At 38.2% G+C, this 115,343-nt stretch carries 104 protein-coding genes and 1 tRNA gene (2 of these 105 running past the window's edge); 43 read left to right on the top strand and 62 right to left on the bottom strand.

The genetic code is table 11. The features are described 5' to 3' along the window. On the bottom strand, window positions 1-22 hold the beginning of the coding sequence (gene grxB / locus AAZR93_RS02790) for a glutaredoxin 2 (RefSeq protein ID WP_434719621.1). It extends 617 nt beyond the left edge of the window; 22 of the gene's 639 nt are visible here — the first part of the coding sequence; its start codon is at window positions 20-22; the stop codon falls past the left edge of the window. 668 nt (window positions 23-690) lie between these two features. Between grxB and AAZR93_RS02785 the strand changes: the two genes are divergently transcribed. Further along, window positions 691-1,002 carry a helix-turn-helix domain-containing protein gene (locus tag AAZR93_RS02785; RefSeq protein ID WP_434718905.1) on the top strand — a complete coding sequence of 104 codons (312 nt, stop codon included), beginning with the start codon at window positions 691-693 and terminating at the stop codon, window positions 1,000-1,002. Between the two features lie 267 nt (window positions 1,003-1,269). On the opposite strand, the gene AAZR93_RS02780 is transcribed toward AAZR93_RS02785, so the two are convergent. The 5 genes from AAZR93_RS02780 to AAZR93_RS02760 all read right to left on the bottom strand — a co-directional run bounded on the left by AAZR93_RS02780 (window position 1,270) and on the right by AAZR93_RS02760 (window position 8,139). Continuing rightward, complete coding sequence (locus tag AAZR93_RS02780; protein WP_434718904.1) at window positions 1,270-2,262, bottom strand: fimbrial protein; 993 nt, start codon at window positions 2,260-2,262, stop codon at window positions 1,270-1,272. Beyond that, a complete protein-coding gene (locus AAZR93_RS02775) occupies window positions 2,253-4,736 on the bottom strand; it encodes a fimbria/pilus outer membrane usher protein (protein WP_434718903.1) in 2,484 nt (827 codons plus the stop codon). Before AAZR93_RS02775 ends, AAZR93_RS02780 begins: the two co-directional genes overlap by 10 nt. 9 nt (window positions 4,737-4,745) lie before the next feature. Next, window positions 4,746-5,447 (bottom strand): fimbrial biogenesis chaperone, encoded by a 702-nt coding sequence (locus tag AAZR93_RS02770; protein WP_434718902.1) that lies wholly within the window; start codon window positions 5,445-5,447, stop codon window positions 4,746-4,748. 101 nt (window positions 5,448-5,548) lie between these two features. Then, complete coding sequence (locus AAZR93_RS02765) at window positions 5,549-6,148, bottom strand: fimbrial protein (protein WP_294103514.1); 600 nt, start codon at window positions 6,146-6,148, stop codon at window positions 5,549-5,551. Window positions 6,149-7,788: 1,640 nt separating this feature from the next. Next, entirely contained in the window at window positions 7,789-8,139 is a 351-nt protein-coding gene (locus AAZR93_RS02760) for a hypothetical protein (protein WP_294103511.1), read from the bottom strand. A 270-nt stretch (window positions 8,140-8,409) separates the two neighbouring features. Here AAZR93_RS02760 and AAZR93_RS02755 point away from each other — a divergent pair, with 270 nt between their 5' ends. Next, window positions 8,410-8,661, top strand: coding sequence for a hypothetical protein (locus AAZR93_RS02755; protein ID WP_434718901.1), 252 nt, complete (start codon window positions 8,410-8,412; stop codon window positions 8,659-8,661). Between the two features lie 288 nt (window positions 8,662-8,949). Here AAZR93_RS02755 and AAZR93_RS02750 read toward each other — a convergent pair whose 3' ends face one another. Genes AAZR93_RS02750 through AAZR93_RS02735 form a run of 4 tightly spaced genes read right to left on the bottom strand, consistent with a single transcriptional unit; the run spans window position 8,950 to window position 11,497 of the window. Beyond that, window positions 8,950-9,393: a YcgN family cysteine cluster protein gene (locus AAZR93_RS02750; protein WP_434718900.1), complete on the bottom strand. Its 444-nt coding sequence runs from the start codon at window positions 9,391-9,393 to the stop codon at window positions 8,950-8,952. Between the two features lie 20 nt (window positions 9,394-9,413). After that, a complete protein-coding gene (locus tag AAZR93_RS02745) occupies window positions 9,414-10,070 on the bottom strand; it encodes a fumarylacetoacetate hydrolase family protein (RefSeq protein ID WP_294103505.1) in 657 nt (218 codons plus the stop codon). 20 nt (window positions 10,071-10,090) lie between these two features. Then, entirely contained in the window at window positions 10,091-11,179 is a 1,089-nt protein-coding gene (locus AAZR93_RS02740) for a lytic murein transglycosylase (protein WP_434718899.1), read from the bottom strand. Between the two features lie 48 nt (window positions 11,180-11,227). Continuing rightward, window positions 11,228-11,497, bottom strand: a complete 270-nt coding sequence (locus AAZR93_RS02735) for a YcgL domain-containing protein (protein WP_294103877.1) — start codon at window positions 11,495-11,497, stop codon at window positions 11,228-11,230. A 129-nt stretch (window positions 11,498-11,626) separates the two neighbouring features. On the opposite strand from AAZR93_RS02735, the gene minC reads away from it, so the two are divergent. The 3 genes from minC to minE are packed head-to-tail and all read left to right on the top strand — an operon-like array spanning window position 11,627 to window position 13,467. Beyond that, window positions 11,627-12,349: a septum site-determining protein MinC gene (gene minC / locus AAZR93_RS02730; protein ID WP_434718898.1), complete on the top strand. Its 723-nt coding sequence runs from the start codon at window positions 11,627-11,629 to the stop codon at window positions 12,347-12,349. A gap of 23 nt (window positions 12,350-12,372) precedes the next feature. Then, a complete protein-coding gene (gene minD / locus AAZR93_RS02725; protein ID WP_294103499.1) occupies window positions 12,373-13,188 on the top strand; it encodes a septum site-determining protein MinD in 816 nt (271 codons plus the stop codon). 3 nt (window positions 13,189-13,191) lie between these two features. Next, window positions 13,192-13,467: a cell division topological specificity factor MinE gene (minE, locus tag AAZR93_RS02720; RefSeq protein WP_294103497.1), complete on the top strand. Its 276-nt coding sequence runs from the start codon at window positions 13,192-13,194 to the stop codon at window positions 13,465-13,467. 193 nt (window positions 13,468-13,660) lie between these two features. Here minE and AAZR93_RS02715 read toward each other — a convergent pair whose 3' ends face one another. From AAZR93_RS02715 to fadD, 6 genes are all read right to left on the bottom strand, one after another. Then, window positions 13,661-14,434 carry a TonB family protein gene (locus tag AAZR93_RS02715; RefSeq protein WP_434718897.1) on the bottom strand — a complete coding sequence of 258 codons (774 nt, stop codon included), beginning with the start codon at window positions 14,432-14,434 and terminating at the stop codon, window positions 13,661-13,663. Between the two features lie 64 nt (window positions 14,435-14,498). Further along, on the bottom strand, window positions 14,499-17,540 hold the full coding sequence (locus AAZR93_RS02710; RefSeq protein ID WP_434718896.1) for a TonB-dependent receptor domain-containing protein: 3,042 nt from the start codon (window positions 17,538-17,540) through the stop codon (window positions 14,499-14,501). A gap of 19 nt (window positions 17,541-17,559) precedes the next feature. Next, window positions 17,560-18,966 (bottom strand): surface lipoprotein assembly modifier, encoded by a 1,407-nt coding sequence (locus tag AAZR93_RS02705; RefSeq protein WP_434718895.1) that lies wholly within the window; start codon window positions 18,964-18,966, stop codon window positions 17,560-17,562. A 90-nt stretch (window positions 18,967-19,056) separates the two neighbouring features. Further along, window positions 19,057-19,803 (bottom strand): Slam-dependent surface lipoprotein, encoded by a 747-nt coding sequence (locus AAZR93_RS02700; protein WP_434718894.1) that lies wholly within the window; start codon window positions 19,801-19,803, stop codon window positions 19,057-19,059. Between the two features lie 496 nt (window positions 19,804-20,299). Then, complete coding sequence (gene rnd, locus AAZR93_RS02695) at window positions 20,300-21,421, bottom strand: ribonuclease D (protein WP_434718893.1); 1,122 nt, start codon at window positions 21,419-21,421, stop codon at window positions 20,300-20,302. Between the two features lie 104 nt (window positions 21,422-21,525). Beyond that, window positions 21,526-23,214 carry a long-chain-fatty-acid--CoA ligase FadD gene (gene fadD / locus AAZR93_RS02690; protein WP_336429003.1) on the bottom strand — a complete coding sequence of 563 codons (1,689 nt, stop codon included), beginning with the start codon at window positions 23,212-23,214 and terminating at the stop codon, window positions 21,526-21,528. A gap of 565 nt (window positions 23,215-23,779) precedes the next feature. Here fadD and AAZR93_RS02685 point away from each other — a divergent pair. From AAZR93_RS02685 to AAZR93_RS02675, 3 genes are read left to right on the top strand one after another with little or no spacing between them, the layout of a single operon-like run. Next, window positions 23,780-26,173 (top strand): DMSO/selenate family reductase complex A subunit, encoded by a 2,394-nt coding sequence (locus AAZR93_RS02685; protein WP_434718892.1) that lies wholly within the window; start codon window positions 23,780-23,782, stop codon window positions 26,171-26,173. After that, window positions 26,170-26,793 (top strand): DMSO/selenate family reductase complex B subunit, encoded by a 624-nt coding sequence (locus tag AAZR93_RS02680; protein ID WP_294350756.1) that lies wholly within the window; start codon window positions 26,170-26,172, stop codon window positions 26,791-26,793. The genes AAZR93_RS02685 and AAZR93_RS02680 overlap by 4 nt, the downstream gene beginning before the upstream one ends. A 2-nt stretch (window positions 26,794-26,795) precedes the next feature. Then, complete coding sequence (locus AAZR93_RS02675) at window positions 26,796-27,668, top strand: dimethyl sulfoxide reductase anchor subunit family protein (RefSeq protein WP_294103481.1); 873 nt, start codon at window positions 26,796-26,798, stop codon at window positions 27,666-27,668. A 462-nt stretch (window positions 27,669-28,130) separates the two neighbouring features. Here AAZR93_RS02675 and dbpA read toward each other — a convergent pair whose 3' ends face one another. From dbpA to AAZR93_RS02655, 4 genes are all read right to left on the bottom strand, one after another. Beyond that, window positions 28,131-29,504 (bottom strand): ATP-dependent RNA helicase DbpA, encoded by a 1,374-nt coding sequence (gene dbpA / locus AAZR93_RS02670; RefSeq protein ID WP_434718891.1) that lies wholly within the window; start codon window positions 29,502-29,504, stop codon window positions 28,131-28,133. 218 nt (window positions 29,505-29,722) lie between these two features. Further along, window positions 29,723-30,319, bottom strand: coding sequence for a Slp family lipoprotein (locus tag AAZR93_RS02665; protein ID WP_336428997.1), 597 nt, complete (start codon window positions 30,317-30,319; stop codon window positions 29,723-29,725). 443 nt (window positions 30,320-30,762) lie between these two features. Continuing rightward, window positions 30,763-31,461 (bottom strand): tRNA (adenosine(37)-N6)-threonylcarbamoyltransferase complex dimerization subunit type 1 TsaB, encoded by a 699-nt coding sequence (tsaB, locus tag AAZR93_RS02660; RefSeq protein WP_294103873.1) that lies wholly within the window; start codon window positions 31,459-31,461, stop codon window positions 30,763-30,765. A 117-nt stretch (window positions 31,462-31,578) separates the two neighbouring features. Next, complete coding sequence (locus AAZR93_RS02655; RefSeq protein ID WP_336428995.1) at window positions 31,579-33,504, bottom strand: ATP-dependent DNA helicase; 1,926 nt, start codon at window positions 33,502-33,504, stop codon at window positions 31,579-31,581. Between the two features lie 152 nt (window positions 33,505-33,656). Between AAZR93_RS02655 and AAZR93_RS02650 the strand changes: the two genes are divergently transcribed. Then, complete coding sequence (locus AAZR93_RS02650) at window positions 33,657-34,004, top strand: RidA family protein (RefSeq protein ID WP_294103476.1); 348 nt, start codon at window positions 33,657-33,659, stop codon at window positions 34,002-34,004. 121 nt (window positions 34,005-34,125) lie between these two features. On the opposite strand, the gene mdtI is transcribed toward AAZR93_RS02650, so the two are convergent. Then, entirely contained in the window at window positions 34,126-34,458 is a 333-nt protein-coding gene (gene mdtI / locus AAZR93_RS02645) for a multidrug/spermidine efflux SMR transporter subunit MdtI (RefSeq protein WP_294103474.1), read from the bottom strand. A 2-nt stretch (window positions 34,459-34,460) separates the two neighbouring features. Continuing rightward, window positions 34,461-34,889, bottom strand: coding sequence for a multidrug/spermidine efflux SMR transporter subunit MdtJ (mdtJ, locus tag AAZR93_RS02640; RefSeq protein WP_294103472.1), 429 nt, complete (start codon window positions 34,887-34,889; stop codon window positions 34,461-34,463). A 655-nt stretch (window positions 34,890-35,544) separates the two neighbouring features. Between mdtJ and pdxK the strand changes: the two genes are divergently transcribed. Next, window positions 35,545-36,393, top strand: coding sequence for a pyridoxine/pyridoxal/pyridoxamine kinase (gene pdxK, locus AAZR93_RS02635; RefSeq protein ID WP_434718890.1), 849 nt, complete (start codon window positions 35,545-35,547; stop codon window positions 36,391-36,393). A gap of 53 nt (window positions 36,394-36,446) precedes the next feature. Here pdxK and AAZR93_RS02630 read toward each other — a convergent pair whose 3' ends face one another. Next, window positions 36,447-37,742: an NtaA/DmoA family FMN-dependent monooxygenase gene (locus AAZR93_RS02630; protein WP_434718889.1), complete on the bottom strand. Its 1,296-nt coding sequence runs from the start codon at window positions 37,740-37,742 to the stop codon at window positions 36,447-36,449. A gap of 114 nt (window positions 37,743-37,856) precedes the next feature. On the opposite strand from AAZR93_RS02630, the gene fepB reads away from it, so the two are divergent. The 5 genes from fepB to AAZR93_RS02605 all read left to right on the top strand — a co-directional run bounded on the left by fepB (window position 37,857) and on the right by AAZR93_RS02605 (window position 44,002). Then, window positions 37,857-38,810, top strand: coding sequence for a Fe2+-enterobactin ABC transporter substrate-binding protein (gene fepB, locus AAZR93_RS02625; protein ID WP_434718888.1), 954 nt, complete (start codon window positions 37,857-37,859; stop codon window positions 38,808-38,810). Window positions 38,811-38,821: 11 nt separating this feature from the next. Beyond that, window positions 38,822-39,829 (top strand): FecCD family ABC transporter permease, encoded by a 1,008-nt coding sequence (locus AAZR93_RS02620; RefSeq protein ID WP_434718887.1) that lies wholly within the window; start codon window positions 38,822-38,824, stop codon window positions 39,827-39,829. Beyond that, on the top strand, window positions 39,826-40,887 hold the full coding sequence (locus AAZR93_RS02615; RefSeq protein WP_434718886.1) for a FecCD family ABC transporter permease: 1,062 nt from the start codon (window positions 39,826-39,828) through the stop codon (window positions 40,885-40,887). Before AAZR93_RS02620 ends, AAZR93_RS02615 begins: the two co-directional genes overlap by 4 nt. Before the next feature lie 159 nt (window positions 40,888-41,046). Continuing rightward, window positions 41,047-43,128 carry a TonB-dependent receptor gene (locus AAZR93_RS02610; RefSeq protein ID WP_434718885.1) on the top strand — a complete coding sequence of 694 codons (2,082 nt, stop codon included), beginning with the start codon at window positions 41,047-41,049 and terminating at the stop codon, window positions 43,126-43,128. Between the two features lie 94 nt (window positions 43,129-43,222). Next, window positions 43,223-44,002, top strand: a complete 780-nt coding sequence (locus tag AAZR93_RS02605) for an ABC transporter ATP-binding protein (RefSeq protein ID WP_294103457.1) — start codon at window positions 43,223-43,225, stop codon at window positions 44,000-44,002. Window positions 44,003-44,125: 123 nt separating this feature from the next. Here AAZR93_RS02605 and zwf read toward each other — a convergent pair whose 3' ends face one another. Then, window positions 44,126-45,601, bottom strand: coding sequence for a glucose-6-phosphate dehydrogenase (gene zwf, locus AAZR93_RS02600; RefSeq protein WP_434718884.1), 1,476 nt, complete (start codon window positions 45,599-45,601; stop codon window positions 44,126-44,128). A 578-nt stretch (window positions 45,602-46,179) separates the two neighbouring features. Between zwf and AAZR93_RS02595 the strand changes: the two genes are divergently transcribed. Together AAZR93_RS02595 and pyk are read left to right on the top strand one after the other, a co-directional pair. After that, window positions 46,180-47,025, top strand: coding sequence for a MurR/RpiR family transcriptional regulator (locus AAZR93_RS02595; protein ID WP_336428991.1), 846 nt, complete (start codon window positions 46,180-46,182; stop codon window positions 47,023-47,025). Between the two features lie 200 nt (window positions 47,026-47,225). Then, window positions 47,226-48,668, top strand: coding sequence for a pyruvate kinase (gene pyk / locus AAZR93_RS02590; protein ID WP_294103451.1), 1,443 nt, complete (start codon window positions 47,226-47,228; stop codon window positions 48,666-48,668). Window positions 48,669-48,805: 137 nt separating this feature from the next. Here pyk and AAZR93_RS02585 read toward each other — a convergent pair whose 3' ends face one another. From AAZR93_RS02585 to znuA, 7 genes are all read right to left on the bottom strand, one after another. Next, window positions 48,806-49,846, bottom strand: a complete 1,041-nt coding sequence (locus AAZR93_RS02585) for a fimbrial protein (protein ID WP_434718883.1) — start codon at window positions 49,844-49,846, stop codon at window positions 48,806-48,808. A gap of 9 nt (window positions 49,847-49,855) precedes the next feature. Continuing rightward, entirely contained in the window at window positions 49,856-52,357 is a 2,502-nt protein-coding gene (locus AAZR93_RS02580; protein ID WP_434718882.1) for a fimbria/pilus outer membrane usher protein, read from the bottom strand. A gap of 11 nt (window positions 52,358-52,368) precedes the next feature. Continuing rightward, complete coding sequence (locus AAZR93_RS02575) at window positions 52,369-53,025, bottom strand: fimbrial biogenesis chaperone (protein ID WP_434718881.1); 657 nt, start codon at window positions 53,023-53,025, stop codon at window positions 52,369-52,371. Window positions 53,026-53,079: 54 nt separating this feature from the next. After that, window positions 53,080-53,601: a fimbrial protein gene (locus AAZR93_RS02570; protein WP_294103443.1), complete on the bottom strand. Its 522-nt coding sequence runs from the start codon at window positions 53,599-53,601 to the stop codon at window positions 53,080-53,082. Window positions 53,602-53,949: 348 nt separating this feature from the next. Further along, entirely contained in the window at window positions 53,950-54,921 is a 972-nt protein-coding gene (gene lpxM, locus AAZR93_RS02565) for a lauroyl-Kdo(2)-lipid IV(A) myristoyltransferase (protein WP_336428990.1), read from the bottom strand. 123 nt (window positions 54,922-55,044) lie between these two features. Beyond that, window positions 55,045-56,376, bottom strand: coding sequence for a murein DD-endopeptidase MepM (gene mepM, locus AAZR93_RS02560; protein ID WP_434718880.1), 1,332 nt, complete (start codon window positions 56,374-56,376; stop codon window positions 55,045-55,047). Window positions 56,377-56,395: 19 nt separating this feature from the next. Next, complete coding sequence (gene znuA / locus AAZR93_RS02555; protein ID WP_434718879.1) at window positions 56,396-57,355, bottom strand: zinc ABC transporter substrate-binding protein ZnuA; 960 nt, start codon at window positions 57,353-57,355, stop codon at window positions 56,396-56,398. Between the two features lie 76 nt (window positions 57,356-57,431). On the opposite strand from znuA, the gene znuC reads away from it, so the two are divergent. Both znuC and znuB read left to right on the top strand, forming a co-directional pair. Continuing rightward, complete coding sequence (znuC, locus tag AAZR93_RS02550) at window positions 57,432-58,199, top strand: zinc ABC transporter ATP-binding protein ZnuC (protein ID WP_336428989.1); 768 nt, start codon at window positions 57,432-57,434, stop codon at window positions 58,197-58,199. Then, on the top strand, window positions 58,192-58,977 hold the full coding sequence (gene znuB / locus AAZR93_RS02545) for a zinc ABC transporter permease subunit ZnuB (RefSeq protein WP_294103435.1): 786 nt from the start codon (window positions 58,192-58,194) through the stop codon (window positions 58,975-58,977). The genes znuC and znuB overlap by 8 nt, the downstream gene beginning before the upstream one ends. A gap of 78 nt (window positions 58,978-59,055) precedes the next feature. Here znuB and ruvB read toward each other — a convergent pair whose 3' ends face one another. The 6 genes from ruvB to aspS all read right to left on the bottom strand — a co-directional run bounded on the left by ruvB (window position 59,056) and on the right by aspS (window position 64,639). Then, window positions 59,056-60,066 carry a Holliday junction branch migration DNA helicase RuvB gene (ruvB, locus tag AAZR93_RS02540; RefSeq protein ID WP_294103433.1) on the bottom strand — a complete coding sequence of 337 codons (1,011 nt, stop codon included), beginning with the start codon at window positions 60,064-60,066 and terminating at the stop codon, window positions 59,056-59,058. 16 nt (window positions 60,067-60,082) lie between these two features. Beyond that, a complete protein-coding gene (ruvA, locus tag AAZR93_RS02535; RefSeq protein WP_434718878.1) occupies window positions 60,083-60,700 on the bottom strand; it encodes a Holliday junction branch migration protein RuvA in 618 nt (205 codons plus the stop codon). Between the two features lie 175 nt (window positions 60,701-60,875). After that, the gene (gene ruvC, locus AAZR93_RS02530) at window positions 60,876-61,397 is read right to left on the bottom strand and encodes a crossover junction endodeoxyribonuclease RuvC (protein WP_294103429.1); all 522 of its coding nucleotides are present in this window, start codon (window positions 61,395-61,397) and stop codon (window positions 60,876-60,878) included. 242 nt (window positions 61,398-61,639) lie between these two features. Then, window positions 61,640-62,383: a YebC/PmpR family DNA-binding transcriptional regulator gene (locus AAZR93_RS02525; RefSeq protein WP_294103427.1), complete on the bottom strand. Its 744-nt coding sequence runs from the start codon at window positions 62,381-62,383 to the stop codon at window positions 61,640-61,642. 30 nt (window positions 62,384-62,413) lie between these two features. Next, window positions 62,414-62,845 carry a dihydroneopterin triphosphate diphosphatase gene (gene nudB, locus AAZR93_RS02520; protein ID WP_434718877.1) on the bottom strand — a complete coding sequence of 144 codons (432 nt, stop codon included), beginning with the start codon at window positions 62,843-62,845 and terminating at the stop codon, window positions 62,414-62,416. Between the two features lie 12 nt (window positions 62,846-62,857). Continuing rightward, entirely contained in the window at window positions 62,858-64,639 is a 1,782-nt protein-coding gene (aspS, locus tag AAZR93_RS02515; RefSeq protein WP_294103422.1) for an aspartate--tRNA ligase, read from the bottom strand. A gap of 580 nt (window positions 64,640-65,219) precedes the next feature. On the opposite strand from aspS, the gene AAZR93_RS02510 reads away from it, so the two are divergent. The 5 genes from AAZR93_RS02510 to cmoB all read left to right on the top strand — a co-directional run bounded on the left by AAZR93_RS02510 (window position 65,220) and on the right by cmoB (window position 68,494). Further along, the gene (locus AAZR93_RS02510; RefSeq protein WP_434718876.1) at window positions 65,220-65,537 is read left to right on the top strand and encodes a DUF4377 domain-containing protein; all 318 of its coding nucleotides are present in this window, start codon (window positions 65,220-65,222) and stop codon (window positions 65,535-65,537) included. A gap of 137 nt (window positions 65,538-65,674) precedes the next feature. Then, window positions 65,675-66,079, top strand: coding sequence for an NUDIX hydrolase (locus AAZR93_RS02505; protein ID WP_294103418.1), 405 nt, complete (start codon window positions 65,675-65,677; stop codon window positions 66,077-66,079). A 150-nt stretch (window positions 66,080-66,229) separates the two neighbouring features. Next, window positions 66,230-66,628 (top strand): MAPEG family protein, encoded by a 399-nt coding sequence (locus tag AAZR93_RS02500; RefSeq protein ID WP_294103416.1) that lies wholly within the window; start codon window positions 66,230-66,232, stop codon window positions 66,626-66,628. A 142-nt stretch (window positions 66,629-66,770) separates the two neighbouring features. Next, window positions 66,771-67,526 (top strand): carboxy-S-adenosyl-L-methionine synthase CmoA, encoded by a 756-nt coding sequence (gene cmoA, locus AAZR93_RS02495; RefSeq protein WP_434718875.1) that lies wholly within the window; start codon window positions 66,771-66,773, stop codon window positions 67,524-67,526. Further along, window positions 67,523-68,494 (top strand): tRNA 5-methoxyuridine(34)/uridine 5-oxyacetic acid(34) synthase CmoB, encoded by a 972-nt coding sequence (cmoB, locus tag AAZR93_RS02490; protein ID WP_434718874.1) that lies wholly within the window; start codon window positions 67,523-67,525, stop codon window positions 68,492-68,494. Before cmoA ends, cmoB begins: the two co-directional genes overlap by 4 nt. Before the next feature lie 42 nt (window positions 68,495-68,536). Here cmoB and cutC read toward each other — a convergent pair whose 3' ends face one another. Next, window positions 68,537-69,298 carry a copper homeostasis protein CutC gene (gene cutC / locus AAZR93_RS02485; protein WP_294103409.1) on the bottom strand — a complete coding sequence of 254 codons (762 nt, stop codon included), beginning with the start codon at window positions 69,296-69,298 and terminating at the stop codon, window positions 68,537-68,539. 182 nt (window positions 69,299-69,480) lie between these two features. Next, window positions 69,481-70,035, bottom strand: coding sequence for a VOC family protein (locus AAZR93_RS02480; RefSeq protein WP_434718873.1), 555 nt, complete (start codon window positions 70,033-70,035; stop codon window positions 69,481-69,483). A 200-nt stretch (window positions 70,036-70,235) separates the two neighbouring features. Here AAZR93_RS02480 and argS point away from each other — a divergent pair, with 200 nt between their 5' ends. Continuing rightward, window positions 70,236-71,966 carry an arginine--tRNA ligase gene (gene argS, locus AAZR93_RS02475; protein WP_434718872.1) on the top strand — a complete coding sequence of 577 codons (1,731 nt, stop codon included), beginning with the start codon at window positions 70,236-70,238 and terminating at the stop codon, window positions 71,964-71,966. Between the two features lie 182 nt (window positions 71,967-72,148). On the opposite strand, the gene murJ is transcribed toward argS, so the two are convergent. Both murJ and rimJ read right to left on the bottom strand, forming a co-directional pair. Then, window positions 72,149-73,687, bottom strand: coding sequence for a murein biosynthesis integral membrane protein MurJ (gene murJ / locus AAZR93_RS02470; RefSeq protein WP_294103405.1), 1,539 nt, complete (start codon window positions 73,685-73,687; stop codon window positions 72,149-72,151). A 91-nt stretch (window positions 73,688-73,778) separates the two neighbouring features. Next, window positions 73,779-74,366 carry a ribosomal protein S5-alanine N-acetyltransferase gene (rimJ, locus tag AAZR93_RS02465; protein WP_294103403.1) on the bottom strand — a complete coding sequence of 196 codons (588 nt, stop codon included), beginning with the start codon at window positions 74,364-74,366 and terminating at the stop codon, window positions 73,779-73,781. A 185-nt stretch (window positions 74,367-74,551) separates the two neighbouring features. Between rimJ and mdtH the strand changes: the two genes are divergently transcribed. Together mdtH and AAZR93_RS02455 are read left to right on the top strand one after the other, a co-directional pair. Then, window positions 74,552-75,757, top strand: a complete 1,206-nt coding sequence (gene mdtH, locus AAZR93_RS02460) for a multidrug efflux MFS transporter MdtH (protein ID WP_434718871.1) — start codon at window positions 74,552-74,554, stop codon at window positions 75,755-75,757. Between the two features lie 38 nt (window positions 75,758-75,795). After that, window positions 75,796-76,356, top strand: coding sequence for a lipoprotein (locus AAZR93_RS02455; protein WP_434718870.1), 561 nt, complete (start codon window positions 75,796-75,798; stop codon window positions 76,354-76,356). A 172-nt stretch (window positions 76,357-76,528) separates the two neighbouring features. On the opposite strand, the gene AAZR93_RS02450 is transcribed toward AAZR93_RS02455, so the two are convergent. The 3 genes from AAZR93_RS02450 to ghrA all read right to left on the bottom strand — a co-directional run bounded on the left by AAZR93_RS02450 (window position 76,529) and on the right by ghrA (window position 78,807). After that, on the bottom strand, window positions 76,529-76,888 hold the full coding sequence (locus AAZR93_RS02450; protein WP_434718869.1) for a hypothetical protein: 360 nt from the start codon (window positions 76,886-76,888) through the stop codon (window positions 76,529-76,531). A 225-nt stretch (window positions 76,889-77,113) separates the two neighbouring features. Further along, window positions 77,114-77,659, bottom strand: coding sequence for a TorD/DmsD family molecular chaperone (locus tag AAZR93_RS02445; protein WP_434718868.1), 546 nt, complete (start codon window positions 77,657-77,659; stop codon window positions 77,114-77,116). 206 nt (window positions 77,660-77,865) lie between these two features. Then, the gene (gene ghrA / locus AAZR93_RS02440) at window positions 77,866-78,807 is read right to left on the bottom strand and encodes a glyoxylate/hydroxypyruvate reductase GhrA (protein ID WP_294103391.1); all 942 of its coding nucleotides are present in this window, start codon (window positions 78,805-78,807) and stop codon (window positions 77,866-77,868) included. 360 nt (window positions 78,808-79,167) lie between these two features. On the opposite strand from ghrA, the gene AAZR93_RS02435 reads away from it, so the two are divergent. Continuing rightward, a tRNA-Ser gene (locus AAZR93_RS02435) sits at window positions 79,168-79,257 on the top strand. A gap of 21 nt (window positions 79,258-79,278) precedes the next feature. Here AAZR93_RS02435 and AAZR93_RS02430 read toward each other — a convergent pair. From AAZR93_RS02430 to AAZR93_RS02410, 5 genes are all read right to left on the bottom strand, one after another. Next, complete coding sequence (locus AAZR93_RS02430) at window positions 79,279-80,799, bottom strand: alanine/glycine:cation symporter family protein (protein ID WP_294103389.1); 1,521 nt, start codon at window positions 80,797-80,799, stop codon at window positions 79,279-79,281. A gap of 88 nt (window positions 80,800-80,887) precedes the next feature. Beyond that, window positions 80,888-82,372 (bottom strand): aldehyde dehydrogenase, encoded by a 1,485-nt coding sequence (locus AAZR93_RS02425; protein WP_294103388.1) that lies wholly within the window; start codon window positions 82,370-82,372, stop codon window positions 80,888-80,890. Between the two features lie 2 nt (window positions 82,373-82,374). Then, entirely contained in the window at window positions 82,375-83,250 is an 876-nt protein-coding gene (dapA, locus tag AAZR93_RS02420; RefSeq protein WP_434718867.1) for a 4-hydroxy-tetrahydrodipicolinate synthase, read from the bottom strand. A 17-nt stretch (window positions 83,251-83,267) separates the two neighbouring features. Beyond that, window positions 83,268-84,515: an NAD(P)/FAD-dependent oxidoreductase gene (locus AAZR93_RS02415; RefSeq protein WP_434718866.1), complete on the bottom strand. Its 1,248-nt coding sequence runs from the start codon at window positions 84,513-84,515 to the stop codon at window positions 83,268-83,270. Between the two features lie 9 nt (window positions 84,516-84,524). After that, complete coding sequence (locus AAZR93_RS02410) at window positions 84,525-85,475, bottom strand: proline racemase family protein (RefSeq protein WP_434718865.1); 951 nt, start codon at window positions 85,473-85,475, stop codon at window positions 84,525-84,527. A gap of 153 nt (window positions 85,476-85,628) precedes the next feature. On the opposite strand from AAZR93_RS02410, the gene AAZR93_RS02405 reads away from it, so the two are divergent. The 8 genes from AAZR93_RS02405 to dauA all read left to right on the top strand — a co-directional run bounded on the left by AAZR93_RS02405 (window position 85,629) and on the right by dauA (window position 95,646). Next, a complete protein-coding gene (locus AAZR93_RS02405) occupies window positions 85,629-86,453 on the top strand; it encodes a helix-turn-helix domain-containing protein (RefSeq protein ID WP_434718864.1) in 825 nt (274 codons plus the stop codon). Between the two features lie 99 nt (window positions 86,454-86,552). Beyond that, window positions 86,553-87,953: an MFS transporter gene (locus AAZR93_RS02400; RefSeq protein WP_434718863.1), complete on the top strand. Its 1,401-nt coding sequence runs from the start codon at window positions 86,553-86,555 to the stop codon at window positions 87,951-87,953. A 47-nt stretch (window positions 87,954-88,000) separates the two neighbouring features. Continuing rightward, window positions 88,001-88,930, top strand: a complete 930-nt coding sequence (locus tag AAZR93_RS02395; RefSeq protein WP_434718862.1) for a LysR family transcriptional regulator — start codon at window positions 88,001-88,003, stop codon at window positions 88,928-88,930. A gap of 232 nt (window positions 88,931-89,162) precedes the next feature. After that, the gene (locus AAZR93_RS02390) at window positions 89,163-89,786 is read left to right on the top strand and encodes a CDP-alcohol phosphatidyltransferase family protein (RefSeq protein WP_434718861.1); all 624 of its coding nucleotides are present in this window, start codon (window positions 89,163-89,165) and stop codon (window positions 89,784-89,786) included. Window positions 89,787-89,795: 9 nt separating this feature from the next. Beyond that, window positions 89,796-91,583, top strand: a complete 1,788-nt coding sequence (locus tag AAZR93_RS02385; RefSeq protein WP_434718860.1) for a bifunctional alpha/beta hydrolase/class I SAM-dependent methyltransferase — start codon at window positions 89,796-89,798, stop codon at window positions 91,581-91,583. 276 nt (window positions 91,584-91,859) lie between these two features. Then, a complete protein-coding gene (locus tag AAZR93_RS02380) occupies window positions 91,860-93,200 on the top strand; it encodes a phosphatase PAP2/dual specificity phosphatase family protein (protein WP_434718859.1) in 1,341 nt (446 codons plus the stop codon). Continuing rightward, a complete protein-coding gene (locus AAZR93_RS02375) occupies window positions 93,197-93,604 on the top strand; it encodes a hypothetical protein (protein ID WP_434718858.1) in 408 nt (135 codons plus the stop codon). Before AAZR93_RS02380 ends, AAZR93_RS02375 begins: the two co-directional genes overlap by 4 nt. Before the next feature lie 302 nt (window positions 93,605-93,906). Then, the gene (dauA, locus tag AAZR93_RS02370) at window positions 93,907-95,646 is read left to right on the top strand and encodes a C4-dicarboxylic acid transporter DauA (protein WP_294103371.1); all 1,740 of its coding nucleotides are present in this window, start codon (window positions 93,907-93,909) and stop codon (window positions 95,644-95,646) included. Window positions 95,647-95,899: 253 nt separating this feature from the next. Here dauA and AAZR93_RS02365 read toward each other — a convergent pair whose 3' ends face one another. From AAZR93_RS02365 to hemA, 6 genes are read right to left on the bottom strand one after another with little or no spacing between them, the layout of a single operon-like run. Further along, entirely contained in the window at window positions 95,900-96,805 is a 906-nt protein-coding gene (locus AAZR93_RS02365) for a TIGR01212 family radical SAM protein (RefSeq protein ID WP_434718857.1), read from the bottom strand. Between the two features lie 12 nt (window positions 96,806-96,817). Next, window positions 96,818-97,672 carry a 3-deoxy-8-phosphooctulonate synthase gene (gene kdsA / locus AAZR93_RS02360; protein WP_294103367.1) on the bottom strand — a complete coding sequence of 285 codons (855 nt, stop codon included), beginning with the start codon at window positions 97,670-97,672 and terminating at the stop codon, window positions 96,818-96,820. Window positions 97,673-97,717: 45 nt separating this feature from the next. Next, on the bottom strand, window positions 97,718-98,527 hold the full coding sequence (sirB1, locus tag AAZR93_RS02355; protein ID WP_294103365.1) for an invasion regulator SirB1: 810 nt from the start codon (window positions 98,525-98,527) through the stop codon (window positions 97,718-97,720). Between the two features lie 23 nt (window positions 98,528-98,550). Next, complete coding sequence (gene prmC / locus AAZR93_RS02350) at window positions 98,551-99,384, bottom strand: peptide chain release factor N(5)-glutamine methyltransferase (RefSeq protein WP_434718856.1); 834 nt, start codon at window positions 99,382-99,384, stop codon at window positions 98,551-98,553. After that, window positions 99,384-100,466 (bottom strand): peptide chain release factor 1, encoded by a 1,083-nt coding sequence (gene prfA, locus AAZR93_RS02345; RefSeq protein ID WP_294103361.1) that lies wholly within the window; start codon window positions 100,464-100,466, stop codon window positions 99,384-99,386. Before prfA ends, prmC begins: the two co-directional genes overlap by 1 nt. A 31-nt stretch (window positions 100,467-100,497) precedes the next feature. Continuing rightward, the gene (hemA, locus tag AAZR93_RS02340; RefSeq protein WP_434718855.1) at window positions 100,498-101,760 is read right to left on the bottom strand and encodes a glutamyl-tRNA reductase; all 1,263 of its coding nucleotides are present in this window, start codon (window positions 101,758-101,760) and stop codon (window positions 100,498-100,500) included. 680 nt (window positions 101,761-102,440) lie between these two features. Here hemA and lolB point away from each other — a divergent pair. The 3 genes from lolB (at window position 102,441) to prs (ending at window position 104,986) form a co-directional block, all read left to right on the top strand. Next, on the top strand, window positions 102,441-103,097 hold the full coding sequence (lolB, locus tag AAZR93_RS02335; RefSeq protein WP_434719620.1) for a lipoprotein insertase outer membrane protein LolB: 657 nt from the start codon (window positions 102,441-102,443) through the stop codon (window positions 103,095-103,097). Beyond that, window positions 103,094-103,969, top strand: a complete 876-nt coding sequence (ispE, locus tag AAZR93_RS02330) for a 4-(cytidine 5'-diphospho)-2-C-methyl-D-erythritol kinase (RefSeq protein ID WP_434718854.1) — start codon at window positions 103,094-103,096, stop codon at window positions 103,967-103,969. Before lolB ends, ispE begins: the two co-directional genes overlap by 4 nt. 69 nt (window positions 103,970-104,038) lie before the next feature. After that, window positions 104,039-104,986 (top strand): ribose-phosphate diphosphokinase, encoded by a 948-nt coding sequence (gene prs, locus AAZR93_RS02325; RefSeq protein ID WP_294103355.1) that lies wholly within the window; start codon window positions 104,039-104,041, stop codon window positions 104,984-104,986. A gap of 498 nt (window positions 104,987-105,484) precedes the next feature. On the opposite strand, the gene ychH is transcribed toward prs, so the two are convergent. Then, window positions 105,485-105,751, bottom strand: coding sequence for a stress-induced protein YchH (gene ychH / locus AAZR93_RS02320; RefSeq protein WP_434718853.1), 267 nt, complete (start codon window positions 105,749-105,751; stop codon window positions 105,485-105,487). A gap of 298 nt (window positions 105,752-106,049) precedes the next feature. On the opposite strand from ychH, the gene pth reads away from it, so the two are divergent. Together pth and ychF are read left to right on the top strand one after the other, a co-directional pair. After that, window positions 106,050-106,640: an aminoacyl-tRNA hydrolase gene (pth, locus tag AAZR93_RS02315; protein ID WP_294103351.1), complete on the top strand. Its 591-nt coding sequence runs from the start codon at window positions 106,050-106,052 to the stop codon at window positions 106,638-106,640. A 185-nt stretch (window positions 106,641-106,825) separates the two neighbouring features. After that, on the top strand, window positions 106,826-107,917 hold the full coding sequence (gene ychF, locus AAZR93_RS02310) for a redox-regulated ATPase YchF (protein WP_294103350.1): 1,092 nt from the start codon (window positions 106,826-106,828) through the stop codon (window positions 107,915-107,917). A 397-nt stretch (window positions 107,918-108,314) separates the two neighbouring features. Here ychF and AAZR93_RS02305 read toward each other — a convergent pair whose 3' ends face one another. Together AAZR93_RS02305 and AAZR93_RS02300 are read right to left on the bottom strand one after the other, a co-directional pair. Further along, the gene (locus AAZR93_RS02305; protein WP_434718852.1) at window positions 108,315-108,917 is read right to left on the bottom strand and encodes a LysE family translocator; all 603 of its coding nucleotides are present in this window, start codon (window positions 108,915-108,917) and stop codon (window positions 108,315-108,317) included. A 186-nt stretch (window positions 108,918-109,103) separates the two neighbouring features. Then, the gene (locus AAZR93_RS02300; protein ID WP_434718851.1) at window positions 109,104-110,060 is read right to left on the bottom strand and encodes a LysR family transcriptional regulator; all 957 of its coding nucleotides are present in this window, start codon (window positions 110,058-110,060) and stop codon (window positions 109,104-109,106) included. A 107-nt stretch (window positions 110,061-110,167) separates the two neighbouring features. Here AAZR93_RS02300 and AAZR93_RS02295 point away from each other — a divergent pair, with 107 nt between their 5' ends. Together AAZR93_RS02295 and AAZR93_RS02290 are read left to right on the top strand one after the other, a co-directional pair. Continuing rightward, window positions 110,168-110,623, top strand: coding sequence for a DMT family transporter (locus AAZR93_RS02295; protein WP_434719619.1), 456 nt, complete (start codon window positions 110,168-110,170; stop codon window positions 110,621-110,623). A gap of 4 nt (window positions 110,624-110,627) precedes the next feature. Then, window positions 110,628-111,059 (top strand): DMT family transporter, encoded by a 432-nt coding sequence (locus tag AAZR93_RS02290; protein ID WP_434718850.1) that lies wholly within the window; start codon window positions 110,628-110,630, stop codon window positions 111,057-111,059. 85 nt (window positions 111,060-111,144) lie between these two features. Here the strand turns inward: AAZR93_RS02290 and AAZR93_RS02285 are convergent, their stop codons facing one another. From AAZR93_RS02285 to AAZR93_RS02270, 4 genes are all read right to left on the bottom strand, one after another. Then, window positions 111,145-112,281, bottom strand: coding sequence for an ABC transporter substrate-binding protein (locus AAZR93_RS02285; RefSeq protein WP_434718849.1), 1,137 nt, complete (start codon window positions 112,279-112,281; stop codon window positions 111,145-111,147). A gap of 18 nt (window positions 112,282-112,299) precedes the next feature. Continuing rightward, on the bottom strand, window positions 112,300-114,423 hold the full coding sequence (locus tag AAZR93_RS02280; RefSeq protein WP_434718848.1) for a TonB-dependent receptor family protein: 2,124 nt from the start codon (window positions 114,421-114,423) through the stop codon (window positions 112,300-112,302). 182 nt (window positions 114,424-114,605) lie between these two features. Beyond that, a complete protein-coding gene (locus tag AAZR93_RS02275; protein WP_434718847.1) occupies window positions 114,606-115,184 on the bottom strand; it encodes a HutD family protein in 579 nt (192 codons plus the stop codon). Between the two features lie 95 nt (window positions 115,185-115,279). After that, on the bottom strand, window positions 115,280-115,343 hold the 3' portion of the coding sequence (locus AAZR93_RS02270; RefSeq protein ID WP_294110712.1) for a PLP-dependent aminotransferase family protein. It continues 1,361 nt past the right edge of the window; the window shows 64 of its 1,425 coding nt (coding positions 1,362-1,425); its start codon lies off the right edge, out of view — the gene reads right to left on this strand; its stop codon occupies window positions 115,280-115,282.

The following is a 115,343-nucleotide window of genomic DNA, read 5'->3' as shown; positions in this document are numbered from 1 at the left end:
GGTCATAAATATATAGTTTCATCATAGGCCTCACCAGCTAATCAATAAAATACCTCTTCAAAATTATAGTATACATCAAGTTCTTTATGTTAAATTTGCAATCAACACATAAAATTAATAATGACCGAATGAATGTCAAAATTCGATTAGAATTGTAGAGTATGTTATATTTTAAAAAATAAACATATTAAACCTGATAGCGCCATATTAATTTACATCAATTTAATATAAATTTAATTTGAAATGTCACGGGCCTACAATTACCAATAATTGCTTATTAATTAATGCATTAGCATTTCCGTAACTTAATCAACAAAAAACATTATTTTATTTAACACTTATATTTAAGATTACAAAATATTAAATACTCTTATTTAGAGTTAAAGTTAGGTTCCAATTTGGAACAAATAATAGCGTCAGGTTATTTGTAGATAAGGATCTATATCAAATCATTTAGTTACGTAATTTTAACTATAATTAATTTTATTTTCATTAAGTAAATGATACCACATTAATTGCAGTGTTATTTCCAGTTAGAACATTAAAATTTCCACATAAAACATATAAATATTTATCATAATTATGGGTAATAAAACTTTTAAATTAGATTGTTTTTTAATATACTATAGCTAGCACAATTTATTAAAAATCACAGACAATAATAATCCTTCTAAAAATTGAGGATGTCATATGGACATTCATAGTATTATCGGTATTAAAATAAAAAATCGGAGAAAAGAATTAGGTTTATCTGGTGCAGATTTAGCTAATAAATTAAGGTTGAGCCAACAACAAATATCCCGTTATGAAAATGGTATCAATAAAATCCCTATTAATCATCTAATAGATATTGCTGATGTTTTAAAATGTCCAATTGAATGGTTCTTTCAAGACTATAAAAATGAACTTCTTTATAATAAAAATAAAGATTTTAACGAAATAGATCAAGGGTTTGAGTATGTAGCTGAAAGCGTGATTATTACGTCTAAAAATTACTCTTAAACACATTACACAATCACTTCAATTTATCAAAAACAAAAAACATAGCATTAAAAATGCTACGTTATCTTTGATTTTATAAAATGCTGTGATTGTGAACCTCACTAAAATCATCAAGCATAAATTAAATAAAAATAGAAACAATGAAACATTTATTGTTTCTATTTAAATTTGGTTTAAACACCCTTATATCAAATTAACTCATTATAAATTCATAAATCATTTTCAGTAAGAATACGCATTAAAAAATAGTTACGTATAATAGATTAGCTAATCATACGTAATATCAAAAACCATTTTAGACTTAACTTCCCCTGATGAAATTGTTGACCCGTATTGATAGTATCGAGCAATATATTTTAAATCTATATTTTGTGTTTGCTTATCAACTAACCTTCCTATTATATATTCAGAATTAAACGATAATGGTTTTTTATTTCCGCGCTCTAAAACTTGTATACCTACGCCATTAGCAGCACTTGACGCTGCTTGATTTACCAACACACCCTGTGTGCTGCTAATACCAACTGGATTTTCACCATTAAACGTCATCTTTACATTTGCAAAACCGGATACACTCACCCCACCACTACACCTTAATGTAATATCAAAGTTTCGCTCTCCAGCTGTCGTTCCTCTACCTTTCAATTCTGAACGCTTAATCGGATCAAGAAATACATTTTTATCTGTACCACCTTCAACTTGACAAGATGGTGAAACAATTGTGATAGCTTCGGCATTTAATTTAGTGACCAACCATGGATTATTATTAGGTATATAACCGTAAGAAGTATAGTTTCCACTCGCTATCGTACCGGAACCTGTTATAGGCGCAGTTTTTATCAATGTCAGTATGAAAACAGAGCCCGCCAAATAATAATTTGTAGATGAAGGTGTATAAAAAACATCCGGATAGGTCATTCGAACAGCACCTTCTCGATGAAATTTCATTCCGATACCCGCAACGTTAGTTTGATAGACTTTATTACCAAGCGGAGCTAAATTCGGCATTATTACTTGCGCAGTAATCGCTGTTCTTGCATCACAATATCCATAAGTAACATTTGAGTTTTCACTCATAGTCCATCGCTGTTCTGCAATAGTATCTCCTACCTGAAGATTAGGATTAACCACAACCCTGCCCATGCGCATATCAAGCTCATAAGTTTTTGCATTGGAACGATTACAGGCAGCAGAAGCGTAGCTAGCAGTAAAGAGTAAACCAATGCCAACATACCAGCGCCATTGAGTTGTTATTGACATAGAATTTCCTTACTGTTTCCTGCAACTAAAGAGAATGAGCACTGGCCATTATCCCATTTAATGATGGCCTCTTTTGCATTTTCATTATTAATAAACACAGTGCCACCTTGCCCAACAATACCGATAGACTCGCCTTGTTTATCAGTCACATTTGCACCAAATGGCAAAGCTTTATTTCCGAGTCTAATCACATTAAATGGCGTATTTTTTTCAATCTTAGTCTCAAATTTAACTTTTACGACACTTCCTTCATAAGGAACCACTTGACTAGATGTATTTTCAAATACAATGTCTTCAGGACTATTTTTTGGGTCAAGCTCAATATTATTAATACGGTATGGTCGAACATAAGGTGCGATAGCATAACCATTACGATCAATTTGTGCCCCAGGTGCACCTACTATCGATGCCCCCTCAGCACCTTTTGCTTCAATTAATGCTAAGGTCGTTGAACTGTTAGGTGTCAGAGTTACACCTCCTGAATGCACAATAACGGACCCATTTGCACCAAGACCAAATTGGCGATACCCCTGTCCTTGACTATAGTTTGCATTGGTACTAACTGATGAAGTTCGGTAGCCGGTATTAATCCCTACATTTTTTTCACCGCCATTAGCAACTGATGTATTTACGCCATATGTCCAGTTATTATCTCGATCAAACGCACCACTCGCTCCAATTTGACTTGTTCCAAATTTTTCATTATTAAAAGTCGTATTCGATGTAATCGTTGTACTTTGACTTTCTCCAAAATAGAGTGGGTAACTTAAATTCAACGCTATACGGTCATCTTTCTTATTATTAGTATTTTCCGCATAAACTCTCATGAGTGAAATACCATAAGAGAGACGATTGAAATTATTGTTATAACTAAGTTGGTATTGCTTTTCGGTACCGGATTTATCCCAATAAGTCGAAACACGCCCCGTAAAATATACGCCACCAAAACCGTCAGGTAATGTTTGGTTCAAGGTATAGCTGAAACCATTTTTTTCGCGTCCTAACGTGTTCTCTATTCCCCGCTTATCATTGTCGATCGCATACAGTGCATTACTAACGCTATAATAATCTTCTGTAGAATAACGGTATGCCGCAAGCACTACGTTGGTATCAGTTTGAGTAAAAAGACGACTGAAGGTAAAACGATAACTTTGTCCAGTTTCAGTTCTATACTTAAATGCTGTACGTGACTGAGTTAAGTCAATAGCAACAGCACCAATACCTGTATTAATACCTGTACCCACTAAATAAGCTTGGTAATCATCAAATCCGGTAACTCCCCCATAAAGGGTAAAGGTATTATTTAAGCCATGCTGAATAGTACCTTGCAAAATGAGAGGTCGATTTCTTAAACCATCCGCATCCGCTTTACCACTCGACACTTGATATCGGGTATAGCCAGGACGCAATAACTGAGCTAACGATGAATAAGGAACGCTAAAAATAGTTTCACTTCCATCAGCTTCTTTAACTGTCACGTTTAAATCATTACCATAACCGGATGGATATACGTCAGTTAAATTAAATGGCCCTGGAGGCACTGATGTTTGATATATAATGGAGCCATTTTGTTTAACAGTCACCAAAGCATTACTTTGTGCAATTCCTCTGATTTCTGGTGCATAAGTTGTCATTCCATCAGGGTACATATTATCGTCAGTGGCTAGCTTCGCACCACGCAAACTAATGCTATCAAAAAGGTCACCATCAGTATAAAACTGTCCCACAGTCGCTTTAGACTTTAATGATGCCATTGGTTTTTGTAGATAAGTCTGGTTACTATTCCAATTTGTTCCATCATGACGTTGCCAACTAAGATTCCCCATATGCTTAAGTAACCAACCGTCGAAACTTAATCCTGCATTTAATCCAATATAAGCACTTGCATCATTAGTACCTTGAGAACCACTGGTATGATTATCATAATAGTTAGCCATGTAGCCAAGGTTTAGTGCTGGAATACCTGTTTCCCAAAATTGGTTAGAAACATAGCCACGAGAAATTCTTTGTTCATAAATTTGTGGAACTGAAATATCTAAACGTAATGTTGATGAATGAAAAACACTACTAATATCTTTCTCGTTATTCCATTGGCTTAAGGGTAAACAATCTTTGCTATCTTGGGCTATTTTAGGGTTTAATTTTTCTGCACTAATCCCAAAATCAGAGAGCATTGCAGGTGTATAACATATTCCTAGCTCGCCTGTTTCTGTCTGTTCAAAATTAAGATCATAACGCCCCTTCCAATTATTATTGGTGTAAACATCTACAGAATATTTACCAGGACTAATACCTGAGGTATTAAAACGTTTTAAATCAATATCTTCTTTGCTACCAATAATAAAGCCACTATTAAATTCGTAGGTTGTATCTTCTTCACCCCAAGCAGGAAAAGTAGAGGCTATACATACAGTGACAAAACAGGTCACCGAGAGTGTATTGCTATATTTATTTATTAACTCTCGTTGTTTCATTATATATTCCTATCTTACGGTGGTTTTCACCGCAATATCTGATCCATAATCATTAATATTATTAATAATGATGTTACTGCCAGGTTTTAGTGTTTGTTTTAACATCACTATGGATTGACTTTTAGGTTCTACTAAAATAGTTTTTTCATTCAGACTTGTTTTACCGTCAGTAGAAATTTTTGTAATAGTAATAAAGTACGGCGAAGGATTGTCTATAATAATATTATTACCGTTTGCTTTAATTATTAGTTGCTCAGGTGCTAATTCGCGACTACTTAAACCAATCGGACGATAGAAAAACTTAAAACGAGAACGTATTGCTAATTGCAATACATTTTGATTTTCCTGAGCTTTATTCTTTTCCATGGGCGGAATATCTAAAATATTTAACCACCACAGACTTTCTCTATCTTGAGGTATACTCGCTTTATCCATTAGCTTAATTCGCAGTGTTTGCCCGCCCTTAGCCTCTACACGCGAAATAGGTGGTGTAATTTGAAAAGGTGTTTTTATTGTATCCGGTGTTTCGGACGCATCCCCAGTATCAAGCCAAGCTTGGGCAACAGCAGGACGATCAGCTGTATTACTTAGTTGCACAGTAATTTCTTTTTCATTTCCAGGATAAATAAACCTAGTACCATTAACAATAATATTACTAGCAAATAAGTTTATACTGAAAAATAAGCAAAATATAAATACTAACGCTTTCATTTTTACCTCAGGATAAAAGCGGCAGATTCTCCACCGCTTCTTAATATCATGCTTATTAATTAATATTAAAATTCAAATATTAATTAAAGATATTCTTTTTGTTATTGGTAAGTAATTTCATAAGTTGCATAACTTTGAACTTCACCTGTAGTAACAGTTTTAGGTGTAGAAGTTGCGTAACCTACGTAATATTGAAAACGAGCACCGTTTGCAACTTTAGTTGTATCGCCTGTCGCTTTTTCTTGCCCAGCTTCACCAGGAATAATTTTCTTACCTAAATTAGTTTCGTCATTCACAGAAAGTACTAATTGAATATTTTTAGCACCTGTCGTTTCTGTATTAGCTAAATAACCTAATGATTTACCCGCGCCACTTTGCAGTAAATTACCACCAGTCCAAGTAACACCTAATTTATCACCGGTCACTGCAGTCGTTGCCGCAGAACAGTCCGTAACATCAATCACAAATGATTTAGGTTTTAAATAGGTATCTGGTGCCGCTGCATTGACCTCTGTTAGTGAAACTGGCGCTAAGTAAACGCTTGCATCACTGCCTTGGCCATCTACAGAAACAGAGCAAGAAACATCAGTTACTTTACCATGAAAATTAACTTGACCACCGCCAACATTAGTACTCGCCGCATTAGCTGTAGATAGACCGATGAATGCAGTTGCAACTGTAGTTAATAATACTTTATTCATTTTTATGTCCTATTATGAGGGTTTTCTTTTTTGTATTTAAAGACTTATTAAGCGTTAGTTTTATTTAGTAGAAAATGAAAAAACAGGAAACTTGCCGCATAAAAATACAGCGGAAATATCCATATTTTATTTTTAAACTAATTGCTTTAATGCTGTTGTTTAAATGCAGCTGCATTAAGGCAAATAAATATATTTCTTAAATAGTCTTATTTCGAATTTATAATCATAGCTCTGTATGATTTCGAAAAGAGGATACATAAAAACTTAAATTTAATTAAATCGTTTTTATCATCACTTATGAATTATTTGATAGGCACAAGCTATTAGACTTTAGTTATCAATTGAAAATAGCGATAGATTTATTTGGCTCAATTACTCTCATTCGAGAATTTAAATAGAACTTTATAGCTATTTTAGCAGGTTAATTAAATTAATATGCAGAATAAATGAATTATGTAGATTTAAATAAAATGAAAACAATCAATAAATAGACCTAAAATGATGAAAAAAAATACATAGAGATAATTTTAGTATTAAATTTATAACTATATTTATCATTATACGAATACTTAAAAAACCAAAAGCATTAATTTAACTAATGATTTGTCGATTTAAAAAAAATAACACAGAACGATAAAATAAAAAATTATATCTCGAATTATCGTTCTTGATATAAATTTAACTCAAAATGAGAGTAAAATTACTTTTTAATACTAAGAGCATGCTTTTTTCATTAAAAAAGAACGATAGTCTCATTTTGTCGAGATAATATTCTATTTTATTTAAAATAAAAAAATATACGTAGATTTAATCTAGAATAGCGTAAAGAAAAAAACATTAAATCCACAACTTAATTCTCTTGCCATATTAAAATACATTTAAATATACATCTCAACTAGATAGTCTTTTTCTGTACCTATGTTAGCAAAAGTTATCTTTTTTTAATTAAAATACAGAATATGTCTACATTTTGTTAAAAATACAAATCATTAAGTCTCAAAAAGATGAATACATAACTTATTGAAAGTTATGAGCTTTATAAACCATAAGCCAATGTAAATAAAAAGTTCTATTCACCGAATATTATCATTAAGAATATTCCTAATTCACTCATATAAGGTGTAATCATGTGACTCACCCTCTAAACTTATCTAAAAAAGACCCTCTTTGTTAGATAAATTAATTTCAGAATTAGAATTTTACAACCAATCTAAAAATTCAATCACAACATTAACCATCAAATTTGTTCTAATTATCTAACATAAAATAGCTATCCCATTTTGAAAATCATAATTAGACAAATTTGAGACATTGAAAGATAAAAATATTTTATATCAATAATTTATCGTATATCAATTAAGTGTTCTGCAACATATTTTTATTAGTAGTAATAGTTTATAGTTGGAAAATGGATTCGCTGCCGATTAAACTAAATCAATAAGAGATAGTAATTTCGTAATCAGGTTGATAGAGGAGTACTTTAAAATACCTTGAGCCAATACATTAAAGATATAACATATTGTTATTTAACAATATAAATTAGACAACCAAAATAAAAAGACTGGCTCCTGTGTTGAACAGAAACCAGCCCTTAAGTACTGTGTTTTCATTAAATTAAAAACAAAATGTATATTGAGAGATTACTTATATTCAGCGTCGAGTTGTACAACCTCAGCTTTTCCATCTTTCATTTCACAAATAACTTTCTGCGCTTTATTCAGCATCCAAGTGGTAATTTCATATTTAACGTTTACAGTATCTTGCTCGACAGTTCTAGGATACTGTGCGAAATCACCACTTCTTTCTTCTAATCTTTGCTTACACGCATCTATATCTGGCATATCACCGCTACCAGAAACTTTGTACTCTTTGATTTCAGGATAATGTTTAGCGGCAATCATTTCATGCAATTGCTCAACAGTATAATTTTTCTCGGCAAGTACGCCAAAAGTACATAACAAGAAGGATGCGCCTAATAATATTTTTTTCATGATCTACAATATTTAGTTTGATGTCATAAAATAATAGGCTATTACAATCAGTTAAACAATAAAAACCCCTCAATGATAGATTGGAATTTAGTAATGACATAAACAAAAAAGTTATGTAATGCATAATCTACAATGAATTAGTACTTTCTTTGATTTGACAATGATTATCATTCAATGTTAGTTGTATTGATAGTTTATTGGTCTTAAGCGACTTATCCAAAAAATAAAAAACCTAATATCCGCAAATTAGCACGCCTTATAGGACTCTATATGAATAATTATTGTTTTTTTGTGAAGTCAGAAAAGATTATCGCTATAGAAAAATCAAATGAGCAAAATATTCAAAAACTCATTGCTGCTGGATATAAAAAGCAGTTTGAAGAAGTAAGAGCAACGTCAACGAAAAAGGCACTTGAACGTTTTGCAGATATTCGCGGCGAGGAAATTAAGAACATATATGCACTTACAGGTTCAGATGTTCTGTTAGGTATCGTTGGTATTATAGGTATGGTTTTTAAATAAAAACAATATGACAGTAAACCTAATGTGAATGGTAAAAACAGAATTAATGAATATTCTCTTAGTAAAGTATATGAGCCACCACATATATTCACTTATTGGACTTTTAGCGCTGGAGTTTAATAGCGGCACAGGGCACAGACGAGGTATATGTCAACACAAGTGATTATCGCATTTATACAAGATAAAAATGACAATCAAATTACGCTATTATGCCCAAAGCTTTAACAACATACCCGTCCATGCTTAAATCATATTAACCTAATGTAATTTAGCCAGTAAATCAGGATATTAACCCCTACCCGTCGGCTTATTCATAATATGCTCTTCCCAATCAACCACATCAGTTTCTTTTACGGCAATGTGACGAACAGAAATACCTTCATTATGCATTGCTATCTTTGAGCCCGTTTTAAGTGGATGCCAAGCAGGAAGTTGCTTACCCTCTAATAAAAGACGATAAGCACAAGTATTTGGCAGCCATTCAAAAGTTTCTAGGTTATGACGATTTAACTTGATGCAATCTTCCTCATAATCGAAACGGTTTTCATAATGCTTACACTGACAGGTTTTTAGATTCAACAGATTACACGCAACATTAGTGAAATAAATTTCGTCGGTATCTTCATCTATGAGTTTATGCAGGCAACATTGCCCACAACCGTCACAAAGTGATTCCCATTCACCATCAGTCATTTCATCTAATGTTTTAATCTGCCAGAACGCCTGAGACATAATACTTATTAATCCTTTACTTAAATAACTCGAGTGGTCAACGAGTTATCATTAATTGATAGCTTTAACATATCGCCAGAAATCAATGGACCGACACCTTCTGGTGTCCCTGTCAAAATGACATCCCCTGCACGTAACGTGAAGAAGCGGGACATATAGCTAATAAGGGGTAAAATCGGTGTGATCATATCACGCGTTGTACCAGACTGGCGAACCTCCCCATTGATTTCTAATGAAAGCTGTACATTTTGCAGGTCGCTTGAAGCGCTAACAGGAATAAAACCCGATATAGGGCAAGAGCCATCAAATGCTTTGCTTTTTTCCCACGGCTGCCCTGCTTGCTTAAATTTAGCTTGTAAGTCTCTAAGCGTTAAATCTAGCGCAACCGCATATCCGGCAATTGAACGAGAAACCCTATCCTCATCCGCATTTTTTAATGGCATACCAATTAATATTGCGAGTTCAACTTCGTGGTGCACAGCACCCAAATCTTTTGGAATAACAATCGATTGATTGATATCACATAATGCCGTTTCCGGCTTAATGAAAATAACAGGTTCTTCAGGATGTGCAGAACCCATTTCTTTAATGTGTTTTGCGTAGTTACTACCAACGCAAACAACCTTATTTGCTGGAAAATCAAGTAAAGCACCCTGCCAGTCGCGATGTTGATACATAATGGTAACTCCTCTTATCGTTATTGTATTTTATTAGCGATGCCATCAGCCATCATACACACGCTCAATGCAAAATAGTATGAGCGGTTCCAGTGCATAATAGTCCGGAAATTCTCAGTCACTAAAAACGTTCGCCCCTCTGGGTCATCAGGAATAACAATCCATGTTTTTACATCTGGAGACAACTGCGCGAACGCAGGTAATTTAACGCCCAGTTGCTCCCACTGACTCACTGTTTTTCCTTGCTCTGATTTAACACCTTCTAGGCTTCGATTAAAATCAGCGGGTAAACTAACTTGATAACCCCAAGGTAATGCAGATTGCCAGCCTTCTGTAGATAAATAATTAGCAATAGAAGCAAAAACATCCGCTTTATTATTCCATATATCCATTTTGCCATCACCATCACCATCTGCCGCATAAGACAAATAGGAGGTTGGCATAAATTGGCTTTGCCCCATTGCACCAGCCCATGATCCTTTAAGCTGTTGGTTCTCTGGAATATAACCCTTATCCATAATCTCGAGAGCAGCTAATAGTTGTTTACTAAAAAGTGCTTCGCGGCGACCTTCAAACGATAGCGTTGCCAATGCTGAAATAACATCTTCTTTCCCCTGAGAACGACCAAATCCGCTTTCTAGTCCCCATAGAGAAACAATAAACTGTGGTGGAACACCATAGTGCTGGCTAACTGTATCAAGTATTGATTGATTTTCGAAATACTTGTCAGCGCCTGCATTGATCCGTGAATTAGGTAACACATTTTTTAGGTAGCTCGCTAAGGTAACTGTAGCCCTCTTTTCAGGCTGTCCTTTATCGGCTTTCACTACTCGCTCAATAAAGTGAATATTGGCAAATCCGCGATCGATGGTCGCAGCCTTAATCCCCTGAGCCTCAGCATGTTGTTTCAATAATTCAACATAGGCTGGAAATTGAGAAGGCTCACGCTGCTCAATAGGAAAAGCTTTATCTAAGGCGACAACCTCTTTTGCAATTGCCGCCTCTTGCTCAACACTAATCGTTTGGGTTGTCGTATTTGTTGGCTGTCGTGCTGTGCAACTTGCTAAAAGCACACCAGCGACTAATGTATATAATAATGTAGGTTTCATTTTCACCCTCCAGACAGTATTAACTTTTAAGGATTATCTTAATTTGCTTTAGCCGTTTGTTTCTCTATATTCAGAAAGCAAATCCTCGACTGGAGGTGGAAATTGCAAATAATAACCGACAGCTGATAGATCAGCTTTAACACGCGCAACGTCTGCATTGGCTAGCTTTTCTCGCTTATCAAGAGAAATCACCATAGCGAATTGAGGCCTGCCAAATTGTTTTAATAGTTCTTCGGGCACGCGGGAAAAATCATCTTTTTTTTCAACATAAAGATATGTTTGGGAGCGGTTAGGGCTTCTATAAATTGCACAAATCATTATATTTAACTCTTTTTCTTGGTTCATTAGCTTGCTTGAAGAATACAGTAACTATAACATGCTATTGTTTTACAGAATATCTTCACCCGAGGATTGCTTCGGAAATTTTAATTTGCTGAGTCTAGATAGATGCCACAATCGCCAATAGAACTTAAAGGCAGTAGTTTTACTCTCTCAGTTCTTCACTTATATAGTGAAGAACCTAAACTCATCAAAAAAGCATTGCTAGATAAAGTCAGCCAAGCGCCTGACTTCCTAAAAAATGCCCCCGTTGTCATTAATATTGCAGAACTGACGCCAAATGCGGATTTATATAGCATTCATAAAGCAATTGCATCGGCAGGTTTAAGAATTGTAGGTGTGAGTGGCTGTACTGACCCTTTGTTGAGAAAAAAAGTTAATGATGCAGGCTTGCCAGTACTGAGTGAAGGGAAAAGTAAAAAAACAGCTGAAATTCAATTAGACGTTGTAAACCCAAAACCTGAAATATCAACAGTACCAGTGCAAACAGAAGCCGGGTATCGTAAAACTCGCATTATTAATACTCCAGTACGTTCAGGCCAACGCATTTATGCACCAAATAGTGATCTCATCGTCACCAGTAATATTAGTGCGGGTGCAGAATTATTAGCAGATGGTAATATTCATATATATGGCGTAATGAGAGGCCGAGCATTAGCCGGTGCTTCTGGTGATGTTGAAAGTCAGATTTACTGTACGCATTTGCAAGCAGAATTAGTTTCTATTGCAGGTGAATACTGGCTGAGCGATCAAATTCCAACAGAATTTCTCTCCAAAGCAGCAAAACTTCGTTTAGTTGATAACAAACTTAATATTGAATACTTAAATTAGACCTTATTTACAAGGAATTATTCATGGCACGCATAATCGTTGTTACTTCTGGTAAAGGTGGTGTTGGTAAAACCACTTCAAGCGCGGCCATAGCTACTGGGCTGGCACAAAGTGGGAAGAAAACCGTCGTTATCGATTTTGATATCGGTCTACGTAATCTTGACCTCATCATGGGCTGCGAGCGCCGAGTAGTGTATGACTTCGTTAATGTCATCCAAGGCGATGCAACCTTAAACCAAGCATTGATCAAAGATAAACGGACAGAAAATTTATACATTCTTCCTGCTTCACAAACTCGCGATAAAGATGCACTAACTCGTGATGGTGTTGAAAAAATACTTGATGAGTTAGGCGATAAACTAGAGTTTGATTTCATCGTTTGTGATTCACCCGCAGGGATTGAAAGTGGTGCTTTAATGGCCCTTTATTTTGCTGATGAAGCAATTATTACTACCAATCCTGAAGTTTCTTCAGTCCGTGACTCTGACCGTATTTTAGGTATTCTTGCCTCTAAATCACGCCGTGCAGAAAGGGGCGAAGACCCAATTAAAGAGCATTTGTTATTAACCCGCTATAACCCTGGTCGGGTAACTCGCGGTGATATGCTCAGTATGGAAGATGTTCTGGAAATTTTGTGTATTCCACTTATTGGTGTCATTCCAGAAGACCAATCTGTACTACGTTCATCAAACCAAGGTGAACCCGTTATTTTAGATACAGAATCCGATGCAGGCCAAGCATATAGCGATTGTGTTGCACGTATTTTAGGTGAAGATCGCCCTATCCGATTCATTGAAGAAGAGAAAAAAGGCTTCTTAAAACGCCTGTTTGGGGGGTAAATAATGGCTTTATTGGATTTCTTTCTGTCGAGAAAAAAACCGACAGCGAATATCGCAAAAGAGCGATTACAAATCATTGTTGCAGAGCGTCGTCGTGGTAATAGCGAACCGGCTTATCTTGCGGATATGAAACGAGATATTCTGCAGGTTATCTGTAAATATGTTCAAGTTGACCCAGGAATGCTATCCGTTCAATTTGAACAAAAAGGCGATGATATTTCTGTTCTTGAGTTAAACGTCACCCTTCCTGAAGGCGATGACATTAAAACGACCGAATAAGAAAACCGCAAAGAAAGCCGCTGTTATTAATTTAATAGTATTAACCTAGCTAAGTGTATTAATGCTGGCGGCTTGCTTTTTATTTTATCTATTTTATCTCAACTAGCGCTATTCAATCGGCACAATTGGACGGTGATCATTGCCTTAATCAACGATATGTATTATCCCAAAAGCCGATTTTATTTTTGTACAACTAAAGCGTGAATTCGATTTCTAGTGTAATTAATCTATTAAGATCCGCAGGTGGCACACCCACTGAACGACTTTTTCGCATAGCCTCTAAAGCAGCGTTGTCTAATTGACTGTTATTTGACGATTTAGCTACCAAAATACGAGTTAATTCACCTTGCGCGGTTAATTCAAAGTTAGCCTTTACTTTACCCTCAATATGCATATTTCTCGCTTTTCTTGGGTATATTTTATGTCTTTCAATTTCTTGCCTAAGCTTATCAAGATATAATTGATGCAAGCTATCTATATCATCGCCTAATGCAACTGAATTTTGTGAACCTTGCGTTCCAACTGCCTGCGATTGAGCACTATTCTCACCATCCTTAGAACTTTGTTTTTCATCGTCGCTTCGCTCACTTTTGGGCTTATCCTCTTTTTGTATCACTCTATCTTTTATCGGTTCATCCATGTTTTTTTTGCTGATATTTTTTTTAGTCACTTTGGATACTTTGTTTTCATTATCAGTTTCACTTTTTTGTTTATTAACTTTGATGGCTGCATTTTCCACTTGAGCAGTAACACTAATTAATCCCCCTCCATTACTTTCTGGGATAGCCACAGTACTAACTTGTTTTTCAATCACTGCATGAGTTAATGCAATTGAAATAACAGTTGCGTTAATCGGTGTGTAAATTTGTGACGATAAAGTGCTATAAGACATAAGACAATAATAAATAAAACCACCATGTAATAGCAAAGAGGCGGTAAAAGTATAATTAAAACGTCGATTAATCATTTTTAGATCTCAATTAAACCCTTCGCTGTTTAATATATTCGATAGCACAACGAAGGGCTTTATTTTAGAAACGGCTGGTTACGCTAAAACGTATAGATCTGCCCGGTGCGGGCATCATGCTACGAGTTAAAGGATCTAAATAATACTCATCTAAAAGATTAGTCGCTAATAATTCAATTAGCATATCTTTATTAACTTGATAGCTCGCATATGCATCCGCTATAAATATTGAATTCCAATTCATTGGCGTGTTATTTAACGGTGCATATTGATAGGGATATTTACCCATCATTGCGGCTTCATCTTTATTTTCAGCTTTACTGTGATAACGCATACGGCTACCTATTTCTAGGCTTTCCTCAAAAAAGCGCACACCAATATTGGCATGTACACTATATTTTGGCTGTAATTGTGTACGTAAATAACCGCCAGGGAAGCCTGCCTCAACACACTCAGGAGTATCATATTTATTATATGGGTCTAGCCTCATGAGTGATGCTTCATCACATACTTCGTTTTTTAAACGATAATCCACACCAACGTCACCAAATATCCGTCCGTTATCATAACGTGCTAATAATTCTAATCCTGCTGTTTTGTGTTTATCAACCTGAGTAAAAACTAAATCCATGTCTCTTTCAAATGCATTAGTAATTACAGTATTATAATAATTGAGTCGAATATCTGCATGATTTTCAGCATCTAATAATTCTTGTAAATTACGCACATAACCAATTTCAATAGTATGGCTCCGTTCAGGTGCAAATTTCGGTGGGACATAATTAATATTTCCTGAACCCGAAAAGCCAACTGTATTTTCAAAAATACTCGGCATTCTAACGGTTTCTAAATAACGTGCAAAGACTCTATCATTATCCGTTAAATAAACGGATGCACCAAATGAAGGGGCCCACGCGAAGTTTTCTTTTCTTTCTGGTTTTTTAAATTTTTCTTCAATTGTATATTTAATTTCATCCCATCTATTATTCAACGCATCAGCTAGGCGAAATTTTTTAGAAAATAAGCCAGTAATTGGATCAATGACTTCAGCATCGAGATCAACTTCACCATTATAGAAAGGGTTTTGATCCCGCATTAATCGATTGTTATTATCTAATTTCCATTGAATAAATTTATTCTCAACGATTCTAAATTCATGTGGTTTACTATTATGACGTCGATAACTGGCTTCCAGTATAGCGTTCTTAGGTAAGGATAGGGCTTCTTGAACAAAAACATTTCGGCCTTTAAATCTTCTTTTTTTTGATTCTTCATCCGCATAATAGCCATTCTGTTCATATCCATGAAAAATTCGCCCATCATCTTCGTCTACATATTGCATAACTTTCTGTGCTTCATCTGCTGTCAATGTACGGGATACTCTATAGTTACGTGCATATCGACGTGAATAAGGCGCAAAATTAGCATCTTTAGCTTCTATTCGCCGTTCATGTAATTTATCCCTAGACCAATAATTTATATATTGCATACCCGCATTTAAACTTAACCATTCGGTAGGACGCCAATCAAGCTTAATTGCGCCATTATATTCATGACGCTCCCCTTCTCGAGGCATTGCTCTGAATAAGCCAGAAATAGGTGTAGAATCAGAATTAAATATATCGTCACGACTACCAATGGTTTCTTTAGTAAAATTCCCCATAATGGTTACATCAAAATCAGAATTTAATTTAAATTTATTAGAGACTGAAATACCTTGGCGTTCATCCAACTGATTTAGTTTAATTCCATCAACTAGTCTACCGTTGACTTTAGGGTTTCTAGGATTATCTTTATTATAATCAAATCCCCAATCCCTCTGCATAGGCTCTCTTGGCTGGCCACCTGCCGTATTTGAATTTAGGTCTGTTTTAGTCAACCAATAACCTAGCTGTAAATCAATCAGAGGGTTAGATTCAGGCTTAAATGCATAATTTGCATACAATGTTTCCAATGTTAAATTAGCCAACGGCCATTGTGGAATCTTTCCTACCAAATCATGATATCTAATTTGAGAAGGCATAATTTCACCATATTGGCTTTGGGTATGAATATAGCCAAGTGATAATTTCTGAGTATCCGTTAGCTTGATATTTAATTTGCTAAGTAAACTTTTCATTTCATTAGAAGTATTAGCAACTTCTTTATTCGGTGCATATATATTGGCCACAAACGGCATGTAGGGGTCCATCCCTTTGTTAGGCGTTGAATAATCATAAGTTACAATTTCACCTCTAAATTGATCTGCACCTCGCTTGCCTGCAAAATAGTTACCTTGGTTACGGTAGCTATAAGCCATCATAAAATCAAATACGTCTTGACGTGTCCCAATAGCAAAACGAGCAGCATTATCTTTAAGGTTAAATAAATGCGTATTTCCCCTTGAATTTGGCTCAACTAATACTTGTTCATCCTGAAAATAAATACACGTAGCATTGGGTTTATTATGAAAGCTTTCCATAAGCTCAGCATCATCGCGATAATCCACCCCATGATTTAAATGATTAATTTTTGGTTTAGTTGAATTACTACTGGTTTCTAGTTTTATATCAACACCAAATTTATCTTCGGGTTCAACCACATCATCAATTGTAATGGTTTTAACAGCCACACCTCCCCCCGTTGAGGTCCGAATATTACGGTCTAACATGGGGCTTTTTATTACCGTAATGCTGCTTATCATATTCGGGTCAACATAGTTGCGGTTATTCGCTCCGTTATAACCACGCCAAACTGTAATTGCTTGCTCCGTGCCATCAACAGTAACTGGCACCCTTCCTTGTCCTTGTATACCCCGAATATTAGGGTCTAATGCACCACTATTACGTGCATCTCCACTGTACACACCCACACCTTGCGTAAGCACATCTGCGGGATTCGTTCCTTTATAACGCTCAACGGCTTCTTTACTAATATAGATATTTGACTCGTCTTTATCGTATTGATCATCAGCACCTTTACGATCGCGCTGTTTAATGGTTTTTGTTTTATCTTGCACCGTTATCTTACCGATATTTTCCCGTTCGGCAGCACAACTAATAATAGGAACACAACAAACAGATAGCCCTGTAGCAATATTAATTGCCATCACGGTTTTAACTTTCATGATTAAATCCAAATAAAAACTAAAAAGTCTTAATAAAGTTGATTCCGATTTCACTTTGCTTAAAAGAGTAAATAACATCAGCAGTACTACTATTTAATTGATAATTAAAATAAATAGACGGATGAAATGTGAGTATTTTTTTATTCGGTAATGAAATAGCCGTATTCATATACCAGTTATTATCTTTTCTTTTCGTGTCTAAATGATAATCAAACTGTTTAAATTGAGTATTTTTATAACCTATTGCACTGAGTACTTCCAACGGTTCTACTATTTTTAATAGTCCTAGTTTCATACCATATTGCTGATAACTATCGCTAGCTGATTGTTTATTTCTATTTATTCCATGACCACGAATAAATACCATCGTATTGGGGTTAATAATGTAAGCAGCTGTTAATGAATAATTAATTCTCATCCCATTATTGAATTCATAGTCAGCATGGTATTGCTTATTTTTCAGTTCTATATCAGCTAAAAATATCACATTATCGTTTAAATAATATTCACTACTAACTTTAGCGCCTAAACTGTGATTTCGATATTGATTATCTACCCATTTAGTATCGACTACAGGTAGTAAGCGTATTTTTCTATTTGCTTTTTCAAATTGATATCCACCATAAATAAAAGTTTTTATCTCAGGCTTTGATATCGCTTTCATTGGCTCAACGCCTAATACACCCATGGTCATATATGCCGAGTGATTACCCAAAACCGGAAACCGTTTAGATAACTCTGCATAATAATTCCATTTGGTGCCAGCGATAACCTCAGCCCCCTGCATACAGTAAACCTGACAATAACTTTTACTTTGACCTTCTGCTTCGTTTAAATTTGAATTATAACTTGAACCAACTCTAATACGGCCTTGCCATGAATTTATTTTTTTAATTGTTATTATTTGGCTATCTATAAGAGTTATATGTTCTTTTAATAACTTGTTTTTATATTTTTTCTTAATTTCTATATAAGATTTTAATGATCGTTCATAAAGCTTATCTTTAGTGTAGCTATTCGCCAATTTCAATTCGATTAAAATTATATTAGGTTGTTGGTTTAACATTTTCTCATATAACTTAATCGCCTGATTATAATCTTGTTTTACTATGGCTTTTTCTGCCGATATATATGTTACTAAATTGTCATCATGTTTTTTATCTTGAATGTACTGGGCGAGAATACTATCAATTTCTTCAAACCTTTTCTTTCTAACTAAATCATAAAGAATAAATCCAAGTTCGTCGATATTTTTATTTGTATTTTTTTCATTAATGATTAGCTGTTCATTAATTCCGTTACCCTTAGTGTTTAAAATGCTAGTCATTTTTTCATCTAATAACATATCTCCTTTGATAAGTGAGGAAAAAGAAATTAACACAATAATAAAAATTACATTAATTAATAATTTATTTAAATTTTTCATTGGTAGCCACTATTTTTTAATAGTAATAAAAAAGTAGGTGAAATATCATTTCACCTACTCATTAATAGATATTATTTTATTAAGCTATAACTAATCTTTACTACCACCAAATGCCGTATCTAATGAATTATTATTTTCAAATGTCGCAATACCGGCTAACTGTTCTGCATTATCACCAAAGAACTGACCTGAGTTCACCCCCTTAATCGAATCATTAGCCAATGCCTCACCGGAGAAGGTTCCTCCGTCATGAATGTCACCCTTAAATGCAATATTTAAAGATTCACCGAGTAATGAGCCTGTGTAATCCTTAGCGCCAAAGTCAGCGTCAAACTTGCCGATTAACTTTGCTTCACCATCAAATTGATTAATACCTTCAATCGTGTAAGTTGCTTGACCACTTGTTGGCACTTCAGTACTGCCATCTTTGCCTGAGAAATAAGAAGTATGCATAGTATCGCCTGCTACACCGGTTTGAGACCAGTCACCATAATACACTTCTGCATCTGCCACTTGGCTAAATTGGAACTTACCCATGCTGCCGCCATGCGGGCCGCCACTACTCTCTAATACATAGACATTATCAGGCTTATTGGTAACCATGCCTTTTAGCCCTGAAAATGAAATTGTCATTCCGTTTTTCATGCTACGAGAACCAATACCGGGATCACCGATGGAACCGCCATGAGGCCCCATTGTTGACTGTGTTTTATCAACAATGATATTTGTTGCTTCATCAATATAACTTTGACTTTGTTGTGATACTGTTTCTGCTAATGAAAAAGATGAGGTTGCGACTAACGATAAAGTTAAAGTAATTAAAGATAATTTATTCATAATAAAATCCTTATATATTGAAGTTAAATTTCCATTTATTTCTTTATGAATTAATAAAGAATAGTGTTTTAGTTAATAACCGTTAGCTAATTTTCATTAACTATTCGGTTAACAACGAAACTCAGTATATGAGAATGGTTTTTATTTACAAATAAGAGATTTATAATTCGAATTTAAATCATTTCATTAACTATGAAAATTTAGTCTTTCTTTTTAGCACGTTAACTATTAACCTTGTTTTATTAAATACTATTAATTACTAGTTTACTTAAACTTAACTGATATTATTTTATTATTTTTAGGAGTGTTTATAATAAAAAATTGCCTTGCAATTAAATTAACCCATAAAATACCGTTGACACTATTTATGTCATTTATGTTTTACATGGAAATATTAATATATGAGTTATTTATATAAATAAAAAAATGAATAACAGCAAATAATGGAAGGATAATCAATAAGGCACAAAATTTATTTTTTTGTGCCTTATTATCATTACGCGTTTTTAAGTAACGCTGAAATTGGTTCTGCAAGTAACTTACCACGCCAACCATCTAACAATTCCGGTGGGGTCGTCATTTCTTTCAATCCCCAATGAACTGATAGTAATTGATTAATTTGTCGCCTAGATGCAAGTAATTCTGCGTTAAAACTTTCATGCTCAGCAATATCTTTTACTACAGATTTTATCTCTTTGAATAGGCTTTTATATTGGCTTTGTTCAATAATGTTAGCAACAGGAGCCGGATACTCGCTTGCATCTAATTGTTTCGCTTTCTCAACCAAGCTTAGTAAACGCTTACCATGACAACGGATTTCCTGCCCCGTTAAACCTAATGCATCCAACTCACCTAACGAACTTGGTAGGAAACGAGCTACTTTCCATAAGTGCTCTTCTTTGACCACAAAGTTAATCGCCATATCACGCGCTTTAGCTTGTTCTAATCGCCACTGTGCGAGTAATTGTAGGCAGGCCAACTGTTCGTTTCGCAGCTGCCAAGCGTTGGTAATATTTAAATACGCTTTTTCTGGTTCAACTGTTTTTTGACGACGAGCAACTACTCTTTGACATTCATCTAATGCATCGTCTAAATAACCCGCTTCGGTCACTTTTTTCATCAATATTTCAGCTAAAGGCAACAAATACAGCACATCAGCCGTTGCATAATCACACTGTTTTTCACTTAATGGGCGAGCCAACCAATCCGTGCGAGATTCGCTTTTATCAAGTTCAATGCCGATATGTTCCGCGACTAAAGAAGCAAAACCACATGAAATAGGATAACCCAGAAACGCAGCGACAATTTGGGTATCAATCATAGGATCCGGTGCACAACCAAAATCATGAAAAAAGACTTCAAGATCTTCACTACCCGCATGAAGAAACTTGAGCTGTTCTTTATTGGTTAATAGCGCTTTGAAAGGACTGAAATCAGTTATTGATAAAGGATCAATCAATGAAACCTGTTTTCCATCATACATCTGTAGTAAACCCAACTGAGGGTAAAAGGTTCTTGTGCGAACAAATTCGGTATCCAAGGCTAGCCAAGGCGCATCACTGGCCTCTTGGCATACATGTACTAATTCACTATCTGTGGTGACTAAACGATAATTCAAAACAAGTTTCTCTTTTTTGTATATTTATCAAAACAAAAATTTCATCACAGTAACGCCGGTAAAAACCGGCGTTACATATACTAATGTATGGTGTTAAATTACAGTCATACTGGCGATTTGTCTCTTTGCAATTTTTCTTCATCACGCAATTCTTTGCGTAAAATTTTACCCACATTGGATTTCGGTAACTCTTCACGAAATTCAAACACTTTAGGCACTTTATAAGCAGTTAATGAACGACGACTGAACGTTTTTAGTTCATCAGCAGTTAAATTTTTATTTTTGGTGACGATAAATACTTTTACCGCCTCTCCCGTACTTTCACTTGGTATACCTATCGCAGCACACTCAATAACATCAGGATGGGAAGAAAGTACTTCTTCTATTTCGTTAGGGTAAACATTAAATCCTGAAACAATAATCATATCTTTTTTACGATCAACAATGCGAATGTAACCTTCATCATCAATTTCAGCGATATCCCCAGTCGCCAACCAACCGTCAACAATGGCTTCAGCAGTAGAATCTGGACGATTCCAATAGCCTTTCATGACTTGCGGGCCTTTCACCCACATTTCTCCAGGTTGCCCAAGAGCCACTTCATGACCATCATCATCAAGAAATTTAACATCTGTTGATGGAACAGGTATGCCGATACTACCACTATATTCAGTCAGATTATATGGATTTCCGGTGACTAATGGCGCACATTCGGTCAACCCGTAACCTTCAAGTAAATGCTTACCAGTCAACTCTTTCCATTTTTGAGCAACGGCCTTTTGTACCGGCATTCCACCACCCACCGATAATCTGAGTTTCGAAAAGTTAAGTTGACGAAACTCTTCATTATGCAGCCATGCATTAAATAATGTATTCACACCAGTTATTGAAGTAAATGGAAATTTAGCTAACTGTTTAACCGTATCAGGCACGTCTCGAGGATTAGTAATCAACAGATTAACGCCCCCCACACTAATGAAAAGTAAACAGTTAACCATGAGTGCAAAAACGTGATAAAGCGGTAGTGCTGTAACAACATACTCAGCGCCAAATTTTAACACAGGGCCATAAGCGGCTCTTGCTTGTTCCAGATTAGCAAGCATATTCCGATGCGTTAGCATCGCCCCTTTTGCTACGCCTGTTGTACCACCCGTATATTGTAGGAAGGCTAAATCTCCCCCTGTAATATTCGGCTTAATATATTGCATTCGATAGCCAAAATGCATAGCGCGACGAAATGAGATAGCATCCGGTAAATTATATTTAGGGACTAATCGTTTTACATATTTAACGATAAAATCAACAATCGTCGCTTTGGGACGTGACAGTTGGTCACCCATTCGAGTTAAAATAACGTGCTTAACTTTGGTGTTAAAAACAATTTTTTCAAGCGTATGGGCGAAATTAGACACAATGACGATGGCCGTTGCACCACTATCATTAAGCTGATGCTCTAATTCTCTTGGGGTATATAGAGGATTAACATTTACCACAACCATTCCCGCACGCAATACGCCAAACAGCGCTATTGGATATTGTAATAAGTTTGGCATCATCAGTGCGACGCGGTCACCTTTTTTAAGACCTAATCCATTTTGTAAGTAAGCTGCAAATGCGCGGCTTCGCTCTTCTAGCTTACGGTATGTCATTACTGCGCCCATATTAATGAACGCAGGCTGGTCTGCATACTGAGAAACCGCATTTTCAAGTAATTCAGCCAATGAAGCGAAGCGATCAGGATTGATTTCTTCCGGCACATCAGCAGGATAATTTTTCAGCCAGATTTTTTCCAAAATATTGCTCCTGAATTTAGTGAACTTAAGATGCTCAACATATCTTTTAACAAATTATTAACTCAGCGTACCAGTTTGAAAAATACCCTGTGTCAAGGTTGAGAGGTCTATCACTAAATAAATACCATTCCATCGAAATAAAATAAGGCGGATCACACCGCCTTACTTTTGTTAGATATCATTTATTAAAAGTTAGTCTAAATATTTTCTGACAATTATACACGTATCAGCCCTAATTTTAAAAAGTGTAATCCCTGATTACTTAATCAAATTAGCGTTATAATTCACTTAACCAATATAAATTGATTGCATAGTAGTCAATCCTACTGTTTTTAACCCATTCCTATATCCATATAATAACTATGGTAATCGTTTTTTTTAACTTTTGAGGCAACTAAATGCTAACTAGAGTTGATTTAACACGATAATGTGGCAAACAAAATCATTCTCACTCATATATTCAATACAAATAAATACCACTAAAGTAGTGTTGATATTAATCAATAAGAATAATCCATTCTCTCCCTATGATCTTCATTAGTTAAGGTCGTTAAATGAGAATCCTATGTCTACTAAAATAATAAAACAGAATTTGTACAATGAAAAAGGGCTACCACTAAGCCGACGTCATTTTGTGCAAGCCAGTGCGGCATTAGTTAGCTTGCCGTTTATTTCAAGCAATGTTAAATCTCAACCCGCTAATATCCCCATTGCCAACGTATTAAATGATGGCACTGAAATTGTATCCACTTGTAGTACATTTGACTGTGGTGGCAAATGTGATATTCGGGCACATGTCAAAGATGGTGTTGTCACACGCATTACTACTCGACCAGATGATGCTTTGGATGAAACTATGCCAATCATGCGTGCCTGCGTGCGCGGTCGCGGGTATCGCAAATTTGTATATGATGCAGAACGTCTAAAATACCCGATGAAACGAGTGGGTAAACGTGGTGAAGGTAAATTTGAGCGGATATCATGGGATGAAGCGACTACATTAATTGCCGAAAACATTACTCGTTTAACCGAAAAACATGGTGCAGCGAGCCGTTTCTTAACGGTAAATACCGCGGTAACTGGTGGGATTTTCTCCGGTGATACCATGATGAAAAAATTATTCAATCTGACTGGTGGTTTTCTACCCTACTACCACTCCGTTAGCTTAGGCAACACTGTCAAAGTCACTCCCTTTACTTATGGCTTAGCCAAAACAGGAAGCTCTCTTGATACCTTAGAGAACACTCCATTAGTGATCCTCTGGGGTCATAATCCTAATGAGACTGTTTTTGGACATACCAACCATTATTTTCAAAAAATGAAAAATAAGGGAACTAAATTTATTGTTGTCGACCCACGCTATTCGGATACTGCACAATCTTTAGCTGATCAGTGGATCCCATTATTACCGACAACCGATAATGCGCTACTCGATTCAATGATGTATGTGATAGTTAGTGAAAACCTGCATGACAAACCGTTTATTGACAAATATGTGGTTGGTTTTGATGAGCAGCATATGCCAGAAGGTGTTCCCGCAAATGAGTCATTAGTCGCTTATTTAATGGGACAAAAAGATGGTATAACGAAAACGCCTGAATGGGCTGAAAAAATCACTAAAGTACCCGCAAATACTATTCGCCAATTAGCGCGTGAATATGCGATGACAAAACCTGCGGCACTAATTCAAGGTTGGGGGCCACAACGTCATATATGTGGTGAACGTAGTGCCCGAGGAACCACACTGTTAGCAGCTATTACAGGTAATGTAGGTAAACGTGGTGCTTGGGCCGCAGGCTATGGTGGTATTGGTAATCGCCAATCGATGCACGGCCCTGATATTGGTGAAAATCCAGTTAAAGCCCAAATTTCAATTATGAACTGGATGCAAGCTGTTGAAGATGCAAGCCAAGTTCGCCCTGAAGATGGTTTATTGGGTGTTGATAAACTCGATAGCAATATCAAAATGATATTCTCACTGGCGGGTAATTATCTGGTTAACCAAAACCCAGATGTTAATGCAGCAGCAAAATTATTAGCAGATGAGTCAAAAGTTGAATTTATTGTCTCTAGTGATTTATATCTTTCCCCTTCTGCAAAATATGCGGATTTGGTATTGCCAGAAACCAGCTTCATGGAAAGATGGAATATTGGTGATACTTGGGGTACTGGTAGCTACTTTATTTTGTCTGAAAAAGTGATTGAACCTGATTTTGAACGTCGCTCTGATTACGACTGGATAACAGATGTAGCAGAAAAGCTTGGTGTAAAAGAAGCATTTACTGAAAATAGAACTGAAAAACAATGGATTGAATATCTTGTTGGAATGAATAAAGCTCGATTCCCAGATAAACCTGATTTTCCGACCTTTGATGAGCTACTAAAATCTCGTCGCTATTTATTCAAAGATATTGGTTTTGTCGCATTTGAAGACAATATTAAAGATCTTGAGAAAAATCCATTTCCAACTCCATCAGGCAAAATTGAAATTTTTTCAAAGCGCCTGTATGACATGAATAATCCCGATATTCCAGCATTATCTAACTATGTTCCAGCCATCGAAGGGCCGGAAGATAAGCTGACAGCTACCTATCCACTACAGATGTTGACGTGGAAAGGTAAAAACCGTGCTAATTCAACTCAATATTCCAACCCAATATTGCAAGAAGTTCAACGACAAGAACTATGGATAAACCCAATAGATGCGCAGCAACGCAACATCAAAACAGGTGAAATGATCCGCATTTTTAACGACCGAGGTATTTCTCAAATTCCTGCATTAGTCACTGAACGTATTATTCCTGGCGTTGTGGGTATGCAAGCTGGTGCTTGGTGGAATCCTGATAAAGATGGAGTGGATCATGGTGGTTGCCCTAACGTGCTAACATCAACACGAATGACACCTCTTGCTCATGGTAATTCACATTTAACCGTTTTAGTTGAGGTAACCAAAGCATGAGTGATTTCAAACAGTATGCCTCAGTAAGTGATGAGCAATTAGGCTTCTTTATCGACTCATCCCGTTGTTCAGGCTGTAAAGCTTGCCAAGTTGCGTGTAAGGATAAAAATAACCTCGAAGTTGGTCGACGTTTCCGTCGTATTTATGAGGTTCAAGGTGGTGGTTTTGCACCTAATGGCCAAGGTGGCTATGAAAATAATGTTTTTTCATACACCTTGACCATTTCATGTAATCACTGTGACGACCCTATTTGTGTGAAAAATTGCCCAACCACTGCTATGCACAAACGAGAAGGCGACGGCATTGTAAGAGTCGATACCAGTAAATGTGTCGGTTGCGGATATTGTTCATGGTCGTGCCCTTATGGCGCTCCGCAATTAAATGAGCAAACTGGGCAAATGTCTAAATGTGATTTCTGTGTTGATTTACTCGCAGAAGGTAAAAATCCAATTTGTGTAGATACTTGCCCTCTCAATGCCATTAAATTCGGCACTATTAAAGAACTACGTGAAAAATATGGCCATTTAAGCCAAGTTCAAGGATTGCCCGATAGTGCAATCACTCGACCAAACTTAGTGATCAAACCCCATAAGGGTGCAATAGATAAAGGAGGTAATTAGTTATGAGTGAATGGCCGTTAGTCGCCTTTACCTTATTGGTACAAAGCTCTGTGGGTGTTGTTATTTTCACCGCACTTTATTTTTGTTGGATTGAAAAAGAAACTGGTAATCAAAAAGCAACTGCTGCTATGAAGCCAGTTTTACTCATCAGTGCAATACTCGGTTGTTTAGGTTTATTAGCATCAACAATGCATATGGGATATCCATGGAATGCATTTCATGCCTTGCGTCATATATCTTCATCTTGGCTAAGTCGTGAAATTGTATTTGCTGCACTTTATCTAGGAGCTTTGTGTCTTTATACCTTAATTGTTTTGATTAAAGGAAAAATGAACAAAAGCATCCTCGCTTTTATAGGTTTGTTGGGATTAATTGATGTTTTTTGTATGGCGTCACTGTATTTCAATACGTCGATGATGACTTGGATGCATGCTAATACCTATTTTATGTTCTTTGGTTCGGTATTTACGGCGGGTGCTGCAATTACACTTGGCTTAACTGCTTGTCGTACCAAGACATTAGTGAGTTTAGAATTAGCCAATAAAATGGTAATAAGCGCCCTTTCCTTAGTATTTATTGCTATTGTTATACGTATGGCAGTACAGCCATTTTATTTAGAATGGCTGTCTCATGCTGTTATTTCTAGTAATTCAATTACCTTCCCTGAATCGCCTACGACCGCTTATGCAAGTACTTTTCTATTAAGAGTTTCTGCATGGTCTTGGGGTATTATTGGTATTTTGCTTTTGGGTTTCAGTATTTGGAAAAAACAAGTATCACCGTTCAAAACGAGTATTCCAATAATTACTTTAGCCTGTGTAGTGATTTTCTTAGGTGAAATTCTAAATCGCTTCGCTTTTTTTATTGTTAATTAATATGGCTTTATAATGTATTTTGACTTTTAATATAGATTAACAACCTCCTAATAAAAATACCCGTTATCGCTCATCGGGTATTTTTTCATTTAACACATTATGCTATCAAACTCAGACTAAATCATCTGTCTAGTTAATAAGGGGCAAGGAAATCAATTATATAAAATACATATAAATAGACTTTTATATGAATTTCTATTACGCAGGGTTAGTCTAAACCAGACTTTTAATGATATTAGAATCTAAATTAACTATTATATTTTTTAGTATACTTGCCAATCACCTTTAGCATTAGCGGAATAAGTGACAACTTAAACATACGACCAACACATTATAAATAATCAATTGATTTTATAATATGTTTATAACTTTAATTAAAAATCATACTGAGTACTGGACACTTTTTTCAATAAAGCCCTCATATTGAGGGCCTTATTATTTGTTCACCGCACTAAGGTATGGCTACTTAAGCAATCTCGCTTTTACTGTTTTGCCTTTAATTTTGCCTTGCTGTAGTTTTTTCCATGCACTTGCCGCCACAGATTGTTTTACTGCGACATAAGCATGCATTGGGTGTAAAACAATTTTACCAATATCGGCTCCATCTAGGCCTACATCACCTGTCAGTGCACCTAAAATGTCACCTGCACGCATTTTAGCTTTCTTACCACCATCAATGCACAGAGTCGCCATCGTCGCTTCCAGTGGTGTAATCTGTAAGCCTGTTGGCACTGGCAGCCAGTTAAGTTTCATATTTAGCATTTCTTCTAACACATTTGCACGTTGAGCTTCACCCGGAGCACAAAGGCTAATTGCTAAACCACTTTCACCAGCACGAGCAGTACGACCAATACGGTGAACATGAACTTCAGGATCCCATGACAGTTCGTAGTTAATCACCATTTCTAATGCTTTAATATCAAGCCCACGTGAAGCAACATCTGTAGCCACTAGCACACGGCTGCTACCATTAGCAAAACGTACTAATGTTTGGTCACGATCGCGCTGTTCCATATCACCATGTAGTGCAAGTACGCTTTGATGGCTATCATTCAATGCATCGAATACTTCTTGGCAATCTTTTTTAGTATTACAGAACACGACACAAGATGCGGGTTGATCACGGCTCAATAATTTTTGTAGTAAATCTATTTTACCATTGCGTGATACTTCATAAAATTGCTGTTCAACCGCAGGTAACTCATCTACTGAGTTAATCTCAATAGTTAATGGGTCATGTTGAATACGCTGGCTGATCGCTGTAATGGCCTCAGGCCATGTGGCAGAAAATAGTAAAGTTTGACGCTCAGCCGGTGCATTTGCAATCACCTCGTCAATAGCATCAAAGAAACCCATATCTAACATACGGTCAGCTTCATCTAGTACTAAAGTTTGCAGATCATCCAAATTAACAGTTTGTCTTTTTAGATGGTCAAGTAAACGACCTGGTGTTGCAACAATAATATGGGCTGCATGACTTAAAGAGTCTCGTTGAATACTGAATGGAACGCCACCGCAAAGAGTCAAAATTTTAATATTCGGAATGTAACGCGCTAAACGGCGTAATTCATTGGCAACCTGATCGGCAAGTTCACGAGTTGGGCACAACACTAGCGATTGGGTATTAAATTGCTTAGCATCAATGCGCTGCAACAGACCCAAACCAAAAGCAGCAGTTTTCCCACTACCGGTTTTTGCTTGAGCACGAACATCTTTTCCTGCAAGAATAGCGGGCAAAGCCGCAGCTTGAACTGGGGTCATAGTGAGATAACCGAGTTCATTAAGGTTTGAAAGTTGTTCCGCAGGAAGTGCGTTAAGTTCAGCAAATGAGGTCACAATGAAAATTCCGAATAAAATAAAAAGACGAATGACTGGTAATGATACTATTACTTCCTTGTTATGTCGTGAGGAAGTTTCATTTCATGACTAAATTAACGATGATATCAGTCTGCTACTCATCATCATTAACATTCCATAAGACAAAAGTAAGAAACCCCATGCAATTACATGAGGTTTCTTTGATATCAGCCAATATGATTAAAATTAATATTCAATCATTCGGTTAAGTAGGTTTGCACCTGTGCGGGACCACCTGGATAGCCATAACCCCAACCCCATGGATGATTATAATAGTACGGGTCACCGTAATATCCATAACCCCAAGGACCTGACGGCGGTAACATGACACTTTGCGCAATATTCCAGCGTTGGAAACCTGTCGCATTCATCGTCACATATTTATATGGAACTTGGCCGACTTTACCTTGTTGTTCTCCAGTGATTTTACCCACTACAGTCACATAACGGTTATTAAAATCATTTGGTTCAAGGAAACCATTAAGGTAAGCGTAAATACGCCCTACTGAAGCTGAATTTAGCTCAGGAGAGCCATCATACTTATTCAGTGTCATCACAGCGATTTCTAATCGCGTTCTGGCTGGCTCATTATAAACTGAGAGCACTTTGCCGCCAAAGCGCGCTTCCTGACCAATGTACATCTCTGGTGCGTTTTGGACTGAAGTTAAATTATCTGTCGGATTCGGTACCGTTCCTTGGATAGACGCAGGTATCGATACACAACCCGTTAATGCTAATGCGCCTGCAATTAAAATGCCTTTAAGCGCAGAGCGGTAGTTTAATTGTTTTTTCATTCACCACCTCCGATTAGCTGTATTATAAATTGCTATCTATAATAATAACACGAAATTAAAATTCCATAACATTATATGTTAAATTAATACGCTACTAGTTTAATCACAGCTGAGGAATAAAGTAAATTTATTCCTATTCTCTACTTTAAATGCTTTTATTCTTAATTGGAGTAGATTAACAAATGATTCATCACGTTATCATTCATTTTCGCTAAAGATTATCTCAACTCAATTAATGCCTATTTATCGGCGTATTGATTTACTTTACAATGACTCCGCATCTTAATTAATAAGATGTATTAATTAACAACTAAATAAAAAGTGATTTGAATAATTAAAAGAAGAGCAAATTAGTCATATAACTTTATGTATTTAATTATAAGCTCAACCCAAAAGTTGTAGTTCCATCAACTACAACTCAAATTAGGCAAACGAGATAAACATTACTCTCGTCCAGGCAATTTCTTCCACGTAATTTCGTTACGTAAGTAAGTTGGTTCGACATCCTCAACCGCGATAACAGCACCTGCTAACCATAGTTGCGCAGCGATTGGTAACATATCTTGTGCATCAGGTAAGGAGACATTGCTATCAGTAATTTGTGAGTTATCAACGAGTAACTGTGGATAAGCTTCCCAACCTGTACCTGCATGACCCCATTGCCCTGTTAACTGAGCAAACTTAACTTTAAAGTCATCAGGGATAAGAACTGCTTCAGTTTCTTCACCCTGCCAAAAACCGTCTGCTGTACGCTGATATTGTGCGCAATAAATTTCTGACATACGTGCATCAATGGCGGTTAACACATTAGAATGTCCACTTACACGAAAAGCGCCTTGTGCTAGGGTCATTAAAGATGAAACCCCAATCATCGGTAAGTCAGCCCCCAATGCGAGCCCTTGTGCAATACCAACACCAATTCTTACGCCAGTAAAGCTCCCAGGACCGCGACCAAAAGCTAACGCATCCAATTGATTTAACTTCATTTCAGCTTGTGCTAATACCTCTGCCACCATTGGCAGTATTTTTTGGGTATGTTCACGAGGAGAAATAGCAAAACGTGAAATAATTTCACCATCACACAAAAGTGCGACTGAACATGCTTCTGTTGCTGTATCGACAGCGAGAATACGACTCGACATGCCTGAACTCCGGCAAATTAATAAATTTTTGTTGCCACATCAGTAGCAACCTGAAAGAGAGCAATTATAGTAGCATAAACTAACAATTCAATAGCAGAAAAACGATAACCCGTTGATTCAACTTTTGTTATTAACCTGCTTTCTTTTTTTTTCTAGGAATTCAATTGCTTTAGTTAAACTTCTAGTTCGAGGTGACGGTGGTAGGCTCGTCAAAAAAACCTCACCATACGGCCGAGTAACCAATCGATTATCACAAATAACAATGACACCATAGTCACTAGTATCTCGGATCAAGCGACCTACCCCCTGCTTTAAGGTGATGACGGCATCAGGTAATTGTACATCAGCAAAAGGATCGCCGCCGCGTAATTCACAATCTTCAATTCTAGCGCGTAATAATGGATCATCCGGTGCAGTAAATGGAAGTTTATCAATAATGACACAGCTTAATCTGTCACCTCTCACGTCAACCCCTTCCCAAAAACTGCTGGTTGCCACTAGAACGGCATTACCCGCTGCAATAAATTGGGATAACAATTTATTTTTACTGCTTTCCCCCTGCATTAATACAGGCAAGGTTAAGGTCGATTTAAACTCTTCCGCTAATTCCCGCATCATTAAATGGGAGGTACAAAGAAAAAAGCAACGCCCACCATTTTTTTCAATCAATGGTCTGAGCATAGTCGCAAGCTTTTGTGCGCTGCCTCTTTGATTCGGTTCCGGTGCAAAACGCGGAACACAAAGCAAGGTTTGGCTCGCAAAATCAAAGGGGCTTGCCAGTAACAATGTTTTGGCTGATTTTAATCCAAGCCTATCCGTAAAATGACTCAGTTTATCATTCACTGACAGCGTTGCTGACGTAAATACCCAACTTGCTGGTGTATTCGCTATCATTTCACTGAATTTATCCGCAACAGTTAAAGGCGTTAACGCTAACAAAAAATGGCGCCCATAACTTTCAAACCAGTAGCTATAGCCTGGAATAGTGACATCTTTAAGTCGATTGAGCCTATTACGATAAATTGTGACTCGTTCAAATATCGAATCTAATGATTGTGAACGTCCGAGTGAAGTTTTAATAACTTCATAACAGAGCTCTAAAGCATCGTCGAGTAAGGTTAATGCACGCTGAACTACCGATTGTTTGAGTAAATCACGCAAGTTTCCGCGAAAACTGTTTTCCCCAAGGTTAATCCTAAAATCAAGGGTACTTTGTGTCAGCCTATCCGCACTTTTTTGCAATTGGACCTGATCTTTTAATTCAGTACGATAAGTTATAACCATATCACGAGCAAGATCGAGCAATTGTCGACTACTGAGTTGCTGTCCAAAATATTGGCTCGCAATATCGGGTATTTGGTGGGCCTCATCAAAGATCATCACATCTGCTTGTGGAATTAACTCACCAAATCCAGTGTCTTTAACGACTCTATCTGCCATAAATAAGTGATGATTGACCACCACAATATCAGCTTCAAGCGCTTTTCGGCGGGCTTTTAACACAAAACATTCTTGATACCTAGGGCAATCACTACCTAAGCAATTATCGTTAGTGCTAGTAACCAATGGCCAGACAGGGCTATCTTCCGCAATATCATGGCAAGTGCTGGTATCTCCGAGTTCTGATTCTATCGACCAACTACGCAATCTCACGACAGCTGAAAGAATTTCAGGTTCAAGGCTTCCGCCACCCAACGATTGCTGATCAAGTCTTTCGAGACAAAGATAGTTAGAGCGCCCTTTCAATAAAGCGGTACGTCCCGTGTAATTCATCGCATCAATAATTGTTGGTAGGTCACGGTGATAAAGCTGGTCTTGCAGTGCCTTTGACCCTGTGGAAACAATCACTTTTTTACCCGAACGTAACGCAGGTACAAGATAAGCATAAGTTTTACCCGTACCTGTTCCCGCTTCAGCCACCAGCACATTTTGCGCATCAATTGATTCAGTCACCGCATTGGACATGGTGACCTGTGCGGCTCGAGGTTGAAATCCGGGGATTGTTCTAGCTAGAAAGCCATTTGCAGAAAAGTCATCGTGCACTAAAAAATCCGTCAATTATACAATAAAAAGTCACTCACTTTACCATGAGTTGGCTTTGGCTGCTGAGCTAATTATATTTTCATGAATAGAAGCAATGTTCATCACATTAGCAAACTGATATCCTTGATTAGCTTTAATTATAAGGAAAAACCATGACGATTAAACGTATTGACCCCGACAACCGTTGGTCTGAAGCCGTTATTCACAACGATGTTATCTATTACACTAGCGTCCCTGAAAATTTAGATGCTGACATTATTGCGCAAACAACCAATACATTGGCAGCGATTGATATCATGTTAGAACGAGTTGGTTCTGATAAGAGTAAGATCTTAGATGCAACCATTTTTCTTGCTAACAAAGCTGATTTTTCTGGAATGAATCAAGCTTGGGATGCATGGGTTGTTGCTGGTAGCGCTCCTGTGCGCTGTACTGTTGAAGCCACATTGATGAAACCTGAATACAAAGTTGAAATCAAAATCATTGCGGCAGTTAACTAATTGATTTAAAAATTATCAATAAAAAAGCTTCTTTAAAAAGAAGCTTTTTTTGTGCTTATAATGTCACTTGGTTTTAGTGCTAGGTATATCAAGTTATTGTAATTAATTGATATATTGTGAACTAAGACATTTTTATCAATACCATACCCACTAACATCAGTACGATACCCCCCCAACCTTTATAGTTGAGGCGCTGGTTAAACAAAATCCAACCAGCAGCAACCGTTGCAATAATACCGAAAGCACCCCAAAGTGCATAAGCAATTGATAATTCAATTCCTTTTACTGCTTGTGCCAATGAACTAAATGCACCAAGTACTGCAACTAAAGAGAGAATACCTAACCAATAGCGTTTAAAACCATTAGACATTTTTAAAAAAATGTTCGCAATAATCTCTAACACTACAGCTAAAATCAAAAACGCTGCATGCCACCACTCAAATTGACTGGCCATGATTACGCCTCCGACTTGGCTTCACTACGTGGTAAAGCCCCTGATTTTGCAACATTTACTGCGTGTTCTGCCACTTGTTTTACTTTTTGCGCAGAACCGCGCACGGTTGCTTTTTTCGTTCCTGATTTAATCAATCCAATACCGGTGATCAGTAATACTAATCCACCAATTTTCATTGGCGATAAAGACTCACCAAACCACATCACACTGAATGTGGTGATCAATAAAATACCAAATCCTTCCCACAATGCGTAAGCCACACCGAGCGCTACTTTTTTTACTGCAATAGCTAACAAAACATAAGATGTCGCAATCATCACATACATGACTGCCATTCCAGTAAAATCGCCGCTAACGCTGGCATGTTTCATTGATAATGTGCCGATAACTTCCGTAACGATAGCTAATGCTAAAAATATCCAATAAATCATTATATAGTCCCTCTAAGCACAACCATACGCTAGTCTGTTTTTTATACAGATAAAACTCACAATTAAGTTAATTCTCTAGCCGCAAAGTTGTTAATAAATTCAATCGATAACAACGAGTTGCTGATTTTATTCAGCAGAATGAATATAAGAGAGAGACGCTATAATGCACCACACCAGTAATGCTCACTGGAAAGGATAGCTGAAAGGAAAAGCTTATGTGACGTTCTTTTTTGTGACTTATTGATCTTGCCGCTAGTTGAGCTAAGCATGATATCTTATTCATTTCATCAGATGGACATCCATCCAATTTACTCCGAACCCTCATGTTGATTAATGATTACCTGCTATTTTTAGCATGCCATTTTCATTAAGTCAATGAATACAAACATTTTTTATATCACAAAAAAGAATGCATAATATAGTGCATAATTATTCATTAACATACAAACAAACCATTGAATCATGAGATGAAATACGAATAACCAACCATAATAATGACATTTTCTGTTCGACGTTTTGAGTAAAAAAAATCGTTTTTTCCCTTTTTTATGCTGTAAAAGCCATATGGATCTCGATTCTCATGTTTGCCATTGACAACTTAAACGAACCAGATTCTTATAGAGTTATATGAATGAGATACACCGAAGAGAAACAAATGGATACTTTCAATCTTACCTCTAATAGTTTTCAAAATGCCGCAGATGCTACCCCACTTCCTTATGATGTTGTGTCTATCCAATCCCAAGTAGTTTACGGCAGTGTTGGCAATAGCATTGCAGTTCCGGCATTGAGCAAACAAGGCTTACGAGTCGCAGCTGTCCCCACTGTCGTTTTAAGTAATACACCTCACTATACATCTTGCTATGGCGGTGAGTTACCAGGTGAATGGTTTCGTGGTTATTTAAAAGGTTTTCTTGAACGAGGTAGTCTGGATAGCGTTAAAGCCATTTTAACCGGCTATTTAGGTTCAAAAGAAAAAGCACAAGATTTAGCTAATTGGCTTTCTTGCGTTCGTGACTTACGTCCAACAATACCCGTTATTGTTGATCCTGTGATGGGGGATGAAGATAGTGGTTTTTACATTCCCCCAGAGATTGCAGATGTTTATCGCGACGCCGTGATCCCCCTAGCGACCGGGATCATACCTAACCGATTTGAATTGATGACTTTAAGTGGTCAAGAAATAAATAATTTAGACGATGCAGTGAATGCGGCTCGTTCATTATTAAAAGGCCATACTCAATGGGTTATTATTACGAGTGCATTTCAGCCTGATGATGACAGTATTGAAGTGGTTTGCGTGACCCAAAAAGATGTCGCAGTCATCCAGCACAAACGTTACCCTGTCACACCAAAAGGAACCGGTGATTTATTTGGTGCAGAATTAACAGCACAAATACTCGCTGGTTTATCTGTTCCTGATGCTGCAAAAATGGCATGCTTGCGTATTGAACAAGCGATTATTCATATGGTCGCAACAGGTCGCAGTGAACTAGTTTTATAAATAAAAATTAAAAATTCAGCAGCCCCGTAGGGGCTGTTAGCATAAATAAGTGGTTAACCTCGTAACCTTTCCCATAACGATTGTTCTTGGTAATCCTGTCGGAAGAGTCCTTTTTCTTGTAATTTCGGAATCACTTGCTCCAGAAATAAATTTAATGATTGCTCTGAACCACAAGGTAATGCAATAAAACCATCGCAAGCTTGGCAAGCGCTCCAATTTTCAATTTCATTAACCATGTCATCTACAGTACCAATAATACGCCAATGGGCGGAACCATTTACTTCTGGAGAGGCCAATAACGCCTTAACCGTGGGTTGATTACGACAAATAAACCGCCGCAATAACTGCGCATGTGTTTGGCTATATGATGAATTAAAATCCGTCTGGATCATCGCTTCGGTTACAATGGTATCGAGGGATAACGACGATAAATTAATACCAATTAATGACTCTATATAGCGAAATTGTCTGTTGAAGTCAGGTGTCGTATGCTGCTGTTCAAAACACTGATATGCTTCTTCACGTGTCGCCGCTATATAAAAACTTAAACCAGGTAATACTCTTATACTATTTACATCTCGCCCCATTTGTTGCGCTCGCTCTCTAATATCACGGCGAAATTCAATGGCAGAATCAATATCGGGGGTTGCGGCAAAAATACCGTCTGCAGTAGAAGCGGCAAAGTCTCGCCCCGCCTCTGATGCTCCAGCTTGAAAATAAGGAATTTTAGCGGGATAGGCTGGAATATTTAACGGGCCTTGAACCTCAAAAAAGCACCCTTGATGCTCAATAGGTTTTATTGGTTGTTGAACCCTATCCGCTCTACCCTTATTTTCTAAGCTGCTATGCGGATAACTTTGCCAAAGTGCTTCCAATATTTGCGTAAACTCCTTTGCGATTTCATATCGCTCCTGTGAATCAGGTAAAACTTTTTGACCAAAGTTTTCTTGGCCTTTCAAGGCAGTAACGATATTCCAGCCTATCCGTCCCTGAGTTATCCAGTTTAATGACTGTAATTGTCTAGCTGCTATAAATGGTGGATAAAATAAAGTGGATAGTGTCGAAATAAAACCAATATAATCAGTTTCTTGTGCAATAGCGGCTATTAATATCGAAGGGTCTAAACCACCAAAAGCCGGTGATTGATTCAATATATCAATATTTAAAAAAAGTGCATCAGGTCGAAATAGAAAATCTAGTTTTGCAACCTCCGCACGTTTGGCTAGATTCATATAATAAGGTAATGAAAGAATTAGCGCCTTATTTACATCTTGATTTTTCTCGTTCTTAGTCGATAACCAAGTCGGTGATAGCGACAGACCAATACAAAGTGATTTTTGTGTATTCACACGCACATTTCCTATTTTATCCAATCAGTTTGTTGCTAATGATATTAGTTATGATTATCATTGACAATACCATTCGTTGTGTTAATAATTACCCGCTTAATTTGGAAATCTGTCATGCTAAAAACGCTTGCCTGCACTATTTTATTGTTTTTATTTACTCATTTTTCGAGTTACGCGATCTCAAATACCCAAGTTGGTGCCAATAGCCAATCATGGCCTCGCACCTTTACCAGTGTAGACGGTTCCTCTGTCGAAATTAAAACTCAGCCTAAGCGTATCCTATCTGCTTCAGTTTCCATTACAGGAACCTTACTGGCAATTAATGCGCCTGTAGTCGCAAGTTCAACAGCAGCAAATGGTCAGTATTTTGCCCAATGGGATCAACTTGCGAAAGAAAAAGGTATTGAAAAACTTTGGCCCGCAGGCAGCGTTGATTTAGAGATGGCTTACTTAGTCGCACCTGATTTAATCATTGTTTCAATCAATGGTGGTGATACGGTTTATCCACAAGTGGCACAATTTCAACAAATTGCGCCTACAATTGTATTGGATTATGGCAAACAAGGCTGGGAAAGCTTAGCCGTACAATTAGGTCAAGCAACAGGTATGGAGCAACAAGCGGCTGATGTTTTACAACGCTTTAAAACTTTAGTAACTGAAAGTAAAAATAAGCTTAAAATACCTAAAGGTGAGGTTAATATCGTTTCCTACTTTGGCCCCGGTACAGTCAACCCCATTTCATTAACAACCAGCCCTCATGCAATTTTGTTACAACAACTCGGCTTCACCATTGAAAGTGCTAATATCAATTGGCAGCCCAAAGATAAGCCTGTTTCTGACTTTGTTTGGGCACAATACGAACACTTAACTCAATTAACCGCACCAACAACCTTTTTAATGAGAGGAACCGAAAAAGAAGCCGAAACATTTATGGCAGACCCTATCCTTGCAAATGTCATTTCAGTAAAAAATAAACAAGTTTATGGCCTAGGCGTGAATTCATTTCGTGTTGATTATTACAGCGCCCAAGAGATGATTAATGACATTGTCTCGCGTTTTGGTCAGTGAGACTTAAGCCAATGTCTTCCATTAATCGCCAAACAAATTGGGGAGTACGAGGATGTTTTTTACTCTTACTCCTATTTGCCATAATAAGTTTATGTGTAGGCAGTCGTTCTGTGGATATATCAACTACATGGCACGCATTTACGCTTTTTGATCCTCAAGATAGTGAACATCTTCTTGTCCGTTATTTACGATTGCCTCGCACGTTACTCGCTATTGTTATCGGTATTGCTTTAGGTGCTGCGGGGACGTTAATGCAAGCCCTCACCCGTAACCCTCTTGCCGACCCTGGATTATTCGGTATTAATGCAGGTGCAATGGTTGCTATTGTTTCCGTTATTGCACTCACTGGCATCACTGATGTTACCGTATATATGTGGTTTGGTCTGCTCGGCGCATTTTTAGCTGGAATTGCCATCTACCTTCTTGGTGGTATCCGCCAAGGGTTAAATCCTGTAAAAATGGTCTTATCAGGGGTTGCCCTGTCAATAATCTTACTCGCAATTACCCATATGGTGACCGTCAATAGCGATGAACGCGTATTTGACCAATTTAGGCACTGGGTTGTCGGCTCTTTGCAAGGTAGAAGTTTTGAGGTACTTTTCCCGATTTCGATTTTAGTGGGAATAGGCAGTATCCTCGCCTATTCATTAACAAGATCATTAGATATTGTCGCTTTAGGTGATGATTTTAGCCAGACGTTAGGCACAAATCAAAACCGAGTCTGGTTACTTTCAACTACGGCCATTGTATTACTCGCAGGTAGTGCAACCGCAGCGGTTGGCCCTATTAGTTTTTTAGGATTAACGGCTCCCCATTTTGCTCGACGTCTAGTCGGAAGTGAATATCGGCGCATTCTTCCAATGTCGATGTTAATAGGTGCAACACTCATGTTAGCTGCGGATTGCTTAGGGCGGATAATTGGCGCACCGAGTGAAATTAGTGTCGGCATTATGATTTCATTAATTGGTGGACCATTCTTTATCTACCTCGTAAAACGCTGGCGGATCATAACATTATGAAATGTGAAAATAATAAATTGAGTCGGCACAATCGCACCCTAGTTTTGCATTTTCGTTCATTTTCATGGGTTTTCACACCTCGAGATATGTTCATATCTACCATTTTATTCCTATTAATTATGTCATTAAGCTTTTGGGCAATCACGTCAGGAAAGTTCCCTATCAACTTCACGACGTTAATCAGTATCTTTACAGGTGAAGAACACGGAACGATTCAACAAAAAATAGTCATGGATATTCGATTGCCACGTTTATTAACTGCAATCGGTGTTGGTGCAGCCCTTGGTATTTCAGGTGCAATTTTCCAATCTATTTCGCGAAATGTTTTAGGCTCTCCAGATATTATTGGTTTTACCACTGGTGCGGCAACTGGCGCACTACTGCAAATAATTATCTTTAATGGCAGTATTTCCGCTATTGCTTTTTCGACTTTAGCGGGTGGGTTATTAACCGCATTATTGGTGTACTTTCTATCATTTAAAAATGGGGTAATGTCAGGTTATACCTTGATCCTTGTCGGTATTGGTATTGGTGCCATTTTACACGCTTTTAATAGTTTTTTACTTGTTAAGGGTAATATTGATAATGCAACTATTGCCAATTTGTGGCTTGCTGGCTCACTCAATGCCCGAACATGGTTCCATGTATACCCTATTTATATTGGCTTACTGTTATTAATTCCCTTTATTGTTCTATATGCCAAATCGCTCACTTTAATGGAGATGGGGGATGATATGGCACAACAACTAGGCGTGAATGTCCCGAGAGTACGTTGGATGATGATTTTTAGTGCAGTCATACTTGCCTCATTAGCAACGGCTTGTGCAGGACCTATCGCATTTGTGGCACTTGCAGCCCCCCAATTAGTTATCCGGCTAAGCCACTCAGGCAAACTACCGATTATCGGTTCTGCACTGATGGGTGCGTTGTTACTGACCTTTGCCGATACACTTGCTCAGCAATTACCTTTCAATGTCATGATGCCTGTTGGCTTAATGACTGGGATCATTGGAGGAGGCTATTTACTTTGGCTATTAGCACGAACACAGAGGATCTAGTTAATAAAAATAATCCGTCATCATACTAATAATAAGTTAGATATTTTTTAGGGATGTATTTTCAGAATAGTAATCCACTATTCTTTTTAAGACTGGAAATAATAAGGGCAGCTTACAAATCATCTTGTACCATGCTAATAGCATGAAAGGAAAAGATTAATGTCTGGTGTTTTTACTCTATACACAAAAAAAGCAACGATAACAACAATGGTTCAAGCCGCCTTAGTGACAACACTTTGGGCCATACCTCTCACCGTTAGCGCACAAGAGATTGAAAAAGAAACTACCGTTAACGAAAATAAAAAACGTGATAGCCAAGGTGATGTATTAATTGTTACAGGCGAAAAATTAAATAAATCTATTTATGACACAGGTTCTAGTGTCACGGTTTATGATTTTAAACAAATTGAAGCTATTCCAAATGCAGACGTAAATACGCTCTTACAGATGACACCCAATGTTGTTGATACCGGAAATAGTAATGCCCTTCCCGCTATCCGTGGTGTTGATGGTTCTGGCCCAGCACAAGGGGCTATCGCCTTCTTAGGTGGTACCCGCCCTCGTGTCAATTTTTCAGTAGATGGCCGTTCATTTACCTATAATGAGTTTGGTTATGGTGCACAATCACTTTGGGATGTTGATACAGTTGAAATTTTTCGTGACCCACAAAGTTATGTGCAAGGCCGTAATGCGATTGCAGGAGCTATTTTAGTCAAAACACTTGACCCCACGTTTTATTGGGAAGGTGCGGTAAAAGGCGGATTGGGGCAACAAGGCTCACAACAAACGGCGGCGATGGTTTCAGGCCCATTAATTGATGACAAACTGGCATTCCGCTTTACTGTCGAGAAACAAGAACGTGAAAGTTTTACAAAAATGGATAGCTATTCTCCCGCAGGTAACCCCCGCGATATTGAATCAACAACAATCCGTAGTAAGCTTTTATATGAACCTCTTGATATGCCCGAATTTAAAAGTAAGTTAACGTTTAGCCATCTTGATAGTCGGTCGCCACAAAATGAAGCAAAAATGGCCAGTAACTTAGCGCCAGAAGCACCAGCACGTTTCCGCCCCGTTATTGAACGTAAAACTACCAGCGGTATATGGAACACATCATGGGAAACCAATGAAAATATCACACTAGAAAATACGCTAATTTATACCGACTTTACAACTCATCGCTTAACCAAAGCACCAAGCCCACGCGCCGATATTGAAGCAAAAGAATTTGAACTCGAACCCATGGTTCGTTTTAAAACTGACGATGAAATACTCAGTGGAATAGTTGGTTTGCGTTATTTTCACTCAAAACAAGATGAATTTGTGAATTTATTCGGTGGCAGCTATTTCGATGATAAAACCAATACCGCATCAGCTTATAGTTCACTGACTTACACTGTGGTCCCTGAAATTGATATCACATTATCGGGTCGTTTTGAGCGCGAACAACATACACGTAAAGGTGGCAGCTCTACAGTGATGATTGATTTTGATGAAACCTATAATACATTTTTACCTAAAGCTGACTTAGCATGGAAACCTGCAAAAAATCAAACGGTTGGGTTTGCTGTTGGGCGAGGTTATAACGGAGGCGGCGCAGGTGTCACATTAGGAAAACCGATTGTCACTTACGTCTACTCCCCTGAGTATGTATGGAACTATAGCCTCTACGGACGAAACAGTTTGCTTGATAACAAGTTGTCTATTATGACCAACTTATTTTATAACGATTACAAGGATATGCAACTACCTTTCTATCTAGGTCCTGATTCAACAACTATTCGTAATGCGAAAAAAGTAGAAACCTATGGGGCAGAATTAAGTATTGCTTATCAACCTATTGAATCATTAGAACTCAATACGGGAATAGGATTATTAAAAACGAAAATTAAAGATTTTGGCGATAGCGGAATTGAGGGTAAGGAACTTGCTCGTGCACCTAATTACACAGCAAACATAGGGGCAAAATATCAATTAACCGAATCGATTGACGTTAGTGGTAATGTACAGTTCTCTGGCGATTATTTCTCTCAATCGAATAATACCGAGACCTCTAAAGTCGACTCATTTTGGCTTGCTAATCTACAGTTAGGTTATGATTTCAAATGGGGACGTACAACCCTTTACGCACAGAATCTATTTGATTCTGATAAACGTATTCTTATTCCAGATAACAACATTGAAACTGCAATTTATCAGCGCCCTAGAATGCTAGGAGCTACTGTAGAATTACGCTTCTAATCATGATTAATAAAGGTGTTAGATTAACCGGCACCTTTAATATTTGTTTATTTTCAGATTTATTCGTTCTCAAACAAAGATAATAGAATCCCTCATGAATATTAACCGATTACAAACGCACAAATTAAAACTGGGGTATCAAGAAACCACTATTTGCCAAGATATTTCATTAACTATTCCAGATAAACAGGTCACAGTGATTATTGGTCCTAATGGCTGTGGTAAATCGACTTTATTACGCAGTTTATGTCGTTTACTCAAACCATTGGAAGGTCATGTCTCTCTTGATAATTTACCCTTATCTCATTACCCAACTAAAATTCTTGCACGCCAAATTGCGCTACTACCACAAACCATGCAAGCGCCTCCCGGCATTACCGTGATAGATTTAGTGGCGAGAGGTCGTTTTCCTTACCAAGGTCTAATTCACCAATGGAGCCATGAGGATAAGAACGCGGTAGAAAATGCAATGCAAGTGACACAAACCACCGAATATGCAAATAAGCCCGTGGAAGCTTTATCTGGTGGACAACGCCAACGTGTTTGGGTAGCGATGGTATTAGCACAGCAGACAGAAATTCTGTTATTAGATGAGCCTACCACTTATCTCGATATTTCTTATCAAATTGAATTATTAACTATTTTTCAATTATTAAATCAAGAACAAGGGCGCACTATTGTGACAGTGTTGCATGACTTGAATCAAGCTTGTCGCTATGCAGATAATTTAGTTGTGATGTTAAAAGGGCAAATATTTGCTCAAGGGAAACCGCAAGATATTATTAATGAGCAGCTCATTCAACAAGTCTTTAATTTAGCCTGTTTAATCATTCCCGATCCTATTACCGGTACACCAATGGTTGTTCCCCGATAAATATAACCAAACTTTTATTTTTGACATAAAAACACCCCAATATTAAAACCTAATATTGAGGTGTTTTTGAAGGTGCTTTTTTGAGCTATTTGGCTATTTCAACCCTAAAAAGAAGGTGAAATATTACTCAAATTCATTCCAAGAACGACCATCACGAGCGATCATTGCGACAGAGGCAATAGGACCCCATGTCCCCGCTTGATACGGCTTAGGTGGCTCATTATCCATTGCCCAAGCATCCATGATTGAGTCAACCCATTTCCATGCCTCTTCAACTTCATCGCGGCGAACAAACAGCGCTTGAATACCACGCATTGCTTCAAGCAATAAACGCTCATAAGCATCAGCAAGGTGCGTCTGGTTAAAAGTTTCGGAGAAGCTCAAATCGAGTTTTGTGGTTTGCAAGCGGTGCTTATGATCTAGCCCCGGCGCTTTATTCATTATTTCGATATCGATGCCTTCATCTGGCTGTAAACGAATAGTTAGTTTGTTCTGAGGTAAATCTTGATAACTTTCAGAGAAAATGTTCAACGCTGGTTTTTTGAAATAAACAACTACTTCGGAACATTTTGCCGGTAAGCGTTTTCCTGTACGCAGGTAGAATGGAACTCCTGCCCAGCGCCAATCGTCAATATCCACACGTATAGCAACAAATGATTCCGTTGCGCTTTGTTTATTCGCGCCATCTTCATCTAAATAGCCTGGCACTTTTTTACCTTGCACAAAACCACCAGTATATTGTCCACGTACCGCCTTTTCGCGTACGTTAGTGTGGTCAATACGGCGTAATGAACGCAGAACTTTAACTTTTTCATCACGGATACGGTCAGTTGTGAGATCTGCAGGCGGTGACATCGCAATCATGGTCAGAATTTGCAGTAAATGATTTTGCACCATATCACGCATTTGACCCGCTTGATCAAAATAACCCCAACGCCCTTCTATACCAACTTCTTCTGCAACTGTTATCTGGACATGATCAATTGTTCGATTATCCCAGTTATTAATGAATAACGAGTTAGCGAAACGCAATGCTAATAAGTTTAAAACCGTTTCTTTACCAAGATAATGGTCAATACGATAAACTTGGCTTTCATCAAAATATTTTGCAACTTCATTATTGATTTCTTGAGAGGATGCCAAGTTCGTTCCTAATGGTTTTTCCATCACCACGCGGTTTGGCACTTTATTTAACCCTGCATGACCAAGCCCTTGGCATACTGCGCCAAAAGTATTCGGTGGCATAGCAAAATAATGGATTGCAGGCTGACAATCTTGTTTCAGCATCTCAGCCAGACGTACAAAGCTATCCGTTTCGTTAACATCTAAATTACAGAAATCTAAACGCGCACTTAATTTCTCCCAAAGTGCGGTATCAAGTTTCTCTTTTAAAAATTCATCTAATGCATGTTTAACGAATTCGATATAATCGCTCTGGCTCCATTGCGCCCGACCCACACCGATAATACGTGTATCAGGATGGATGTAACCTGCTTTTTCTAGTTGATATAAAGAAGGAAGCAATTTACGACGAGCGAGATCTCCCTTAGTACCGAAAATAATCAAGTCACAAGCTTGAGCAGCTTTATTTACCGCCATATTGGTTCTCCTCAATTTGCGGAATTTAGAGCCTATCCCATTAGGCATAATGTTAATGCTAATTTGAATCTAAATCGCTAAAAAATCAAAGCATACACTGATACATAGCAATCTTTAAGACGACCCAATTTCAATTTAGCGGGTAAAAATAGCCTAATGGGATAGGCTGTTATTGTCATTTTGTTAAAAATTAGCGCTACTTCTTGCTAATGTACCTTTTTGCAAGTGCTCAGTAAATATTGATGATGCAGCTCACAGTTTTTATGCTGAAAAAAACAGCAAATCACTAGGCATTTTTAGTGTCTTTTATCTCTACATTTAATTTATAAGCTAAATAAAATTCACAATTGAAATAAAACAACAAAATATGTAGTGAGTTTACTGATATGAAAATTAGATACTGGTCAAACTTTCACAAAAAATCAGTCATTTATTCCCTATGGCTAGATAACTCACCGCTAACACATAGTATATTTTCATTTATACAGACTGCCTTTAAAACTATAACCAATAATTAGCACAGGATATCGTGATGGCAGAAAAATTTCTCCTTTTGATGAAATAGGCACTTTTGCTATATGAATATTTTAGAACAAATGAAAACCAGTCTTGATTTTTTGAGTAAATCTGAAAAAAAAGTTGCTGAAGTCATTTTAGGTATGCCACAAAAGGCCATTCATCTCAGTATTGCCACCTTGGCACAACTCGCTGAAGTCAGCGAACCTACTGTCAATCGATTTTGCCGTAAAATGGATACCAAGGGCTTTCCTGATTTTAAACTACGTCTAGCGCAAAACTTGGCGAACGGCACACCCTATGTTAATCGGCATATAGAAGAAACCGACACCGTTAACACTTATACGCATAAAATATTCGAATCAGCAATGGCGGGGTTAGATAATGTCAAACACTCGCTTGATATCGGCGCCATCAATAGAGCAGTTGATTTACTAACACAAGCACGCAAAATTAGCTTTTTTGGTTTTGGTGCATCTGCTGCCGTAGCACATGATGCAATGAATAAATTCTTTCGCTTTAATATTCCTGTCATTTATTTTGATGATATTGTGATGCAACGTATGAGCTGTATCAATAGTAGCGAGGGGGATGTTATCGTGCTGATTTCTCATACAGGAAGAACCAAAGCATTAGTGAATATGGCACGTTTAGCGCGTGAAAATGATGCAACAGTCATCGCCATTACCTCAGAAAATTCCCCGCTGTCACAAGAGGCCACACTTTCTATTATCATTGATGTCCCTGAAGATACTGATATGTACATGCCAATGGTCTCTCGTTTAGCACAATTAACTGTGATTGATGTTTTAACGACGGGTTTTACTTTAAGAAGAGGCGAAAAATTTAGAGATAACTTGAAACGCGTCAAAGAAGCATTACGCGATTCGCGGTTTGATAATGCATGAAACAGATAACTGTTCAAATGAAGCTGTTTTCTTCGCTTTTCGGGCTTTAATACTTTTACAGTCCTGATAGCATAAAATAATTAGCAGACTATAATAGCTGTGCTCGTGTCAGCATCACTATTTGCAGTAAACAGGTTTCGAAATGGGGTGAAACGGTTTCATCCTTTTATCAGTACCATTACAGGTCAACGGAGTAATACATGTCTAGACGCCTTAGAAGAACTAAAATTGTTACAACACTAGGTCCAGCTACTGATCGCGATAATAACCTCGAAAAAATCATTAATGCTGGTGCTAATGTTGTTCGCCTTAATTTCTCTCACGGAACTCCAGAAGACCACATTATTCGCGCTAATAAAGTGCGTGAAATCGCCGCTAGATTGGGTCGCCACGTTGCTATTCTCGGTGATTTACAGGGACCAAAAATTCGTGTTTCAACCTTTAAAGATGGTAAGGTTTTCCTCAATATTGGTGACAAATTCACATTAGATGCAAACTTAGGTAAAGGTGAAGGTGACCAACAAAAAGTCGGTATCGACTATAAAGGCCTTCCTGCTGATGTTGTACCTGGTGATATTTTATTACTTGATGATGGCCGCGTTCAATTAAAAGTACGTGAAGTTCAAGGGTTACAAGTCTTCACTGAAGTCACTGTTGGTGGCCAACTATCAAATAATAAAGGCATCAACAAATTAGGTGGTGGTCTTTCTGCTGAAGCATTAACTGAAAAAGATAAAGAAGACATCAAAACAGCCGCAAAAATTAATGTTGATTATTTAGCGGTTTCTTTCCCTCGCTCAGGTGAAGATTTAAACTATGCACGTCGATTAGCGCGTGATGCAGGCTGTGAATGCCAAATTGTCGCAAAAGTTGAGCGAGCAGAAGCGGTTGCTACTGATGAAATCATGGACGAAGTGATCCTTGCATCTGATGTTGTTATGGTTGCCCGTGGCGATTTAGGTGTTGAAATTGGCGATCCTGAGCTTGTCGCAGTACAGAAAAAATTAATCCGCCGTTCACGTCAATTAAACCGTGTTGTGATTACTGCGACACAAATGATGGAATCGATGATTACTAATCCGATGCCAACGCGTGCTGAAGTTATGGACGTTGCTAACGCCGTTTTGGATGGCACAGATGCCGTCATGCTTTCGGCAGAAACTGCTGCAGGTCAATACCCAGCAGAAACCGTAGCAGCAATGGCTCAGGTTTGTTTTGGCGCAGAAAAAATGCCAGGTCTAAATATCTCTAAACACCGCTTAGATGCAGAGTTTAACAGCCCTGAAGATGCGATAGCCATGTCAACTATGTATGCTGCAAACCACCTTAAAGGGGTTAAAGCAATTATTGCAATGACGGAGTCTGGCCGTACAGCACGTATGATGTCACGTATCAGTTCAGGTTTACCTATTTTTGCTATGTCTCGCCACGAAAAAACCTTAAACCAATGTTCACTTTATCGTGGTGTGACCCCTGTATTTTGTAGCACCCATACCGATGGAATTGCAGCTGCAAACGAAGCGGTAACTCGTTTACGTGATAACGGCTATCTAATGACAGGCGACCTTGTACTTGTCACCCAAGGTGACTTGATGGGTACTATCGGTAGTACCAATACCTGCCGCATATTAGAAGTCGAATAAATAAACGAAATAGTAAGCCAATATAACTAATCTAGGGGGGCTAGCAATAGCTCCCCTACTTCTTTTCTTTTTACTGCATTTTTTCTAATCTTGCCCGACTCAAATAAATATTTTTCGATATTTTGAATCTAATCAGTTTAGTGATATTGCATGTTAAACTGCAACGTGCCATTTGCTTTGCCTGACTTCATTATCGACGAGGTTTGAATATAAGACGCTTCAAGTGGAATGCTATATTGTCCAGTATTATTGGATTCTAAAATTGTCATTTGTTGGTTTAATTTAATCGGCTGGTTATTATATTTTATTTGTATCCCATATCCTTTTGCCGTGTGGCTGCCATTAGGATCATTTAATGCGATAGTTCCTGGTGTTTTATTCAAATCCGCAGTACCAATAAAGGTAATTTTAATCGGCGATATAGGGTCGCAATCTAAATTAATTTGAAAGTGACGTTGGCTGTTAGCACTTGTTGAACCAACCCCAAAAAAAGTTGATTTATCCACTTTACCGAACGGAACTGTAATTGTTTTATTAATAATGTCACAGCCACCCGATACCACATTTATAGGTCCCATCCAGATGTTAGGTTCTAGATTTCCATTACTATCTGAAGTAATAAAACCATTATTATATAGCACTAACATAGCAGCTCGTGTGCTTGGTAATATTTGAGTTTGAACGCGATCTCTGATCTTGTAAAATGCAGCTCTTAACGTCACCGAATAATAATTAGAACGACTCATTGTGCCACAAAGAATACGATTACTTAGATTATCATCTTTGGTATTTACACCATCTACGTAAGCGCCACCAGAACAGGGAGAATTAACGCTACCATATAATACAAATCCAATACCTGAGCGATTTATCTCTTTGACATAAGCGCCTCCTAACATTCTTGTATCTGCTCCAACAATAACCGGTAAATAAATGCCAACCTCAGTCATTCCGGTCGCATTCCACCAAACCCAAGGCGTGTATGTTCCTAAATCAACAGAATCTAAATAGCTATTAATCGGTGCCGTTCTTGGTACATAAATAGGTGATAATATAGGTACTGTTCGTGATGTAAATTCAGCACTAAACTTGGATTTAACATTAGCGCTAAATTCTGCATGCGCTAATTGAGAATATATAAAAGCCAATACACAACTAGCAGAACCTAATTTTATCATAACAGCCTCTTATTGACACATTCGCTCAATGAATTGAATTTCACCAATATCTAATGAAAGTGGCACCGATAATCCACACTGTTGTTCATCTTTCGCTCCCCACTTAACAACTATGTGATGCTCTTTAGGAATACCACTTAAATAAACCTCACCATCATTTGCAACGATCCCATTAGTGATGAGCTTTCCATTAGTAAAGACAGATACCAATGAACCAAAGGCAATCAATTTACCTTGATAAGATAATTTCAATAAAATTCGTGCGCCGCGTTTTGCTTCAAAATCTGCAAGCACAATTGCACCTTGTGTAGGTACTATTGTTATCGTATTTTTTCCTACATCATCATTTGCGCTAAGTGTTGCAGTATCTATACTAATTTGATTACGCTCATAACCCGTAACTGACGGAATAACAGCATAACCAAAAATATCGGTATAAAGCGATTGTCCATTATTTATTTTTAGATTGTTAATACCTTTTGCTTTAATTAATACGGCTGCATCATACATAGTACGTCCAGCTGTTAGACCATCCGAGTGAAATAATAATGCCCCTGTAGCCGCTAAATTAACTGAATGATAACGTGGGTCATAATGATAAGCCGCATTATAGTCACCAAACGATACGAAATAATTAATATCCACAGAATTACTGTATTCTTTCCGGTTATGATTATATTTTTGGGAAATATCATATTGGAGATTATTATTTACTAAACTCGTTCCACTCATACTCACAGCACTCATTAAATCACCTTTTTTACTGGTATTGTAATTGTAAGTTAACCAATTATTTTTTTTCGCCAAATCAAAGGGAATATGAAAATTTAAAGAAAGTATTTCGTCATTTGATTTATCGTTATCTTGTTGATGATATGAATAAGAAATACCATAATTTACCCTATTATAATAGCCACTGAAGCTCAGTGTTAAATTTTTATCTATTGCATATTTATCCCAATAATATTGTTGATAGCCATTAAGCGATAAATATCCAATATCAGCGAGAGACTGTGATACTGATAATTGAATTTGTTGTTTTTTTCTTCCACTCTCATAGCCATTATTGTTTGATGTTGAAAAGTCATAATAACTATCGGTTGAATAACGATACGATGCTAATGAAAATGCAGTACCGATTTTCGGTAAGTACTTTGAATAATTCACACGATAAGACTGGCCACTCGCGTTAATATTATTACATAGTTGAGTAGTAGCATGGGTAATATCAGCAGAAATAGCACCAATTCGGCCTAAATTCAGTCCTGATCCGATACTGTAAGCCTGATAATCTTTTGAAATAATAAACCCACCATATAGGGAAACGTTGTAAGGTAGTCCATATAATGCACTAGCTTGTATAAAATTAGGTTTACGCTTAGCGCTGCTAACATTATATTTCCCAATATCAATACTGTACTTTAGTGAGCCAGCTCTTTGCATCATAGGTACAGTAGAAAAAGGCTGTATATAAGAACGTGTTGCACCGTTAGCTTCCTCAATTGTAATGTTTAAATCCCCACTACTTGAAGTTGGGTATAAATCATTAAGTGCAAACTTACCGGGAGGCACTGATGTTTGATAAATAATATGGCCATTTTGCCGAACGACAATTAGCGCATTACTTTGCGCGATCCCCATTATAATTGGCGCAAATCCACGTTGACTTTGCGGTAACATATTTTCATTCGATACAAGTTTAACACCATAATAAGAATGACTTTTCATTATGCCATTGTCAGATGCCGTTTCACCTAAGATTAAATGGCTTTTTATTAATCGAATATCGCGCTCCAAATAGGTTTGCAAATTATGCCAATAGTTTCCATTCATACCATGGCTATAGGTACTATGATTCCGTAATCTCCACTGTTCATAATTTAATCCACTTCTTAAGCCAATAAAAGTATAAGTGCTATTTTGTATAGCGTGATTAAATCTAACTTTATTCCATTTCTTGTCATATCTAATTAAATAGTTAGAAAATAAAGCATTAATTCCATCATTCCATTCTTTATCATCAATATATCCACGACTCACACTTTTCAATCCTATTTGTGGAATAATAATATCTAATCGATTAAGTAAAAAATCATAATGATAGTTAGATCCTAACATTATAGAATCAAAATTATCTATATTTTCATTCATATCCTTTTTACTAAACTCTATACTAGCGAAGTTTTTCACCCCCCAATTAATTAGCATACTTTTAGTAACTTCAGGTCTAAGTTTTTTATTAATATAGTCAGCTTTAAAAATAATCTTTTTATTATCCACTTTCTTTTTATTTAAAAAAACATCAACATAATATGCTCCAGGAAGCTGTCCTCCTACATATGAAAGATACTCTAAGTTATTAATATCAGCCACTCGGCTATCAGTACCTATATTAATAGAATTAATGTCAAATATGTCCTCAGCATTGGTATTATTAGTATGTGAGAAAATACCTATAACAATTATAACTATATAATATATAGTGATGAAATTAAATTTAGATGCCAACATTTTATATACTCTTATTTTTTAACCACAATAGCACCATAATCATTAATAAACTTAACCTCAATTAAATTTTTATCGGTGGTTTTTATTTTAAGGATATAGTCATTCTTAAAGGGATAAACGATCCCAATACCTTTAGCTTTCTTACCATCAATTAATATTTTTTTAATCGATAAATGGTACGGAGTCTGATTATTTATCATTATACCATCCGATTTTTTAACTATTTTAACCTGTTCAAAATCAATCGGAACCATATCTTGTGATCTTAAAAATAACTTGAATTGTGAATTAATAATTATCTGTAACTCATTTTCAGCATTGCCCTCTTTAGGTGGTATCGCTTTTACATTAAGTAAATAAAGTTTCTCCTGATTAGCCCCTAATGGCTCACCAATATATGAAATGCGTGCTGAACCATGACTATTTGGTTCAATCCTAAATAAAGGTGGCATAGCAATAAAAGGAGACTTTGTATTATTATCAAATGAAGATACCCAACTTTGAATTAAATAGGGTTTTTCTTTATCTCCATTAAAAATAGGAATATTAATTTCACGTTTATTGATTTCATAAATAAAACGAGTTCCCCCTATACTTACTCCTGAAGCCTGAGCGAAAGGTATAATTAATATTAAAATAAAATAGAGAAATGTTGATATTATTTTCATAAAATAGTCTTCATAAAATATAACTGTAGGGTAACCTAGGTTACCCTAAAATAATTATTGATACTGAACACTATAAACAGCACTGCTATTTGCAGAACCAGCTGTTACAACACCCGTTGCTTTATATCGTGCGGTATAATCTAAATCAATATTTGCACTCGTGAAGATGATTTCTTTTGAATCATCATAAAGCTTTATTTGTGAAACCGCATCCTTTTCAAATATAGCAATACCCACGTTCTTAGCAGCACCTTCGACAGAGTTTATCGCTAAAAGGTCTTGGTCATTAGGATCACGGTTCCCGCCAAATCTGACTGTCACCGCTGAATTCTCAGGGCAATCAGTTAACTTTATTGTAAAATCTTTCAGACCCGCTAATTCCCCCTGTACACTTAAATTCTTAGATGAAATTTTACCAAGGTCGACATGAAGGTCTTTGGAACTACTATCAACTGTACAAGCTTGTTCTGTTATTTCACCGGTAAAATGAATAGTACCGAAAGCAAAAACTGTTGATCCGTTTATTACCGCTAATGCCATCCCTATTCCGATCAGCATTTTTTTTAAAATACTCATAACAATTCCTATAAATGAATTTTTAACTGTTAATAATTATTGTGCTATTAATTACTACGTTATGAATGAATCACACCACTATAAATTCTTAACATTAGCACTCACCTAAAATATAACACTCTGCTTTAATCATGCTAATAAATTGACGTGTTAATTTTTATCAATTACCATCTTAAAAATTTACATCTTGAAAATGTTAACTATTAATAACTAGTATAATAATAAATATAATCTCATTTTGAATCATTGTAATTTCTATTTTGTTATTTATTATTTTCCACATAAAAAACCACGACAATTAAATTTAACTATCGTGGTTTAAGGTATTTTAATTATAATTTGAAGCTATCAATATAAATCTTTGCGCTGATAAGGCTCTAATTCTCCCTCTTTACGCGTCTTTAATAGCTTTAATATCCATGTATATTGTTCTGGATTTGGCGAAACGAGATATTCAAGCTCTTCATTCATTCTGCGTGCAATATATTCGTCATCTTTACCATCAATATCATCCATAGGTTCACGTATATAGATATGTAACTGATGTGTTTTATGATCATAAACAGGAAATAAAGGCACAATTTTAGCTTTGCAAACTTTCATCAAACGGCCAACTGCCGGTAAAGTCGCCTTATAGGTAGCAAAAAAATCCACAAATTCACTATGCTCTTCACCGTGATCTTGATCTGGGAGGTAAAATCCCCAATACCCTTGCCTTACAGACGCAATAAAAGGTTTGATTCCTGCTTCTCTTGAATGCAAACGCCCACCAAAGTGATAACGCGCTTTATTCCATAAATAGTCAGCAACTGGGTTTTTTTGGTGATGAAACATCGCTGCCATATTTTGGCCACTAGCAGCAAGTAACATTGCAGGTGCATCCACAGCCCAACCGTGCGGTACCATAAAAATTACATTACTTTGCTGTTGCTGTAACTGTTCGATGATTTCTTTATTATGCCACTGTGTTCTCGCTAATGTCCTATCAGCACCACGAACACACAGCTCAGCGAGCATAACAAAAGATTGAGGCGCAGTTTCAAACATCCTATCAACAAGCTGTTCTCTCTGCTCTTCTGACTGCTGAGGGAAGCAATAAAGTAAATTAATTTTAGCGCGACGTCGTGCACTTTTTGCCAATTTACCTACCCATTTACCAATTTTAGCCAGCATTGGGTCTCTAACCTTGACAGGTATATAGGCGAGCCCGACAAAAATAGCAGCTCCTGCCCATACGCCCCAATATTTAGGTAGCAAATATGAGGGGTGAAATGTTGGCACATAGCCTTTTTTACTGTCAGTGTCTTTATCTTTATTCATGCTGTATCCAAGTGAATAATCGCTATCTTCTTATAGTGTATCGTAATAATTTGCGAAAGCATTACAAAGAAAATTGGCAGATACAAGTACCTGCCAATTATGTTGTGATTAAGAGTTAAACTATTATAGTTTGAGTTGTGGTTTGTTTTCTTTCACTAATGCTAAATACTCTTTACGTTCTTTCCCCGTTAAACCACCAGAGTTCGGCAGTTTCGCTGTAAGAGGATTAACCGCTTGTTGGTTGACCCACATTTCAAAATGCAGATGAGGCCCCGTAGAGCGTCCTGTATTGCCTGAAAGTGCAATACGATCACCACGTTTTACTTTTTGGCCGGGTTTAACCAATAATTGACGTAAGTGCATATAACGAGTTGTATATTGTCGGCCATGGCGGATCGCTATAAAATTACCCGCAGCGCCACTGTATTTAGAAACAATCACCTCACCATCACCAACAGCAAGTACTGGCGTACCAACTGGCATGGCAAAATCAACACCTTTATGCGGAGCAACTCTTCCCGTAACAGGATTGACTCGGCGTGGATTAAACTGTGAAGATACTCTAAATTGTTTAGCCGTAGGTGAACGTAAGAAACCACGCTCTAAGCCATTACCTTCACTATCATAGTATCGACCATCTTCAGCACGAAATGCATAATAACTTTTGCCATTAGTTTGAAGACGAACACCCACCAATTGGCTTTGTTCACTACGGCCATTGAGTATTTCACGGCTCATCAATACACTGAATTTATCGCCTTTTTTCAATTTGCGAAAATCAACCTGCCATTGAAGGGCTTTAATCACTTCACGGCCTTCATTGCGGGTTAAGCCTGCTTTATTCGTACTTTGAGCAAAAGAACCATCTACCGAGCCATTTAGAACACTATTAGTCCATTCGCCGGTACGGATTTCTTTTACTTCTTCAAACTTATTCGTTGCGCCAATTCGGTTAAACACGCGAACTTCACGACGAGAAACTTCCCAAGTTAATGACTGTAACTCACCTTGTTCGGTCAATGCCCAATTAAGCGTTTGACCAATCTTCATGTTACGCAATGATTTGTGTTGATTAGAAAGCATAGCAACGTCGCCAGCTTCAATACCAAATTGAGTCAATATACTGGTTAAATTATCACCACTGGCGACAACATATTCATGAGGAATAGGCGTACCATCACCATCGGCTGCATCAGTATCTGAATCTGCAACACCCTCATCAGGTAATTGATCACTACTATCTTGAATAATATCATCAGTAGCATCATTAGCGGGTAATAATGCGAGAGGAATGACGGTGTCAGGGGTACCGTCATTTTCAGTCGTTGTTGGAATATGAACTGGCCGCCATATTGCGACGGCCATTGTCGCTACGGTGAGCGCACTTAGTACAATTTTGTGAGTTCTAGATAGGCTTCCATACACCTGGGCTAGACTTTTAGCCATTTGCTGCACTTAAAAAATTCCTTCTATTCTAATTCAGGCAGCTCGCGTACTGTTCTGACAGTTGTGTCAGAAACTGCATATAGCTATCTGGTCCTATTACCAGCCCACTACCAAGTGGGTCGAGAGTACCCATTTTGACTCCCGTATTTCGAGCTACGCTTTCAATGACTGCGGGCCTGAATTGTGGCTCAGCAAAAACACATTTGGCTTTATGCTCAACCAGTTGAGTTCGTATTTGATGTAATTTCTGCGCACCAGGCTGAATTTCTGGGTTTATCGTAAAATGCCCCAAAGGAGCCAATTGATAGTGTTTTTCAAAGTAGCCATAAGCATCGTGAAAAACGAAATAACCTTTGTTTTTAGCTGGCTCTAAAATATTAACAATTTTCTCATCGTTTTGCGTCATATTTTCTTTGAATTTACGAAGGTTTACGTCCAGCTTCTCTTTTTGATCAGGATAAAGCACTAGTAATCGTTCATAAATGTCTTGCGCAGCAAAATTTGCAATTTCCGGTGATAACCAGATGTGCATATTATACTCACCATGGTGATGATGTTCGTGATCGCTGTCATGATTGGCTTCATCCGTATGAGAATGACTATCTTCATCCTCTTGATTTTCAGCCATTAACAAGGCTTTGATATTTGGCTGCTCAGCAAGTGCCAACCGTTTATTCTGCGCTAACGTATTGATTGGTTTCTGTAAAAACATCTCCATTTCTGGTCCGACCCAAACAAAAAGGTCTGCTTGTTTAATTTTTTTCAAATCAGAAGGTTTGAGTGCATAATCATGCGGAGAAGCACCGTCTGGCAGTAATACTTGAGTTTCAGTGACACCATCAGCAATACCAGCTGCGATAAAGGCTAAAGGACGAAGAGAAGCGACCACATCCGCGCTTGCCGTTGAAACCATCGTTGCACTTAATACTGAGCTCGCAATAGCGCCTAATACCAATTTACGTGCGTTATTTTTTGAAATATGTGTCATTGTGGTCTTTTTCCGTGATTTTAATTTTGAAATGTTATAATATAACACAACATGATTTCTGCAAGATGTTTTTCATATGCAACCATTACTTAATTTAAATAAAATATCTGTTTCATTTGGTGAAAAAGAAGTTCTCAACAATGTCACTTTTGAACTCAATAAAGGTGAAATTGTGACCTTACTTGGACCCAATGGCGCAGGGAAATCAACGATTGTTCGCGTTGTCTTGGGCTTATTAGCGCCCACGTCAGGCACAATTGAAAGAGCCTCATCGCTCTCAATTGGCTATGTACCACAGAAACTACATTTAGATACCACACTCCCTCTAACCGTAAAACGATTTATGATGTTAAAGCTTGGTGTACGTTCAGAGCATTTATTACCTGCACTTGAACGCATGAAAGCCACCCATTTAATCAATCAACCAATGCAAAAATTATCCGGTGGCGAAACCCAACGGGTTTTACTTGCCCGCGCTCTTCTCAATAAACCTGATTTACTGGTTCTTGATGAACCTGCACAAGGTGTCGATATAACAGGCCAAGTCGCACTCTATGACTTAATAAATCAACTCAGAACAGAGCTTGGTTGTGCCGTACTTATGGTTTCCCATGATTTACATTTAGTGATGGCAAAAACAGATAAAGTCCTGTGTATTAACGGCCACATTTGTTGCTCTGGTGCCCCTGATGTAGTGTCAAATCACCCTGAATTTGTCGCAATGTTTGGCTATCGAGGCGCCCAGCAACTGGGAGTTTATCGTCATCAGCATAACCATCAACATGATTTAGAAGGTAATGTTATCGCACCGCATCAACACAGCAAGGACTGCAAACATGATTGAGTTACTTTTACCGGGTTGGATAGCCGGTATGTTACTGGCAATTGCTGCAGGTCCTTTAGGTTCATTTGTCGTTTGGCGTCGCATGTCTTATTTTGGTGATACCCTCGCCCACGCATCTTTATTAGGCGTTGCATTTGGGCTACTACTCAATATAAACCCATTTTACGCCGTTATTGTTGTTACCTTATTATTAGCAGTTATCTTAGTTTGGTTAGAAAAACGCCCTCAACTTGCTGTTGATACCTTACTTGGTATCATGGCTCACAGTTCCTTATCATTAGGCCTAGTGGTTGTTAGTCTAATGGCTAATGTCCGTGTTGATTTAATGGCTTATTTATTCGGTGACCTACTCTCAGTAACTTATGAAGATATTATCACTATATTGATAGGGGTTGTTGTCGTTTGCGGGTTGCTTTTTTGGCGTTGGCGGGCGCTTTTATCCATTACGGTGAGTTCTGAATTAGCGTTTGTCGATGGCATCAATGTCCAAAGGTTACGTTTGTTACTCATGTTAGTGACGGCATTAACTATTGGTATTGCAATGAAATTTGTCGGGGCACTGATCATTACATCATTATTAATCATCCCAGCAGCAACCGCGCGCCGATTTGCCAGAACACCTGAACAAATGGCCTCGATTGCGGTATTGATCGGGATGCTCTCAGTGACCGGGGGATTAACTTTTTCAGCTTTCTACGACACGCCTGCGGGGCCTTCCGTCGTATTAACCTCCGCAGTACTATTTGTATTTAGTTTATTTGTTAAAGCTAAAAATTAATAAATATAATTAATAGTTAGATCTTACAATGACCTTACGCCCTATTTCAATCATGAATTAGGGCGTTTTAATTTATACTTAAATTACTTTTGGCGTTAAACCAAAATGCAAATAAGCATGGGCTGTCGCAATTCGTCCCCGAGGGGTACGCTGTATAAAACCTTGTTGTATTAAATAAGGTTCTAACACATCTTCAATGGTTTCACGCTCTTCACCAATCGCAGCAGCAAGATTATCAACCCCCACAGGTCCACCCATGAATTTATCGATAATCGCGACCAATAATTTACGATCTAAATAATCAAAACCAGCCGCATCAACATTTAGCATATCCAGAGCTTGGTTAGCGATAGCGTTATCAATAGTGCCATCACCTTTAACTTGAGCGAAATCACGCACTCGCCGTAACAGGCGATTAGTGATCCTTGGGGTTCCTCGAGAACGCTTTGCTACTTGCAAAGCACCCTCTTCACTAATATCAAGTCCCATATATTGGGCACTACGTTTCACGATATGTTGCAAGTCATCCACTTGGTAAAACTCTAAACGCTGTACAATACCAAATCTGTCTCTAAGCGGTGATGTTAATGAACCTGCACGGGTTGTTGCGCCAATTAATGTAAAAGGAGGCAAGTCTATTTTTATTGAGCGTGCAGCGGGACCTTCACCAATCATAATATCCAGCTGATAATCTTCCATCGCCGGATACAGTATTTCTTCAACAACAGGTGATAACCGGTGAATTTCATCAATAAATAAAACATCATGCGGCTCTAAGTTAGTCAACATTGCTGCAAGATCGCCTGCTTTTTCGAGGACAGGGCCTGAAGTTGTTCTAAAGTTAACACCAAGCTCATTTGCTACAATCCCAGCCAAAGTAGTTTTACCTAACCCTGGAGGGCCAAAAATTAATAGATGATCAAGGGCATCCCCGCGCATTTTAGTTGCTTGGATGAATATTTCCATTTGCTCTTTAACCTGCGGCTGCCCAATATACTCGCCGAGCAGTTTAGGTCTAATCGCACGGTCAATCGCTTCTTCTTCACTGTGCAAGACTTCTGCTGTAATCAGGCGATCTGCTTCAATCATCGTTTTATTCTCTTAATCAAAGTGCGGCACGTAAAGCATCACGGATCAATGTTTCAGAATCACTACCCGGCTTCGCTATTTTACTCACCATACGGCTGGCTTCTTGCGGTTTATAACCCAATGCAATCAATGCTGCCGCAGCTTCAGCCTCAATATCCGAAGTACTTGGTACTCGACTGTTTACATTAGGTAAAGTGATATCACTCGTTTGGTTGAATAAGTCGCCATTCAAGCCTTTGAAGCGATCTTTCATTTCGACCACTAAGCGTTCTGCTGTTTTTTTACCAATGCCCGGCAGTTTAACCAAAGAAGAAATTGCTTCGTGTTCGATAGCAGACACAAATTGTTGTGCCGACATACCGGATAAAATGGCGAGAGCTAATTTTGGACCTACCCCATTCACTTTAATTAATTCTTTAAACAAAGCACGTTCTTGTTTATCGTTAAAGCCATACAGTAACTGGGCATCTTCACGTACCACAAAATGGGTAAAAACGATGGCTTCTTGGCCAATGTCAGGAAGTTCATAGAAACAGGTCATTGGCATATGAACTTCATAGCCAACACCTTGTAGCTCTAATAAAACTAATGGTGGTTGCTTCTCTAAAATGATGCCTCGTAAACGACCAATCACGCTGATACCCTCAGTTTAATACTATAACCATGATAAAGCATGCCAAGTAACGCCAGCTGAAGTATAACAAAATAAGACTAAAGCAATGCCCTGGCAGTTTATGTATGTTGTTATCAATATATTGTTATTAATATGCTGTTTATACCACAAATAATACTGGATGCATATCCAGATATTATCTTAATCGTCCGCGGGTTAATACCAGTCGGGGATCGCCAACTCTTAATAAATTTTGATTAAAGTGGCAATACGTAATGGCAATCGCTAGTGCATCCGCGGCATCTGACTGTGGGCTAGCCGATAATTTTAATATCGATTTAACCATATGTTGTACTTGGCTTTTTTCTGCTGAACCCGTACCAACAACGGTTTGTTTAACTTGACGTGCAGCATATTCAAATACAGGAATATTTTGGTTCGCGGCGGCAACAATAGCCACGCCTCTAGCCTGTCCTAATTTAAGCGCTGAATCGGCATTTTTTGCCATAAAAACTTGTTCTATTGACAAAACATCCGGCTGATACTGGGTGATTATTTCCGAGACTCCCGCATAAATACGTTGCAGGCGGCTTGGTAAATCATCAACCTGAGTACGAATACATCCGCTACCCATATATAGCAATTGCCTACCCTGTTGACGAATAACACCATATCCCGTCACACGAGAACCTGGGTCAATACCTAAAATAATCGCCATGTTAAACCTATTGATGTTGCTTATTGTTTATCTAATCATCTTATCTATATCTAATCATCATCACAACAAACACTGTAATTGTTTAGATAAGCACTGTTTTTATAAGATATTTGGGTATGAATGATAAATAAAAAGAGAATGGAAATTATGGCGGCGTTAGAGAAAACAGGCTGATACCAGCCCGCTTTCTCTACGCGAGTGCTTCTTAATGACAATGGCTAAACCATACGAATTCATCCGTATTAAAGCAGCTCAGCGACCTCATCAGAAATATCACCGTTATGGTAAACTTCCTGTACATCATCAGAATCTTCGAGCATATCGATCAGACGCAGTAGTTTTGGAGCCGTTTCAGCATCAAGTTCAGCTTTCGTTGATGGTATCAAAGATACCTCGGCAGCTTCACTCGTGAAACCAGCTGCATCAAGCGCATCTTTAACTTCACCAAATGTTTCTGGTGTAGTGTAAACATCAATTGCGCCATCATCATAAGTTTCAACATCATCAGCACCTGCTTCAAGAGCTGCATCCATCAATGCATCTTCATCAACACCCGGCGCATACGTTATCACGCCACGCTTAGTGAAGAGATAAGAAACAGAACCATCAGTACCGAGGTTACCACCAGTTTTAGTAAACGCATGACGCACTTCAGATACAGTACGATTGCGGTTATCACTTAAACATTCAACCATGACCGCAGTACCACCAGGACCATAGCCTTCATAGATGATGGTTTCCATATTATCGTTATCGTCACTACCTACACCACGCGCAATTGCACGGTTTAACGTGTCACGAGTCATGTTATTTGATAATGCTTTATCGATTGCAGCACGCAGGCGTGGATTTGTTGCCGCATCACCGCCGCCTAAACGTGCAGCCGTAACAAGCTCACGAATAATTTTAGTAAAAATTTTACCGCGCTTAGCATCTTGTGCCGCTTTACGGTGTTTGGTATTGGCCCATTTACTATGACCTGCCATGAAATATCTCCAAAAACGTCAATAAAATAATTAAACAGCAAATTCTAAAATAGCCTGACTGTTACTCCATGATTTGGTTAAATTAGCAGCTTCTTGCGGCTTCAACCAGCGAAAATCAGTATGTTCAGTCAGTGATGGCACTTGTTCTTCATTAAGCTCCATTTTAAACCAATGTTCTTTGCAATGCGTAACATCGGGTGCATAACGATGCCTAAAATGGGGGAAGATTTCAAAGATAATACTACGAGACAAATCATGTAACTGGCTTTGTTCTGGGTCAAAGCCTGTCTCTTCTTTTATTTCACGAAGTGCGGTTTGATAAGTATTTTCATTTAATTCCAGACTACCAGTAACTGATTGCCAGAAATCTGGATCATCTTTTCGCCGCATCATAAGCACCCTACCGCTATTTTTAGCCGTAATAATGACTAATACCGATTCAGGGCGCTTATAATTTTTCATTATTTGAACTCGTTACTCTGCATCTTTCGCTGCTTCTTTCGAAACAACAGAAATAGAAAGCTCAGCAAGTGAATCAGCATTTGCATAGCTTGGCGCATTTGTCATCAAACATGCCGCTGCCGTTGTCTTAGGGAAGGCGATAACATCACGAATATTATCGGTTCCAGTAAGTAACATTACTAGACGGTCAAGGCCAAAGGCTAAGCCTGCATGTGGCGGAGTTCCATATTTTAACGCATCAAGTAAGAAACCGAATTTTTCACGTTGCTCTTTTTCGTTAATGCCGAGAATATTAAAGACAGTTTGTTGCATTTCACCACGGTGAATACGCACAGAACCACCACCGACCTCATAACCATTAATAACCATATCGTAGGCGTTTGCTACAGCATCTTCTGGTTTTTGCACTAAATCTTCAGGTGAAAAATCTTTTGGTGATGTAAATGGATGATGCATAGCAGTTAAGCCGCCTTCACCATTATCTTCGAACATAGGGAAATCAATAACCCATAGCGGCTGCCAGCTATTCAAATTGGTCAGTTCGAAATCACGACCCACTTTTAAACGCAGTGCCCCCATAGAATCGGTGACGACATTTTTTGCGCCTGCACCAAATAGAATGATATCGCCATCAGTTGCACCTGTGCGGCTCAACAGTTGCTCAATAATTTCTTCATTGAGGAATTTTGCAACTGGGCTTTGAACACCTTCAAGGCCTTTTGCGCGCTCATTGACTTTCATCCACGCTAAACCTTTCGCGCCATAGATGCCCACAAACTGACCATATTCATCAATTTGTTTACGCGTCATTACTGCGCCGCCTGGCACTTTCAATGCAGCAACGCGACCTTTAGGATCATTTGCAGGCCCTGCAAATACAGCAAACTCAACATCTTTAACAATGTCAGCGACATCGACTAATTCCATTGGGTTACGTAAGTCAGGTTTATCTGAACCGTAACGACGCATGGCTTCAGCAAAAGTCATGATTGGGAAGTCACCTAAATCAACCGCTTTTATATCAATCCAAAGCTTGCGGATCATACGTTCCATCACTTCACGCACTTGTTCTGCGGTCATGAACGAGGTTTCAACATCAATTTGCGTAAATTCTGGTTGACGATCAGCACGCAAATCTTCATCTCGGAAGCATTTTACTATTTGATAATAACGGTCAAACCCAGACATCATCAGAAGTTGTTTAAACAGCTGAGGTGATTGTGGTAACGCGTAAAATTTGCCTTTATGGACACGACTTGGTACTAAATAATCACGTGCACCTTCGGGTGTTGCTTTCGTTAGCATCGGGGTTTCAACATCTAAAAACCCTTCTTTATCCATAAAGTTACGAACAAAGCTCGTAATTTTCGCACGAGTACGTAAGCGTTCTGACATTTCAGGACGACGTAAATCCAAGTAACGATACTTTAAACGGCTTTCTTCTGTGTTTGTTTGGTTACTATCGAGCGGTAATGGCTCTGATTTATTAAATATATCGAATTCTTCAGCGAAAACTTCAATTTCCCCAGTCGCCATATCTTTATTTTTCTGGTTATCTGGGCGAGCACGTACTGTTCCTGTGATTTGGATACAGAACTCATTACGCAGTTCTGACGCTTTTTCAAATATGTCTTTACGCTCTGGATCAAAGAAAACCTGAACGATACCTTCACGGTCACGCATATCGATAAAAATTAAACCACCTAAATCACGACGGCGGTTTACCCATCCACAAAGAGTGACCTTTTGGCCTTCATGAGCGATGTTTAACTGCCCACAATAATTAGTACGCATACTATATCCTTTTACTCAGCTTGTTGTGCATTTGCTTGCTGCGAAAATTTGGCATCTTGCTGAACATTTAGCTGAAAATTCAGAATGTCAAAAAGGCAGACATTATACAGGAAATTCTGTTAGACAAACAGTTACCTATTTGGCATAAAGCCTAAATCATTTTGTTTTTTAATCATATTTTCACTGACTTTAGCTAACTAAATACAATAATAATATTGACTTTTATCAACAGAAAATTTCATCCTCTAAATAACTCAAATTTTAAGAGTACTAATATGTGACTAACACCCTTGAAACTTGAACTATGACAAAGATGATTTTAAGGGACTCAGCCCATGATGTACATATTCAAACAAAGGTTATTTAGCCTATTCATATTCTTTTATGCAAAATTCGCATGATCTCCACATTAAAACCATTCATTTACACCAGTCCAGATGACTCAAATTCAAATCGCACTGGAATTCAACTAAAAAATTATTTTTTCTTTAATTATTTTCGCTTTCAGAATTGTTACCGTTTTCAGTTTGCTATAATGACAGCGAAATGATGAAAATAGAATGCAACCTAAGGATTATCAATGAAAAAATACTTACTCGCGACATCAATGCTACTTCTACTTGCAGGATGTCAAACGATGAAACCGTCTGATAATAGTAAGACTTTTTATGTCGATTCCTCTCTTGCTGACTGTGTTGGTGTTGCACCAATGAAATGTATGAAAATAAAAGAAAATCCGGCTGATGAGTGGCAATTCTTTTATGGTTCGATTCAAGGTTTTGATTATGAAACAGGTTACAATTACATATTACAAGTGAAACAATTTGATGTACCAAATCCACCAGCTGATGCACCAAACATCCGTTATGAGCTAGTAAAAATAGTCGAAAAGAAATAATAATCACGACAATTTAATCGGTAATCAGCAGGTGTTTTACACTTGCTGACCTTTTTAATAATATTGAATATATTCGTCAATATAATGGCCAATAACTAAATTAGGCCAACAGCAAATATGACAAAAGAGATTAAATTATGAGCGCTAAAATTATCGACAAACTTGGGTTAATTACATTATCTCACCAGAAAATTGCAATGGTGCGTTCTCATAATAAACACTTATTTTATATTCCTGGTGGTAAGCGTGAAGAAGGTGAAACGGATGAACAAGCATTATGTCGAGAAATAGAAGAAGAACTTACATTACAGTTAGATATTAATTCAATATGTTTTTATGGTGAGTTCATTGGCCTTGCCGATGGTAAACAAGACGGAACACAAGTTCGTATTCGTTGTTATTTTGCAGATTATCAAGGTTTGCCAAAGCCTGCCGCAGAAATTGCTGAATTAGCTTGGTTTGATACCCGTGATCTATCTCATTGTTCTACTACTGCGATAACTATTTTATCTAAGTTAAAACAAGACGGAAAAATTGAATAATTCGCTAATGAATTCCCACAAAAAGTGTAATTTGATTTGTAGAACCACTTTTTAACCCTTACAATTCATAAATTAGCCTCAATATGCATTAGTATAATTTATAGCTTTATTTATTTTAATAATATGTTTGGTCTGATGGTGGAGTAAAAAATGGTCAGCTCTTTATATGCTGTACTAGGTGCCTTACTGCTGCTTAGGTTATCTTTAAATGTCGTGAAATTACGAGGCCAGTACCGCGTTGCTTATGGGGATGGCGGGTTTTATGAATTGCAGACGGCTATTCGTGTTCATGGTAATGCAATTGAGTATATCCCTATCTCATTAATTTTATTATTATTAATGGAGATGAATGGTGCGCAAGTATGGATGATCCATCTTTGTGGCATTATTCTAGTCGCAGGCCGGTTATTGCATTCCTATGGACTAAAAAATCACGATTACGCCTACCGTCGATCAGGTATGGCCGCAACCTATATTGCAATGACACTCATGGTTATCGCCAATACCTACTATTTACCTTGGATTCAAATATTCACATTTGAACTTTAGATTTTCTCATTCCATACGATATTTTTGAAAAATTTTATCGTATTTTCATTTTTGCGGTGTACTGATAGATTTTCAGGTTTTGCAGCTTTCTGCTACAATCCGCAACTACCTTCGTTTTATTTATTAATTTAATACAGATCTTATGTCAAGTCAGGATTCGAAACACCAAGATAGCCTCTTTTCTGCACCAATTGCTAACTTAGGCGATTGGCAATTTGATGAAAAAGTTGCCGAAGTTTTCCCCGATATGATCCAGCGCTCAGTGCCGGGTTATTCTAATATTATTACTATGATAGGCATGTTAGCAGAACGTTTTGTTACACCAAATAGCCAAGTTTATGACTTGGGTTGCTCATTAGGGGCGGCAACACTGTCTATTCGTCGTAATTTAACTGCCGATAATTGTAAAATTATTGCGGTTGATAACTCACCAGCTATGGTAGAGCGCTGTCGACGTCATATTGATGCATATAAAGCAGATACACCAGTTGATATCATTGAAGGCGACATTCGCCATGTTCAAATAGAAAATGCATCAATGGTTGTACTTAATTTTACATTACAATTTCTGAATCCAGAAGATCGTCAATTATTACTTAATAAAATCTACCAAGGGTTAAAACCAGGTGGAATTTTAGTCCTTTCTGAGAAATTTAATTTTGAAGATAGCGAAATCGGTGAATTGCTGTTCAACATGCACCACGATTTTAAACGTGCCAATGGCTACAGCGAATTAGAAATCAGTCAAAAACGCAGCATGTTAGAAAACGTGATGCTAACAGATACAGTAGCTACACATAAGTCTCGCTTAAATAAAGCAGGATTTACCCATTGTGAGGTCTGGTTTCAATGCTTTAATTTCGGTTCTTTATTAGCGTTAAAAGAGGCTCACTCATGATAGATTTCGGTCGTTTCTATCAGCAAATCGCAGTAGGCCCTTTAAGCCATTGGCTTGATACACTACCTGCTCAATTAACTGAGTGGAAGAAAAAAGGTTTACATGGCGGCTTTTCATCGTGGGAAAAAATGCTTGATAACCTGCCATTGATGATACCTACAGATTTAGATTTAAAACAAAGCGTCACTGCAACCCGTGATCCTGAGCTTTCATCAGGGGAAACTCGTCGCCTTAATAATATACTCGAACAACTCAAACCTTGGCGTAAAGGACCTTTTTCACTATACGGTGTTGATATCGATACTGAATGGCGTTCAGATTGGAAATGGGATCGCGTACTACCGCATATATCCCCACTCAAAGACCGCTATGTGTTAGATGTAGGTTGTGGAAGTGGTTATCACATGTGGCGCATGTTAGGGGAAGACGCTAAGTTTGTCGTCGGCATCGATCCTACCCAGCTTTTTTTATGCCAATTCGAAGCGGTGAGAAAATTAATAGGTGATAACCAGCGCGCACATTTATTACCATTAGGTATCGAGCAACTTCCTGCGTTAAATGCTTTTGATACTGTTTTTTCAATGGGCGTACTTTACCACCGCCGCTCACCTCTTGACCATTTATGGCAACTGAAAGATCAGTTAGTCAGCGAAGGTGAATTAGTATTAGAAAGCTTAGTCATTGAAGGGGATGAGTTCCAATGCCTACTACCGGGAGAACGTTATGCACAAATGCGTAATGTTTACTTTATCCCGTCAGCAAAAATGCTCAAGATTTGGTTAGAAAAATGTGGATTTGTTGATGTTCGTATTGTTGATCAAGCGGTTACTTCTGTTGATGAACAACGTCGTACCCCATGGATGAAAACGGAGTCACTGGCTGAGTTTTTAGACCCAAATGATATGACCAAAACAATTGAAGGTTATCCTGCACCACTTCGTGCCATTTTAGTCGCACGTAAACCTTAAAAATAAGGGAGGTATCTGCCTCCCTCATTTTCATTAAAAACGTTATGCCGAAACTTTTTCAGTAATTGAAATAAAATCTTTCATTGCTTCAACCGTTGGACCATCAACACAATAATGCGTAAACTCATCACTTTCACTATTCGATGCCATGGTCACCCCCACTTTACGATAACTCATGCTCGAAGGAACGGTTTTACCTGCTGAACTATGAACTTCGGCAAGGCCAATTTCCATAAACTTACTTAAATTTGCCAAACGCACTCCGGCGCCCGCCATAATCTGAGGTCCATTAATTTCAAGACTTTTTTCGTGTAGCTCTTTAAGTAAAGGAAGGCCCAGCTCTGCACTTTGCTGCTGACCTGAAGTTAAAATACGTGCCACCCCGAGCGTTTTTAACTGTTCCAAAGCAAGTAATGGATTGATACACATATCAAAAGCACGATGGAACGTAATATTCATTCCTTGTGCTATTTCCATTAATACATGCATACGGTCTAGATTAATACGCCCTTCTCTATCCAAGATACCGACTACCGCACCCGGGAATCCCATTTCTTTGACCATAATTAAATCTTCACGAATGACATCAAACTCACTCATGTCATAACAAAAATCCCCACCACGAGGACGAATAATTGGATGAACTGGAATATGAATTTTTTCTCTTGCCAGTTTTAGATATCCATAGCTTGGCGTTAACCCGCCATCAGCTGCACCCGAGCATAGCTCAATGCGATCAGCACCATATTCTTGAGCCACTTGAGCACATTCGATTCCGAAACAGCAAATTTCCAGTTTTGCCATGGTCACCTCCAAAAATGGTAATAAAGCGATTGCTTTAAATGCCCTAATTAATAACTTAGGGTAAGTATGTTATTCGTTAACACAACGATTAATAATGCCACTTATTGATAACAGTTACCGGATAGATATCACACCATGAGGAGTTCTATGGGAGCAATTATCAATAACGTTAATTACATCACTTATTTTTCACTTTCAATTATCTTTTTTAGCGAAAAAGGATGATATTTAACGGTAATAATTCCATTTGTCACTGCTAATGTGGGATTAGGTAGTCTTTCACTCTGCCCTTTAGGCTGACTTTCTTTCATACTAAAACCTTCGGGTAGCGGATTAGGTAACAAATTTGTGGCAACACTAATCAATAAATCAGGTTCGACATCAACGACCATTTCAATATGTTCCCAACTTTCTTGCGGATAAATTTTATCTTTAGGGAAAGGCAATTCAATAATAAAGACATTTTGTCCGGCGACGACAATTGGCTGAATGAGCTCATACAAACGGATAGATCGACCATTAATTTGGTTATCTGATAGTAAGTTTGCACATTTTATTAACCCATTATGCCAACGATTAGCAGTTATAAGGTGGTGGCAACGAACTGAAATATGGTCAATGTGATAATCAGTTAGAGAAATTTGAAGCTCTGTTGCCATCAATTGTAGTTTCTGCTCAAATACAGGCAAATCAGCCCATAAATCATCTAACTCAGGAACAATAGATAAATCAATCATTTAAAAACACTCTTTTCAACAAGGCTCAACATCTAAATAATAGTCGAATCAATAATAATAAAAGATAAACAAACGCGCAGACTGTAGCACGCCCCCCCTAAAATATGGTATAAAATCTGCCGATTTTTCTCTTCCACCTTTTAGTTCCGCGCTTGTGATGGCACAATACGGTAACTATGTTCGTTATTTAAGGTAATTCGGTGAATATTCAGGCCATTCTTTCAGATAAAATTTATGCTGCAATGCTAGCAGCGGGTGCTCCAGAAGGCAGCGAGGCAATTGTTCGTCAATCTGCCAAGTCACAATTTGGTGACTATCAAGCTAATGGTGTCATGGGCGCAGCTAAAAAAATGGGTATGCCGCCAAGACAACTGGCCGAACAAATTGTCAGCCATTTAGATCTTGAAGGTATTGCGACTAAAGTTGAAATCGCCGGCCCAGGTTTTATCAATATCTTTCTTGAATCGGGCTGGATTGCAAATTGTGCCGAAAAAGCACTCGTGAGTGAACGATTAGGTTTAGCGCCTGTAAAACAAGAAACTATCGTTATTGACTATTCTGCGCCAAACGTTGCCAAGCAAATGCACGTTGGTCATCTACGTTCAACCATTATTGGTGATGCTGCTGCACGTACTCAAGAATTTATTGGCCACAAAGTTATTCGTGCCAATCACGTCGGTGACTGGGGTACGCAATTTGGTATGCTGATTGCTTATCTAGAAAAAGTACAAAATGAAGATGCCAGTGACATGGCATTGTCTGATCTTGAAGAGTTTTATCGTGAAGCTAAAAAGCACTATGATGGCGATGAAGAATTTGCCCTGCGAGCGCGTAGCTATGTCGTTAAATTACAATCAGGTGATGAATACTGCCGTAAAATGTGGCGTAAACTGGTTGATATCACAATGCAACAAAACCAACAAACTTATCAGCGCTTAAATGTCACCTTAACCGAAGATGATGTGATGGGTGAAAGTTTGTATAACAGTATGTTGCCAGAAATTGTTGCTGATTTAAAAGCAAAAGGCTTAGCAGTTGAAAGCGAAGGCGCAACGGTTGTCTTTCTTGACGAATTCAAAAATAAAGAAGGCGAACCAATGGGCGTTATCGTCCAGAAAAAAGATGGTGGCTTCTTATATACCACAACCGATATTGCTTGTGCGAAATACCGCTATGAAACGTTACATGCGGATCGTTCTCTATATTATATCGACTCACGCCAACATCAGCATTTAATGCAAGCTTGGACTATCGTACGTAAAGCAGGTTATATTCCTGAATCTATGGCGCTTGAACACCACATGTTCGGTATGATGCTAGGCAAGGATGGTAAGCCATTCAAAACCCGCTCAGGTGGTACTGTACGTCTTACAGACTTATTAGATGAAGCGATTGAACGTGCTCAAACCTTGATCCGTTCAAAAAATCCAGATATGGATGAGGATGAACTGCTCAACGTTGCGAATGTAGTTGGTATTGGTGCAGTCAAATATGCGGATCTTTCAAAAAATCGTACCACTGATTACATTTTTGATTGGGACAATATGTTAGCGTTTGAAGGTAATACAGCGCCATATATGCAATATGCCTATACCCGTGTTGCCTCTATCTTCAAAAAAGCCGATGTGACTGAAGCCGATTTAACCTTACCAATTGTGCTACAAGACCCTCGTGAAATGGCGCTAGCAACACGTTTAATGCAATTTGAAGAAACAGTTCTAACGGTTGCTCGTGAAGGCACACCACATGTGATGTGTGCTTATCTGTATGACCTTGCGGGTCTATTCTCAAGCTTCTATGAACATTGCCCTATCCTTTCTGCTGAAAGCGAAGCGCAACGCCAAAGTCGTTTAAAATTAGCAGCCCTAACACAAAAAACATTAAAAACAGGCCTTGATACTTTAGGTATTGAAACCGTAGAAAGAATGTAATTTCTTATTGGCTATCAGCCTGTAAGTTATAAGCTTGCAATTTCCAATAACAGCTCACTCCGGTGGGCTATTATTTTATCTGTTCAGTCTTGATAATGCTCATTATAATTAAAAAAATCAGCCCAACTAGTTGTTAGCTGGGCTGAATGTTCACAAAGTTATCTGTATTTTAAAAATATTGATTACGCAATACTGTGTTTCTTGAAATCACGAGGACGAAAACCAAGTGCATACAACGCCACAAAATAGCTGCCGGCACCAACAACTACGACGCCCATCAAACGTAACATTCGCATTAACATATTGCCCTCTTGCCACTGTGGCATAAAATGCAATACAGCAAATAGCACTCCGGTCATCACAACAACCGCAATCAGTAATTTAAAAATAAAACCACGCCATCCAGCCAATGGTTGGAAAATATCTTGTTTACGCAGCTGCCAATACAGTACTCCTGCATTAAAACAGGCAGCAATACCAATGGAAAGTGCAAGACCAGCATGTTGCATCGGCCCAATGAATGCTAAGTTCATTAACTGCGTTAAGATGAGTGTAACTATCGCAATTTTAACCGGTGTTCTAATATTCTGACGTGAATAAAAACCGGGGGCTAATATTTTTACCAAAATCATACCGGTAAGGCCGACACAGTAGGCCATTAAAGCATATTGGGTCATAAGCGAATCATGAGCCGTAAAATTACCATATTGGAATAACGAAACCGTTAATGCTTCAGATAATACAGCGAGGCCTACTGCGCAAGGCAAGGCTAAAAGTAAACATAAACGTAGACCCCAATCCATCAAATGGCGATATTCCTGTTGATTACCACTCGTAAAACTTTTTGCAAGAGAAGGTAGTAAAATGGTGCCAAGTGCCACACCAAGCACCCCCGAAGGCAACTCCATCAATCTATCTGCATAATACATCCAAGAAACAGAGCCTGACTGTAAGAAAGAAGCAAAAATAGTATTAATAATCAGTGAAATTTGCGCAACTGACACCCCTATAATTGCGGGGCCCATCATTTTCATTACTCGCCAAACACCACTATCGCGAAAAGAGAGACGCGGTAATACGAGCATACTGATCTTTTTTAGATGTGGAAGTTGATAGACTAGCTGCAATACGCCACCGACTAATACCGCCCAAGCCAATGACATAATCGGAGGATCAAAATACGGCGCGGCAAAAGCCGCAAAGAAAATCATACTAACATTGAGCAATGTCGGAGCAAAAGCAGGAACAGAAAACCGATTCCATGTATTAAGAATTGCGCCAGCAAGGGAGGCCAACGAAATTAAGAAAATATAAGGAAAAGTGACACGTAATAAATCAGTTGTTAATGCAAATTTGTTAGCGTCATCCGTAAAGCCTGGCGCCGTAATATAAATTATCCACGGAGCGGCAATCATTCCGATAACAGTAACAATCGCTAGCGCAAGCGTTAGCATTCCCGCGATATAAGCCACAAAGGTTCGAGTTGCCTCTTCACCTTGTTGATTTTTATATTCAGCAAGTATGGGTACAAAAGCCTGAGAAAATGCGCCCTCAGCAAAGATTCGACGTAATAGATTAGGTAACTTAAATGCGACAAAGAAAGCATCTGCCGCCGCTCCTGCACCAAATACTCGAGCAATAATAGCATCACGGATAAACCCAAGCACACGAGACATCATGGTCATGGAGCTTACTGCCGCCAGCGATTTTAATAAATTCATGATAGATAGACTAAAAGAAAACAATCGTGCCAGTTTAACAGCCCATGACACGACTGACTACGATTGAAAGGTAAATTAAGCGTTTATAAGTCTAGGATTTAGGTTGTTTCCAAGTATCATCGGTTAACGCAGTTAACACATGATCACGCCACTCGCCGTTTATTTGCAGATATTGTCTCGCATATCCTTCGCGTTCAAAACCAAGGCGGGTTAACAAATTACCGCTGCGTGAATTATGTGGCATATAATTCGCCATGATACGATGCATCCCCTGATGCTTTTGCATATATTGAATTGCTTGTATTAATCCTTCATGCATCAAACCTTGTCCTTGCCACTTTTCACCAAGTGAATAACCCAAATAACAAGCATGAAATGCGCCACGCAACACATTGCTAAAATTAGCCACGCCGATAACTTCATTTTCATCGTTATCTAGCAACAAAAAGTGAAATGCACTGCCTTGACGATGCATTTCACTCATAACATGTAATCGATTATTCCAACCTGCTGGTTGAAAATGTGAATTATCACGAATAGGTTCCCACGGCGTTAAAAAGTCTTTATTTAAGCTGTAATAGTCAGCTAACCGATAATTATCACGCTCATATGCTAAACGAACGATCATCCTTTCAGTAATAAGACGCACTTTGGGTTCATTTGACCGATAACCAAACATCGTAATCCCTTAATTAATTTTTTAATTATAAAACAAACAGCGATATTCAACGATAAAAATAAATCATCAATCCTGCCTTGCTACATCGATAAAAAAATATCATCTGACTTTCTATATTCTACTGATATTATTAATAAGAAACATTAAGAATCCTTCCCTCTTTGCTATTTTTCTAATGGTGTGTCATGGCGCAGGTGTCACGGGCAAGAAGCCTGGGTAAATATTTTTTATTACTAGACAACATGTTAGTTGTACTAGGCTTTTTTGTGGTGTTTCCTTTAATCTCGATTCGCTTTGTTGATCAGCTTGGTTGGGCTGCGGTTGTTGTTGGCTTCGCTTTAGGGCTGAGACAATTTGTTCAACAAGGATTGGGTATTTTTGGAGGCGCTATCGCCGACCGTTTTGGTGCTAAACCCATGATTGTTATTGGTATGCTACTGCGAGCTAGCGGTTTCGCAGTCATGGCCGTCGCTCATGACCCTTGGATTTTATGGTTATCCTGCGTGCTTTCTGCCCTCGGTGGTACCTTGTTCGATCCACCAAGGACTGCGCTGGTCATTAAATTAACGCGACCTTATGAACGGGGTCGTTTCTATTCATTACTGTTAATGCAAGATAGCGCAGGCGCTGTCATTGGTGCATTAATTGGTAGTTGGCTATTACAGTATGACTTCCACTATGTTTGTTGGGCTGGTGCTGCTGTCTTTATCATCGCCGCAATTTGTAATGCATGGTTGCTACCTGCTTATCGTATTTCAACAGTCAGAACCCCGATAAAAGAAGGCATGGGCCGCGTTCTTAAAGATAAACGCTTTGTCACCTATGTCGTAACATTAGCGGGTTACTTTATGCTTTCGGTGCAAGTGATGTTGATGTTTCCTATTGTCGTTAACGAACTTGCAGGAACGCCAACGGCCGTTAAATGGATGTATGCGATTGAAGCCGCTATTTCATTAACGCTGCTTTATCCTATTGCGCGTTGGAGCGAAAAACATTTTCGCTTAGAACAGCGTTTGATGGCAGGGCTATTTCTAATGAGCCTAAGCATGTTCCCCATTGGAATGACTACTTCATTGAATACCTTATTCGGCCTGATTTGTTTATTTTATTTGGGAACAGTAACTGCTGACCCTGCACGTGAAACACTCAGCGCCTCTTTGGCAAATCCTAGAGCTCGAGGAAGCTACATGGGCTTTAGTCGCCTAGGACTCGCCCTTGGAGGCGCAGTAGGTTATACCGGCGGTGGCTGGATGTATGATATTGGGCATCAATGGGGAGTACCACAATTGCCTTGGTTCCTACTCGGTATTATCGGTTTTATTACTTTATGGGCGCTGCATAAGCAATTTAATCGCAAAAAAATAGAAACAGCCATGTTGAGTGGACAGTAATAAGCTAAACTAGCAGAATTACTGTCTAAGGAGTCTTTATGAAAAAGTTTTTATTAGCGACCATATTGGGGCTCGTTGCCCTCCTCGCAGGTTGTAGCCAATTATCAGAATTTAGTATTAATGAATCACAAATTAATAGCTACCTAGCCAATAAAGTTAAATATGAGCATAAAGTCGGTATTTCAGGCTTTGCAGATGCAGATATACAACTCGCAAATTTAAAATCCGAAATTGGTCGTAGTGAACCAGGTAAAGTTGCTTTAACGGGGGAAGCTACTGTAAAGCTGGATTCATTAATTGGTAAAGCTGATGCCAAAATTGAGTTAACATTAACCGCTCGCCCTATTTTTGATGCAAAAACAGGCTCTATTTATTTAAAAGAACTAAATATCAGTAAATATAAAGTGATCCCTGAAAATATGGATACCGCAATTTCTGCCATTATTCCTTACTTAAATAGCTCTCTTGAAACTTTCTTTGAAACTCAACCAGTTTATGTATTAGATGCTAATAATGGTGCCGCTGAGGCAACAGCAAAAAAATTAGCCAAAGGGCTTGAGATAAAGCCGGGAAAATTAATAATCCCATTAGTTGATTAACTCAGACCATGAATTAATTTGATTGATAAAAGCATTTAAGGCAACAAACAAACTTGTTGCCTTCTTTATTTAATTAAAATTATTTATCAATTTTGAATAATTAAACAATAAAAAGAGAAAAACAATAATAGGATACTCTATCTGTTAACAGTACTGGCTCCAGCTTTATAATTTATTCAGCACAGTGTTGTTCCCATATTTTTTGGAACTCTTCTTCCGATATCATCTCACCCTCGAAGTCAAAAAGTGGAAATGAGTATATATAGTTGCCTTTGTTGTCCTTAGCGGCTTGAACAATAAATCTTTTGTACTTATAAGGTACGTCATTTTTAAATGCATATACCTCACCACAAACATTACCCACCTCTTTGTGAATTGTCTTAGTTCTGGATACATATAATTTAACTTCTCTAAATTCAGATGCTTGAGGCAAATACATAAAGTTAGATACCGCTAACTTTGCGCCATCAATAACACTAGGTTTAAAATTTAAATTAACCGACATCCCCAATACAAATGCAAACAAAACCATCAATGCTATGCAAAGTAAATATAAAATCCGAGTAACCATAATTTATTAATATTTATAAGATAGATAGTTGCAAAGTACTCCCTGATTCGATTTGTTGCAACAAAAAACCCACAATTTCAATGCGGGCTTGTGAGACAATACTGTAGCAATAGGCTAAGTGGCGTTTTTTACATCACAATTAACTGAGTCTACCAATAAAATATTTTAAAATATCCTTATTCTCATTTACTCTGAATCTAATTCATCACGTAATACAATCACGGCATCACGGGTAATTTGAGCTAGTGTGCGATAAAAAACAGTTGTAGCATGCGCTTCAACTTTACCTAAAAATGTCCCACTCCAACTCAAAATATAACTATCAAACAACTCTTCTTGCGCCGCAGTTTCATCTTCTGCTGCTTGATCTTCAAGCCAAGATGCCGCAAGAAGTAAAGCACCGAATGAATCTGTATGAGAATCGGTTAATGGCATAGCTCTTAATGTCAAAAATTCACGAATTTCAGGCTCAGTAATTTCAGCATCATAATCATTAGCGCGCATAGATACCGCAGGCTCAGTGCCACCAAACATTCCTTGATAGTCCTTGGTAATCGCATTGATATCAACAGATGTTGCCATTCTCGCCCAAAGCTCATCTTGTTCAATTGGCCAAGATGCCTTTAGTTTGTCTTGTGCAATTAAATCGAGTAATGGTTTTACCAGCACATCGTCTGGTGAGCGTTGAAACAGTGTGCCTAAGATACGACAGACAATTGAGAATTCATTCATTTACCGGTTCCTTTTTCGGTTACTATGTAATCACTTCACTAAAATGATTACGCTTTAAAATTAGTATACCTTAAAAGTCGGCTAAACCACCCATAACCTAAGATTAAGACTGGGGGGATTAAAAAAGCGTAAAGATTTGGCTTTACGCTTAAAGCGCTCACGTTGCAGCTAGTGAACAACGCTACAACGTGAAACATAATGAGATATTAGTATCCTCGAATTAAATCAACGATACCTTCAGGCGTTTGCCCTGCTTCGATACGTTTAATATTACTCGCTATCATATCCATCGCTTCTAATGGTTTAGTAAACGCTGCAACATGAGGAGTTATCGCGATACGTGGATGGGTCCAAAATGGATGCATTTGTGACAAAGGTTCATTAGCAAAAACATCAAGAGAGGCTCCAGCCACTTGCCCTATTTCAAGAGCGGATAACAAATCTTGTTCAATAAGATGAGCGCCTCGAGCAAGATTGATGATATACGAATTTGGCTGTAACTGGCTGAACAGTTGCTGATTCAAGATACCCACCGTCTCTGGAGTGCTCGGTAACAAGTTAATAATCACTCGCGTACCAGAAAGAAAACTCGGCAGTTGGTCTTTACCATAATAACTTTTCACATTATCAATGTGCTTTTCAGAACGACTCCAAGTTCTAACATGAAAACCAAAACTAATTAAACGCTTAGCCACAGCTTGCCCTAGTGCTCCTGCCCCCATAATTCCCACCACAAATTCTTCGTGTTGGTAAGCGGGTAATGGTTTCCACTGACGCTGAGATTGTAGTTGGCGATACTCATCCATTCGACGAAAATAAGATAATACTTTAGCCATTGCATATTCTTCCATTTGAATGGCCATACCGGTATCTTCAAGGCGCATCAGTGGAACACCTGCGGGTAAAGTTCCTGGATTGTCTTGTTCTTGTTTTAAGATTGCGTCAACACCGGCACCTAATGCAAAAATACCCTTCAGATCTTTTCTACCGGCTAAACACTCATATGGTGGCAACCAAACCATCGCGTAATCAGCATGTTGGTTATCCCCTTTTTCCCACTGACGAATATTGGCTTGCGGTAATCTTACTCGCATCCCCTCAATCCATTGCTTCGCATCAAAAAATGGGTGGTAAAATAAAATATTCATGGCAACTCCTCTTGGGTTTCTAACAGAGTGTGCGTAAAGGAGTTTATTTTCAAGTCAATACAACCATCTAGATTGCACCCGATCAGTATTTTGTTAAGTAGATAACGAATTTTGCAATAATACCTTGCAGTTTAAATTAACAAATAATAATTAAATAAAATTAGAAACTAACTTCGTCGAATAGATAATAATCAAATTGATTTTTATTTAACTAAACAACCACAAAAACAAGAATAATAAGCAATAGGGAGTTGACGTAAGGCGCTATTTTCCCTATAGTAGCGCCCCGTTGCAGTGCAAGTTTATAAAGTAGTTTTTTCTATCTTATATCTTATAGTGTAACGACAGCATTAAAAATACGGTGAGGTGTCCGAGAGGCTGAAGGAGCACGCCTGGAAAGTGTGTATACGTGCGAACGTATCGAGGGTTCGAACCCCTCTCTCACCGCCATTTTTAAGCAAATTTTTATATCTACTTTTCAATTAACTCTTCCTTAGTCAATCTGCTTTCAGTTTTAATTTCTGTTTGAATAACACCATAACCTTTCGCATGATATTCACGACTGATGTCTTCCCAAAGCTCTGCATTTTCAACACCGGCAACTTTAGGATCAAACACTGGGTCAACCCCAAGTTTTTCCTGCCTTTCGTAATCTCTAAGAGCCCTAAGCGCTGGCTTAGATAAAAAGACAATTGCGACCAAGTTTAAATAGCTCATACTACCAAAACCAATATCACCCAGCCCCCACATGATACTAACGGATTGCACACTTCCCATAAAAACAATCCCTAAAAAAACAAATTTTAGTATCAATTTTAAGACTGGATAAGAGAGCTTGCGGTCGAGATAAACTATGGTCGTTTCTGCTATATAGTAGTAAGCCATCAAAGTGGTGAATGCAAATAAGAACACAGCTATCGAGACAAACCCCGATCCCGCGGAGGTAAATACCGTTGATACGGCCATTTGAGTCCAAGCTGTACCAGCCGCGACACCAGGGACATATTCAACTAACGCCGTTGCAGAGCCATCAGGGAATACATTGTACATATTGGTCACTAAAATCATCAAACCTGATGCAGTACATACCACAACAGTATCAATATAAATAGAAAATGCTTGGATAAGGCCCTGTTTTACGGGATGGCTAACTTCGGCTGCCGCTGAGCTAAATGTTGCCTCGCCGGCACCTGCAACATTCGAAAATACAGCGCGGCGTACCCCCCACGAAACCGCAGTACCAATAATTCCACCAAATACCGCATCCATTCCCAATGCACTACGGAATATTAAGCTGAACATCGCTGGCACTTTTTCGAAGTGACTTCCTAAAATAATGACCATCATGATGATATAAGCGATAGCCATCAACGGTACAATTTTATCGGCAGCACTAGCTATACGTTTGACACCGCCAAAAATTAGCCATGCCATTAATACGGTAACAATCGCACCAGTCACCATCGGGGGAATATTAAATGAGGTTTGGAATGAATCCGCAATGGTATTTGCTTGAATACCCGGCACTAATACACCATAAGATAAACAAATCACTACCGCGACCATAATCGCAAATGGTTTTAATTTTAAGCCCTTTTCAATGTAATAAGGAGAGCCACCACGATACTGACCATCAGAACGCTGCTTATAAATTTGTGCTAATGTGGATTCGATAAATGCACTCGCACCGCCCAATAGCCCCATGACTACCATCCAAAATATAGCTCCCGGCCCTCCCGCTGCGATTGCAGTAGCAACACCGGCAATATTACCTACGCCAACACGACCAGATAGTGCAAGGCAAAATGCTTGGAATGATGATATCCCTTCTTTAGAGGCTTTATTTTCTTTTAGTAAGCAAACCATTTTAATTAAGTAGCGAAATTGCACACCACGCGTGAGCAGCGTAAAATAAAGCCCAACACCCAGCGATAATATCACTAATGCATTACCCCAGATGTAACCAACGATGGTATTTACGATGGCTTCCATATGAATACTCCTTCGTTATTGTAATAATATGTTTTATGTTTGTAGGGTAAAAAAAACCTGAGCCAATATTGGCTCAGGTTATTGTGATTTAATGATTGATAAACCAGATAACTTTAGTTTGGGTGTATTGTTCAAATGCCTCAATTCCGTTGTCTTTCCCCCCAAAACCTGATTGACGAAAACCGCCAAACGGTGTGGTAATATTTCCTTCACTAAATCCATTAATAGAAATAGTGCCCGCATTGATCTGCCGTGCAATATTCATCACACGATGGATATTTTGACTATAAAAAGAGGCCGCAAGCCCATATTGAGTATCATTAGCCAATGCGACCGCTTCTTCATCTGTATTAAAAGAGGTAACGGCTAAAATAGGTCCGAAAACTTCCTGCTTAAAAAGCGACATCTGTGGTGTAATATCATCAAAAATTGTTGGTTCAATATACCAACCAGCACCTATTTCACTGTGTATTTTACCCCCAGTAACAAGATGCCCGCCTTCTTTAATTGTGAGCGCTAAAAATGATTTAACTTTTTCAAAATGCGCTTCTTCTACCATGGGACCGATAGAAACATCAGCATCCATCGGATTGCCTACTTTCCATAATGCGGCCGCTGCAATCAGTTTTTCGAGTAATAATGGCTTAATCCGTTCATGCACAATAAGCCGCGAACCACAACTGCAATTCTCACTCATATTCCAAAACGCAGCAGCCATAATATGAGGAATAGCAGCATCGATGTCAGCATCTTCGAACACTACTTGCGGACTTTTTCCACCACACTCAAGAACGATTTCCTTTAAGTTACTTTCTGCCGAATATTTTAAAAATAAGCGCCCTACCTCAGTTGAACCGGTAAAAGAGACCATATCTACATCACTATGTCGGCCAAGCGCCTCCCCAACTTTTTCACCTAATCCACACACTAAACTCAACGCACCTTTAGGTACGCCCGCTTCATAAGCAAGTTCCACTAAGCGATAAGCGCTTAATGACGTTAATTCTGCGGGTTTTACAATCACGGAATTACCTACCGCTAATGCCGGTGCAACTTTCCAAGCAAACATCTGAGCAGGAAAATTCCAAGGCAATACAGCGCCGACGACGCCAATCGGCTCATGTACAATCAAACCCAACTCTTGTTGACTCGTCGGAGCGACCTTACCAAATAATTTATCTACAGCTTCTGCATACCAATAAAAAGTTTCAATGGTAGCGGGTAAATCAGTGTTCAAACATTCCGTAATTGGCTTACCTGCATCGATACAATCAAGTGCAGCAAGCTCTTCACTGTGTTCTTCAACCAATTGCGCCCACCGTAACATAACTTGTTTTCGTTGCTGGGGTGATAACCCACGCCAGTTACCCGCTTTAAATGTTGAGCGAGCAAGACTAACGGCAGCATCGATATCGCTCACGCTTCCATCAGCAATATAACCAATCACACTGTTATCGATAGGTGTTCGATTCTCTAATTTTGCGGCGTTACTTTGATAATCTTCAATTAAATTACCCGCCCATAATTTCCCTTTTTTAGCACGTTCAAATACCTGCTCTTTACTTATTTTCATTATTATTTCCCTTCTATCGTGATAAGAGAAAGGAACTCATCTCGTTCAGAGTCAGAAATATTAGTTAATGGTAATCGAACGGGTCCAACCTTAAATGCACTTTTAAAACAGCCGGCTTTCGCTTTTTGATTATAATTACCCGATTCCATCGAATAGATTGCAGGATAGATTTCATTCATGATCTGCTTTGCTTTTCCCCAATCTTCTTGTACTGAAGCTTCATAGATAGCCACTTGCTCTACAGGAAATACATTTCCTGATCCAGCGATCCAGCTTCTGGCTCCCCAAAAGAAGAAGTCGACAGGCTGGTCATCACAGCCACAAATAACTTCGAAATTCTCAAATGAAGTTTGAAGAAGACGTAATGCACGACTAAAATCCCCGCTGCTTTCTTTAATGGCCACAATATTGTCAATTTCAGCCAGTTTCACGACAGTGTCATATTCAATTTCAATACCAATACGCGCAGGAAAGTTATACATAATGATGGGGAGTGATGTTGACGAGGCGACTTTTTGATAATGTGCAAATATCCCTTGCTGGTCAGGTAGGCTATACGGAGGTGGCGATAACATTAATCCTTCATAACCTAATTGCTTTGCTTGTTCCGCGCGATTAATAGCACCTTCGGTTGATAGATCATTAATCCCCGCTATCAGCGTAACTCTTCCCTTCGCCACTTTACTTACTGTCATCAGTACTGTTTTACGCTCCTCTTCATTCAAAGCGTAGTATTCACCAGTGGTTCCACAAACCACTAAACCTGTCACACCACTGTCGATAAGTTTTTCGGTTAATTCAGCTAACCCACTAATATTCAATGATAAATCATCATGAAATGGTGTGACAATAGGAACTAGGATGCCATGAAAATTCATTGGAATTCTCCTCAAAATTAAAGAAATCTTTCGATGGTAAAAGGCAAACAATCGACCACTGTCGGTTGCTCGTGGATCAAGTTATTGACAATATCTGCGGTGAGAGCAGCTTGCGTAAGTCCCAAGTGTTGATGCCCAAAAGCAAAAATATAAGGGCCTTTCTTATCGATTACGGGTAATGAATCTGAGGTCGTCGGACGAAACCCCATCCATTCACTGCTTTGATGGGTATTTAATGATTTATTCAGCATCGGCGTAGCTAGAGGAATAAAGTGGCGTGCCCGCTGCATGTTAGGTGGACGCATCAACCCTGCATATTCAACTGTACCTGCAAGACGCAATCCCCCCTTCATTGGCGTCATAATAAAACGCCGATCCATGCTAGATACGGGCACAGTCAGCCTGTTGATTTCTTTCGGTAACATCAAGTGATAACCACGCTCCGTCTCAAGAGGCACATTAATACGACTAACCATCTTCACTAATGACTTAGAAAATGCGCCACCCGCAATCACCACTTTTTGTGCATCAAATTCACCTTCTGTTGTTGTGACTAACGCTTTATCACTCGATGATGAGTTAATGGCGATCACTTCACAGCCTGTCAGCACATTTCCACCTAATTGTTGAAACGCTTGTACTAGCCGTGCATGTAATGCAGTCAAGTCAGTGACATGCCCAGTATTCGGATAAAAAAGCCCGCCGAGTTGGCTGGTAGCTAATTCAGGCTCACGAACCAATAGCTGTTCTTGAGTTAGAAATTGATTTTGCACCCCAATACTGTTGAGGTATTCCCCATGTTGATTTAATTTATCCAGCGTTTTTAGCTTTTCTGCAACCAACAACGAGCCAGTTAGTTTGACTAAATCACCTAGTTGCCATTTCTGCTCAAAGGCTTGCCATGAGGTTAATGAAGCGCTATTGAATATTGCTAATGTTCGATGGATGCGCATAAAATGTTTATGTCGCATATTTCCCAGTAATTTCAATAACCAAGGCGTTAGCGGTAATAAATATCGCCAATCTAAACGCAAAGCACCAAGAGGATCGAAAAGCATACCGGGAATTGATTTCAAAATAGAAGGATCAGCAATAGGAAAAACTTGTTCGGTCGCTATATGCCCTGCGTTACCAAATGACGCGCCGGAACCAATCTCATTTTTATCAACCAATAAGACATCAGTTCCCTCAGCTTGCACCGATAACGCAATGCTTAAGCCAATAATGCCACCACCAATCACCATCACCGGATATTTTTTAGTCATGATGACACCTCACGCGGTCGTGATGCCAAAACGAAATGGATCTTGCTCATCAATTAATAAGCTATTTTGCCCACTAATATAGGCAGTACCACGGATAGTTGGGATGATGCCATTTTCATCAGAAGGTTGGTAACTGGCTTGGAATTGGCTGCCGATCACACTGGCTTGATGCCATATTTCGCCCGCCGCCAATTTTTTATCCGCCGCAAGGCATGCAAGCTTGGCACTAGTTCCCGTTCCACAAGGTGAACGGTCATAAGCACCACCAGGACAGAGCACAAAACTTTGGCTATTGGCGTTGGGATGTGAGCCAAATAATTCGATATGGTCAATTTCTTGGTTATCTTTGCCGTATATACCTTGAGAAGCTAGGGCTTGCTTGATTTTTAAACACAGCTCAGTCAACGCTTTAGCATCACGATAGCGAATATCGATAGGGGAATTTTCGACCAAAAAGAACCAATTACCTCCCCATGCAATATCTCCAACAATGACACCTACATCAGGCACATTAATTTGCACTGCCTTACGGTAACGGTAGGAATAAACATTTTGAATACTAACGCTGCCATCTTGGTGTAATTGCGCTGTAACATCCCCCACGGGTGTTTCAATTAGATGTTTGCCATAAGATATCTGACCTAAAAAATGTAATGACGTGATTAAACCAATCGTGCCATGCCCACACATCCCTAAATAACCTTCATTATTAAAAAAAATAACACCCGCGGCGGCTTTAGGATTTTGTGGTCGACATAATAATGCGCCAACCAAAATGTCATTGCCGCGAGGCTCTAAGATCGTGGTGCAACGCCATTGGTCATATTGAGTGCGTAATATTTCTAGACGAGAAGCCATATTTAAATCACCCAATTCAGGGAAGCCATTAATAACTAAACGCGTTGGCTCTCCTGCTGTATGTGAATCAATAACTTCTATTTTTCGGTACTGCTTCTGCATTAGATTATCCCTGTTAAAATTTAATTGTTAACAGAATGCTTGATTTTTGTTAATAACTCTTGATATCTTTCAAGTCAACTTATGCGCTTTTCTGCACAATATAAAAATATTTTAGATAACTAACAAAAATTGTTTAACGGACAGGAGCACTGCATGATTAACTTAAATAAATTGCTGTTGATTAGTCAGGAAAATATGTTATTCCCTATTGATAATATTAATAATTTTCTTAATCATCTAGGGTTGATTATGCCATTAATTAATACCTTGCCGAACGTGACTTTTTTTGTAAAAGATAATAATGCCAAATACTTACTTGCTAATGAAAACCTTGCTAAACGTTGTAAAATTGACACCGTAAATAATGTGATTGGTAAACGCGCCGAGGATATTTTTCATATCGATTTAGGTCAAAGTTATAGTTCACAAGATTATTTGGTAATGCAGAAAAAAATTAGTGTTATCAATAAACTTGAATTGCATCTTTATACAGCAGGATTATTAGGTTGGTGTCTAACAACAAAAGTACCTATATTTAACACTCGGAACCAAGTGATTGGTGTTGCGGGAATTTCTGTTGATTTGCAAGATGTAAAATCTATTAGTCCTAAGCTTAATAGCCAACTTAGCCGAGTTGAACGTTTTATTAGTCATCATTTTGATACCGCAATTAAAATCACAACACTTGCCGATATTTCAGGCCTGTCACTTTCACAACTAAATCGCCAATTTAAATCTATTTTTTTAATTACTCCTCAACAATATATTCAGAAAAAACGCCTAGAACATGCGATAGAATTATTAGATGAAGATTATTCTATTACTGATATATCAATTAAATGCGCTTATGCAGATCACAGTGCTTTTTGTCGAAAATTTAAAGAAATGACCACAATGACACCAAGCCAATTTAAGCGAATGCGCTCAAAAATAGAAAGAAATAATCATATTGAAACACATAGCAACTATAGCCTCTAATGCAACACTGCTATTCGGTTAACGCCTCTTCTGACTATGGCATAAACGCATTAATCTACCTTTAGTTTTTAACCATTCAAACTATGGGTCGAATATAATATGCAAAATATTAATTCATTAAAGCGATATCTTATTGCGCTTTCTTTACCAATATTTCTGTCTTCACTCAGTACTAGCATTACTAATATTGCGGTACCCTCGCTAATATCAGCTTTTAACGCCTCATTCTCACAAGCTCAGTGGGTTATCGTAGCCTATTTAATTACCCTAACCAGCGCTGCTATTTTGACGGGTAGCCTTGGCGATCGCATCAATCGTCGTACCATTTTATTATTTTCACTGAGCCTCTTTATCATTGCTTCTGCATTAAGTGGACTTTCACCAACAATAAATTGGTTGATCGGGTTTCGTATTCTACAAGGCGTTGCGGCAGCAGGTATGATCAATACTACCATGGCAATGATTGCAGGATTAAATGCAAAAAATAAAGGCGGATTTGCCATGGGACTGATAGGTTCATTATCGGCTATCGGTACAGCGGCAGGTCCTACTTTAGGTGGATTGTTAATAAACTTATGGGGCTGGCAAGCTATCTTTTTAATTAATATTCCTTTTTCTATTATTGCTTTATTCCTCATCATCCGTTTTGTCCCAAAACAAGCCAGTGACCCTATTGAACATAAACCCATTGATATTCTAGGTCTTTCCCTGCTAACTATGGCAATTATTCTGTATACCTTTAGTATCGTGAACTGGGGAAGCTATAGCTTCTTATTAATAGCACTATCAGTGATGAGCGTAATTTCATTTGTAATTGTTGAAAAACGTATAGCTCATCCTGTCATTTCTATTGAATTATTAAAGCAACCCATTCTATTTATTGGCGTAATTCTTAGCCTACTGGTTGCAACCGTAATGATGACAACGTTAATTGTTGGGCCATTTTATTTATTGTATAAATTAGTATTATCCCCTTGGCAAATGGGGCTTGTAATGTCTTGTGGTCCAATAGTTGCTGCTTGTGTAGGATTACCCGCAGGAAAATTAGTTGATAAGTTTAATCCAAACACGATTATTTTTTATGCACTCATCTGCATGGTGTCAGGATTCACATTATTTGCACTCTTTGCTCAACACTTATCCATTAGCTTATATCTTCTTTTTATTACGCTGATTACATCTGGCTATGCCGCATTTCAAGCCGCAAATAATACTGCAATCCTATTTGGAGTTAATTCAAATAAAAAATCATTACTGGCTGGCGTGATTAATTTATCGCGTAATTTAGGTTTAATTAATGGTGCCGCATTAATGGCAACATTATTTGCTTTTGCCGCAGGTGGTACAATGAATGCAGCGATGCCACAAGAAAATATAGTAGCCGGTTTTAGATTGACCTTTGCCATCAGTGCAGTTTTAATGTTTGTAGCGTTAAATCTATTATTTTTTCATCAGCGCTATGTTACAAAGCAAAATATCGACAATAATTCTGACAACTAGGCTTAGTGCAAAATTGTGCATTAATGCAATATGGTGGTGAGTCCAATATGCTAAATATCGATTTAAATCTGTTAGTAATGCTTAATGCTTTACTAACAGAATGCAATGTAACAAAAGCAGCGCAGCGTTCCAATCTCAGTGTATCTGCGATGAGCCGTGCATTAAACCGCTTACGTACATCGCTCAATGACCCTTTGTTGATGAAATCAGGTAGAACAATGGTGCTCACGCCTTATGCCCTAAGCATTAGAGCACAAGTATCACAACTAATGGATCAACTTGAATATGTCTTTGTTGTTCCCAATAAGCTTGATTTAGCCGTTTTATCTCGACAATTTACACTTCGTGCCTCCGCGGGTTTTGCGGAAAACTACGGTTCAGCATTATTAACATTAATCAGACAACAAGCACCGAATGCGACTCTTCGAATTATCAGTAAAGAAATTAAACACACTCAACAGCTTAAGCAAGGTGATATTGATGCAGAAATTAGTGTCATTACTGATAATACTGATCCAGAACTCAAAAGCCGTTTCCTGTTTAGTGATGTATTCATTGGGGTATGTAATGTTACGCATCCACTCGTTAAGCAACCTATAACACTAGAATTATTAAATAACTATGATTTCATTGGTGTACAACGACAATATCCATTTAATCAACTAACCCATGAAAATTGTGCTTGCACTTCTACTGACACAATTAAACCCGCCATTCTCAACGTCACTGGATTTTCAACAGCAATTACCATCGTGAGCCAAAGTCAACTCATTGCTATTCTTCCTAAAAGATTTACTCATATTTTGCGTAACCAAGTTTTAAAACAATCACTGTTTAGTTTTCCATTACCTTATTCAATTCCTTCATTAAACATTTCGTTATTATGGCATCCAAAGATGCACAGTGACCTTGCTCATAAATGGTTTCGTGACTGTATCCTACAGGTTTGTAATGAGATAAATGACATTGATATTTGATATTTCATGGAACAGATCATAACTAATTCGGCTTAATCTTTTAGTTCATTTGCATTCTTAAAATATGATTTAATATCATTACGTTACCTATCTTTTTTTATTAACCTCATAATTAAATGACAATTCATCCCAAGATTAACTTAGGATAGGTCTTATTGCAGCTAATCGATAATAGCGTATTGATATGTCACAAATCTGTAGAATAACTGCGGTGATTAGTAAGGATAACTAAATGACAATTTATGATCTAAAACCTAAATTTCAGGATCTACTTCGCCCTATTGTTTATAGGCTATTTCAAGCAGGTATTACAGCTAATCAAGTAACGCTTGCTGCGCTGCTATTATCTATTTTTATTGGTGTTTTGTTATTTATTTTTCCTAATCCTCGCCTGTTTATTTTATTACCTTTTGTCTTATTCATTCGCATGGCGCTAAATGCTATTGATGGCATGCTAGCCCGTGAACATAATCAAAAAAGCCACTTTGGCGCTATATTAAATGAACTCGGTGATGTTATTTCCGATGTTGCCCTGTATCTTCCCTTCGCACTACTTTTTCCAAATGCATCTTGGTGGATTTTACTTATCCTATTATTAGCCATACTCACTGAGTTTATTGGTGTGCTTGCACAAACGATTGGTGCCTCTCGACGTTATGATGGCCCGATTGGTAAAAGTGACCGTGCGTTTATCTTTGGTGCTCTAGGCTTAGTAACCTGCATTTTTCCCCAAATAGCCTTTGCTAATTGGACTAATTACCTTTTTGCCGCTATTTCTGTGCTGTTATTGTATACCTGTTATAACCGTATCCACCGTGCTATGGCTGAACTTGGCCGTCCTATGGATACTCATTAAGGAATAATGATGAACTTTCAGACAGACTATATGACACAACGCCCTGTGGTTGAATCTCATTTTAAAACAAGTGATCATACATCTCTTTTTTACCGCTACTGGGCAACGGAAGATATTACAGATAAAGCCATAATTTTATTTCATCGTGGCCATGAACATTCAGGTCGTATTGCCCATTTAGTCGATGAATTGAATTTATCTGATTATGCCATGTTTGCATGGGATGCCCGCGGGCATGGCGAAAATGACGGTCCTCGTGGTTATAGCCCATCCCTTGGCACATCAATCAGCGATGTAGATGAGTTCGTCCGTTATATTTCAACACAATACCAAATTCCTTTAGAAAATATTATAGTTGTTGGCCAGAGTGTTGGGGCGGTTTTAGTTTCTGCTTGGGTTCACGATTATGCACCTAAAATACGAGGAATGGTGTTAGCATCACCCGCTTTTAAAGTAAAACTTTATGTCCCATTTGCACGTAGCGGCTTAGGGCTTATGCAAAAAATACGCGGATTATTTTACGTAAACTCTTATGTCAAAGCTAAATTTCTTACTCATGATGAAAAACGTATTGAGTCATTTAACCGCGATCCATTAATAACTCGCCCTATTGCCGTCAATATTTTGCTTGAACTATATAAAACGGCAGAACGTGTTGTCGCCGATGCAGGAGCAATAACGCTACCAACTCAACTCTTTATTTCTGGAAACGATCACGTCGTTCACCACAAGCCACAACATCAATTTTATGAAAGGCTCAATACGCCAATCAAAGAGAAACATGTTTTGGCTGGCTTCTACCACGATACCCTAGGTGAAAAAGAGCGACATATTCCGATCGAAAAAATGCGTAGTTTTATTACTAAACTCTTTGAGTTCCCTCGTTACCAGCATGATTATCAATTTGAAGACACTTGGAGCGTAAGTGCTGATGCTTTTCGTGCATTAACGGCGCCATTACCAAATTGGTGTCCTAAAAATATCGCTTATAAAATAATGAGCAAATCAATGAGTAGCCTTGGTAAAGCATCGGAAGGTATACGTATCGGCTATGATAAGGGTTTTGACTCAGGTTCAACCCTTGATTATGTGTATCGTGATAAGGCACAAGGTAACGGATTATTTGGCCGAGTCATGGACAGACAATATCTCAATAGTATTGGTTGGCAAGGCATTCGCCAGCGGAAAGTGAATATTGAAAATATTATCCGTCAAGCTATCCGTGATTTAACTGATAGTGGTAAACCCGTGCATATTATGGATATTGCCGCAGGACAAGGTCGTTATATTTTTGATGCAATTAATGATTATGGGAAAGTGCAATCTGTTTTACTACGTGATTACAGCCCTGTTAACGTAGAACAAGGCCGGCTACATATTAAAGAACGTTTTTTAGAAGGTAAAATACGTTTTGAAGAAGGCAATGCCTTTGATGCTGATGATTTAGCCGCTGTCACGCCTGCACCCACTTTAGGTGTTGTCAGTGGTTTATATGAACTATTTCCAAGTAACGAATTGATTAAAGCTTCATTAAGTGGTTTAGCTCGTGCTATCCCTTCGGGCGGATTACTTATCTATACCTGCCAACCTTGGCATCCTCAAGTTGAAATGATTGCACGAGTATTGCCAAGCCATCAAGGTGGCCAAGCTTGGGTTATGCGTTGTCGTAGTCAAGGTGAAATGGATGCATTAGTTGATGCTGCTGGATTTGAGAAACTAAACCAATCTATTGATAACTGCGGGATATTTAGCGTGTCTATTGCTAGGCGCCGTGATCCTGAAAGTAATTCTAAATAGTTAATTCTAATTGATTAATAACCATACTAAAGACTCATCATGACAGGCAGCCTCTATCGGTGCTTGTCATAACTTACATAAGTTGATTCTTCTCGCCAAACAACCTATTTTATTAACTTATTAATTTATCGAAAGCATTTCAATGCATATAAAGTGAGTTAACCCTATTTATCCTGTGGTAACTGAATCACAAGACTACAATGAAAATATTTAACATATAGCATTACAACCGAATAACAGGACTAAAGCTTCCACTTAAAGGAATAGAGCCAGAATATGACTGCCATTCATATATCAGAACAACCGTCATCGCGTCGCCAAATTTGGCTATTTGGTTTTTTATGGCTAGCATTTTTGGCACCATTTTTCTTCCTCACTTATGGGCAGGTCAATACTTATACCGCCACTTTAGCCACTGTGCCTTCTATTGTGTACTCATGGGAGCACCATATACCATTTTGGCCTTGGACGATCATTCCCTATTGGAGTATTGACCTTTTTTATGGGTTATCTTTATTTATTTGCACCACTCGTCGTGAACAATGCATCCATGGCTTACGTTTAATCTTAGCCTCTTTAATCGCCTGTATAGGCTTTTTACTCTTCCCACTTAAGTTCAGTTTTCCTCGCCCAGACACCCAAGGTGTTATGGGTTGGATGTTTGATAGCCTTGAACTTTTTGATTTGCCGTTTAATCAAGCCCCCTCATTACACATTATTTTATTATGGCTCCTTTGGTTACGTTTTCGCGCTCATACCCCAACACAATGGCGTTGGTTACTGCACAGTTGGGCCATCCTGATTTTAATTTCTGTGCTCACCACTTGGCAGCATCATTTCATTGATATTGTTACAGGCTTCGCTGTTGGCATTCTAATTAGTTATCTCTTACCCACTAAGACACGTTGGCAATGGCATTACACTGGTAGCCCACGTAGCCTTAAAATGAGTATAAATTATGGTTTAGCTTCACTTCTTTGCTTTGTGCTCGCTTTTTTAATACAAGGTGCCGCTTGGTTACTATTATGGCCAGCTATTGCCTTATTATTAGTTACTTTTGGCTACTTAGGTGCCGGCGCCTCCATTTTTCAAAAAACACCTGATGGCACCATATCGCCTTCAGCTACTATTTTACTATTACCGTATCGACTATTCGCTTCTTGCACCTATCATTACTTTGCCAAGCAATGTAAGCAACCCAGCGTAGTCAATAAAGATATTATTTTGGGAGGCCGTCCACTATATCCTTTGCAAGCGAAAGCCGTTTTAGATATGACTTGCGAATGGCCTCGCAACTTCTACAGCCAAGGACTCAATTATTGTAGCCAACCCCAAATAGATTTGTTACCACTTAGCCCGGAGGATATTGAACGATCCGTACATACCATGGATACGTTAGTCAAAAGTGGTACAGTCTATATTCATTGCAAACTGGGTTATTCGCGAAGTGCGACTGTTGCTGTTGCTTGGCTCGTTCATAATAGCACCGCTAAAAACATTGAAGAGGCAATCAAAATAGTGAAACAAGCACGGCCACAAGTTGTTTTAAATGCAGCAACCGTGTCTCAGTTATGTCAGTGGTATGAACAATTTCAGATGAAGAGAGTGAGGTCATGAATCTATTAACAAATAAAAATAACGGAGAAGTGATTATCATTTTAACAGCAAGTTGGCGTTATTTCGCGCTAGGCTCTTTACTCGCTTTTACGTGTCAATTTATATTATATCTTTGCTCATTTTCGAATCGAATTAGTTTATTTATTGGTACGACTTTATTTATTATTAATCACTACTATATTTACCGCTTATGGTTAGATAATCATTTTTTCAAACTCATTTATCATCAGGGTACCGACCGCCATTTTGATGAGGCATTTCTTTATCTTTTCCCGAATAAACAACCCATTAACAGTATGGAAAAACGTTGGTCTGGCACAAAGAAACTATTTAATTATTGTTTAGTTTCTATTGTCCTACTGTGGGGATGGCTATTACTTTCAATTATAGTTAAGACCATTTAGCCATTTAAATACTAAAGTTAAGGAAACTGACTGAATAAAATATGGCAAAAATCAATCTCTTTTAATAGTTTAGTTTTTTATTTAAAAAATAATTTTTAAATAAAAAGTAATATCTTAAATTGCCAAATTAACTACACTTTAACTATATTGAACAATACCTATCTTAGGATATAACGCTTTTTTACTTTAGTGGCCGAAAACGTTATGATAATTACGGTTTCATTGATACATAACAGATTTTTTTAATCCGATAAGCGTATTCTTATACGTTTATTTTCACCCTGTTATTTTGGTAGGGTACAATGAGTACAAAAAAAATTAATAGATTGCGCCCTTTTAGTGCGCTAATTGATTCATGTTGGAAGGAAAAATATACTTTTCCTCGTTTTATCAAAGATTTAATTGCTGGAATTACAGTTGGTATCATTGCAATACCACTCGCAATGGCATTGGCAATTGCCAGCGGAGTGCCCCCACAGTATGGCCTTTATACTGCCGCAATTGCAGGCATTATCATCGCTATATCTGGGGGTTCTCGTTATAGTGTTTCGGGACCGACAGCCGCATTCGTAGTGATTTTATACCCCGTTTCGCAGCAATTTGGATTAAGTGGGTTACTTGTTGCCACCCTCATGTCGGGTATTATTTTACTCGCAATGGGTTTTGCTCGATTTGGTAAATTTATCGAATATATTCCTGTTTCGGTAACTCTCGGATTTACCTCCGGTATTGCTATCACTATTGCAACGATGCAAATTAAAGATTTTTTTGGTCTGCAAATGGAGCATGTCCCCGAGAACTATGTCGATAAAGTCATCGCGATTGCGAATACTTTTCCGACGTTTCAATATAGCGATACGCTAATTGGCTTATCCACTCTACTAGTACTGATTTTTTGGCCTAGATTGAAATTAAAGTTACCGGGTCACTTACCTGCATTAGTTGTTGGTACTTTCGTCATGTGGATACTTTCACTATTTGATATGCAAGTTGCGACTATTGGCTCTGAATTTAGCTACTTATTACCCGATGGTACTGAAGGCAGTGGTATTCCGCCTATTTTACCGCAATTTATTTTACCTTGGGAATTACCTGGTAGTGCCCCTATTAGCTGGGCGATGATCACGGCTTTAATGCCTGCCGCATTTTCAATGGCGATACTTGGCGCAATAGAATCACTGTTGTGTGCAGTTGTTCTCGATAATATGACAGGTAAAAAACATCATTCCAATAGTGAACTTATTGGGCAAGGGATTGGTAATATTGCAGCACCTTTCTTTGGAGGGATCACCGCGACAGCTGCGATTGCACGCTCAGCAGCAAACGTACGTGCAGGAGCAACTTCACCAATTTCAGCGATTATCCACTCAATTTTAGTTTTATTAACACTACTCGTATTAGCACCCATGTTGTCATATTTACCATTAGCCGCCATGTCTGCACTACTGCTAATTGTTGCATGGAATATGAGTGCAGCAAGTAAAGTCGTTTATTTAATAAAGCGCGCACCTAAAGATGACATCATCATTCTAATACTTTGTATGTCGCTCACAGTGCTGTTTGATATGGTTATTGCCATTACCGTTGGAATTGTACTCGCATCACTGCTATTCATGCGTCGTATCGCTAATATGACACGATCGACACAACTGCCTGAAACGGATGAAGCAAAAAAACGCTTAGTCGTACGAATTAATGGCCCATTATTCTTTGCAGCTGCGGAACGTATTTTTGATGAACTTCGTGTTAAAAGTGCGGGCTATGAAAGTATTGTTATGCAATGGGATGCAGTTCCTGTTCTTGATGCGGGGGGCTTAGAAGCATTTCAAAAATTTATTGAGGCGGTACGTAAAGACACTCATATTGTAGTATGTGATATTCCATTCCAACCATTGAAGACGCTTGCCCGTGCCAGAATGACACCTATAGACGGCGTTCTAAGCTTCCATAATTCAATGGAGAGTTCAATAGAAGAACTCGAAGCAATGAATAACGCAAGAACACAAACAGACAGTATTGACACTAAAAATTCAAAATCGTAAATAAAATACCGCCATATGACACTTCATGTGGCGGTATTTTATTATTTATTCAAAACAATACATCTCATTAGCCCAAGATTGTGAACTTTGCATATTTCGTTCAACACCACGCCCCGAAAAATACATTTCTGCAATTTCATACTGTGCAACCGATTGAAATGAATAAACTCATAGTTACAAGAACAATTTTACTAAATACATTTTCAATGATGTTCATATAGACCTTTGGCAATGCGTATTAAGCCAGTAAATGTTAAAGCAGTGCAGAACCCTGCCCACCATGTTGCAAAAAGTATTGATATAAATTATTCATTCCTACCCAATGATTTTCACACCATTGTGGTGCTAATAAGGTTGGCTTTCGAGCACTGGCGCTGATCCGATGATAAACAATTTCGGAAGGTGTATGGCGGATCATTTCCCCTGCAATCTCGGTATATTCCTCTAATGAAAGCGTTTCTAATCGCCCAGCTCGCCAACTTTTTGCCATTACACTGCCCTCCACAATATGCAATGGATGCAGCTTAATACCATCAGTTCCACACTCGAGCACCTTGTCTAAGGTTTGCATATTCATTTGAGCATCCTCTCCCGGCAAGCCGCAAATTAAGTGGGTACAAACCTTAAGACCTAAACGACGCGCTTTTTGTGTTGTTGTTTGATAGGCCTCGAAATCATGGCCTCTGTTTATACGATGTAGTGTTTTATCATGAGCACTTTGTAAACCAAGTTCTAGCCAGATTTCATAACCCAATTCGCGATAATGGCTTAATAGTGATAAAACCGAATCGGGGACACAATCAGGGCGGGTTCCAACACATAAACCAACAATATCAGCTTGCCTTAGAGCTTCTTCATATAGTTGTTTTAGAAGGTGAACTTCCGCATAGGTGCTGGTATAGGCTTGGAAATAAGCCAGGTAACGCTTTGCTCGAGAAATACGATTAATTTGGCTATTAATTTGCTCAGTAATCGTCTGAGATGACTGACTTTCGTCAGTAAAAGAAGCGACATTACAGAAGGTACAGCCACCGCGGCCAAGCGTACCATCGCGGTTAGGACAACTAAAACCACCGTGCAGCGTGATTTTATAAATTTTTTCACCATATCGGCGCTGAAGATCAGCGCCGAACATGGAAACTACTTGTGTGAGTTGCATGATAAACCTGAATTAACGGCTAGTATCTAACTCTGGAAAACTTTTCACCAAGGTATCAATTGCTTGAATTTGCGCGAGGAAAGGTTCGAGTTTATCAAGAGGTAATGCCGAAGGACCATCACATCTCGCATTTTCTGGATCTGGATGTGCTTCAAGGAATAAGCCTGCCAAGCCGACAGCCATACCTGCTCTTGCGAGCTCAGCCACTTGGCCGCGACGACCACCAGATGCGGCACCAAATGGGTCACGACATTGTAAAGAATGGGTCACATCGAATATAACAGGACAACCTTTAGATGCATGCATCATGACATTAAAACCAAGCATATCCACAACTAAGTTATCATAACCAAAGTTTGCGCCACGATCACAAAGGATGATTTTATCATTACCACCTTCGATGAACTTTTCAACGATATTGCCTATTTGGCCTGGGCTAATAAATTGTGGTTTTTTAATATTAATCACAGCATCCGTTTTTGCCATGGCAGCAACTAAATCTGTTTGGCGAGCTAAAAATGCAGGTAATTGAATGACATCAACAACTTCAGAAACTGGTTGTGCTTGAGCCGCTTCATGTACATCCGTGATGATCTTCACACCAAATGTATCTTTCAGTTCTTGAAAAATTTTCAAACCTTCTTCAAGACCGGGACCACGGTAAGAATTAATAGATGAACGATTAGCCTTATCAAAAGAGGCTTTAAAAACATAAGGGATGCCTAATTTTTGTGTCACAGTGACATAGTGCTCACACACTTTCATTGCCATATCACGCGATTCCAGCACATTCATTCCACCAAATAGAACAAATGGTAGGTTATTCGCGACATTGATATCACCGATACTGACGACTTTCTGTTGCATACTCTTACCTTTCATATCGAGACAGATTAGCTGCCTCTACGTTAATTAATGTAATACTACCGGATGGTTATCCAATGAATAGATTTGAATCTTAATCATTTCTGATACCGGATCTTCAGGGCATTGTTCAATAAAATAATTCAGGTCGCTCAAGGCGACATGATTACAATCTAAATGTGCCAATATAAGTCCACGATCACGGATTTCATAAGGGTCTTCAGGATCAAGTGTTAATAGTGTTTCACACACTTTTAACGCTAATTCCATTTTTTTCTCTTCCATTAAAGCCGCTTTTAATGTGTCGAAGATTTTTCGAATGATCACACTATTTTCAGCTTCTTCAAGTTTATCGTAGAAGAGTTCTGAATAAGGATCAACGGTCCCTTTTAGCCACATACTCAGTGTATGCAATGATAATGTTTCACCATTCACAGGATTAATAAACCACTGAGAACCATCATTTTTTTCTGCAACAAAAAGCAATTGCGTTGGAAAAATAGCGGGGGCGATATCAATGCCTAATTGCTCAGAAATATACAGAAAAATTGAACCAAGCGTCACTGGCGTCCCTTGTTTCGAGGACAAGACTTTATCTAGCCATAACATGTCAGATAATGAATAGACACCTTCAGCTGGGCCAAATGACCACTCACCATAAAATAAGGCAATAAGTTGTTCAATTTTTGAATTATTATCGGCTTGCAAGTCTATTGCAACTTTCGCTGCTGAAACTAGGCTATCGAGTTGATGTTGAACCTTTATAAATGGAAAATCGAGGCAGATGTTCTGAGAAACCATCATGATGCCTTCACTTAAAGGTAACTTATTAAATTCAATATTTGCTATGGTTTTCATTCTTTCCCACTGCATTCGCTCACTCAGCGCTGCCACTGGCCAAGTGAGACTCTATCTCGTCCACCATAATCGAGGCAGGTTTCAATATTGGTGTACCCATGTTGTTTAAATAACTCTCGCACAGCTAATCCTTGCTGCCAACCATGTTCAAGAAGCAACCACCCTTGATTTTTCAGATAATACTTCGATTTAGCAATAATATGTGCTAAATCAGACAAACCATTATCTTTTGCTACCAACGCAGTTGTTGGTTCAAATCGCACATCACCTTCATTGAGGTGATTATCACGTTCATCAATATAAGGAGGATTACTAACAATCATATCAAATTGTTGAATCGATAGTGAAGTAAACCAATCACTTTGTATAAATTGAACATTCGAAATATTCAAACGTTGTTGATTTTTTTGCGCTAAAGCGACCGCTTCCAAACTAAAATCCACGCCAATCACGGTGCTATCAGGTAGTTCTGACGCTAGAGCAAGTGCAACTGCACCTGTACCTGTCCCAAGATCAAGCAAATGACAATGGCTTTGATTGAGGTGCGCTAACGCTTGTTCTACAAGACATTCTGTATCAGGTCGTGGAATTAATGTTGCGGGGGAAACATACAAAGGCAAAGACCAAAATTCGCGCTCGCCAATAATGTAAGCAATAGGCTCGCCCTGCTCACGCCGCTGCAAAAGTGGCTCAAGTTGAGCTTGCTCATCAGCACTAAGCTCAGTCTCACTAAAGGCAATAATATAGGTACGGCTACGCCCAGTGCAATGTTCTAATAGGATTTCAGCATCCCGTTTTGCACTGTCGCTAGCAGACAGCCGACTGCCTGCCTGCTTTAACCATTCACTAAATTGCATTAATCCTGCTCAGACAAAGCAGAAAGTTGGTCAGCTTGATATTCGTTGATAATAGGTTGTATCAATGAATCTAATTTACCTTCCATCACTTCATCCAAACGATATAACGTGATATTAATTCGATGGTCAGTCACACGCCCTTGTGGAAAATTATAAGTACGGATACGGTCTGAACGATCGCCTGTTCCTAACAAATTACGACGCTCCGAAGCTTCAGCAGCTTGACGCTTAGCCATTTCTGCTTGACGAATACGCGAACCTAACACTGACATCGCTTTCGCTTTGTTTTTATGCTGAGAACGTTCATCTTGACACTCGACCACGATACCCGTTGGAATATGCGTAATACGAATAGCAGAATCGGTGGTATTTACGTGCTGTCCACCCGCTCCTGATGAACGGAAAGTATCAATACGGATATCAGTCGGACTGATTTCAGGTAATTCGGCTTCCGGTAATTCAGGTAAAATGGCGATAGTACAAGCAGAAGTATGAATACGGCCTTGTGACTCGGTTTCAGGAACACGTTGAACACGATGCCCGCCTGATTCAAATTTCAAACGACCATATACGTTATCACCTGAAATTTTTGCAATAACCTCTTTATAACCGCCATGTTCACCATCACTGGCGCTCATCAATTCAACCTTCCAGCGATTATTTTCAGCAAAACGGCTATACATACGGAATAAATCGCCCGCAAATATTGCAGCTTCATCACCGCCTGCGCCTGCGCGGATCTCCAGGAAGCAGTTATATTCATCATCGGGATCTTTCGGTAGTAACAGTAATTGTAATTCCTGTTCTAACTCTTCATTACGCGCTTTGGCATCTTTTAGCTCTTCTTGAGCCATTTCTTTCATTTCAGGATCATCTAACAGCATTTCAGCGGTTTCAATATCATCCTGCACAGCGCGCCATGATGTAAAGCATTTAGCAACATCAGATAACTGTGAATATTCTTTTGATAAAGCACGAAAACGGTCTTGATCGGCAATTACACCTGCATCTGCAAGGTGCGCTTCAATTTCTTCGTAGCGTTCTTGTAATGCTTCTAGTTTTGCGACAATAGAAGGCTTCATTCGTTATATCAGACCTATGATTAAAAAGTGGTTATTGATGGTCCAGCCCTAAGCTGTCCCTAAGAAGATTCAAACGCTCAATATCACCATTCCCAGCAGCTTGCTGCAAAGATTTGGTTGGAGCGTGGATAAGTCGGTTGGTTAATTGCTGCGATAACTGCATAATCACTTGCTCAGGATTAGCGCCTTGACTTATTGCCATCAACGCTTTTTCGGTCATATTAGCCCGAATTGCCTCAGCCTGCTCTCTATAATCGCGAATTGTAGATACCGCCGATTGTGAACGCAACCAATCCATAAAATGGCTACTTTCTTGCTCAACAATAAATTCAGCTTCAACAGCTGCGGCTTTGCGCTGAGCAAGGTTCTGCTGAATAATAGACTCTAGGTCATCAACAGTATAGAGATAAACATCTCTTAATTTATTAACATCTTGTTCAATATCACGAGGCACCGCAATATCAATCAATAACATAGGCTTACTACGACGCGCTTTCATTGCACGCTCGACCATTCCTTTACCAATAATAGGTAATGGACTCGCAGTAGAACTAATGACAATATCCGCTTCCGCTAGGCGGTTATCAATATCTGATAACGTAATGACCTGCGCATTCACTTCATTTGCAAGTAACTCGGCACGCTCACGGGTTCGATTAGCTATCATCATGCATTGAACCCCATGCTCTCGCAAATGGCGTGCAACTAATTCAATCGTTTCACCGGCACCCACAAGCAAAATAGTTAAATTTTTCAATGATTCAAAAATCTGCCTTGCGAGAGTACAAGCTGCAAACGCAACTGATACTGCATTTGCGCCAATATCTGTTTCGGTACGTACCCGCTTAGCCACGGAAAATGACTTTTGAAAAAGACGCTCTAATTCACTGGATAATGAATGATTACCTTGTGAAAGTGCAAATGCTTTTTTCACTTGCCCCAAAATCTGAGGCTCACCGAGCACTAATGAGTCAAGCCCACTTGCTACTCGCATTAAGTGGCTCACAGCTTGGTCATCTTGATGCCAGTAAAGACTCGGTTTCAAATCTTTAGGGGTTATATCATGAAAATCACACAACCAATTAATTAATTGCTCTTGTGCTTTCTCTTGTGTTCCTAAACTTAGATACAGTTCAGTTCTATTACAAGTAGACAACACAACGCCCCCGCTTACATGAGGCTGCTTAAGTAGCTCCCCAAGTGCATGGTCAATTTTATCAGGACCGAAAGTCACCCGCTCACGCAGGGCTACTGGTGCTGTTTTGTGGTTAATGCCTAATGCTAATAAGGTCATTGTGCTTACGACAGGCTCACATTGCTAATTATTTATCATTATAAGTAATGCCAAATAATAACGGCACGACTGTTGTTTATATTGGTGTATTGTAGATGATTAGCGCACATCGATCTACGGGTAGAGATTAGCTATCATCAGAAAGATGATCGACACCAAAAAATTAACCTACAATTGAAGCAAAAATATCAAGTAAACTCGGTGATTAAATATTGATTAAATAAATTTTAAAGCTTTATTTAATTTTACTATTCTGCACAATTCTTTTCTATTCTTCTGTTAATATTTTATAACTTATAAAATTATCAATAACAATAACATGCATATAGAATGCAATTATTTCGCACACAAAGCAAATGGGCTTTCACGATAAAAGTGAACGAATAAACCCAATCTGATTGATAAATTAGCAATATTGGCGCATTTTTTCTTTATGTTGAATCATTAAATACGGCATTAATATCATTGAGTAACGAATATCGAGTATTCATAGTAAAAATTACTCAAGATTAACGTCCCATTAAACTGCTAAACTAATACTCATAGTACTTGCTCATAGTGTAATCACTGCCGACCTCGCCCAGCTAATGGAAAAATGATAAAATCATCCCGTCGCCAGTAAAAATAAGTTGTTACCTAAAATTATGTTGTCACGGAATACTATGTTGAGACTCGATAATATGTACTTTTCCCAAAATTTGTCATTTCTCCACCCTGCTAAAGGCTTTTTACGTCTATTACCGCTTTCGTGTTTAATGCTAACCGCATGTGTGACAACGTCACAAAACACCACTAAAGGGACTGGCTCAGCCTCGGATGCACAATGGAAAACCCATCAACAAGAACTGGCTCAATTACGTGATTACCAAACTCGGGGTTCTTTTGTTTACAATGGTGGAGAAACAAAAACCTATGCAAAATTTTTCTGGCAACAATACACGCCTGAAAAGTATCGTTTGCTACTGACTAATCCACTTGGCAGCCGTGAGCTTGAACTGACTGTTGAACCAGATTTAGCACGCTTGACCACCAAAGATGGTAAAACACATATGAGTGATGTCCCGAGCGAGCTCATTTATCAATTAACAGGTATGGAAATTCCATTAGATGACTTAACTTCCTGGCTGACCGGCTCTCCGGGACGAGCGACTGAATTTACTTTAGATGAAAATCATTTATTAAAAACAGTTATGTTTGAACAAAATGGTGAAAAATGGCAACTCGATTATATTTCCTATGACAACAAAACGGTGCCAATGCTCCCTAATCACCTTGAACTACGCCAAGGTAATAGAATAATCAAATTAAAAATGGATAGCTGGACACTGAAAAAATGACCTTAACTTGGCCCTCACCCGCAAAATTAAATCTCTTTTTGTATATTACAGGACAGCGACCTGACGGTTATCATGAGTTACAAACCTTATTTCAATTTTTAGATTATGGTGATGAAATTACTGTCACGACGCGTGCCGACAACCAATTAAATCTAACCACAGAAATGTTAGGCGTTGAGCCTGAAAATAATTTAATTGTCAAAGCAGCTAAGCTTTTACAATCTTATTGCAAAAATACCCTACAACATCAGGGAGCTCTTGGTGCTGATATCAGTATCCATAAGGTTTTACCAATGGGTGGAGGGATTGGCGGCGGCTCTTCCAATGCTGCAACAACATTAATTGCATTAAATGAACATTGGGGAACACAAGTTTCTGATGAGGTACTCGCGGAGTTGGGTAAAACACTTGGCGCTGATGTGCCCGTTTTTGTTAAAGGGCATGCTGCATTTGCCGAAGGAATTGGTGAAATTTTAACCCCTGCGTCCCCAAAAGAGAATTGGTATTTGGTCGCGCACCCCGGAATTGAAATTTCAACCCCGACAATCTTCACAGATCCGCAATTAAATCGAAATTCTCCAAAACGCTCTCTAGCCGCATTATTACTGGCTCCGTACGCTAATGACTGCGAACCAATTGCAAGAAAACGTTTTCGTGAGGTTGAACAGCTAGTTTCTTGGCTGTTACAATACGCTCCGTCTCGCCTAACAGGAACAGGCGCTTGTGTTTTTTCTGAATTTAAAACACAAGCTGATGCCCTTAAGGTGTTAAATAAAGCCCCATCGTGGGTGCAGGGATTTATAGCCCAAGGGGCAAATGAATCACCGCTGCACAGATTCCGCGCTGGGATAACCCGTGTATTGCACCAATAATCACTGATATCATCAATCAATGTTATTGGTCAACAATATCTCTCTGGACGCAAGCCTGAGGTTTTTCTCGTGCCCGATATGAAGCTTTTTGCTGGTAACGCTATACCGGAACTAGCACAACGTGTTGCTAACCGCCTTTACACTAATCTTGGAGACGCGGCTGTTGGTCGTTTTAGCGACGGCGAAGTCAGTGTTCAAATTAATGAAAATGTTCGCGGTGGTGATATTTTTATCATCCAGTCAACCTGTGCACCAACCAATGATAACCTGATGGAACTGGTTGTTATGGTCGATGCCCTGCGCCGTGCATCTGCTGGTCGTATTACCGCTGTTATTCCTTACTTCGGTTATGCAAGACAGGATCGTCGCGTACGTTCTGCCCGTGTACCAATCACCGCTAAAGTTGTTGCAGATTTTCTGTCCAGTGTTGGGGTTGACCGTGTTCTTACCGTTGACTTACATGCAGAACAGATCCAGGGCTTCTTTGATGTTCCTGTTGATAACGTATTTGGTAGCCCTATTCTTCTTGAAGATATGTTACAGAAGAACTTGGAAAACCCAATTGTTGTATCTCCAGACATCGGCGGCGTCGTTCGTGCTAGAGCAATTGCTAAACTGCTAAATGACACTGATATGGCTATCATTGATAAACGCCGCCCACGCGCGAACGTTTCTCAAGTAATGCATATTATTGGTGACGTTTCAGGTCGCGACTGTATTCTAGTTGACGATATGATAGATACAGGTGGCACGCTATGTAAAGCTGCTGAAGCGCTGAAAGAACGTGGTGCTAAACGCGTATTTGCCTATGCAACTCACCCAATTTTTTCAGGTAATGCTGTACACAACATCAAAAATTCAGTTATTGATGAAGTTATTGTTTGTGACACCATACCTCTTTCTCCTGAAATCAAAGCATTGCCTAATGTTCGCACCTTGACCCTGTCAGGTATGTTAGCTGAAGCAATACGTCGTATCAGTAATGAAGAGTCTATATCAGCAATGTTCGAGCACTAATACCTGAAAACGGGGGTATTAATATCCCGTTTTTTTATTTAAGCTAAACAAAGCGATAGGTCACGAAAGAAGTAGCGCCCCTACAGTTGACATCCAACTGTAGGGGCTTTATTTTTTTATTTATCTCACTTAAACCATAATTCGATTACCTCATTCATAAATACACTCCTCATAAGAGTTCCTCAGGATTTCTTAATATTCAAACTTATCAATGGCATCATGACAATAAAATATCATGATAAACAAATAGATATATATTATCTGTGGTTAATTTGAATAATTGATTTGGGTAACGAATGAGTAACTAATTTGAATGGATGCTAGGCTTTGATAATAATTTAATACTAATAGGCATGATAAAAGACATAAGAGCGAGTTCCCCATATAAAGAACATCACTCTTATTATTCATATTATTAATAACTGCAATGTATTAACTGCCCGATAATTGTCAAAATTATGCAATTAATACTCTATAATTATTGCTATGCCGTTAATATTATGGATAACGATGATTGTCATTACGATAGTGGTGTTTTAGCAGCCAGTAACGGTCTGCAACTTTTTCTCTACCGCCAACTCTTGCACCTACTAACCAAACTAATGCCCCAATAAATATGCCGAAAAGTGAGCCGTTAGTAACCAATTCTGACAATCCGAAATTGACAACGTGAGAGAATAGATTAACTCCGATGCTACCAATCATCATGATTAACCCTATTCCCATTAAAACATTACCAACCACATGAGCAAATTTACGTTTCATAACTACCTCCACTATCAGTAACCTGATAAGTCAGCAAGTGTAAAAAAATTCGGTAAAACTTTATATTTATGTAAGTATTATAGTGCGCTAAGTAAAATTATTTGCGATAGACATCACATGTACAGAATTTTACCGATAAATCTGCACATAATGTGCCTTTCTCAAAGCAATACTAATAGCGAATAATTCAGATGATGATAATAATCATGGTTACTTTATGAGTGGCATTTTTTACATCCTTTCTCTCACAGGGTAAACTAGGGCATTATTTCTATAAACTGACTGTGAAATCGAATCCGTGAGCAAAATAAAATTAATTGTTGGTCTTGCTAATCCAGGCGCTGAATATGCGCAAACTCGACATAACGCAGGAGCATGGTATGTTGATTTACTAGCCGATCGTCATAATCAACCGTTAAAGGAAGAGCCAAAATTTTTTGGTTATACTGCACGTATTAATATTGGTGGCAATGATGTTCGCCTTTTAGTACCAACAACATTTATGAATTTAAGTGGTAAAGCCGTTGCTGCAATTGCAAATTTTTATCGTATCGAACTTGATGAAATTTTAGTCGCTCATGACGAACTCGACTTTCCTCCCGGCGTGGCAAAAATGAAGCTTGGTGGCAGTAATGGTGGACATAACGGTTTAAAAGATATTCAAAGCAAATTTGCTAATAATCCTAATTTTTATCGGTTACGTATTGGCATTGGTCATCCTGGCGATAAAAGTAAAGTTGTCGGCTTTGTTTTAGGAAAACCGCCCATGTCCGAGCAAAAACTGATTGATGAAGCTATTGATGAAGCATTAAGCTGCACTGAAATCCTTTTAACTGAAGGTATGAATAAAGCAATTAACCGACTACATAGTTTTAAAGCAACATCATAAGAATAAAACTAATCATACAAAATTAATTGCTACTTTGATTATTGTTACAATAAAAATAAGTTTATAAGGTCAACCACCTCTAAGACTTCATTTCATCAAAGTCTACTTTTTGTGTATAATCAGCGGCAATTTTCTAACATCAGGTGCAGCACAAGTCTGCCCCTTGCTATTAAGGATCGAGACATATGGGTTTTAAATGCGGTATCGTTGGTCTGCCTAACGTGGGTAAATCCACACTTTTTAATGCATTGACCAAAGCCGGTATCGAAGCGGCCAACTTTCCTTTTTGTACGATTGAACCCAATACGGGTGTTGTGCCAATGCCAGACGCGCGTCTTGATCAATTAGCCGAAATCGTAAAACCACAACGTATTTTGCCAACCACGATGGAGTTTGTTGATATCGCAGGTTTGGTTAAGGGTGCATCCAAAGGTGAAGGCCTTGGAAATCAGTTTTTAACGAATATCCGTGAAACCGAAGCTATTGGCCACGTAGTTCGCTGCTTTGAAAATGACAATATCATTCACGTTTCAGGCAAAGTCGACCCTGCATCTGATATTGAAATCATCAATACAGAACTTGCATTATCTGACCTAGATGCTTGTGAGCGTGCAATTCACCGCGTACAGAAACGTGCAAAAGGTGGCGATAAAGACGCTAAAGCAGAATTAGAAGCATTAGAAAAATGTCTGCCTCACCTTGAACAAGCAGGCATGTTACGCAGCTTAAATTTATCTGCGGAAGACAAAGCCGCTATCCGTTACTTAAGCTTCTTAACCTTAAAACCAACTATGTACATTGCCAACGTCAATGAAGATGGTTTTGAAAACAACCCATATTTAGATGTGGTTTATAAAATTGCTGAATCAGAAGGTTCTGTAGTTGTTCCTGTCTGTGCAGCAATCGAATCTGATATTGCAGAACTTGAAGATGCAGATCGTGAAGAATTTATGGCTGACTTAGGTATTGAAGAACCTGGTCTTAACCGTGTAATTCGTGCTGGGTATGAGCTACTGGAACTACAAACTTACTTTACAGCGGGTGTAAAAGAAGTTCGAGCTTGGACTATCCCTGTCGGCGCTACTGCACCACAAGCAGCAGGTAAAATTCATACCGATTTTGAAAAAGGTTTTATCCGCGCACAGACTATCGCATTTGATGATTTTATTAAATATCGTGGTGAACAAGGCGCTAAAGAAGCCGGCAAAATGCGTGCCGAAGGTAAAGAATATATCGTTCAAGATGGCGATGTATTGAACTTCTTGTTTAACGTGTAAGCAGTAATTTATTTAGCCCAGCTTCTCAATTCAAATAACATAATGCTCATGTCGTGACATGGGCATTATGTTTTGTTATGACTTCATCTTATATCACAATCTTTCAATAAGACTATAAAACTTAACATCATTTATACAGCACTGGCGCATAACTTAAGCTGCTTAATCAATTTAGCCACAAAGTCTGATTTTTTTACAAAACTCACTTTTAATTTTTTAGAAATATAGCTAATTGAAAAGAGAGTTGCATTGATAAGTTTGATCTACAATATCGCAACGTCTAAAACAGACTTTCTATCATCGTTGCCATGGCACCAGCAGTCACTACATTTACATAAACCATCTAACTGAACTATGCGTGCGATGATATTATAGAACTTGAGAGTAATTCTATTTCCTACTCAGCAACCAAAAATGAATAGAGAGTCATCACCATTAGCAGTATCCCACCCCCAATGTTAATTACTTTTTTTAATTTAATGACATCAATTTTCTTTGAAGAGTATATTAACAAGCTGCATGCCAATATCAGCCATAGTGACATCATAATAATATGAATTAAGGATAAAATAATAAAGTCAGCTAATGTAGGATTAGTGCCTGCAAAATTCGAAACTACAACTAGATAAAGAATTATCGCTTTAGGATTAAGTAAGTTGGCTAAATATGCATCTTTCATCGTTACTGATTTAATTACAATCCCTGATACAGGTCTCGATGCTTTTATTCCTGAGTAGATCAACATAACTGAAAGATAAAATAGATAAATAGCACCTAAGATACCAATCAATTTGAACATCCAAGGAGAAGAAACAATAATTTTAGTTAAACCAACACCGACTAAGAGCCCATGGGTCAAGATACCAAGACCTGTACCCATAATCGGTATAACTAATCCTTTAAAGCCTGTATTCAATGTACTATTAAGCGCAATGGCAAAGCTTGCACCAGGAGAAATAACAATAGGTAATAAAGTAAAAATAAATCCGAGTATATCCACTTAATTTCTCACTAAAATGAATGTAACTCACTCATTATTTGTAAAATTTAATATGTGACCCTGTAATTAACTTAGTTTTATCATATCGTCTATCCTCTTATCACTCTCGATAGTCCAATCTAGCTAAAAATAGCAGCTTATTAAAGCTAACTCAATAAAGTAGGATAGCTCTTTTTCCATTGTCATTTAACTGTGTATTTTCAGCTTTACCTCATTATTGTCTACTAAGCCCTTCTCCACTCTATTTTGATACTCACTTTGTGCCCCAAGTTGCTCCTGCAAAAACTCAATCAATACTGCAACTTTTCTTGGTAAGTATTTTTTTTCTGGATAAACGACATAAATACTATGATCAGGTAGCTCATGATCAACGAGTATTGGTACTAAATGATTATTAGTTTCATCGGCTAAAGTGATAAAATTTGGCAATAAAGCAATCCCTATGCCCTCCTCCACCATTTTGACTAAAGCTTGGCTATTATTAACACGAAAACTACCTTTAGGAATATGGCTAAATTTTTGTCCTTTATAGTAAAAAATCCATTCCTGCCCCGCTTGATAAAATGAATATGCTAAGCAATTGTGATTTTTTAAATCTGAAACTTTTTTCGGTATTCCATTTCTTGCCAGATATTCTTTAGATGCATAAAGTTGGCTCTTACAGGGAGATAATCTTCTCGCTACCAATAATGAGTCAGATAACTCACCGATACGCAAAGCGATATCATATCCACCACTAATTAAGTCAGTCACCTTATCATCTAAGAATAATTCAATCTCTAAATTAGGATATTTACGCATAAATAATGGCATCAATTTAGATAAATGTAATGTACCAAATGACATTGGTGCACATATCCGAAGTATGCCTGAAGCCTTTTCACTATATTGCGAAATCATATCATCAGCTGTAATAGCCAATTGATGAGATTGCCGAATATAGTCAATATAAATGATACCAACCTGAGTAAGACTGATACTACGTGTCGTTCGGTAAAATAACTTAACGCCTAATTTATCTTCAACGCCTTGTAAAGCCTTACTTACCGCAGATTTAGTGAGATTTAATGATTCTGCGGCCTTAGTTATATTTAAGTTATCTGCCACGGCAATTAAAATAGGAAAAACATTCATATCAATCATGTAATCACCCATTGTCAACTATAAGTAAACAGTATGTTTTCTTGTCAGCCAAAATAAAAAAGCATATCTTATCCATACAAAAATACAACTTAAAAAAATATATCAATATGAATAACAAGTATATTTTATCATTATATGCATTCATTTCGGGAGTACTTCTCTCATTAATGATTATGAGCAATAGCTACCTAGCTCATTTTACTACCCCCCTAACCGCCTCTTGGATAACCCATGCAATTGGCTCTCTTGCTTCCTTAATTATATATTTTTTGTATCTGAGCAAAAAGAAAGTCATTCACTCAGAACATAGAACTATTAAAATAATTTATTATCTCGGTGGAATACCTGGAGCATTCACGGTTCTTTTAGCTGCAATTACAGTTAATAGCACTTTATCATTATCTGGAAGTATTATTTTGATGATAACCGGACAAATACTTTTTAGTTTATTAATAGATGCATTTGGATGGTTTGGCCTGAAAAAAAGAAAAATTAAATTTAAAGATTTTTTAATGTGCATTCTGCTACTTAGCGGTAGTGTTTTATTAATTGTTAGCAGGTAATTAAATGACTATTTATATTTTTATTGCACTATTCAATGGTATTTGTATTGTAGCTAGTCGCACGCTAAATGGAAAACTAGCTTATCAATATAATCCATTCTATAGTGCTTTAATTAATCATGTGATCGGTTTTATATTTCTAACCTTTTTTATACTAATATTCAAAGATTACCAATCTATTAACTTAACTGAAATTCCACTAATTACTTTTGTTGGTGGCATTATTGGCGCATTTTTTGTCGTCATTAATAGTTATGTATTGCCACTATTAGGCGTTATGTTGACCTCTGTTCTAGCTATTTGTGGCCAAATGATTTCAAGCTTACTCATTGATATTTTTAATAGTGCGCAGAACCATAACTTATTATTACAACTTGTGGGTGTCTGTTTGATTGTTGCAGGTGTTTTAATCAATTTCACTGAAAAAAACAGATAGTTCGCAAACCTAAAACGGCACTTTAAACACTACATTAGTAGTATGCTTAAAATGCCGTTTTAATACGTTATAACTCAATTTGTTTTTATTGCGCTTGAACCCAAAAAACCCCACTACCATCTAATGCAGTAAACGTTTTATGCAAATAATCGCTATCGCCTTGTGGGTCAAGATCAGCAAATAATTCAGGGTGAATGAATTTTGCTATTGCCTCCACGGCAATAATATTAAATGGCGTATCATAATATTGCTGATACAGCGCCAAAACGCGTTTATGTTGAAAAGCCTCTAGAGGACGTAATTTAGGACGCTCTAATAAAGTAGCAAGTCTATCCTGTGACTTTTGCTTTTCTCCTGTATAGCCTAGTGGCACTGATACACTACCTTTTCGTGTACTATCCCAATCTGCAGCCGTCATAAGATAGTAATATGGATTGCTATGAATTAATTGTTCCTCATTAATTTCACCGCCCATACCGGTAGAAAACCATTGGGAACCTAAATTATTACCACCCGCTGTTTCAACAAACTCACCAAAATTACCGTTACCAAAGGTTTTACAGCAATAATCTTCACCCGTGACGCCCACTGCTCTTTCAATAAAAACGGTGGGGCGTTGTTCTTTAGTCAGCGTTGCAACACGAGAGCGGATCAATTCTAATTTTTGCTGATAAAAGCGATTGAATTCTTCTGCTTGTTTTTCTTCACCGAAAACACGACCAAGCAATTGCATACTCGGAACCGTATTTTTTAATGGATACTGTCTGAAATCGATAAAAATAACAGGTAATCCACTTTTTTCTAACAGTGATAATGTGCCGCTTTCCGTTAATTTACTTTGCAAACCAATGTCAAAAATAAGTAAATCGGGTTGCGCAATTAATGCTTTTTCTACACTAAAATCAGTGGTGTACGGATTTGGAAAAACAGGAATATCTTTAAGTTCAGGAAAGTTTACCCCATATGCAGCACTGAGATCGGGCGCTTTTTTTATCAACGCATCATCCCAAGCAATTATTCCTTTTAATGGTGTTTGCGGATGTAAAATATTTAATGCAACCAGAACACGACTATCTGCTAACATCACTTTAGAAACAGGTGCATTGACCGATACCGTTCTACCTGCGATATCGGTTACTGTAATCGGTGCTGAATAGCTCGATAATGAAAAAGCCAAACCCAATATGATGTAGCTGATTTTACTTATTAATCCTTTCAACATATTAATACCTTGTATTAATTAAAATTTCACTGATGCTTGAACATAATAAGTTCTTGGCTGTCCCACATAAATACCTGCGTTATTATCTGTGGAGCGAGTAAAATAAGTTTGATTAAATAAATTTTTAATACCTGCTGATAGTGTTAAATCAGACAAACTTTTACCAAAATGATATTCACCACGGCCATCCCACACCATATAACCTGGAATAGTGCCATAACGACCATCAGCACTCCCTTCAGTAATATAAGAATTACCAGTACCCGGTGATTCTTGAGAGGACTGAGCATAGGTGTTCAAATTCCAAACCCAATTACCCGTTTCATATCGACTACCCGCGGTAATAACTTGTCGTGAATAAAAAGGCAGATCTTTATCAGCAAAATTTCCTTTTTTACTAATTGCTTTGGTATAAGTGTAAGTGCTGTAGACGCTTGCGCCTTCTAATGCATCTGATAGCTCAGTTAAATCATATTTTGCTGCTAATTCAATGCCTTGATGCGTAGTTGCACCTAAATTAGTCCAACCTGTTGAATTTTCGATGTATTGTAGTTGATCATCAAAATCAATATAAAATAGCGTCATTTCAAGAGATAGCGCGGTATTATCGAATCTTGTGCCCACTTCATAGTTATGCGCTTTTTCAGCACTTAAACCGTTAGCTGGAGAATTTCCTACACCAGCCGTATTAAGCTGAAAATACTGTAAGCTGCCAAAGGAAGTGCTCGCGTTAGCAAATAATTTCCATTCATCATCAATATGATAAATGACGGCAAGTGCTGGTAATGGTTCGCTATAATTTTTACTGCGATTTTGATTTTTAAAGCTATCATCTAAGTGAATTTTGATATTTTCATAGCGTATCCCTGGAATAATTGTCCAGTTACCAACATCAATAGTATCATCCAGATATATAGCATGAGCTTCTGTACCGCCAGATGTGTGTTGATAATATTGTCCAGTATCTGGACGAGAGCCTTGAGAGCCAGTTTGATACCAATTTGAACGGTACGCTTTTTCATCTGCTGTTTCATTTAAGTAACGATAACCCACCGTTAGCTCATGAGAAATATCATTAAAACGAAATAGTTGTGAATAGCTTGGCTCAATTGCATATGCACTATAATGACGAGGATAAGAAACTAAACGGCTTTGCCCACCATTATCCTTTCTCTCGCTCTCAATATAGCTCCCCCGATAACTTTTACTAAACCACGTCATCAATTCAAACTGCTTGTCATCTTCTTGATGTTTATACTTAAACGACATATCTTGGCGATTACCCTCAAAGCGATCAAAAGACCGAACTGATTGGTAAGGATCTGCGTTGTATTGTGCTTGAGTCAGCCCACCTGGCATGCCTGATATCGCACGATAATAGTGAAAATTAGCGAGAATTTCGTCGTTATCGGTTAATGCATAGCGTGTTTTTAAGATAAGATCATCAATATCGGTATTATCATTACTTTTACGATACCCTTGACCATGTAATCCTGAATAGAGCAATAATGCGCCTGCTGAATTATCTGATTTAGAACCCCCAACTGAAGCATCCACGCCGGTTTTCAAGCCACCCGTTTTTGCACCTTGGGTCTGTATTGCCGCACTACCGCCAAATTCTTTAGGAATTGGTTTTGTCACAAAATTAATAACACCACCTACGTTTTGGGGCCCATAACGTACCGATGCCCCACCTCGGATCACATCAATAGACTCAATTGAGCCCAAAGATAGCGGTGACATGGATAGCTGGGGTTGCCCATAAGGTGCGGCCGCTAAAGGCATACCATCGAGTAAAATTGTTGAACGTGGTGAAAGGCGTGATGTCAGTCCCCTAACGCCCACATTCAAAGAAACATCACTGCCTCCTGTCCCATTGCTTTCACGAACCTGCACACCGGGTATGCCTTTTAAAGCATCAGCAATGGTTGCACTTCCTGTCTCTTTTATTTGCTGTTTTGTTTTGACCGTTCTAGCACCTGGATGATTAAATACCACTTCGCTATCATCTGCACTTTCTAACCAATTTCCAACGACAGTTATCTCATCATTTTTATTGTTATCAACAGCATAGGATTGGTGGCTAAACAGTGCGATAAAGACAGCGAGAGGAGTAAGTCGTGAATATTTTTTCGGTTTCATAAATAAAAGCATAATCTATTAAAGTAATTAAGAGCGATAATGATAATTATAATCATTGCTCATAATCAACTTAATTTACTTATTATTTTTTACATATTTAATTCTATAAAACATTACATAATATAAGGTTTTTCCCCTACTTTAATTTATTGTTTTTATTTATACATTCCATTTAATAATATTTAAGATAAGGTTGAATTAGGTAAAATCTCAATCCAAATTAATTGACTCTCTGAAGTCTGCGGTGTTAACTCTCCTTCGCCGATATCAGGTAACCACCAACCACCTTGCCCTACTGTCATCACATTGCAACTAGCCCCTGTTACACGCCATTCCCCTGATAATATATATACGATACCCGCTTGATTTATTGGTAATTTTTTCGAGTTACTAAGAATGTGATTCTTCACAATCCAACGCTCTTCATTAAAAATAAAATTCAATAAATGTACCGGTGTTTGTTCTATTTCAACACTGACATGTTGATATGCAGGTAGGCGAATAGCTTCGCCTACCTGTTTTAATTGATGTTTAAAACTGTAATTATCCGTTATGCACAGTTCTTGGTTATCAAGGAGAATCGCGAGTCGCTCCCCTGATGAATATTGTTTAAGAAAACTATTTTGATTAATTGTAGAAATGCTTGCGCGCAATGAATAATCAGATGCAACGGGCCAGCAAAAGACCTCTTGACTAGCACCACATCCATCACTCCACTCACGAGTCGGCAATTCAATTACATTGAAACATTTAATTTTCATATTCCCCCCGAGTACAACTACTTAATGCTATTCACTCAACACTTAGATTCGCAGAGTTAATATCTCAAGGCAATGAATTTTCAACGATAATGTGACTAATCGCGCCTCTCTTCAATTAAGTAATGACATAAACGACCTAAAACTTTCATCGCCTGCTCA

The sequence above is a fragment of the Providencia sp. Je.9.19 genome (assembly GCF_051129765.1).
Classification (GTDB): domain Bacteria; phylum Pseudomonadota; class Gammaproteobacteria; order Enterobacterales; family Enterobacteriaceae; genus Providencia.
The sequence above is the reverse complement of the archived record's forward strand: the minus strand, read 5'-3'. Positions and strand labels throughout refer to the sequence as shown.

Coding starts and splice junctions, on each gene's coding strand:
- AAZR93_RS02785 (WP_434718905.1), top strand. CDS start 691: ATGGACATTCATAGTATTATCGGTATTAAAATAAAAAATCGGAGAAAA.
- AAZR93_RS02780 (WP_434718904.1), bottom strand. CDS start 2,262: ATGTCAATAACAACTCAATGGCGCTGGTATGTTGGCATTGGTTTACTC.
- AAZR93_RS02775 (WP_434718903.1), bottom strand. CDS start 4,736: ATGAAACAACGAGAGTTAATAAATAAATATAGCAATACACTCTCGGTG.
- AAZR93_RS02770 (WP_434718902.1), bottom strand. CDS start 5,447: ATGAAAGCGTTAGTATTTATATTTTGCTTATTTTTCAGTATAAACTTA.
- AAZR93_RS02765 (WP_294103514.1), bottom strand. CDS start 6,148: ATGAATAAAGTATTATTAACTACAGTTGCAACTGCATTCATCGGTCTA.
- AAZR93_RS02760 (WP_294103511.1), bottom strand. CDS start 8,139: ATGAAAAAAATATTATTAGGCGCATCCTTCTTGTTATGTACTTTTGGC.
- AAZR93_RS02755 (WP_434718901.1), top strand. CDS start 8,410: ATGAATAATTATTGTTTTTTTGTGAAGTCAGAAAAGATTATCGCTATA.
- AAZR93_RS02750 (WP_434718900.1), bottom strand. CDS start 9,393: ATGTCTCAGGCGTTCTGGCAGATTAAAACATTAGATGAAATGACTGAT.
- AAZR93_RS02745 (WP_294103505.1), bottom strand. CDS start 10,070: ATGTATCAACATCGCGACTGGCAGGGTGCTTTACTTGATTTTCCAGCA.
- AAZR93_RS02740 (WP_434718899.1), bottom strand. CDS start 11,179: ATGAAACCTACATTATTATATACATTAGTCGCTGGTGTGCTTTTAGCA.
- AAZR93_RS02735 (WP_294103877.1), bottom strand. CDS start 11,497: ATGATTTGTGCAATTTATAGAAGCCCTAACCGCTCCCAAACATATCTT.
- minC (WP_434718898.1), top strand. CDS start 11,627: ATGCCACAATCGCCAATAGAACTTAAAGGCAGTAGTTTTACTCTCTCA.
- minD (WP_294103499.1), top strand. CDS start 12,373: ATGGCACGCATAATCGTTGTTACTTCTGGTAAAGGTGGTGTTGGTAAA.
- minE (WP_294103497.1), top strand. CDS start 13,192: ATGGCTTTATTGGATTTCTTTCTGTCGAGAAAAAAACCGACAGCGAAT.
- AAZR93_RS02715 (WP_434718897.1), bottom strand. CDS start 14,434: ATGATTAATCGACGTTTTAATTATACTTTTACCGCCTCTTTGCTATTA.
- AAZR93_RS02710 (WP_434718896.1), bottom strand. CDS start 17,540: ATGAAAGTTAAAACCGTGATGGCAATTAATATTGCTACAGGGCTATCT.
- AAZR93_RS02705 (WP_434718895.1), bottom strand. CDS start 18,966: ATGAAAAATTTAAATAAATTATTAATTAATGTAATTTTTATTATTGTG.
- AAZR93_RS02700 (WP_434718894.1), bottom strand. CDS start 19,803: ATGAATAAATTATCTTTAATTACTTTAACTTTATCGTTAGTCGCAACC.
- AAZR93_RS02685 (WP_434718892.1), top strand. CDS start 23,780: ATGTCTACTAAAATAATAAAACAGAATTTGTACAATGAAAAAGGGCTA.
- AAZR93_RS02680 (WP_294350756.1), top strand. CDS start 26,170: ATGAGTGATTTCAAACAGTATGCCTCAGTAAGTGATGAGCAATTAGGC.
- AAZR93_RS02675 (WP_294103481.1), top strand. CDS start 26,796: ATGAGTGAATGGCCGTTAGTCGCCTTTACCTTATTGGTACAAAGCTCT.
- AAZR93_RS02665 (WP_336428997.1), bottom strand. CDS start 30,319: ATGAAAAAACAATTAAACTACCGCTCTGCGCTTAAAGGCATTTTAATT.
- tsaB (WP_294103873.1), bottom strand. CDS start 31,461: ATGTCGAGTCGTATTCTCGCTGTCGATACAGCAACAGAAGCATGTTCA.
- AAZR93_RS02650 (WP_294103476.1), top strand. CDS start 33,657: ATGACGATTAAACGTATTGACCCCGACAACCGTTGGTCTGAAGCCGTT.
- mdtI (WP_294103474.1), bottom strand. CDS start 34,458: ATGGCCAGTCAATTTGAGTGGTGGCATGCAGCGTTTTTGATTTTAGCT.
- mdtJ (WP_294103472.1), bottom strand. CDS start 34,889: ATGATTTATTGGATATTTTTAGCATTAGCTATCGTTACGGAAGTTATC.
- pdxK (WP_434718890.1), top strand. CDS start 35,545: ATGGATACTTTCAATCTTACCTCTAATAGTTTTCAAAATGCCGCAGAT.
- fepB (WP_434718888.1), top strand. CDS start 37,857: ATGCTAAAAACGCTTGCCTGCACTATTTTATTGTTTTTATTTACTCAT.
- AAZR93_RS02620 (WP_434718887.1), top strand. CDS start 38,822: ATGTCTTCCATTAATCGCCAAACAAATTGGGGAGTACGAGGATGTTTT.
- AAZR93_RS02615 (WP_434718886.1), top strand. CDS start 39,826: ATGAAATGTGAAAATAATAAATTGAGTCGGCACAATCGCACCCTAGTT.
- AAZR93_RS02610 (WP_434718885.1), top strand. CDS start 41,047: ATGTCTGGTGTTTTTACTCTATACACAAAAAAAGCAACGATAACAACA.
- AAZR93_RS02605 (WP_294103457.1), top strand. CDS start 43,223: ATGAATATTAACCGATTACAAACGCACAAATTAAAACTGGGGTATCAA.
- zwf (WP_434718884.1), bottom strand. CDS start 45,601: ATGGCGGTAAATAAAGCTGCTCAAGCTTGTGACTTGATTATTTTCGGT.
- AAZR93_RS02595 (WP_336428991.1), top strand. CDS start 46,180: ATGAATATTTTAGAACAAATGAAAACCAGTCTTGATTTTTTGAGTAAA.
- pyk (WP_294103451.1), top strand. CDS start 47,226: ATGTCTAGACGCCTTAGAAGAACTAAAATTGTTACAACACTAGGTCCA.
- AAZR93_RS02585 (WP_434718883.1), bottom strand. CDS start 49,846: ATGATAAAATTAGGTTCTGCTAGTTGTGTATTGGCTTTTATATATTCT.
- AAZR93_RS02580 (WP_434718882.1), bottom strand. CDS start 52,357: ATGTTGGCATCTAAATTTAATTTCATCACTATATATTATATAGTTATA.
- AAZR93_RS02575 (WP_434718881.1), bottom strand. CDS start 53,025: ATGAAAATAATATCAACATTTCTCTATTTTATTTTAATATTAATTATA.
- AAZR93_RS02570 (WP_294103443.1), bottom strand. CDS start 53,601: ATGAGTATTTTAAAAAAAATGCTGATCGGAATAGGGATGGCATTAGCG.
- lpxM (WP_336428990.1), bottom strand. CDS start 54,921: ATGAATAAAGATAAAGACACTGACAGTAAAAAAGGCTATGTGCCAACA.
- znuA (WP_434718879.1), bottom strand. CDS start 57,355: ATGACACATATTTCAAAAAATAACGCACGTAAATTGGTATTAGGCGCT.
- znuC (WP_336428989.1), top strand. CDS start 57,432: ATGCAACCATTACTTAATTTAAATAAAATATCTGTTTCATTTGGTGAA.
- znuB (WP_294103435.1), top strand. CDS start 58,192: ATGATTGAGTTACTTTTACCGGGTTGGATAGCCGGTATGTTACTGGCA.
- ruvB (WP_294103433.1), bottom strand. CDS start 60,066: ATGATTGAAGCAGATCGCCTGATTACAGCAGAAGTCTTGCACAGTGAA.
- ruvC (WP_294103429.1), bottom strand. CDS start 61,397: ATGGCGATTATTTTAGGTATTGACCCAGGTTCTCGTGTGACGGGATAT.
- AAZR93_RS02525 (WP_294103427.1), bottom strand. CDS start 62,383: ATGGCAGGTCATAGTAAATGGGCCAATACCAAACACCGTAAAGCGGCA.
- nudB (WP_434718877.1), bottom strand. CDS start 62,845: ATGAAAAATTATAAGCGCCCTGAATCGGTATTAGTCATTATTACGGCT.
- aspS (WP_294103422.1), bottom strand. CDS start 64,639: ATGCGTACTAATTATTGTGGGCAGTTAAACATCGCTCATGAAGGCCAA.
- AAZR93_RS02510 (WP_434718876.1), top strand. CDS start 65,220: ATGAAAAAATACTTACTCGCGACATCAATGCTACTTCTACTTGCAGGA.
- AAZR93_RS02505 (WP_294103418.1), top strand. CDS start 65,675: ATGAGCGCTAAAATTATCGACAAACTTGGGTTAATTACATTATCTCAC.
- AAZR93_RS02500 (WP_294103416.1), top strand. CDS start 66,230: ATGGTCAGCTCTTTATATGCTGTACTAGGTGCCTTACTGCTGCTTAGG.
- cmoA (WP_434718875.1), top strand. CDS start 66,771: ATGTCAAGTCAGGATTCGAAACACCAAGATAGCCTCTTTTCTGCACCA.
- cmoB (WP_434718874.1), top strand. CDS start 67,523: ATGATAGATTTCGGTCGTTTCTATCAGCAAATCGCAGTAGGCCCTTTA.
- cutC (WP_294103409.1), bottom strand. CDS start 69,298: ATGGCAAAACTGGAAATTTGCTGTTTCGGAATCGAATGTGCTCAAGTG.
- AAZR93_RS02480 (WP_434718873.1), bottom strand. CDS start 70,035: ATGATTGATTTATCTATTGTTCCTGAGTTAGATGATTTATGGGCTGAT.
- murJ (WP_294103405.1), bottom strand. CDS start 73,687: ATGAATTTATTAAAATCGCTGGCGGCAGTAAGCTCCATGACCATGATG.
- rimJ (WP_294103403.1), bottom strand. CDS start 74,366: ATGTTTGGTTATCGGTCAAATGAACCCAAAGTGCGTCTTATTACTGAA.
- mdtH (WP_434718871.1), top strand. CDS start 74,552: ATGGCGCAGGTGTCACGGGCAAGAAGCCTGGGTAAATATTTTTTATTA.
- AAZR93_RS02455 (WP_434718870.1), top strand. CDS start 75,796: ATGAAAAAGTTTTTATTAGCGACCATATTGGGGCTCGTTGCCCTCCTC.
- AAZR93_RS02450 (WP_434718869.1), bottom strand. CDS start 76,888: ATGGTTTTGTTTGCATTTGTATTGGGGATGTCGGTTAATTTAAATTTT.
- AAZR93_RS02445 (WP_434718868.1), bottom strand. CDS start 77,659: ATGAATGAATTCTCAATTGTCTGTCGTATCTTAGGCACACTGTTTCAA.
- ghrA (WP_294103391.1), bottom strand. CDS start 78,807: ATGAATATTTTATTTTACCACCCATTTTTTGATGCGAAGCAATGGATT.
- AAZR93_RS02430 (WP_294103389.1), bottom strand. CDS start 80,799: ATGGAAGCCATCGTAAATACCATCGTTGGTTACATCTGGGGTAATGCA.
- AAZR93_RS02425 (WP_294103388.1), bottom strand. CDS start 82,372: ATGAAAATAAGTAAAGAGCAGGTATTTGAACGTGCTAAAAAAGGGAAA.
- dapA (WP_434718867.1), bottom strand. CDS start 83,250: ATGAATTTTCATGGCATCCTAGTTCCTATTGTCACACCATTTCATGAT.
- AAZR93_RS02415 (WP_434718866.1), bottom strand. CDS start 84,515: ATGACTAAAAAATATCCGGTGATGGTGATTGGTGGTGGCATTATTGGC.
- AAZR93_RS02410 (WP_434718865.1), bottom strand. CDS start 85,475: ATGCAGAAGCAGTACCGAAAAATAGAAGTTATTGATTCACATACAGCA.
- AAZR93_RS02405 (WP_434718864.1), top strand. CDS start 85,629: ATGATTAACTTAAATAAATTGCTGTTGATTAGTCAGGAAAATATGTTA.
- AAZR93_RS02400 (WP_434718863.1), top strand. CDS start 86,553: ATGCAAAATATTAATTCATTAAAGCGATATCTTATTGCGCTTTCTTTA.
- AAZR93_RS02395 (WP_434718862.1), top strand. CDS start 88,001: ATGCTAAATATCGATTTAAATCTGTTAGTAATGCTTAATGCTTTACTA.
- AAZR93_RS02390 (WP_434718861.1), top strand. CDS start 89,163: ATGACAATTTATGATCTAAAACCTAAATTTCAGGATCTACTTCGCCCT.
- AAZR93_RS02385 (WP_434718860.1), top strand. CDS start 89,796: ATGAACTTTCAGACAGACTATATGACACAACGCCCTGTGGTTGAATCT.
- AAZR93_RS02380 (WP_434718859.1), top strand. CDS start 91,860: ATGACTGCCATTCATATATCAGAACAACCGTCATCGCGTCGCCAAATT.
- AAZR93_RS02375 (WP_434718858.1), top strand. CDS start 93,197: ATGAATCTATTAACAAATAAAAATAACGGAGAAGTGATTATCATTTTA.
- dauA (WP_294103371.1), top strand. CDS start 93,907: ATGAGTACAAAAAAAATTAATAGATTGCGCCCTTTTAGTGCGCTAATT.
- AAZR93_RS02365 (WP_434718857.1), bottom strand. CDS start 96,805: ATGCAACTCACACAAGTAGTTTCCATGTTCGGCGCTGATCTTCAGCGC.
- kdsA (WP_294103367.1), bottom strand. CDS start 97,672: ATGCAACAGAAAGTCGTCAGTATCGGTGATATCAATGTCGCGAATAAC.
- sirB1 (WP_294103365.1), bottom strand. CDS start 98,527: ATGAAAACCATAGCAAATATTGAATTTAATAAGTTACCTTTAAGTGAA.
- prmC (WP_434718856.1), bottom strand. CDS start 99,384: ATGCAATTTAGTGAATGGTTAAAGCAGGCAGGCAGTCGGCTGTCTGCT.
- prfA (WP_294103361.1), bottom strand. CDS start 100,466: ATGAAGCCTTCTATTGTCGCAAAACTAGAAGCATTACAAGAACGCTAC.
- hemA (WP_434718855.1), bottom strand. CDS start 101,760: ATGACCTTATTAGCATTAGGCATTAACCACAAAACAGCACCAGTAGCC.
- lolB (WP_434719620.1), top strand. CDS start 102,441: ATGTACTTTTCCCAAAATTTGTCATTTCTCCACCCTGCTAAAGGCTTT.
- ispE (WP_434718854.1), top strand. CDS start 103,094: ATGACCTTAACTTGGCCCTCACCCGCAAAATTAAATCTCTTTTTGTAT.
- ychH (WP_434718853.1), bottom strand. CDS start 105,751: ATGAAACGTAAATTTGCTCATGTGGTTGGTAATGTTTTAATGGGAATA.
- ychF (WP_294103350.1), top strand. CDS start 106,826: ATGGGTTTTAAATGCGGTATCGTTGGTCTGCCTAACGTGGGTAAATCC.
- AAZR93_RS02300 (WP_434718851.1), bottom strand. CDS start 110,060: ATGATTGATATGAATGTTTTTCCTATTTTAATTGCCGTGGCAGATAAC.
- AAZR93_RS02295 (WP_434719619.1), top strand. CDS start 110,168: ATGAATAACAAGTATATTTTATCATTATATGCATTCATTTCGGGAGTA.
- AAZR93_RS02290 (WP_434718850.1), top strand. CDS start 110,628: ATGACTATTTATATTTTTATTGCACTATTCAATGGTATTTGTATTGTA.
- AAZR93_RS02285 (WP_434718849.1), bottom strand. CDS start 112,281: ATGTTGAAAGGATTAATAAGTAAAATCAGCTACATCATATTGGGTTTG.
- AAZR93_RS02280 (WP_434718848.1), bottom strand. CDS start 114,423: ATGAAACCGAAAAAATATTCACGACTTACTCCTCTCGCTGTCTTTATC.
- AAZR93_RS02275 (WP_434718847.1), bottom strand. CDS start 115,184: ATGAAAATTAAATGTTTCAATGTAATTGAATTGCCGACTCGTGAGTGG.